This is a genomic window from Lachnoclostridium sp. An131 (genome assembly GCF_002160825.1).
Classification (GTDB): Bacteria; Bacillota; Clostridia; order Lachnospirales; family Lachnospiraceae; genus Laedolimicola.
The window spans coordinates 1-115,343 of sequence record NZ_NFLI01000009.1 but is presented as its reverse complement, the minus strand read 5'-3'; the positions used below and the strand labels follow the sequence as shown (position 1 = coordinate 115,343).

Genomic DNA, 115,343 nt, shown 5'->3' with positions numbered 1-115,343 from the left:
TTTACTCGAACTGCTTCATGTCTTTCTGGAAAATATCGTAGACGCGGCTATCCTGCTTTTTGAATTTATCGGCGTGGGAATCATTATCTTTTCCGGCATCCGCGGCTTTGTGCTTTATATCAGACGTTCACCCGACACAAAGCTCACTCTGGCCAAAGGACTTGCCATGGGACTGGAATTTAAGCTGGGAAGCGAGATTCTCCGGACTGTAGTAGTCCGTGACTGGAAGGAAATCGGCATCGTAGCCGGGATCATCGCCCTGCGGGCAGCGCTTACGTTTCTGATTCACTGGGAGATCAAAGAGGAAGAGAAGCATTAGCTTCTCTTCCCGGTTCAAACGCATGTTTCATGCCTGACGTTTTTCCTGTCCCTATGCCTCCTTCAGGCGCTTTTCCCGCATCCTCCGTTTCGCTCTCCGGTACACCAGCGCACATGCCACGCTTCCCAGTACCACACATCCAAGAATCATCAATGCGCAGTGCATAAAGAACGTATCCGGAAGAATGTTAATGACCGGATCCGTCGCCGGATCGAAAATCCAGTAATCGTTATCAAACGCAATATGGTGAAAGGTCACAAAAGCCCACTCCCAGTTCACTGCCACAAAAAGTCCAATCACCGCTGGAAGCGCAATGGACAGGATGGAAGCCAGCTTCAGATACAGATATTCCCTTCGCCGGCTCATGAGCCAGATGCCGGCGGCGCTTATGAGCGCCCCTCCGATGGCCATATATTTGAACAGGTTAAAAATGTCCTTTACCTCCTCAAAATGAATACGCCCTGATTCCGACATGGCAAGACTCGGAAATTCCAGCGGTTCGTCTCCAAAAGACAGATTGTAATCAATCAGTACATCATAGTTCTCCCGGATCCTTTCCTCTGAATAGCCCGTTCGTTCCGGAATATCCAGCGCATGGATATCGAAATAATACAAAGGCCGGAATGCCAGTGTAAATACGACAGACACTGAAATAACCGTCAGCGTCAAAAGCAAAGCCATAAGCCCATGAAGTACTTTCTTTTTCATATCATTTCCTCGATTCTGCCTGTAATGCTGAGTTTCTGCGAAGCCGCCATACCCAGTATAATCGAAATCCGGCAGAATTTCCAGCCCTATTCTTCCTCTGCCTCCAGATCAGACAGCTCACAGTCAAAGGCTGTCGCAAGATAGCTGTCGCCCGTATAGACATGAGCGCTCTCCGAAGTCCTGTAGTACAGATTTCCATCCGAAGCTTCGTTTCCAAGATAAACAGAGATTTCCTGACCGTCCTGGAGCGTAATTGAGATCGTGATGGCTGGATCCGCCAGGCCATATGCGTCCAGATCCTCTTCCTCCATCTCGCCCAGATCCCGGACAGCGGTGAGGGAATTGAGCCGGTTAAAAAGAGCGCTTACAGAATCCTGGTTCAGGCTGAATTCCGTATTGTCCGTACAGGTCCAGGCTTCTCCGTCATAGGAAAAGCTCAGCGTGCCGTAAGAATTGTCTATCTTTGCTTCAGCAATATCCTCCCGCTCTATCGTCAGCACTGTGATTTCTTCTATTTCTTCTGCTGTTTCTTCCCCATTAAAATCCGCCCGGAGCACCAGAATGTAAATCACTGCCAGTACAGCCAGAATCAGCACTGCTGCAGCCATACGGATTCGTTTCTTCTTTTTTGTCATCACCGTTTCCTCCTCTGGTACCAGATTACGCCTCCCAGGCACAGCAGGAACAGGGGAATGACTATAACTGTAAGGATTCCCCAGAAAATTGCCGAGCCTGCTGTTACAGTCAGATAAGAGACTGCCATGCTTTTTGCTTCAATCGATACGGTGCTTTCATGATCTACAAGCTGGCTCAGCACATTCATAAACAGCGTGCTGTTTCCGCCAGATACCATGGCGTCTACCTGCTCATCCAGAAGCGTCTCCGAAGCAAACACAACCAGCTTTGCCTCTGTCCCTTCCTCTTCATTGACCGTCTTTGTCGAGGCTGCCCCCAAATCAAAAGGACCGGCGATGTCTCCATCCTCCATCTCCAGATTTTCCGACTCCAGGTTTACCTTTGAATAGGCCTCTGAGGAAGTCGTCAAAAGGCTTTCGTAGGTAAGCCCGTCTTCAGACTCTTCGTCTTCCTCCCCTCCTGCTTCCGTAAGCCCTTCTGCAAATGCCAAGAGCACATAACGGGAGGCTGCATCTGAGGTATAATCTGAATAATTAATATTTGGAAGAAGATAATAAGGATAGCCCGCCAGATGATGATCGCTGCTGCCCTCCAGCACGATGCCTTCCACTGTGGCAATTCCATACTCCTCCAGAATCGAGTCCAGATTCGGCGTCTCCTGATCTGTATAGCCCCGCAGATAAACGACCTGTCCGCCCTGATTCATATAGTCCAGAATTTTATTTTTTTCCTCTTCCGAGACGTCAGACAGCGGGCCGTATATCAGCAGCACGGCGGCGTCATCCGGCACCGTCTCATTGGTAAGCAGATTCAGGGACTCTATCTCTATATTCTCCTTTTCGATCGAGGATGTAACCGAGGAGCTCAAAGAAGCCTCGTCATGTCCTTCCAGCGTATAAAGCACCGGAATCTCCTCCGCAGTCACATAATCGATAGCGCTGGTAATCTGTCCTTCCCCGTCAAAAGAATCAAGACTGCTGCTATACGTAGAATAGTCCATAGAGTATTGATAAATATCATAATAATCGATGGCTCTGGAGCGCTCCTGTCCTACAACCAGAATACTGTTTTCCGACAAGCTTTCATCTGTGTACTGGGAGACAAAATTCGGATACAGCACCGGATCGCGGGTCTCTACCGTGATATGCTCAGAAAGCCCCTCATACCGTTCCAGAAGCTCCAGAAGCGTGGCGTCCTCACTACCCTGCTGGGCAATCAGATAAAGCGTAATATCCTCATCCAGGTTCTCCAGCACTTCTGCCGTCTGTTCTCCTGTGGTAAAAATCTGCTGCTCGCTGACGTCATACTTCAGATACTGGGACGGAAGGCTGGCCACTATCAGATTGAGCAGAACAGCCGCTGCGCAGGCAAAAACTGACATGCTGGCCCGGTAGGTTCCGTGCTTTTTATATAAAAGCTGAGCTGTGAGAAAAAGGCACAGTACAATCACAGTGACATAATAGATAACACCTGTCATGTCAAAAATGCCCTGCACGAAATTTACAAAAGGCTCATAAATACAGATGGCTGACAGAATGGATAAAAAAATACCCTCTGCTCCAAGCAGATCCGCGATTCCGGTTGACATATTCAGGAAAAACAGCGCTCCGAAGGTCAGCACTGCCGCAATCACCTGGCTTTCCGTCAAAGCAGACACCAGCATTCCAACTGCCAGGCAGGCGGACCCAAACAGCGTATATCCCGCAACCGCCGAATAAGCCATAGGAAGAGAAACGCTTCCAAACTGCAGCAGAATCAGGGGATACAGACACAAGATGAGCATCGGAATCAGAAATACCGTCAGCATGGCAAGATATTTTCCCGCAACGATCTTCCAGATAGAAACCGGCGCCGTCAGGAGAAGCTGATCTGTCTTCTGCCTCTTTTCCTCAGCCAGGCTCCGCATGGTAAGCACCGGCACTATAATCAGTAAAACAAAATACACAGAGGACAGCACTACGCCGAAAACCGGGTATCCGCCGATCAGGCAGTTCGCCGCATAATACAGGCTTGCCACAGCCAGGAGAACCGCCATGAAAATATAGCCTGTCATAGACGTCAGATATGTCCGCAGCTCCTTTTTGTATATTGCCCGCATCTATTTTTCCTCCTTTTTATCTGCTTCCGGTTCTTCCACTTCTGGCTCTTCCCCTTCTGCTTTTTCTCCATCAGACTCTCCATAGCCTTCCGAAGTCAGTTCCAGGAACACTTCCTCCAGAGAAGCCGTCGTCGTCTGTATCTCCAGGCCCTTGATTGCTTTTTCCAGAAGCCGTTTTGCCTTTTCACATGCCTCGGCGCTTCCCCGGATCCGGAGCTCCATGACATCTGAGCTCTTCATATACTGCCCGAGCTTCTCCGGCGTGTCACTGGCCACCAGCTTTCCATGGGAAATAATCATAACATGATCGCAGATGCTGGTGATTTCCGAAAGAATATGGGAGCTCAAAATCACCGTATGCTTTTTTCCAAGAGAACGAATCAGTTCACGGATCTCTATAATCTGCTTGGGATCGAGGCCTACCATAGGCTCATCCAGAATCAGCACCTTGGGATCGCCGAGCAGCGCCTGCGCCAGCCCCACTCTCTGCCGGTAGCCCTTTGAAAGATTACGGATCAGGCGATCCTGCATATCCCAAATCTGCGTCTGTTCCATCACCTTCCTGACAGCCTCATCCTGCTGTTCCTTCGGAAGCCTCTTCAGCTCCGCCGCAAACTCCAGATATTCCAGAGGCGTCATGTTCAGATACAGCGGCGGCATCTCAGGCAGATAGCCGATACAGCGCCTGGCTTCCATGGGTTCCTCCGAAATATCATGCCCATCAATCAGAATCTTCCCTTCTGACGCCGCCAGATATCCTGTCAGCATATTCATCGTAGTGGTTTTCCCGGCTCCGTTAGGTCCGAGAAAGCCATAGATCTGCCCCTCCTTCACACGGAAATTCAAATGATCTACAGCCACATTTTTACCGTAACGCTTTGTCAGGCCCTTGACCTCTATCACATTCTTTTCCTCCTTCTGTCAGTCTGCTGTACTTTCAAAATGGTTTCTGTGCGCAAAATAAAAGGAATATTCCAGACAGACCACGTAATCTATCTAAGAATATTCCTCTTTTGTGTTCATTTTGAAATCATCCTGTGATTTTTTTGTGAAAGTTTTGTGTCTGGCCTTCCATCCTTCCGGTCCCGGCATGCGTCTGTTCGCCCCGGTGCCTCTGGTACGGGATCCGTCCCTCTATCCGATCACATCACTCATATCGTAACGGCCTGCAGGCTTTCCCGCCAGAAATTTTGCCGCCTGAATCGCGCCCTTTCCAAACACGGCCCTTGAATAGGCTCTGTGTTCAAAGGTAATGACTTCGTCAGTTCCCGCAAAGATCACATCATGATCACCCACAATTGTGCCGCCGCGGACTGCAGAGATCCCAAGCTCACGGCTGCCCCGCTTCTGGCGGACCTGGCTTCTATCATACACATAGGTATAAACGCCGTCTGAAGCCTCATTGATGGCATCGGCCAGCGCAAGAGCTGTTCCGCTGGGCGCGTCCAGCTTCTGATTGTGGTGCTTTTCCACAATCTCAATGTCAAAGCCTGCCGCTGCCAGCGTCGGAGCCGCTTCCTTCAAAAGCTTCAGCAGAAGATTGATGCCGACGGACATATTGGCAGATTTCAGCACCGCCGTCTCCTTTGCCGCTTCCTCCACTCTCTCAAGCTGTTCCGGGGAAAGCCCGGTCGTGCAGAGCACGACCGGAGTCTTTGTACTCACGCACCAGTCAAGAAGCGCGTCTGCCGCTCCTGCATTTGAAAAATCGATCACCACATCTGCCTTCACATCACAGTCGCTTATCCTCGAAAAAACCGGGAACGGATTCTCAATGCCTGTGTACGCGTCGACTCCCGCCACAATTCTCGCCTCGGAATCCTCCTTCAGAAGTCCCGCTATCATCTGTCCCATACGGCCGTTGCAGCCGTGAAGTAAAATATCCGTCATTTATTTAACCTCGATTCCAAAATCAATCATTGCCTTCTTCAGTCTTTCCTTATGCTCCGGCTCCATCTCCGTAAGCGGCATCCGCAAAGGACCGGCCTCCCAGCCCATCATATTCATAGCCGCCTTGACCGGAATCGGATTCACCTCGCAGAACAGCGCGTCAATCAGCGGCAGCGCCTTCAGCTGGATCTCGCGGCTGCCCGCCACGTCACCCTCCAGGAACCTCATAACCATATCATGGGTCTGCTGCGGAGCCACATTGGACAGCACGGAAATCACGCCGAGTCCGCCCAGTGACAGGATCGGAACCACCTGATCGTCATTTCCGGAATAAAGCTCAATCTGATCTCCGGCCAGCTCCATCAGCTTCGCTATCTGGGAGATATTTCCGCTGGCCTCCTTGATTCCCACGATATTCTTTACATTCTTCGCCAGATAGGCCGCTGTCTCCGGCTGAATATTGCAGCCCGTCCGGGAAGGAACATTGTACATGATAATCGGCAGGCTTACCGCCTCCGCAATGGCGGTATAATGGGCGATCAGTCCCTTCTGCGTCGCCTTATTATAATAAGGAGTCACCACCAGCAGAGCGTCCGCTCCATACCTTTCTGCTTCTGTAGAAAGATAAATGGCTGTCTCCGTGCAGTTCGAGCCTGTGCCTGCAATGACCGGCACTCTTCCTGCCACATGCTCCACTGTAAAGCGGATAGCCTCCAGATGCTCCTCATGGGTCAGCGTGGATGACTCTCCCGTCGTTCCGCAGATCACGATCGCATCTGTATGATTCGCTATCTGATCATCCAGAATCTGTGCCAGCTTCGGATAGTTGATTTCTCTGTTTTCCTGCATCGGCGTAATAATCGCTACTGCTGCTCCTTTAAAAATAGACATGTCTCTTCCTCCTTCATCCCGTCCCGGGTAATGATTTTCTTTGCCTCCCCCCAGGAGGCCTTCTCTTGAAATGGGCCCGGCGCAAAAGCTTTCGCATGGCTTATTGCCTCCCCCCAGGGGCCCTCTCTTCCCCTTTTTCAGTAATGAGCCCTGCCCAGCCGGATTTTAAAAAATCCGGCTCGCGGGCTTCGCCCTATGAAAGATTTTGTTCTGTCCATCCTTTGTGAGCAAGCTCCCACGGATGTCCTGACCAAAATCTTTCGCATGGCTCATTGCCTGCGCGCAAAAAATGAGGCGTACTTTCTGAAGTACGCCCCAAAAGAATCGAATCCTTTATGCATGTATTCTCTGGATAGCGCCCCATCAGAAACTGATGACAGTCATACCATTCTTCACGGCATGCCCAAGAAACCGCCCGCAGGAAACGACCTCTTTCGGCGTCGCCCCCTTTCCCTTTCCTTCTTCTATGCCTGCCATATCCGAAAAGGTACTCCTGGAAAACGCAACCTCTATCTCGCCTCTTATTCAATTATCAACTGCTGTGTTCAGAATAACACAGCTGTGCGCCCTTGTCAACCCGGGGCGCTATTTCAGCGTATTGATACGGAACACATCATCCGCATAGGGATACAGCTCATCAAACATCTGAATTCCTGTCAGCACCAGCTCTGTGTCTCCGTCGCCTGTCTCTATCAGCGCCTTCAGCTCGTCCAGCGTGATGATCCCCTTATCCACAAGTCCCAGAACCTCATCCAGAATCAGGATATCGCAGCCGTCCGTGCTCAGCACCTTTCTGGCAAAATTCAGGCCATTTTTTATATTCATGACCTCTTCCTGCTGCTCCTCCGGCGAAAGAGACTGGTAATCCTTTTCTGATTTCTCAAAGCAGAATACCTTGATCTCAGGCTCCAGCCTTTTGATGAAATCAATCCTTTCTCCCATCTTTCCCTTCAGGAACTGAATGATGATGACAGACTTCCCGGCGCTGGCTCCAAAGATTCCCTGCCCCAAAGCTGCAGAAGTCTTTCCTTTCCCGCCCCCACAGAATATGGTAACATGTCCTTTCCCCATCCTACACTCCTTTCCCGCCTGCCGACGGCAGGCATGTGAATCCAGTGTTCTTCTCCCGATGTATCCGCATCTGGCAGAAAAAGCTGATTTTCTGCCAGATTCAGGTATCATAATTGCTCTTATCATACACCAATCATGCATAAAATGCAAGATTCTTTATAAACGTAGGACGGGCTGTTATTCCGCATATTCCAGCTTGCTGACAGACACCTCGTAGGCCACACGTTTTTCAGACTCGGTCTCGCTGATCTTTTTCACATACTCCCGGCTCTGGATCCTGCCCCAAATCTGAACGCGTCCGCCCACCTCAAAGCCGGAAGCAAAGCGTGCGTTCCTGCCCCAGCAGATGCAGGGAATATAATCGGACTTCCCATAGGGACGGTTGACGGCGATCAGAAGATCGGCGATCTCCCGTCCAAGAGGCGTCTTCCGGTACACCGGCATCTTGCAGATATAGCCGTCCAGAAAAATCTGGTTTGTCTTCGCATTCTCCACCTCTTCCTCAAGAAACTCTACTTCTCTGGCAAAAACCGAAAGCACAAGACGGTTCTTTTTTTCCTCATGCCGGTTATACGAGCGGAACTGGCCCGCTATGCGGATATATTCTCCCGTATAATCTTCTGTGACGTCAATCAGGCGCTCAGAAATCATCACCGGTATCACGTCTGCCGAATCACTCAGACGGCGTACCAGCACGTTTACCATATAAAACCCTTCTCCGAATACCTCATGGCTGAATGTGAAACCTGACACGATTTCTCCGATTACAGATACCTGATTGTTCTCAATGACCTTATCTGACATAACTTTTGTTCTCCCTTCTTCTCTCTGGACCGCCAATGACGCGCGCTTATCCTGCGGGCCAGGACCTTTGTATCTTGATTTACTCCCAGGGGGCAGCGCACAGTTTTCCCTTATATTTCCCGCTGCCTTTATGATATATATGCCCCGTTTTCCAGATTTAGAACCAATTTCCATAAAAATTTTTAATTTGCTTGTATTTGCGGCGGAATGTGGTAAACTAAATAGGTTGCGAGAAGTCAGTGAAGATAAAGGTTTTGAGGAAAATGTTATGAAAAGAGAAGATGTTCGAAATATTGCGATTATCGCCCATGTAGACCACGGCAAGACTACGCTGGTAGACGAGCTTTTAAAGCAGAGCGGCGTCTTCCGGGCAGGTCAGGAGGTCGCGGAGCGCGTGATGGATTCCGGCGACATTGAGAGAGAACGCGGAATCACCATACTTTCCAAAAATACAGCCGTCACCTATCACGGCGTAAAGATCAATATCATAGACACACCTGGTCACGCAGACTTCGGAGGCGAAGTGGAGCGCGTCCTGAAAATGGTAAACGGCGTCATCCTGGTTGTAGACGCCTTCGAGGGCTCCATGCCCCAGACCAAATTCGTACTGCGCAAGGCTCTGGAGCTTAACCTCCCGGTCATTGTCTGCATCAACAAAATTGACCGTCCGGAGGCGCGCCCCCTGGAGGTCGTGGATGAGGTGCTGGAGCTTCTGATGGATCTGGACGCCTCTGATGAACAACTTGACTGCCCCTTCCTGTTTGCCTCTGCAAAGGATGGCTTTTGCATGCGCAGTATGGACGATGAGCCCAAGGACATGGCTCCCCTGTTTAAGACCATCATCGATTACATTCCTGCTCCGGAAGGAGATCCGGACGCCGGAACCCAGGTGCTGATCAGCACCATCGACTACAACGAATATGTGGGCCGCATTGGCGTCGGAAAGGTAGACAACGGAACCATCCGCGTCAATCAGGAAATGGTAATTGTAAACCATCACGATCCGGACAAATTAAAGAAGGTCAAAATCAGCAAGCTCTATGAATTTGACGGCCTGAAGAAGATAGACGTGGCAGAGGCCACCGTCGGCTCCATCGTCGCTATCTCCGGCATCGCTGACATTCACATCGGAGATACGCTCTGCTCTCCGGAAAGTCCGAAGGCGATTCCTTTCCAGAAGATTTCAGAGCCGACCATCTCCATGCAGTTCATGGTAAACGACAGCCCGCTGGCCGGCCAGGAAGGAAAGTATGTCACCTCCCGCCATCTGCGCGACCGCCTGTTCCGAGAACTGAATACAGACGTCAGCCTCCGCGTAGAGGAGACAGACTCCACGGAATGCTTCAAGGTCTCCGGCCGCGGCGAGCTTCATCTGTCTGTCCTGATCGAGAGCATGCGCCGGGAGGGGTATGAGTTTGCGGTCAGCAAGGCTGAGGTCATTTATCATACGGATGAAAACGGAAAGAGGCTGGAGCCTATGGAAAGGGCCTACATCGATGTGGACGACGAGTACGCCGGAAATGTCATCCAGAAGCTGGGGGAGCGCAAGGGCGAGCTTATCAATATGCACAGCAATGGCAGCGGCTCTACCCGCCTGGAATTCCTGATCCCGGCCAGGGGCCTCATCGGATACCGTGGCGAGTTTCTGACCGATACCAAGGGAACCGGCGTGCTGAATACCATTTTTGAAAATTACGGCCCCTACAAGGGAGACATTCAGTACCGCAAGCAGGGATCTCTTATCGCCTTTGAGGCCGGAGAAGCGATCACCTACGGCCTGTTCAATGCCCAGGAGCGCGGCACGCTCTTTATCGGGCCTGGCGAGAAGGTCTATGCCGGAATGGTCATCGGGCAGAACGGAAAAGCCGAGGATATCGAGCTGAACGTCTGCAAGACCAAAAAGCTCACCAATACCCGTTCCTCCAGCGCGGACGAAGCGCTGAAGCTTACGCCGCCCCGGATCCTAAGCCTGGAGCAGTGCCTGGAGTTCATCGATACCGACGAGCTTCTGGAGGTGACGCCGAAGAACCTGCGTATCCGGAAGAAAATCCTGGACCCGACTCTGCGGAAAAGAGCTGCCATGAAAAAATCCTGAGACATACAGGAAAATACAGCGTACACGACGCCGGCATGCAGGGAGCAGAACTCCCTGCATGCCGGCGTTTTTTCATTTCCATGCCTTAATCTGGCAAATATATATATTTTTATCCATTCAGGGTACATATTTTCTGGCAAAGACACGGATACTATAAGGCAAAACAACCAGGAAAGGTAGATTATGAAGTACAAAGAGGGGACACTCTCTGGAAAATAGCCCAGAAGCTGCTTGGCAGCGTAAGCCGGTATCCGGAAATCATCTCGCTGAACCAGCTGGACGGTGATATGATTTATGCAGGGCAGGTACTCAGGATCCCGAAAAAATAGAACGATATCTTTCAGCTATAACTGTGTATTTGATCTGGGTATTTGATTTTTTAGAACCAATTTTCTATAATAATATTCAGAAGCAGCCCTGCCTGCGAAGATACGATGCGGCCGGCATACAGGAGCATTTTCTCCTGTATGCCGGCCGCATGTTTTTCCTGATATAGTTTTTCCTGATATTATACTTCAAACATCAAATCGCCATAGGATGGCATTGGCCACATTTCCTTATCTACGATCATCTCCAGCTTATCCACCGGAACGCGGAGAGCCTCCATCGCCGGGAAGACTTCCTCGTGGAAGTAATGAGCCAGTTCTGCTCCTTCCGGAATTTCCACAGATTTTCCATCCAGCTCTATGAGCCTTGCAAGGGCTGCCTTCGTCTCCTCCAGCAAGGCTGTGGTCTCATTCAGCAGCTCAATCTGTACATTGGCCACCGCTCCTGCTTCCGTTACGGAATTCACTGTATCTGCCAGGGTCTTCGTATATTTTACCACGGCCGGAACAATCTGCTTGCTGGCAACGTCGATCATGGCCTTGGCCTCGATATTGATAGCCTTGGCGTAGGTCTCATACTGAATCTCCGCACGGGATTCCAGCTCTGCCTTTGTGAATACCTGGAATTTCTCAAACAGCGCCACTGCCTTATCCGTGGTAAGGGCAGGAATCGCGTCTACCATGGACTTGATATTCGGGAGCCCTCTGCGCGCTGCCTCCTCTACCCACTCCTCAGAGTAGCCGTTTCCGTTGAAGATAATTCTCTGATGCTCTGTCAGATAGGTCTTGATCAGATCATGCACTGCCAGATCAAAATCATCCGCTTTTTCCAGCACATCGCAGGCCTCGGAAAACGCCTCCGCAACAATCGTATTCAATACCGTGTTCGGAGCTGCGATGGAGTCCTTGGAGCCCACCATGCGGAACTCAAACTTGTTTCCGGTAAATGCAAACGGAGAGGTACGGTTACGGTCCGTCGCATCCTTTGCCAAATCCGGAAGAGTCTTTACGCCCGTCTGGAGCTTTCCTCCCTCCTTGGAATGGGTGGCCGATCCAGTGCTGATGAGCTGCTCTACCACATCCTGCAGCTGTTCTCCAAGGAAGACAGAAATGATAGCAGGCGGAGCCTCATTTGCTCCCAGGCGGTGATCATTTCCCACATCCGCCGCAGATTCCCGGAGCAGATCCGCATGGGTATCTACAGCCTTCAGAATGCAGGCAAGGACCAGAAGGAACTGTACATTTTCATGAGGCGTCGTGCCCGGATCAAGCAGGTTGATGCCATCATCAGTGGTGATAGACCAGTTGTTATGCTTTCCGGATCCGTTCACGCCTGCAAAGGGCTTCTCATGAAGCAGGCACTGCAGGCCGTGGCGGCAGGCTACCATTTTCAGGGTCTTCATCACGATCTGGTTCTGGTCCACCGCCACATTCGCCTCTGTATAGATAGTCGCCAGCTCATGCTGGGCAGGAGCTACCTCGTTATGCTGAGTCTTTGCAGGCACCCCAAGCTTCCACAGCTCCTCATTTACCTCCTTCATAAAAGCGGCGATACGCTGGCGGATGGTGCCGAAATAATGATCCTCCAGCTCCTGGCCTTTGGGCGGCATGGCGCCGAACAGGGTCCGTCCTGTATAAATCAAATCCTTTCTCTGAAGATATTTCGCCTTATCTACCAGAAAATATTCCTGCTCCGGTCCGACAGAGGGCGTTACCTTTTTAGAGGTAGTGTTTCCAAAAAGGCGCAGCAGGCGTAAGGACTGGGTGTTGATCGCTTCCATAGAACGCAAAAGCGGCGTTTTCTGGTCGAGAGCCTCTCCTGTATAAGAGCAGAACGCAGTGGGAATGCAGAGTGTCGCTCCTGCAGCGTCCTGGCGCACAAAGGCCGGAGAGGTGCAGTCCCAGGCCGTATAGCCTCTGGCCTCAAAGGTAGCCCGCAGTCCTCCGGACGGGAAGGAGGATGCATCCGGCTCTCCCTTGATCAGCTCCTTTCCTGAAAAACTCATCAGGACCTTTCCACTCTCGTCAGGAGCGCTGATGAAGGAATCATGCTTCTCTGCAGTGACGCCTGTCATGGGCTGGAACCAGTGCGTATAGTGGGTCGCTCCTTTCTCGATAGCCCACTCCTTCATCTCATGAGCAATCACATCGGCTGTAGCCAGATCCAGCTCCTTTCCTTCCTCTATGGTTTTCTTCAGTTCTTTATATACTTTTTTCGGCAGACGTTCCTGCATCACAGTGTCATTGAACACATTGGAACCAAACATCTCAGATACATTCGTAAATTCGCTCATAATAGCCTCCTACCTTTTTTGATGATGCGGGACCGCCGCATTCCTTTCAAAAGCCGGCTTCACACCGATGCACAGGCGGGGCTGTGCCCCCGCGCAGCGGCGCTGCATTGTCCGAAATGCAAAAACGAGGGCATTCCACCCTGTGGAACGCCCTCGTTCGTCTCGCTTTTTTATGTTCTATAACATACACGAAAATAGGAAGAAAAGCAAGCGCAAATTAAAAAACCGAAATATTTTCTGTCTCCCTCCTGTTTCTCCGCTGATTTTTCTTATACCTCAAACAGCAGATCGCCGTAAGACGGCATCGGCCACATTTCCTTCGCCACCAGCATTTCCAGCCTGTCTACCGGACGGCGCAGGGCCTCCATAGCCGGCACCACCATATCCTGGATATAAACTGCCCGTTCACGGCCCTCCGGTTTTGCGGCTGCCGTCTCTGTCACCTCAGTCAGCTCCTTTAACGCCGCCTTGGTGGCTGCCAGCAGGGAGGAGCATTCCTTCAAAAGCTCGATCTGCACACTGATATTCGCCTCTGTGCAGGCTTCCCGGATCTGGTTGATGGATGTGGCAAGTGCTGTCGTATACTGAAGCACAGCCGGAATGATATGCTTGCTGGCTATATCAATCATGGAACGTGCCTCGATATTGATAGCCTTTGAATAGGTCTCATACTGAATCTCCGCACGGGATTCCAGCTCGGCACGGGTAAAGACCTTGAATTTTTCGAACAGCTCAATTGTCTTTTCCTCTGTCAGCACAGGAATCGCCTCTACCATGGTCCGGATATTCGGCAGGCCTCTTCTTGCGGCTTCCTCGACCCATTCCTCTGAATATCCGTTTCCGTTGAATACGATGCGCTGATGCTCCGAAGCATATTTCTTGATCAGATCATGGACAGCAAGATCAAAATCCTCCGCCTTTTCCAGCACATCGCAGGCCTCGGAGAACGCCTCTGCCACAATTGTGTTCAGCACCACGTTCGGCTCTGCCACAGAGTCCCTGGAGCCCACCATACGGAACTCAAATTTATTTCCGGTAAACGCAAAGGGAGAGGTACGGTTCCGATCCGTAGCGTCCTTGGCAAAATCCGGCAGCGTGCGCACTCCGGTGTGGAGATGGCCGCCCTTCAGGCTGTGCGTCGCCTCTCCTGTGCTGATAAGCTGGGACAGCACATCCTCCAGCTGCTCGCCCAGATACACGGAAATAATCGCAGGCGGAGCCTCATTGGCGCCCAGGCGGTGGTCATTTCCCACATCCGCTGCAGATTCCCGCAGCAGGGCCGCATGCCTGTCTACTGCCTTCAGGATACAGGTCAGCACCAGAAGAAACTGCACGTTTTCATGAGGCGTCTTGCCCGGATCGAGAAGGTTGATTCCATCATCTGTCGTCAGTGACCAGTTATTATGCTTTCCGGAGCCGTTCACTCCCGCAAAGGGCTTTTCATGAAGCAGGCACTGCAGGCCATGCTGGTAAGCCACCTTTTTCAGCGTCTCCATAATCAGCTGGTTATGGTCTACCGCCACATTGCACTCTGCATAAATGGGCGCAATCTCATGCTGGCCGGGAGCCACCTCATTGTGCTGGGTCTTAGCCGAGACGCCAAGCTTCCAGAGCTCCCGGTTCACATCATCCATAAAATCTGCGATACGCTCACGGATAACCCCGAAATAGTGATCGTCCAGCTCCTGCCCCTTGGGCGGCATGGCGCCGAACAGGGTTCTTCCTGTAAAAATCAGATCCTTGCGCTTCAGGTATTTCTCCCTGTCTACCAGAAAGTATTCCTGCTCCGCTCCCACAGAAGGCGTCACCTTATGGGAGGTCGTATTGCCAAACAGGCGCAGAAGGCGCAGGGCCTGCTTATTGATGGCCTGCATGGAGCGCAGAAGCGGCGTCTTCTGATCCAAAGCCTCGCCCTTATAGGAGCAGAAGGCAGTCGGAATATAGAGAATCGCTCTGGAACCATCCTCGCTCTTCTTTACAAAGGCAGGGGAGGTACAGTCCCAGGCCGTATAGCCTCTGGCCTCAAAGGTGGCACGCAGGCCTCCGGACGGAAAGGAAGAGGCGTCCGGCTCTCCCTTTACCAGCTCCTTTCCGGAAAACTCCATCAGAACCTTGCCGTTTGGCTTCGGCGCAGATAAAAAAGCGTCGTGCTTCTCTGCCGTCGCTCCGGTCAATGGCTGAAACCAGTGAGTATAGTGGGTCGCTCCCTGCTCCAGGGCCCACTCCTTCATCTCATGAGCCACCACATCTGCCACAGCCAGATCAAGCTCCTTGCCCTCCCGGATCGTCCTCTTCAGCTCCTGATAGATTTTTTTCGGAAGCCGCTGCTCCATCACGGTATCATTAAATACGTTTTCTCCAAATATTTCTGAAATCATGGTCATTTCCGGCATTTCACTCTCTCCCATATCTTTCTGTTTATCTTTTTCTTATTACAATACTGTAAATTCTTCCAGGATGCAAGTTCTAAAAGCTGTCCGGCCCCGGATTTTCTGCAGGCTCCTCAGACTGCCGTGCCTCTTCCTCTTTCAGGGAGGCCAGAACCTCCGGCGAGGTGCGGATCTCCACAGCCCTCGGATTGTTGAAAATTTCCACCCTTTCGTATTCGCCGCCATACTCTCCGTCCAGCGCCCAGGGAACCGGCTCCTCCGATTCCACCACAATCCTGGAGCTTCGGAATGAGTACATATATTTTGTATCAATCTGCGATATCGTGAGGGCTGCCAGAATTTCCTGAAGCTCCATCGCATTCCGGGGTCTCTGGATAAAAGTCACCTCATAAATTCCATCATCAAAAATTACATTTTTTCCGACAATGCTTTTGAAGCCTCCTACAGACCTGGAATTCGTCACCATCCCGAAAAGGAAATCTCCCTCAAAGCACATTTCCGCGCTGGTTACCTTCAGATAATAGGACTTAACGCTGGTAAGCCTCTTCATCCCCTCCAGAATATAGGCCATATGGCCCAGAACATTTTTCATTCCCTGCTTTGTGGAGTAGGATACATCTGTAAAGATTCCAAAGGCAGCCACATAGACAAAATTTCTCTCCCCCAGCGAGCCTACGTCTACCGCAAAATTCTGGCCCTGCACGGCGATTTCCGCTGCCTGCTGCATATTGTTTGGAATCTGCAGGGAACGTGCGAAATCATTGCAGGAGCCGGCCGGAATATAACCAATGGGGATCTTATGCTCCCGCTGCATCATACCCGTCACGACCTCGTCCAGCGTGCCGTCTCCTCCGCTGCAGACAATCAAATCGTAATCGTCCGGCAGCTCCCTGACCTTCTCGATAGCGTCTCTGGGCTCCCGCGTAGGATAGACCGTCACTTCATATTCCGAGGACGCAAGCGTCTGTATAATCTCGTACAGCTTCCCGCGGATATTCCCCTTGCCTGCCAGAGGATTATAAATAAAATAAAGCTTTTTTTCCAGGCGTTCCACCTGACATCTCTCCTTTTATTCTCTCAGATACGATTTTAAAAATTTCAGAAGCACATCCATTTCTTCATCCGTCCCTACCGTAATCCGCAGATAATTGTCGATCCGCGGAGACGCAAAATAGCGCACATAGATGTTCTGCTCCTTCAGAGCCTCAAAAAGCTCCTTTGCCGGGCAGCTCTTATGGGAAGCAAAGATAAAATTGGCCCCTGAATCCGGAAAGGCAAATCCAAGAGCGGAAAGCTCCCTTTTGACCCGCTCTCTTGTAGCCTTGATCTTTCCGACCGTCTCCTCAAAATATGCCCTGTCCTTCAGCGCTGCGGTTCCAAGCTTCAGGGACGGCAGGTTCATCGTATAGGAATTGAAGGAATACTTCACATCATTCAGATACCGGATCAGCTCCGGCTGTCCGTACGCAAAGCCAATCCGCATCCCTGCCATAGACCGGGACTTGGAAAAGGTCTGCACTACGAGGAGATTGTCATACTTATCCACCAGGCTCATCGCGGAAGGTCCCGCAAAATCCACGTAGGCCTCATCCACGATCACCACAGAATCCGGATTGCGGGCAATGATCTCCTCTACCTCGCAAAGCTCCATGTAAATTCCGGTAGGAGCGTTCGGGTTCGGAAAAATAATCCCTCCGTTTTCCGCAAAGTAATCCTTCTTCACCAGGCAAAGCTTCTCATCCAGAGCCGGCCGCCTGTACGGTATTCCGAAAAGCTCCGCCCAGACGCTGTAAAAGGAATAGCTGATATCCGGAAACAGAATCGGCTTTTCGGAATTGAAAAAGGTCTGAAAGGCCATGGCGATCACATCGTCGGATCCCACTCCCACAAAAAACCGTTCCTGTTCCTTTCCATAATAATCTGCCAGTGCGTCGATCAACTCCGAAGCCGCCGGGTCCGGATACAGGCGGAAGCTGCCTGCGTCCAGCTCCCTCAGCGCCTGCTGCACTCCCGGCGCAGGCGGATACGGATTTTCATTTGTATTCAGCTTGATCATGCCCGGCCGGTTCGGCTGCTCCCCCGGCGTATAGGGAACTACCCTGCGGACATACTGTTCCCAATTTCTCATAAACTGTCTGTCCCCTTTTCACAAACTTCCTTTATCTTCGGAAGCCGGGACAGGGTAACTGTCCCGGCTCATCTGCTGCCGCATCATTCTCTTATCTTACAAAAGACCGCGCTCTCTTACAACCCCTTTTTCAATTAAAAATACCGGCTTATAAGATAATTTTGCCTTGCGCAGTCCCTCCTGTCCTACATCATCCTCCCGGTTGATATATTGAAAGTCTTTTCCCTCATGAATCGCAAACTGCTGGTTGATCACGGTATAGGCTCCCTGAATTTCAGAAAAGGCCTTCTCAATATGAACCACCAGCGTATCCTGGCGCATCCCCACTGCCTCTCCCACCGTAAAGGCTACGATCTCGCCGTTCACCCGCAGGGCTCCGCCACGCATCTGAAGCTCCTCGAAGAGCCGGAGGAAATTCAGCGTCACACAGATTTCCGCATGCTTTTCCTCGTCCGCCTCACAGCCGTTCAGCTCTCTCCAGCGCAGCGCCATCTGGAAGCACTCCTCTACGTTGTCCTTTGTGATCGGCTCATAGCTCCAGTCCGGATACAGGCTCATAAACTTGTTTACATGGTTTTTCTTGCTGTGGTATTTTTTCCCGGAAAGGGCAGCCAGCTTGTCTGCCTCATAGACATAGTCTGCATAGTCCCTTTCATACCGGATATCGAATCTCCCCGGATACAGGGCGTCCAGGCGCACAAAATCCTCCTTCGTGATATTGTGAAGCTGGAAAGGCACGTTCTTTTCCCGGCAGCAGGCCATCAGCGTCTCCAGGCAGGTTCTCAGATCTCCCGGGCCCACCGGAAACGTATAGGAATAGACGCCGTCCACCTCCCCGAACACCAGCATGTCCTCCACAACCGCAAAGCCTGTCCCGTAATGCCGGGACCAGAGATAGGTATTTGCGAAGGTCATCTCACAGCTTCTGGTATCCGCATATTTTAAATAACTGTTAATCAGCTCCCGGTCTTCCAGCTCCGGCCGTTTCATTTTTATTTCCATAAGTCTTCTTTTATTTTCTGCCTTTCCGCGGCGCTGCCCTGCAGGGTATCCCGTTCCTTCCCTGCAGCGTCTGCCGCCTGTTATTTTCTGATAAAACGGTTGAAAGCACAACACGGCAATATCCCATTGCCGCGTTATGCTTTCATAGTATACCACATTCCCTGTTTTTTTTCCACAAAAACCTGCCCTCACCGGATCTGGTACAGCTTCTCATACACTCCGTGCAGCGCCAGCAGCTCCTCATGCGTTCCCTGCTCCTCGATGCCGTTTTCCGTCAGCACCAGAATTTTCTGGGCATTGCGGATTGTGGAAAGACGGTGGGCAATCACAAAGGTCGTCCGTTCCTTTGCAAGGCGTTCCAGAGACTCCTGAACGACGCGCTCGCTCTCATTGTCAAGAGCTGAGGTGGCTTCGTCGAAAATCAGAATCGGGGGATTTTTCAGGAACACTCTTGCGATAGAAATCCTCTGCTTCTGGCCTCCTGAGAGCTTGACGCCCCTCTGCCCGATGTCCGTATCATAGCCTTCCGGGAGCTCCATGATGAAATCATGCGCGTTGGCGTTTTTGGCTGCTTCGATTACCTCTTCCCGCGTCGCATCCGGCTTTCCATAGAGAATATTGTCCATCACGGTTCCTGCAAAGAGATAGACGTCCTGCTGCACAATTCCGATGTTTTCCCGCAGGCTTTTCAGGGTTACATCCCTGACGTCCCTTCCGTCAATACAGACGCTCCCCGAGGTCACGTCGTAGAAACGCGGAATCAGGCTGCAAAGCGTCGTCTTTCCGCCGCCGGAGGAGCCTGCCAGAGCCACATAGCTGCCGGCCGGCACATGAAGGCTCACGTGATCCAGCACCTTGTCCGTGTTTGCCTCATAGCGGAAGGAGACATCGCGGAACTCCACATCTCCCTTTACATCCTTCAGAGGCGCCGCGTCCTTTTTATCCGCGATATCCGGCTCGATATCCATAATCTCCCGGAACCTTGTGTACCCTGAATAACCGTTCTGGAACTGCTCTGTAAAATTGATCAGCTTCTTCACCGGCTCTGTAAAATTAGCCACATACAGAAGAAAGGTGATCAAATCCGTAACCTGCATGGAGCCCGTCGTGATCAGCCTTGCTCCCACCAGAACGACAGCAATTGTAACCGCTGTGAGCATGGCGTTCAGCACGGAATTGTAGGTTCCCATGTAGAGATAGCTGTTTCGCTTTGTTGCCAGAAAACGGTCATTCCCCTGCCGGAATTTTTCCATCTCAATCTCTTCATTGGCAAAGGATTTCACCACACGGATTCCGGAAAGATTATCCTCGATCTGTCCGTTAATATCTGCCATCTTCACCCGGTTCTGCCGGTACGCATGCTTCATTTTCCGGTTCAGGAAAAGCGCAAAGCAGAAGATAAAGGGCAGAAAGCAGGCGACCGTCAGGGTTAAGGCTCCGTTGATTCTGCAAAGAATCACCAAAGCTCCCACGATCTTGATCAGGGAAATCAGAATATCCTCCGGACCATGGTGGAGAAGCTCTGTGATATCAAACAAATCATTCGTCACCCGGGACATGAGCTGTCCCACCTTCTGGTTGTCATAAAAGGTAAAGGACAGCTTCTGGTAATGCTCAAAAATCTCATTGCGCATTCCGTATTCCATCCTGGCACCCATCATATGGCCCCAGTAGGTAATATAGAAATTGCAGACCAGCTCCAGAACCAGCAGGCCCAGCATCAGAATGCTTAAGCCTACAATGGTATGCCAGGCCTCTGCGCTTTCCTCGTAAATCACCTGGTTGGTGATGTACCGAACAATCAGCGGGATCACCAGCGTAACGCCGGCTCCCACTGTAGCAAACAGAAGATCCAGAGCCAGAAGCCCCTTATAGGGCTTATAGTATGAAAAGATCGTCGTTTTCTTTGCTTTCGTATCACTCATAACACACCCGTTTGAAAGGACGCCAGGCCCTTCGGCAATTCGCCCAAGTTCGTGACGTCCTTCTCTCTTCCCTGTTTTATAGTTCAGCCTCCGGCTGTTTTCAGGAGAAAAGCTTCTCCTTATACACGCCGTCCGCAATCAGCTTCTTAAAAGAATCTACCACAGACTGCTTATCCTCCTTGTAGGTCACGCCGAACCATTTATCATGGGTTTCCAACACCTTAACAGCAGCGCGTCCCTCCTTCAGAAGTCCTCCGATGATAGACGGAAGCAGATATTCTGCCTTAATATCACCCGGCTTCAGGGCCTCCAGGAATTCTTTGAAGCCTTTTTCCACTTCCTCAAGGAAATCCGGAGTCAGTCCCCACATATTCATGGACACATAGCCCTCCGCATCGATCGGAACCAGCTTTCCGTCCGGTCCCGGCACGCCGGCGCCGCCGTCCGGAAGCTTTTCGATGCCGCCAGTCTCCACCACGTCCGTCAGATATCCATTCTCCACCTGGCAGATGCCGCGGGTCACAGCTCCGTTGTCGCTGAGCGTATTTCCAAGAATGAAGCCTGCCATGCAGAAATCGAATTTTCCGGTGTCTCCATGATCCTCCACCAGATAATCATGCACTCTCACAAAGGCTTCCTTGCCGTAGTAGTCGTCTGCGTTGATCACCGCAAAGGGCTCCTTTACAATTCCCTTGCAGCTTAAAACTGCCTGACCCGTGCCCCAGGGCTTGGTGCGTCCTTCCGGCACGGAAAAGCCCTCCGGGAGATTGCCAAGCTCCTGAAACGCATACTCCACTTCGATCAGCTTCTCAATTCTGTTTCCGATGATCTCTTTGAAGTCCTTTTCCAGATCCTTACGGATAATAAACACCACCTTATTGAATCCGGCCTCCATCGCGTCATGGATAGAATAATCCATGATGATTTCTCCATTTGGTCCTACCGGCTCCAGCTGCTTGATTCCTCCGCCGAATCTGCTTCCGATTCCCGCCGCCATCACTACCAGCGTCGTCTTCTTCATCATTTTCCTCCTTATATTCAGGCCTGTACGCCTTTCATTGCGTTGATGATATGCAGCACGCATTCCTCACAAAGCTCGTCAGTCTGAGCCTCCACCATGACGCGCAGCAGCGGCTCGGTTCCGCTCTTTCTTACAAGAACGCGGCCCTCTGTGCCGAGGCGCTCTTCCACCTCAGCGATGGCCTTCTTCACTGCCGGCGCGTTCAGAGTCGCATCCATATCCTGCACTCTCAGGTTCTGCAGAAGCTGGGGATAAATCTTTACCTCAGACGCCAGCGTAGCCAGGGAAGCCTTCTTCTCCAGGATGACCTCCATCACCTTCAGAGAGGTCAGGATGCCGTCTCCCGTCGTAGCATGCTTGCTGAAAATAATATGTCCGGACTGCTCTCCGCCCAGCTGGAAGCCGTTCTTCGTCATATTCTCATAGACGTATTTGTCTCCCACAGCCGTCTTCTCATAGCGGATTCCCGCCTGATCACAGGCCTTGTAAAGGCCCAGGTTGGACATGACAGTGGTGACGATGGTATCATCCTTCAGAGCTCCCTGCTCTTTCATATATTTGCCGCAGACATACATGATTCTGTCTCCGTCTACCACTTCTCCGTTCTCATCCACTGCGATGCAGCGGTCTGCGTCTCCGTCATAGGCAAAGCCTACATCCAGCCGATTTTCCTTTACAAATTTCTGCAGCACCTCAATGTGGGTGGAGCCGCAGTTCGTATTGATATTTGTGCCGTCCGGCTCGTTATTGATTACATAGGTCTTGGCTCCAAGGGCGTCAAACACGCTTTTCGCGATCGCAGACGCGCTTCCGTTGGCACAATCCAGACCTACCCTCATATTTTTAAAGGAACGTGTGGGCAGAGAAATCAGATATCCGATATAACGGTTCCGGCCGGCAGAGAAATCGACTGTCCGGCCAATCTCGGCTCCCGTCGCCAGGGGACGCTCTTCTGTCACGCCGTCGATATAAGCCTCTATCTTCTCTTCTACCTCAGCCTCCAGCTTATGGCCCAGACCGTTGATTACCTTGATTCCGTTGTCATAGAACGGATTGTGGCTGGCGGAAATCATAATGCCGCAGTCAAAGCCCTCTGTGCGCACCACATAGGATACGCTGGGAGTCGTAGTCACATGCAGAAGATATGCGTCCGCTCCTGAGGCTGTAATGCCTGCCGCCAGCGCGTACTCAAACATATAGCTGCTCCTTCTCGTATCCTTTCCGATTACGATCTTGGCTTTATGATCTCTTCCGTAATACCATCCCAGGTATCTTCCTACCTTAAAGGCGTGTTCTACCGTCAGCTTTACATTGGCTTCCCCGCGGAAGCCGTCTGTACCGAAATACTTTCCCATAGTCTGCTCCTTGCTTTTTTCAATCTCCGCGCCCTTCCCGCGGTTTCCCACGCAGGGCAACAGCAAAAAACCTTCCCGTTCCTCTGTGCTTTTCTCTGGAAAGGTTTTTCAATTTACAGATTTATTATAACAAAAAGCTGAAAATACTCAAGTTCTAATTTTCCCTTTCATCCTTCTCATCCTCTTCTACCCCAGCAGTCCGCTTACGGCCACCTCATATTCCGCAAGCGTCTGCGCCTTTTTGATTCTTTTTGCCAGCTTCTCTGCACCCTCAAACTGGCGTATCTGGTAAAACCAGAGCTCCTTCATCTTAAAAAGCACGTTCCGGTCTCCCATATTCCAGCCTTTGTAGCCTTCCAGAACCATCCCGTGGAAACGGCGGAAGCGTTCTGCTGCCTCCTCTTCCGTCATCCTGTCCGCCGCTATTCCCGGATCTCGAATCACTCCTCTTCCAAGCATGATCCGGTCTGCCTCCGGAAATTCCGCGCAAAAGTCTTCCAGGTCTTTCCTGGTAAACAAATCGCCGTTATAGCAGACGGGCGCCCGGCTTTTCTGCTGTGCAAGACGGTACACAGCAAGATTTGGCCTGTTATTGTAATAATCCTTCTGAACTCTTGGATGCACAATCAGCTCCTCCAGGGGATACTGATTAAAAATCTCAAGAAGTCTCAAAAATTCTTCCGGGCTCTCCATACCGGCCCGGGTTTTCACAGATACACGCATATCAGAAGCCGCTGCGGCCAGTCCGGAAAACACAGTATCCAGAAAGCGGTTAAGCTCCTCCGGAAAAGCCAGAAAGCCCGCCCCCTTTCCTTTACTCACGACAGTCCTGGAAGGACAGCCCAGATTCAGGTTCATCTCCCGGTAACCATAATTTCTCAGAGACTCTGCGAGCTCCAGGAATCCCTCTGCCCGGTTCGTCAGAATCTGGGGGACGACGTACAGTCCTCTGTTGTTTTCCGGAAGAATCTCCTGCAGCTCCCGCTTTTTGAAGCTTCGCTTTTCGTGAGGCTCCAGAAAAGGCGTAAAATACTTATCCAGGCGGCCGTACACGGCCGCCTGGGCATTGCGGTAAACGTAAGTGGTGATCCCCTCCATCGGGGCCAGATATATCTTCGTCTGAAAATTCATACTTTCAGTCCCTGCCCTTTCCACATCTATAAATTGTCAATTTTCAGCAGTGATTTTTTTCTTTTTTTCCTTTCTCAGTTTCACAAAAACAATCACCGCGCTGATACAGTCTGTAACGAACAACAAATGCAGTATCCCATGACAGACTGCAGTCTTTGTTGGCAGCGTTCCCTCTTTTCTTCCTCTAAGCACCGCATTAATCCCATATACAGATGACGTGAGCAGTAAAAGGTAATTGATCACAGAAAGCACCAGCACCAGGATAGGAGAAGCAAATATAAACGCAGGCACGACCATAACAGCCAGAAGCAATATCCCCACCAGTAAAGTAAACAGATAATATGGGATATGAACCAGCTTAATAAGCATATTCCAGAACGCAAGCTGGTAAGCACAGCCTTCTCCCCTGCATCTGCAGGCATTTAGGATACACATAACATAAACTACTACCGTCAACGCTGTATGGACCCAAAACAGAAACGGCAGTTCCAGCCTGCCGGCTATACCAAATAATACAAAGCCCAGATAAGGCCATAGCATTAGAATGATTGCTGAAGCTTTCATGTATCTCATTAACAGCGTTCCTCCCTTTTCCTGTCTTCCAGCTAAAGATATTATACCAGATACAGATGCAAAAAGGAAACCTGCCTTTCGCCAGTTGACCGGATCCCGGTTTTGCGCTATTCTATAAGAAATACGCGGCGGTTTCCATGCGGGCCGGTGTGCGGCCCTTATTGCTTTCCTTTCTGCCTGGCTCCTGCCGGCATACCGCCATTCCGGAGGTTTTCATGTACACGATTTCACTCTTACTGCTGGCTCTGTTCAGCCTTTATATCAGTATATTTGCATTCTGGAGATGGGACGCATCCTGGCTTAGGGAGCTTGACGCCGTCCCGGCACAGATTCTGTTTGTGCTGGTTTTTGCCGTATTTCTCTGCGGCGCTCTTCTCCTGGTCAGCCGTCTGCTTAAAAGGCTTTCAGATCAGAAGCTGAAGCGCCTGGCCCTGCTGTGCATGATTCTTCTGGCCGCAGGACAGCTGATCTTTCTTGCTGTGATTCAGCCCCAGCTCCGCTATGATCCGCTCAAGGTATTCGACATGGCCGTGGAGATGCTCCGCACCCACACCATTTCAGAAACCTATGAGACCGGCTACTTCGCCCGCTATACAAACAACTATCCCCTGACAATCCTTACCTACTGGTTCCTGCTTCTTTTATCGAAGCTGGGCGTTCGGGAAGGCTGGTTTCTGCCCGCAGTGCAGCTCGTCAATGTCGCCTGCATCACCCTTTCCATCTGGCTCGGTTACCTGATCATGAAGGAGCTGAAGGGCAGGCGCTCCGCGGTTTTTTATCTGGCAGTCTGCGTACTCTGCCCCCTCTCGTATGTATGGAGCGGGTATTATTATACAGCCACCTGCTCCATGCCCTGCCTGATGGGAATTCTGTATCTGTACCTGAAGCTGCGGAAAGCCTTTCCGTCTGAGAAGGAAAGCAATTATGACAGCGGCATTTCCGCAAAAGCTATAGCCTGGAAATGCGTTCTTCTCTGCGCCCTTCTGGGATTTCTCACAGTTTTGGGCTTCAAGCTGCGTGCCACGGCGGCTATCGCATTCATTGCTGTAGTTCTTGATTTTCTGCTCCGGCTCTGGCGAAGCAGACGCGGCGGAAAGCCTGGCCTTTTCTGTGTCCTGAAAAGCTTCGCGGGAAACCGCCTGAAAACGACTCTCTTTTCCGGAGCTGCCTTTCTGCTGGCGGCATCCCTGACCCTCGGCTTCTTTTCCGCTGCCACGGAGCGCTATGTAAAATTCGACTACCAGAATACCGGCTTTCCGCTTGTCCACTGGATCATGATGGGCGCACGTTGGGACGGAGCCTATGATCAGAACGACGAAAACTACACCTTCAGCTTTGAGACGAAGGAAGAAAAAATCGAGGCAGATTTAAAGGTTCTGAAAGAGCGAATCACAGAGGCCGGGCCTCTGGGACTGATTTCTCTCGCGGGACGAAAGCTTTTAAATACCTGGGTAGATGGTACAGACAGCTACCTTTATGAGAATGACTATGGCCGTTACTCGAAGCTCTATGATTATCTGGTCGGCGATAAGAGCGGATTTCTCACGCTTTACTCGCAGGCCTTCCGGGCTCTTAACATGCTTGTCATGGGCCTTTGCGCCCTGCTGGCGCTGATCCGCCTGAAAAAACGCAGGGAATACCCGCCTCTGTTCCTGATCCAGCTGACCGTTCTGGGCTGTATGGCCTTTCACCTGATTTGGGAGACCAATCCTCTGTACAGCATCGGCTTCACCTTTCTCTGCCTGATGCTGCTCTCTGACGGAATTCTTTCTCTGTCAGAGGCTCCCGCGGCTGCACCGGCTCTGAAAAAGAGCTGGATTGTCTGCGGAGCGGCCTTTGCCGTCCTTGCCGTTCTTCTGGGCCTTGGGAAAAAGGAGCTGGTAGAGACTCCCATTGAAGCCAGGGATTATTCTGTGAACCAGTATCAGTACGCAGGCGGCTACGACGGCTATGTGACCTCCTACGACCAGACCTACGTGCAGACCTTCACTACCGACAAGCCCTTTAACCGCATTTCCATACAGGCCATCAACACGGTAGGCCCTTATAACCAGTCTGCCTTCACAGTACGCCTCACAGACGAGGACGGCAGCGTAGTCTACTCTAACGACCGCTTTCTTTCCGGCATGGTAGACCGGACCAATGCCTATGAATTTATATTGGACGAAATTGTTCCTGACGGGCCCACCGTCTATACCCTGGAAATCGCCCCCGGCTATATCAAGGGAGAGGACAGCCTCGAGTTTCTCTCCTACAATACCGGAAACTGGGATCTGTACGCCGGCGGTTCCCTGACCATAGGCGGGGAGGAGCAAAAAAACGGCGACCTGGCATTCGCAGTCTACGAATACGAGGTCACCACCTATTTCAGCCTCAAGCAATATGCGATTCTCTGCGCTGGAATGCTCCTGCTCGCCGCAGGAGTCACGCTTGGAGTTCGCAAAACAAAATGGCTGCCTTAAACTGCTGTGAAGCACAGAACCAGGCTGACAGCCAGCATTTTTACCTTAGAAAACATTCCCCGCTCCCTTTTGTTACTTATTTACCCAGGAGCAGATAGCTCCCATTCTCATACAGCAGCCTGGCAGCTTGAAGCTCCTGCTGATATTCCTCATAATGAGCCGCGTCGATATACAGGACTGCCGGCTCCTTTTCTTTCAGGAATTCCTCAACGCCTCCGTCCTCACAGTGAAAATCACCGCTGATTTCCGCCAGAAACAGCATATTCTGATCCCAGCTTCCTATCTTTCCAGGATCCTCTCCCGGCACAAATACGTATGCCTTTTCTCCCGCATATTCCGAATCCCGGTCCACGCTCTCCTGAATAAAGAGCTGGAACGGATCTCCGTGAGCCTCACGGATCACGTGCAGATAAGAGTTCCACATATAATGTCCGGTCATGAGGACACAGCCCGCCGCCAGAAGCCATACGCCAATCCCGGCAGCCGCCTTTACTCCCTTTTGCCCGCTCCGGCAGAAGGCCTCCTCTTCCGCTGCCAGCGGAGCCCGGAGTACCATACCCAGAAAGACTGCCGCCCCCATGGCCAGAGGCACCGTGCAGGGATAGCAGTACCAGATAAGCTTGGTCCGAATCATGGAAAATCCAAGGAACGGTATCAGGAACCAGAGCAGATATCCAGATACATCCTGCAGCGCTCCGCTCTGCCAGCTGCTCTTCCAGGCATGCTTTTTCCACATCCAGACAGCTCCTGCCGCCAGGCCTGCCAGACAAATCAGGAGCAGCCAGCGGTAGATAAAGCCCTCCGCCCCAAATACCATATCATAATAAAAAGAAAATGGGAACTCATGGCCTTCGAAATTCGAGCTTCCTGTCCTTGCCAGAAGATCCACTTCAATCATCTGAGTCAGGAATGAAAACCCGTCCTTTGTATAACGCCACCCAAACCACAGAAGCAGCGGCGCAAGGACCGAAAGAAGAAAGCCTCCCCACTCCTTTGCTTTCAGGCGGAAGAGCTCCCCTGTGCCAAGCAGATACAGGCCGCCGATCGCAGCAATCATGCCGGCATGCCAGCTCTTTGTCAGAAACGCCAGGGAAAACATCAGGCCGCAGACATAAAGCCGCTTATGATTTTCCCGGATGCGCAGCATGGCGAGCATGGCAAGCGTAAAGAACAGCATATACAGGGCGTCCGCATCTCCGGCCCGGGCCAGATGGGCGGAAAGCGGCCGTTCATTGGCGCAGAAAAAGCCCAGCACCAGAATCGAAGCCTCCCTGCTGTAGCGCTTCGCGAACAGGGCGCAGGCAATGCCTGTAAGCAGATAGGCAAGGGCCGAAGTAAACCGAAGCCCCATGACACTGTAGCCAAAAAGCCGGAACCCCAGTACTATTCCCCAGTAGCTGACCGAGGGCTTCAGGTTCCAGTCATCCGTCTCATAGTTGTAGGTATGGCGGATATAATCGCCATTCTGGATCATCTCATAGGCGTTTACGCCGTGGCGCGCTTCATCCCAGGAGTCCACATACTGCACGTCCAGACAGCGAAAGCAGTAAAAGGCAAGGGTCAGGCAGGCCGCCGCGAAAAACACCCAGTAATATTTTTCAAACAGGCGCAGAAGCGTCCGGTAAAGCCGGATGGGTGCTTCTGCCATTTTCCCTGCAGTCGTCATCATCAATTTCCTCCTGTGTCAGCCCTATCTCCCAGCATGGACTTCAGCGTCCCGCAGTAAACGCTGTACATGACTGCCGCAAACTGGTCATAGCCTGCGGCTCCCGGGTGAAGAGCGTCTCCATCCTCGAAATTCTCCGCGCTGTTGTGCATCAGGGCCAGAGGAATCAGCTCCACATTCCTTTTCCCGTCAAATTCCTTATGGATCGCCTGCATCAGATCCATAATCCGCTTGTCGGACCGGTTCTTGAATTCTCCCTGAAGAAAGGCAGTGCCGTCCTGGCGCACCATCGTCCCGATTTTTTCCTGATCTCCCCAGTAAATCGTATTGACTATATAGATGGGAATGTCCTTGTCATGATGGCGGATATTGTCCACCATCTGCGCAATGGCATCCACGGTTCCGGACGGATCGTCGCTCAGCCCGTTTGTCCCGAGAAAAATCTGAATCACATCCGGATCCTTTCCGGTGTAGAGCTTGTAATAATTCCAGTCGAACATTTCCTGTACCGGATCATAAAAGGGCTGAATCCCCTCGCTCACGCCATCGGAGAAAAATTCTGTCGGCCCCAGATAATCCTGTGCCGAAAAGCCACTCCTTCCCTCATGGCTGTAACGGGTCCAGCCCCTTGTTCCTGTAAAAGTAATCTGATCCCCTGACAGGTGATAGATCGTCCGGTACCACTCTTTTCCGTCAGACAGACTGTCCCCCATATTCATGATGGAGTATTCCCCTTCCAGCTGCTCTACCACATGCAGCGTGCTGGAAAGCGTCATGACCTCATTGACATTATAATCATAGACCGTCAGGGTCAGGGGATAATCCCCAATCTGCTCTTCCTTTCCTGTAACCGAAAACCGATCCTCCAGGTTCTCTCCAATCTCACAATCCCAATTGCAGGCATATCCGTCCCGGATGCCTGACCAGACTACCTGATCATTGTAGAGCTCTATCGTGCTCCCTACCGCCACATAGACGTCCTCCGGCAGATAGGCCTCCACCTGGGGCTTATATTTTTCTACCTCTCTCTGCAGAAAAATATTCCAGGCCAGCATCCCTGCGAACAAAAGAACAAATACTGCCAGCAGCGGCCTTAAGCTTTTCTCTTTCATTCGCCTTCCTCCTCTGCCTTTGTCATATTTGTCTCCTTACAGATGAAAATCGGGCGGTGCTTGGTCTCCATATAGGTTTTTGCCAGATACTCCCCGAGGATTCCGATACAGAACAGCTGAATTCCCCCCAGAAAAATGATGATACAGGTCATAGACGGCCAGCCCGACACCGGATCTCCAAATAAAAGCGTCCGAACGACAATGAAACAGAGCGCCAGAAACGCTACCAGGCAGAAAAACACTCCCAGGAACGCCGCAATGGCAAGCGGCGCCGTGGAGAAACCCACGATTCCATCGATGCTGTAAATCAGGAGCTTCCAGAAGGACCATTTCGTCTCCCCTGCGCTCCGCTCTACATTTTCATACTCCAGCCATTTTGTCTCAAAGCCTACCCAGCCAAACAGCCCTTTGGAAAAACGGTTGTACTCGCCCAGGCGCAGCAGCTCGTCTACAAACTGCCGCGTCATCAGCCGGTAGTCTCTGGCTCCGTCCACGATCTCTGTCTTGGACAGCCGGTGCATCATAGCATAGAAGCGCCTTGCAAAAAAGGAGCGGATCGGCGGCTCTCCCTTGCGCGTCACACGCCTGGTAGCCACGCAGTCATAGGGCTCCTCTGTAATAATCCGGTACATTTCCGGCAAAAGAGACGGCGGATCCTGCAGATCCACGTCCATAATCGCCACATAATCACCGTCCGCATAGGAAAGACCGGCATACATGGCGGCTTCCTTTCCGAAATTCCGGGAAAAGCTCACATACTTCACCCGGGAATCCTGCTCCGCCAGCCTTTTCATCTCCGCAAGGCTTTCGTCCCTGGAACCATCGTTTACGAAAAGAATCTGAAGCTCTGCCTTCTGCCGCAGCTCCTCTGCCGTCTTTGAAATTTCTCTGTAAAAAATGGGAATGGCTTCCTGCTCATTATAGCAGGGAACGATCACTGAAATCTTATCCATAAGCGGCTCCTGTTATTTCTTCTCTTCGTCAAAGCCCTTTGTCTCGTCAATCAGGAACGGCGGCCTGTTTCTGGAAGCATCCAGCGCTCTCCAGATATATTCGCCGAGCAGCCCCAGCATCACCATAATCACACCAAAGGAAAAGAGCATCAGTACCATCAGGGACGTCCATCCCGGCATGTCCTCAATGCCTGAAAGCCTCTGCACTGCCAGTACAATTCCCCAAACCACTGCCACAATGGCGTATGCCGAGCCCAGGAAGGACATAAAACGCACCGGAAAATAGGAAAAGCTCATCATGGAATCGATAACCAGCTTGACCTTTTTGGAAAGAGTCCAGCGGGATTTTCCGATCTCGCGGGCCTTCCGGTGGAAATAGACCTTATCGCTCTTAAAGCCTACCCAGAGCACCTGAAGAGTCAGCGCAGAATTCTTCTCATCCAGCATCAGAAGCACTTCAATCACCTGGCGGTCCAGAAGATAACAGTCAAAGCCTCCCTTTGGCATGTCCTTGATTACCAGCTTCCGCATCAGCGTATAGTACAGGTTTGCGAAAAACTTCTGTACAGGGCCCTCGTCCCGGTCCGCGCGGACCGCAAGCACGACCTTATTTCCTTCCTTCCATTTATCATAGAGCTGAAGAATCAGCTCGGAGTCCTCCTGCAGATCCGCCTGCTTTGTAACCGCGCAGTCCCCGGTACAGACTGAAAGTCCCGCCAGAATCGCGGCATGCTCTCCGAAATTCCGGGACAGCTTCACAAGGCGTACATTTTCATCCATATCCCGGATCTGGTTCATAATCTCCCAGGAATTGTCTCCCGAACCATCGTCCACAAACACAATCTCATATGCTTCCAGCTTATGAAGAATTTTTTCCTTCATATCCTGGTAAAGCAGCATCAGGGTATCCGAGTTCCAGTATACAGGAACAACAATTGAAAGCTTGCTCATCGCCTGCGGCTTCCTCCTACTTCCTTCAGATATTCGTCATAATCACGGATGTACTCATTTCCGTCATAATGGGTATTAGCCAGCACCAGAAGGACGGAATCCTCACTGAAATCATACATATCCTTCCAGACCATCGTAGGAAGATAAAGTCCCATCCTCGGCCTGTTCAGCTCAATTACTTCCTCTTCAAAACCATTGTCCACGCGCACCTTGCTGGATCCGCTTACATTGATAAGGACAAACTCTGAATCCCGGTTGGCATGCTGTCCGCGGATCACCTGGCTGTCTGAGCCATAGATATAAAACACCCTTTTGATTTCGAAGGGAATGTCCATGGCGCCTTCCACAACCACCAGCTTCCCCCTCTCGTCTCCCAGATCTCCGAATTCCAGGATTTTATACTGATCTTTGATACTCATACTGTCTCTCCCTGCATATGGTATTCCGGCCGGCAGCCCCGCTCCTGGCTTCAGGATCCGGGCCTCTTTTCCGGATATTTTTCCTAAAACGCGTTAAGCGCCTCGATTACATACTCCTGCTCTTCCTCTGTCATCCCATTGTACATCGGAAGTGACAGAACCTCCCGGGCATACTGTTCTGTGATCGGGAAGGCTCCCTCCCGGTAGCCCAGATACTGGTATGCCTCCGAAAGATGCGGCGGAATCGGATAGTGAATAATCGTACCGATCCCTTTCTCTTCCAGATACTGCTTCAGCTCATCCCGCTTTTCACAGCGTACCACAAACTGGTGCCATACAGCGGTAGCTCCCTCCTGAACGCCCGGCAGCATCAGCCTGGGATTCCGGATTTCCTGCAGATACCTGTCTGCGATCTGACAGCGCTCCTCCTCGCATTCCTCTACATGGCGCAGACGCACGCGCAGAAGCCCTGCCTGCAGCTCATCCAGCCTGGAATTGGCTCCCACTACCTTATTGTAGTACCGCTTTTCACTTCCGTAATTGCGGAACACCCGGAAATCCTCCGCCAGCCCCGCATCCTTTACGACTACGCCGCCCCCGTCTCCGAAGGCGCCGATATTTTTCGAAGGGTAAAAGGAAAAGCAGCCTACATCTCCAAAGGTCCCCGTCATCTGCCCGTCAAAGCAGGCTCCGTGGGACTGAGCGCAGTCCTCCACCAGCTTCAGGTGGTACTTATCCGTCAATGCCTTTACAGCAGCCATATTGGAGGCCTGGCCGTAGAGATGAACGACCAGAACGGCCTTTGTGCGCTCCGTTATTTTTTCCTCTATCTTTGAAACATCGATGTTGTAATATTCATTTGGCTCTACAAAGACCGGCGTCGCTCCGTTTATCGTAATGCCCATCACGCTGGCAATATAGGTATTGCCCTGAACGATGACCTCGTCGCCCGGCCCGATTCCAAGCAGCCGGAACGCAATCCACAGGGCGTCCAGCCCGCTGGCCAGGCCTACGCAGTGCCCGCCGCCCGTATAGGCCGCAAACTCCTCCTCAAAGCTTTTTACCTCATTTCCCAGCACATACCAGCCGGAGCGGAGAACCTCCAGGGCCTTTTCCTCAAATTCCTTCTGATACCTGAAAAATCCCCGGTCCATCCTGTTCGCCATAATTTTCATCGTGACTTCCTCACTTCCCCGGGCAGGAGACTCTCCGGGCACATCCCGCCCGGCGCTCATCAGCCATTTTCTGCCCATTATTTCTTATCATAACATGCTGTGAAATATTCGTCAATCAGCTCCTGCAGCGTTCCGGAGGCTTCCGCTTCTGCCACGGGAGCGTCAAGCTCTGCCAGAAGCTCCGTCACCTTCTCCGCGCCGTCTCCGTTCAGGTGATCGACATCGATATAGCTCTCCTGTCCCAGATTCAGATATTCGTCCCGGCAGAGATTAAAGTCCAGATACGGCACTCCAAAGCCATCTGCCAGCTCCTGAATATATTCGTGTGCCATGTCGTAAGGGCCTACCTCCTCCAGATACCTGTCAAAGCTCGGGGCAGTCACGAAGACCAGACGGATCCCCTCCTCCCGGCAGAACTCCACGATCCTTCCAATATAATCCAGGGTATAGGTCACATCGCTGTCCATATCCTCCGGCACATCCGAAAAGTTGTCCCACCAGGTAATCTCGTCCGCATTCAGCTCGGCGTCCGACCAGACAAAGCCTCTGCCCGCGTAATATTCCTGCTCTCCGGCTACCGGCTCGTACGCCCGGTAGCCTTCTGCCTGCTTTTTCTCCCAGACATCTTTCAGGTAGGAAGCATTTCCGAGCTGCTGCCAGTTCCGCCGAAAGGGCAGAAACCGGTTCGTATATTCATCGGCCTCGGATGTAGTCAGCAGAAATTCCAGCTTATTAAGAGACAGGCGCATATAGTCGGAAATGATATTGGCCTGAACCAGATCCCTGTCCTTCTTGTCTATAAACAGAAATTTATAATGCATGTCCAGATATACCGTCTCCAGATCATGATACCTGGCCGCTTCCCTCAGAAGATAATAGGAGGTATCATAATTCTGTGACGAAGAGCCCAGGTTAAACGAGCTCTTTCCTGTAAGCTCCGTAAACAGCTGCGGGTCATACGCCCGGAAGCAGTGCGAGCTTCCCAGAAACAGCGTATCAATATTTTCCCCGCTGTCCGCCGTCTCATAGAGCTCGTGCATCGTAAGCCTCGTGTAGCTGGACGTATCATCCACCAGCAGATAATTACAGGCTTTCACCAGAAGGCCTGTGAGCGCCGCCACAGCAAGCCCCATCGCAAGAAACCGCAGCGCGGTATATGTTCTTTTTTTCTCCCGTCGTTCTCCCACAGGCAGACGCCTCCTTTCCGGAAACCAGGTATCCATCCGGTCTTCTCCTTAAGCTGCTTCCAAATACGGTACCCCAGCTCCGCTATATTCCGGTCAGAACTGTGTATACAGGAACTGGCTCGTATCATAAGCTGCCCCATAGACTCCCAGAATCACAACCGCCGCGATCATCGCCGTATAAATCAGGCACCGTACCGCCGCATTCTGTCTCGAGATCCATCCCCGGAAGCCAAAGCCCCTTTCATTGGCTAAATCCTTGCAAATAACAAGCAGGATCCCCAGAAGGAGCAGAATCCATTCAAATCCGGTCAGCTGCATGCCTGCAAAGTCCCGCAGCCGGAAATCCCGCACAAGTATCAGAAGCATTCCTTTCAGATCGCCCAGAGAATTCACGCGGAACACCATCCAGGTCAGATCCACAAACAGGAAAACCAGAAGCTGCTTCAAAGGCCTTGGAAGCTTCCGCTTCCCATTTTCCGCCAGCCTTCTGCCCATCGTCTCCAGAATCTGCGCCGCTCCGTGCATGCCGCCCCAGGCCAGGAAATGAAAGCCTGTGCCATGCCAGATTCCGCTTACCAGAAACGTCGCCATGAGATTGCAGTATCTCCGGAACGTCCCCTTCCTGCTGCCACCCAGAGGAATATAGAGGTAGTCTCTCAGCCATGAGCTTAAGGACTGATGCCATCTGTGCCAGAAATCCTGAATAGAGTCCGCAAGGTAGGGACGCCTGAAATTTGTCAGCAGGTCAAACCCGAGAATCTCTGCCATTCCCCGCGCGATGTCCGTATATCCCGCGAAATCGCAGTAAATCTGGAAAGCGTAGAGAAGCGTCACCAGCGCAATTTCCACGCCGCCGAAAGCTCCAAACTGACTGTAGACCGCATTTACCGGAACCGCGATCCGATCCGCGATTAAAAGCTTCTCACAAAGTCCCCAGAGAATCAGCATGCCTCCGCTGCGGATGCGTTCCGCATCGCGCACATCCTTCTTTGGGATTTCCCGGATCTGTGCCAGCAGATTTCCGCTTCTCTCGATCGGTCCCTGCACCAGCTTCGGAAAGAAGGCCTGAAACAAGGCAAAATTCAACAGATTTCTTTCTGCCTGCGCCTTCCCGCTCTGCACGTCCGCCAGATACCCAATGGCCTGGAAGGTATAGAAGGATATTCCCACCGGAAGCAGAATTCCCATCCTGTTGTATTTGAAAAATCCCAGAGCTATGACATGAAATCCGATAACTGCCGCAAAGATAAGCCTGCTCCGTCCTCCTGCTCCCTCTGCTTTTTCTCCGTCTTTCCTTCCGGCCCTTTCCCTGTCAGCCGCCAGCAGAAGCCCGCTAAGCCAGGTCACCAGCGTGGAGCCAAGCAGAATCAGGAGGGCCGAAGGGCCAAAGCTTGCGCAGAACAGCCAGCTGGCCGCAAGAAGCCAGGGCTTCCGGGCAGAGCCCGGAAGGATCAGGTATCCAAGCCATACAATTGGGAAAAAGGCCAGAAAGGCCAGCGATGTAAATCCCATAATTTCCTCCGTCTATCTGTCCGCCCGCTTCTTAAGAGCTCCCTTTTTCCACTTTCCATAAAGAAGAAAATCCAGCAGCCAGAATTTTTTCGTAACTATAATGATCACTGCCGTAATCACACTCATCACCACAAAGGAAGCTGCCGCAAAGCATAGACCCTCCCAGGTATAGAGGCTGTACGCCTTTCCCTGGTTCAAAACCGTAGCAAAATGGAAATGCAGCACATAGATTTCCAGCGTATAACCACCCAGGAAAGCCAGAAACCGCTTCAGCCGCCCGTCCTTTAAGTATTTCAGAAGAAGGCTCACGCCCAGGCAGCCCAGGAGGGAAGCAAAAAGCTGGCGTCCCAGAAGAAAAAGCGTGCTCACATCCTGCAGATCCCAGACTGCGGCCATCAGTATCAGTCCCAGAAGGGAGGCAGCGCAGGCCAGCCTCTTTACAGTCTCCGGAAGCTCCCGAAGCCATTCCTTTCGCTTTCCCGCAAGATATCCGATCAGATAAAAGGGCAGGTAAAGCCTTGTAAGCCCCGGGCTTAAAAATTCCCATCCAAGCAGCGTCTCCAGAACCACGAATGCGGCAAGAGCCAGATATACCAGCCAGAATGCGGCCTTCGCATACCCTTCACTGGTATCTGCATCGGCCTTTTTGCTTCTCCATTTTCTGGCGCCGCTTTCGGCCAGCTGGGCCGTATAAATCATTGCCGTCAGAAGAAAAAGCGTCATCAGGAACCACAGCCCCTCATCCAGGTCAAACAAAACCTGTATGACGCTGGAAAAGGGATGGCGCGGATGAAGCAGGATAATCCAGAAGAAAAAGGGCGTCAGATAGGCCAGAGCCCTCTTACCCAGGATTCTTCCGTAATCAGAAAGCCCCTGAACCGTTCTTCCGATTCCGCACAAATAGCCGCTGACCATAATGAACAGCGGCATCTGTATTACCTTAATCACATCATAGACGTAACCGTCCTCCATGTGATTCCAGACAAGGACATGGCCTGCCATCACAAGCAGAATAGCGGCCCCCTTGATCGCATCGATTGTCTGACTGCGCGTCCCCTTGTACGCTTCTGTCTTTCCACTCATAAGCTTTTCACTCTCCGGCGGCCAGTCAGCTTTCCTATTCTTCATTCATCTTTGCAAGCTTTGCAGCCTGGTCGGCGGCAATGCAGGCGTCAATGATTTCCTGAATATCCCCATTCATAATCTTATCCAGCTTATACAGAGTTAATCCGATTCTGTGATCCGTCACACGGCCCTGGGGAAAATTGTAGGTACGGATCTTCTCAGAGCGGTCGCCGGTTCCTATCTGGCTTCTTCTGGCTTCCGCCTCCGCGTCATGCGCCTTCTGGCATTCCATATCATAGAGCTTTGCCCTCAGGAGTGCAAAAGCCTTCGCTTTATTCTGAAGCTGGGATTTTTCCGTCTGGCTGTACACCACGATTCCTGTAGGATAATGGGTCAGGCGCACGGCAGAGTCCGTCGTATTGACACACTGGCCGCCGTTTCCGGAAGCACGCATTACGTCAATGCGGATATCCTTCTCATCGATCTGTACATCCACCTCTTCCGCCTCCGGCATCACTGCCACCGTAACCGTCGAGGTATGGATGCGTCCGCCGGATTCTGTCTCAGGCACACGCTGCACCCGGTGTACGCCGGATTCATATTTCATCACGGAATATGCGCCCTGTCCGTGAATCATAAAGGTCACGCTCTTCATGCCGCCGATTCCGATTTCATCCGCTTCCATGACCTCCACCTTCCAGCGGCGGCTCTCCGCGTAATGCACATACATCCGGTAGATCTCTGCCGCAAACAAGGCCGCCTCGTCTCCGCCGGCTCCGGCGCGGATTTCCACGATTACGTTTTTCTCATCGTTGGGATCCTTGGGCAGAAGCAGCACCTTCAGAGTGTGCTCCAGCTCCTCGATACGGGCCCTGGCAGAGGAAAGCTCCTCCTTCAGCATCTCCCGCATCTCCTCGTCGTTCTCCTCCTCCAGCATCTGAAGGCTCTCCTCGACCGTATCCTTACACTTTTTATATTCCTTATATGCGTCTACAATCGGCTGCAGATCGCTCTGCTCCTTCATCAGCTTCCGGAACCGTTCCTGATCGTTCACCACAGACGGCTCGTTCAGCTCATTCATCAGATCCTCATAGCGCAGAAGCAGATCGTCCAGCTTGTCAAACATGTTCTTCCCTCCATCAATTTCTATCTTTCAAAACGGAACCGGCCCGTTATGCCCCTTCCTGACTCCGGTCCTCCGGAAGCCTTCCGCGGACCACCCGGTCAAGCCCGGCCAAATCCCGTATTATCTCAATTTCCTCAAAGCCGCTCTCCCGCAGAAGCTCAGATACGCTCTCTGCCTGATCGCAGCCTATCTCCAGGCAGAGCAGACCGCCCGCCCTCAGATACCGGGGGCTCTGCTCTGCTATTTTTCTGTAAAAATACAGGCCGTCCCCATGTCCGTCAAGAGCCATCAAGGGCTCATGAAGCCGTACCTCCTCCATCAGTCCGGGGATCTCGTCCCGGCGGATATAGGGAGGATTGGACACAATCAAATCAAAGCTCCCCTCTATCTTCTCAAACAAATCGCTCTGTATCAGCTTTGCCGGAAGAGACAGCCTTTTCCGGTTTCTCTCTGCCACCTCAAGCGCTGTGAGAGACAAATCTGCCCCTGTTCCTTCCGCGCCTGGGCAAAAATGCAGAAGGCTCAGAAGAATGCAGCCCGAACCTGTGCACAGATCCAGAAACCGCATGCCCGGCTTCAGGTATTTCAGCGCTTGTTCTACCAGAATCTCTGTATCCTGCCTCGGAATCAGCACCTGGTCGCTTACCAGAAAGGACAGGCCCATAAATTCCTGCTCCCCGGTAATATGCTGCAGCGGAATCCGCCTCTCTCTCCGCTCCAGAGCCTCCAGAAAGCGGCTTTCCGCTTCCTTTCCCAGCTCTTCCTCCGGATAAGCCAGATAATGGCTTCTGCCAAGTCCTGACGCCCACTCCAGCAGATACCAGGCGTCCAGCTCTGCTTCCGGCACGCCTGCGTCCCGGAGCCGGTCCGCGCCGTACCGGCACGCTTCCCGCAGCGTCAAGCCTCCGCCTCCAGAACCTTTTCTATCTCCTGCGGGACCTTCTCTTCCAAGATATCCTCTATTTCCTGCGGAGTCTCTATTTCCTGCGGAGCCTCTCTTCCCTGCCAGGCTCTCCAGTCAAAGACCGCCTCTACAGCAGCAATCGCCACCTCTATCATGCTGTCATCCGGCTCCTTTGTGGTCAGCGCCTGCAGCCACATGCCAGGCCTGCTCAGGATTCCCACAAGCTTGTTGTCCGTGTTTCCTGCCAGCCGGATAAACTCATAGGAGACACCGGCAATCACGGGTACCAGAGCCACACGGAACACCACGCGCAGGATCGGGGAATCTACCCGGATAAAGATGAAGAAAATAATGCTGACAACCATCACGATCAGCATAAAGCTGGTTCCGCACCGCTTGTGGTGCTTAGAGCTCGCACGTACATTCTCGACATTCAGCTCCAGGCCGTTTTCCACACAGTTGATGCACTTGTGCTCCGCCCCATGATACTGAAATACTCTCTGTATATCCTTCATCAGTGAAATCAGAAGCACATAACCGATAAACAAAAGAAGGCGGATCGCTCCCTCAATCACGGCCAGCACAGTGTCTGACACAATCACATTGCGCAGAAGCGCTGCCGCGAAATAAGGCAGCACCATAAATATTGCCACTGCCATTACGATGGAAAAGGCAACGGTAATTCCCATCACCACTTTCTCCGCACGCTCTCCGAACAGCTTCTGGACTACCGTGTCCGCTTTGGAAGGCTGCGCCTCCTCTTCATCATAGAAGCTGGCAGAAAAGGTCAGGCATTTCATACCCAGAACCAGGGAATCCACAAAGCTAATCACGCCCCTGACGATCGGAATCTTTCTCAGCCTTTTGCTTCCGATTCCCTCATGCGTGCTCAGATGCACCTCGATTTCCCCGTCGGGCTTGCGCACACCCACCGAATACACATCCTGATTTTTCATCATGATGCCTTCCAGAACGGCCTGGCCTCCGATTCCCGAAGATTTTCCCGCTGTACTCATCAATACTTTTTCCTCCATATGCAGAAAGGGTTCCGCCCTCGGAACTCCCGCGAAACAAAAAGGGTGAGATTATCCAACCTCACCCCTTGCTCACACTTCTTATTTCGTGATGCCATATTTACGATTGAATTTATCAATACGTCCGCGAGCTGCCGCAGCCTTCTGCTGTCCTGTGTAGAATGAGTGGCATTTGGAGCAGATTTCAACGTGAATATCCTTCTTTGTAGAACCTGTCACAAATGTATTGCCGCAGTTGCAGGTTACGGTTGCCTGATAATACTCCGGATGGATTCCTTCCTTCATGATTTTCACCTCTTCATTCATATTTTGTGAACTTCTGTTTCCTCAATTCCCGGCCAATGCCGCTCCGATGTATCCACGGCAAGCTATCCCGGGCTATCCCTGCAAGTCCCTGCAGTTCAGCTGCCTATATGACAGCTTTTAGATTATATCACAGGAAGAAGAAGGTTGCAACAGGAAAATTTGTTCTGATTTAGCTGTACGGTACGTTTTTGTTCAGATAAACCGGGTCTTCTTCACTGTCTGTACAAACTCGGCGTTATTCCGGGTACGCGAGAACATATTCAGTACATTCTCCACCGCATCCTCCGGCTTGAGTCCGTTGAGGCCCTTGCGGATGATCTCCATCGCCTCCAGCTCCTCCGGAGCCAGCAGCAGATCCTCCCGCCTGGTTCCCGATTTCGGGATATCGATGGCCGGGAATACCCGCTTCTCCTGCAGCTTGCGGTTCAGAACCAGCTCCATATTGCCAGTTCCCTTGAATTCCTCGTAGATGACATCGTCCATCTTGCTGCCTGTCTCTACCAGGGCGGTGGCAAGGATCGTCAGGCTGCCTCCCTCCCGCATATTCCGGGCTGCTCCGAAAAAGCGCTTTGGCATATACAGAGCCGTCGGATCAAGGCCTCCCGACAGCGTGCGTCCGCTGGGGGGAACCGTCAGGTTATAGGCCCGGGCCAGGCGCGTAATGCTGTCCAGAAGGATAATCACGTCCTTTTTATGCTCCACGAGGCGCTTTGCCCGCTCAATCACCATCTCCGAAACGCGCTTGTGATGCTCCGGCAGCTCGTCGAAGGTGGAATGGATGACCTCCACATTCGGCCCCTCGATCGCCTCCTTGATGTCCGTCACCTCCTCGGGACGCTCATCGATCAGAAGAATCAGAAGCTTCATTTCCGGATGATTGCGGGTTACGGATTTTGCCACATCCTTCAGAAGGGTGGTCTTTCCAGCCTTGGGCGGAGATACAATCATGCCTCTCTGCCCTTTTCCAATCGGGGAAATCAGATCCACGATCCTCATCGCCATGCTTCCGCCCGGGCGTTCCAGATGAATTCTCTCATTCGGGAAAATCGGCGTCAGATCCTCGAAATTCCGGCGCTTTGCCGCATCGTCCGGCCGGCATCCGTTGATAGATTTCAGATAAAGAAGGGCCGCAAATTTTTCTGTCTGGGCCTTTACCTTCACATTTCCGCAGAGGATATCTCCTGTCTTCAGATTATATCTGCGGATCATCGCCGGATTGATATAGATGTCATTTTCGCCAGGCAGATAATTATCGCTGCGGATAAAGCCATAGCCGTCTCCCAGCACCTCCAGGATTCCCGTCACTACCTGTCCGCTGTCCAGACTGGACATATCCTGCGTCTGGGCCGGCTGACGTTCTGTACGCTCCGTCCGTTCCATGCGCTCAGACCGCTCTGTGTGTTCTGCGCGCTCTTTTCTCTCCTGTCTGTCCGGGCGCTCCTGCCTTCCATGATGCTCCGCGTGCCCGGCACGTTCCGTGTGCTCTCCGCGCTCCGCCTGTTCCCTTTCCTTCTGCGCTCCGGCTTCTTTATCCTTCTCCAGCATCCGATCGATCAGATCCTTTTTTTTCATAGCTGAAGTTCCTTTCATTCCTCTGGCCTTCGCGATCTCCTTCAGCTCTGCCAGCGGGAGTGACTCATACTGTTCTCTTGTCATGCCTCATCCTCCTGATTGATTTATCCCTGCCTGCTTTTATGCAGCTTTCATCTATATTAACAGTGGAAGTATTTTTCTCATGTCTTGTTTTTCTTTGGGATTCCTGCCAGATAAATACAGCAGTCTGCGATCATACCTGCATTATAACTCATTTTTCCAGATTGTGCAAACAGAACTTCTTATAAAATATTTAAAATCGTCTCTATAATCGAATACACAAATAAATGCAGGCACAGCACCGGCATCGTATGCCTCCCCAGAAAGCCGCAGGCCTTCGCAAATACGCCTGCATGCTTCTCCAGAAACAGGGACGCTTCCATGACAAGAAAGGAGCCAAGGCCGCCAATTACAAGATACAGGATCATCGATCTGCCGTAATCGGCCACCGACATATTCACGCTTCCGTTTAAACAGGACAGTCCAATAAAGGCTGCCGCAAGCAGCACAAGGATTCCCGGCTTCCGGTACAGCTTCTCCACCAGCTCTCTCCGGGCAAGAGAGCTTCCGAACATCAGAAACGACACACTGTAAAGCGCGCAGTCCAGGCTCCAGGGCAGCAGCACGGGGCAGAGATAGTGAAGCAGCACAGACGCCAGCAGCAGGCCAAAATTCAGATACAGGGCTTTTTTCATATTTCCCTTTGCAGCCCGCATCAGAAGCCAGAAAATCAGATAGGCTAAAAACATACAGGTCAAAAACCAGGTAGGCGCGTTCAGAATCTGCATAAAATATACGTTTCCGGGCGCGTCCGCCGGAAACAGGCAGTTCCTGGAATACAGGATTCCCAAAAGCGGGAAAAAGGACTGCGCACTCACCTGACCAGCCAGCAGATCATTTTTCACAAAGAAAAACAGAAACAGGAACAGATTATATCCGAAATAAGGCACCAGAAGCCGCCGCGCTTTCTTTTTCGTGAAGTCTGCGAAGCTTTCCTCCGGCTTATAGCGGAAGGTCATACCTGCCAGCACAAAAAATATGGGCATATAAAACATGCCGCCGAAAAAGCTCACCGGCCCGAAGGATCTGCCCGTATGCACAAGAAGCACTATGATGATTCCTGCCGCCTTGGCAATATCCAGCCAAAGCACCCTCTTTTTTTCCATTTACGGTTTCCTCCTCTGAAACAGTCTCTGGATTCCTCTCTCCAATACCCCGCTCACAGGCTCGAGATACCTGCGGCCCGCCCATGCAGCCAGCAGTACCAGCGCCGTCGTGCAAAAAAAGTCCAGCCCCACGGTCAGGTGGTATCCCAGCTTTTCATGCAGCCCCAGGAAAAACCAGCAGGAAAACGTGGCTACCACCGGGAAATGAAGCAGATACAGGGAATAAGAGATATCCCCGAGAAAACAAAAAGGCTTCTTTGCAAAAAAGCGCTGCAGTCCCGGCAGCCCCAGCACTCCAAGCAGAAGCCCTGCCGCTCCAGCCATATGATAAATGACCGTATAGGCCGGAGGCAGCGGCGCATAGATGGTCCCCGCCATATCTACGCCGATAGACGGATAGGATAAAAGATATACGCCCAGCACAAAAGCCAGCAGCGGAAGAACCCAGTACCTGTTCCAGAGCTTCATCCCTTTTTTCTGGGTACAGAAGAAATCACTTGCCGCAAATCCAAGGAAAACCCCTGCAAAATAGATATCCGTCGTAAGCGAGACAAGAAGCATCACACCGTAGGCCACGTAACGGAAGCGGTTTTCTCCCACGAGAAACGTGGCCAGGTAGACTACCAGAGCTCCCCAGAACAGATAGGGAATCGTCCAGAGCACGCCATTGTAATCATTGGTTCCCTGTAAAAAGCAGCCAATCAGGCTCTCGTAAAGCATCTGTAGGAAATTCGGCTGGAACTGATTGAAGCCCGCAAACCAGGCTTCCGATTTCGTAATGACCGCAGTCTCCGCATTCCGGTAAAGCCCCAGAGACATCAGCACAAAAATCAGGGTATTTGCGATCAGAATCATGGGCGCCAGCCGGAAATAGCGCTTCCAGGCGCTGACTCCAAGCCTCTTTTTGTCCCGCACGGAAAAATAGGACAGGCAGAGCACAAAGCCGCTGAACACCAGAAAAAGGCAGACCGCCGCGTTGCCGCTGTAGAGAAGGTTAAGCGGAGTCTTTCCAATGGCAGTCTCAATCTGGGACGCCGTGTGCGACGACTCCGGCTGCAGGCTGTAGGCCGCATAATAAAAGGCAAACACAAAGTGGCAGAAATATACCATCAGGGCGCCGATTCCCTTTAAGCCGTCGATATAAGCTAATTTCTTCATACTTTACGCCTCCGTTAGTCTCTGGATTTCAATGCGCCGCAGAGCAGCCGTGTGTATTCTGTCCGTCCTGCCGATGACAGATGAATCAGATCCTGAAAATTTCCGGCATCGGACGAATCGAAATCCAGATCCTCCGCACAGAGCACCTCAAAGCTTCCGCTTCCGTTCCATTCTGCCTTGAGCCTCTGAACCTCCTCCAGGCAGAGCTGGTAGAGCTCCATATAATCCGGGTCTGCATACATTCTCTCATATTTGGGCGTTTCCAGAAAATACAGATTCAGCCCGTACTCCTCCGCAAGCGCAGCGATTTTCCCGTAGCCTTCCATCTGAGCCTCATGCAGCCCATTCCGGCTGCCCAGCATTCCCAGGGCATACAGCTCTTCCCTCGTACTGCCCTCCTGCTGAAGCAGGGTTCCTCCGTTTCGGAACTGGGACGACACCAGCGCGTTGTTGATCGGATAGGTCAGAAGCTGTTCATTGTTCGCTGTCACAAAAAACTCAAAGAAATCCGAAAAGGAGGCGCCGCTGTTCTCCGCCATCAGCCTCCACGCCTGAATTTTGAAATCCAGATCCGTGTCCAGAAGAATCTTTGTATCGCTGATCCAGGGATCCGCCGCCGCCGTGTACGGATAAAGATCAATATACAGATTCTTTACCTCCAGCCCTTCCTCCAGCATATACGCAAGCTCCATAGCCATCAGCGCCGGCTGGTTGCCATTGTAGGAAAGGATGTAGGAGCTGCCCGGGAGCTCCTCCTCCAGCACGTCGATCGAAAGCCCCTGCCGGAACATGGAAGACCCGATAAACAGGTTTTCCGTCTCTCCCCGCTCGATGGCTGCCTGCATGCCATAGGTAGATACCGGCAGAAGGCGGGCATATTCATTTTTCAGAACGACCAGCAAAAAGGCTGCCAAAAGCGCGCCTCCGATAGTCAGCAGTATTCGTTTCATGAAATGTTCCAGTCCCTCCTAGAAATTCGCATACAGGAAACCTGATACGCCGAACACGCCAAACAGCACAATGCTGAGCGTCATAAACGCAAGCCAGAATACAGACAGCCAGGCTCCTTCCTTCCCGCGCGTCCGTCCGTAGACCCGTTCCCTCTCATACAGGAATAAAAAGAAAAGAAAGCCGCAGGCTGTAAGAAAATAGGCTGCGCAGGTATTGTCCCCCGTAAAAGGCAGAATCGAGTTCTGAATATCCGCATAAGAGAGGGAAAAGCCTGTCACCGCATGCTTAAGAAACGCAAGCGCACCGGCAAAGCTCTCAGCACGGAAAAATACCCAGCCGACCGTGACGCCGCAAAAGGTCACCAGCGTCTGCCAGATCCTTCTTGCCAGACTGCTGTCCGGATCCTTTTTCCGTGAAATAAGGTTCCAGACGCCGTGAATCCCGCCCCAGATCACATAGGTCCAGCTGGCTCCATGCCAGAGGCCGCTCACAAGAAACGTCGCCAGTACATTGACGCCATGCCGGAAGGATGACACCCTGCTTCCCCCCAGCGGAATATAGATATAGTCCTTCAGCCAGCTGGAAAGAGAGATGTGCCAGCGGCTCCAGAACTCCTTGATTCCACGGGAAAAATACGGACAGGCAAAATTCTCCCTGCTGCGGATTCCCAGCAGGTTCCCCATTCCTATGGCGATATCCGAATACCCCGAAAAATCACAGTAGAGCTGAAAGGAATAAAAGAAAGCCGCCATCACGCAGGCGAGCCCCGGATAAGCCTCCGGCGCTGCAAATACCGCATCTACATAGCCGGACAGCCGGTTGGCAATCACCATCTTCTTAAAGAGTCCCAGTACAATCCTCTGAAGTCCTTCCGCAAACAGCCCTGCGTCATAGGCCGGCCCTGCGTGAAGCTGCGCCAGAAAGCTCTCGGATCTCTCAATCGGTCCTGACACAATCTGCGGGAAAAACAGCACATAGGTCAGATAAGCCCCGCAGCCGGACAGCCCTTTTTCCGCCTCCCGCTTTCCCAGAAAGATATCTGCATTATAGCTGATGATCTTAAAGGTATAATAGGAAATCCCCAGGGGAAGCAGAAGAGACAGCGACGGCACACTCCCGGAAATTCCTGCGAGGGCAAGCACAGACGCCACGGAGTCCATGAAAAAATTGAAATATTTAAACACAAAAAGAACCAGGAGCACCGGCAGGACTGCCGCCGCCAGCCAGATCCTCTTTTCCTTTTTCGTTCCGGCCCTTTCCGTGCCGATGCCTGCCGCAAAGGACCAGAGCGCGCTTCCTCCTGAAAGGAGAAGCAGGCGCGGGTCCGCGCTCAGATAAAAAAGCAGGCTGGCGGCCAGCAGAATCCACCGCCTGCCCGCCTTCGGCGTCAGATAGAAGACTGCCAGCACGCCGGCCAGAAAAGCCAGAGTCAGCATCACATTTGAGGTCATGAGTCCGCTTCCTTATAAAGATCTACACCCACGTTTACGAGGATTCCCAGCAAAATCACAGAATACAGCACCATCGGCAGCTTTGTCTCCCCGTTGATCACATTCGCATAAGCACTGTAGGAGACGATCAGATGCAGCATTGGAATGTAGAACCTTTCCTTCCAGCGCATAAAGTACAGCAGCGCCGCAATATCCGCCGTGTATCCGGCCCAGGCCGGCATATAGGGCGCAAAATATGGGATCAAAACAGCCAGGAACAAAAACAGCCGCAAAGCCAGATCCGGAGTGATCTGCACCTTCTTCTTCACAAAGCAGTAAGCAAGAGTAAAGAGAAGTCCCAGCAGGAAAAGAATAAAGACCTTATCAAACAGGTTTACAAAGGCTCCCTTGGGAATAATCTCATAAAAGTTCGGCCACCCGAAGGTCAGAGTCTGCGGATAGTCCACATTCATACTCACAGACGCGTCAAGCCAGCCCTGCCGCATCCGGCACACTGCAATCACGGCTCCTGCCAGCCCGCTTAAGGCTCCCAGAAAACGGAAGCCCCGGATATACAGATAAAATCCCACAAAAAACAGAATCACATAGTATACGGCATTCACATTCCAAAGCGCGCCATTGGCTGCCACAGTCGGATAAATCACAAGAATTGCGTATGTCAGGAAGGCCCGGTTCCTGCTTCCCGTACAGCGGTGTACGATAGCCCCGCACAGGACAGCCAGCAGATACTCCAGCACGATCGCACCGATTTTCTCCACTCCCGTCTCTGTATAGCTCATCACAGGCAGGCGCAGGAAAATTCCTGTGCCGGTAATGCAGACTGCCAGCAGAGCGTCCAGGAATGTAAACGACAGGCTTCCGATTTTCCATTTTTTAATGATAAAATCTCTCAAAAAATCATCCATTACGCTGCCTCCTTTTTCACCGGGGCCAGCTGGTTTTCCGGATTTTTCATATATTTCCAGATATCAAGGCCCACAAGAACCAGAAGCCCCAGCTCCACAAAGGCCCATACACCGTAGTAAATAGACGGCTCATTAAACCTCAGCTGTCCCAGATACGCCATGTAGGAATTGAAGGACAGCAGGATATGCACCAGCGGAAAATAAAATTTTTTCACGTTCATCAGCGCATAGATGATCGCAAGGATATCCGCCACACAGCCGTATCTCTCATGCATATGCGGCAGGAACCAGGGCGTCAGAATCGCGAAAAACAGCGCCATCTGCACGATAAATTCATTCGTGATCCGGTAACGCTTCTGGGCCATGGCGTACATCAGAATCATCAGGATCCCCAGAATCAGCCAAGTACCCGAGGAAGCATACTCCAGAAGGAAGAACTGGTTGCCGATGATCTGATAGATATTGGGCCACTTAATCGACAGGGACCAGACGTCCTGCGCTCCCTGGGCCATATAGATATTGATCAGCTCCATCAACGGCCGTCCGGCGATCCAGGCCGGCACAATGCTTAAGAAATACAGCGCCGGGATCCACAGAAAAGCTTTAAGCTGTACCTTTTTATTCACCCAGAGAATCACAAGGAACGGGAAAATAAACAGGGACTGAAGCTTAAACACAAAGGCCATCCCAAAAAAGAACATGGCAAGACAGGGGCGGTCTTCAAAAAAGTAATAAAAGCAAAGCAGCAGAAAGGTCATAAAGATAATATCGCACTGAGCCCAGAGCGCGCTGTTCGCCCAGATCGTCGGCACCAGCAGCATCAGCCCATAGGCCGTAATGCTCTTGAGCCTGCTTCCTGTCACCTTCCACGCTATCTTTCCCATAATCACAGCCGCCACAAAATCGAGGGCAATATGGAGGCCCTTGTAGGCTGTCATCGGGTTGATGGGCAGCTTGCTGATTACCCACAGAATATAGACAAAGGTGGGTGTATAGTCATAACGGTCCGTAGCCAGATAGGAAAACCCCATCTCCTTCAGATCCGAAATCCACGGATCCCAGTACATTGCCCAGTCATCCGTCGTCACGACACGCAGAATCAGGCGGATTGCCAGGCCGATCACGGTCAGGGCCGCCAGATACAAAAGGTCTGCCCGGTCAAATTTGAGGAATCCGTGCTTTTCCGTTTTCTTATTCATAAAACACTCCTAATCGTCCAGTACAGTTTCGATGATATATTTGGGGCGCTCCTTTGTCTCCAGATAAATCTTTCCGATATATTCCCCTACGACTCCAATCGCCAGAAGCTGCAGTCCTCCGATAGCCCAGATCGAGATGATCATACTGGTCCAGCCTGCCACTGTTTTTCCCATAAAATGTACAATCAGAGAATACAGGAGCATCAGAAGGCTGATCCCGAAAATCAGGATTCCAAAGGTCGTAATCAGCCGGATCGGCTTGATGCTGAAGGAGGTGATTCCGTCCGTCGCAAAGGCCAGCATCTTTTTCAGCGGATATTTGGATTCTCCTGCAAACCGCTCATGGCGCTCGTAGGTCACCACATCCGATCTGTAGCCAATCAGCGGCACAATGCCGCGCAGAAACAGATTGACCTCCTTAAACTGCGCAAGCCCTTCCAGGGCCCTCCTGCTCATCAGCCGGTAATCCGCATGGTTGTAGACGATCTCCACACCCATAGCCTGCATAATCTTATAAAAGCCCTGGGCAGTAAATTTTTTAAAGAAGGTGTCGGTCTTCCGGGCGCTCCGCACGCCGTAGACGACGTCGTTCCCCTCATAATATTTCTCCACCATCTTGTCAATCACGTCCACATCGTCCTGAAGATCCGCGTCCAGGGAAATCGTCATGTCCGCCTTTTCCTTCGCCGTCATAAGGCCGGCCAGAAGAGCGTTCTGATGTCCCTTGTTTCTGGACAGCTTTACTCCGGAATAGATGGGGTTAGACCTATGCAGCTCCTCGATGATCTCCCAGGTCTTATCCTTTGAGCCGTCATTTACAAACATGATTCTGCTTTCTCTGGAAATCATTCCCCGCTCAAACATGGAGTTCATCTTCTCCAGCAGCTGTCTGGCCGTCTCAGGCAGCACAGCCTCCTCATTATAGCAGGGGATTACCAGATATAAAATGTCATTTCCAGTCATCAGGCGTTTCTCCTTTCGTACAGGCGGTAAGCCCATCCTGCACAGCGTCTATCCCAACAGCTCCTTCATATAGACCTCAATGGCATCCTGCCAGGGCGCGAAGGAAAAGTCTGTCGTCAGCTTCAGCATATAGTTCTCAAGAATCGAATAAGCCGGCCGGTCTGCAGAAGCCGGAAACCGTCTCTTGTACTCCTCGGAGGTAATCGGCTCGATCACCGTCTTCTTTCCCGCAAGCTTCAGCACAGCAGCCGCGAACTCAGCCCAGTTTGTATCACCCTCACAGGTTCCATGGAAAAGTCCGTAGTTGTCTGTCGGAAGCAGATACCGAATAGCCTTTGCCAGCTCTGCCGCGCTGGTGGGCGTTCCCACCTGATCCATCACGACGCCGATCGTATCGTTGGTCTCAGAGAGCTTCAGCATGGTCTTGGCGAAATTGTGCCCGTCTCCATACAGCCAGGCTGTCCGGATGATAAAATAGCGGTCCGCAAAATCCCTTACAAAATTCTCTCCGGCAAGCTTTGTGGCTCCGTACATGCTCTTCGGATTCACCTGATCAAATTCTGTCAGCGGCCTCTCTGCCACATCTCCCGGAAATACGTAGTCCGTAGAAATGTGCATGAGCTTCGCTCCCGTATCAGAGGCTGCGATAGCCAGGTTGCGCGCGCCGACCGCGTTGATTTTATATGCCAGGTCCGGCTCCGTCTCGCACTTGTCCACATTTGTGTAGGCAGCGCAGTTGATGATCGCATAGGGCTTTACCTCCCGCGCAAGCTTCAGGACCTCGTCCACCTTCGTGATATCCAGCTCTCCCACATCCGTGTTCACCAGCTCATACTCTGTGCTTCCCGCATACTGCTGATTTACCGCCCGGCCCAGCTGGCCGTTGCAGCCTGTCACAATAATCCTTTTCATCCTTTTTCTCCTTTATCTTACTCTGAAGTCTCAGTTGTTTCCTGTGTTTCTTCCGCTGCGTCCTCTGTGTCCGTCTCAGCCTCCGGAACCCTCTTTACCATATATTCCTTGTCATAGTATTCACACATGGCAAGATTTCTTCCATCCTGCGGATCCTCTGTGAGCGTTCCATAATACAGAAGCTCAGGCCGGTAGGTGACCTCATCCACCACGACCTGCTTCACATCCGGGTCGTTGTAAAGCGCTTCGCGCTCTTTGATTTCCTCATGATAAACCTGCGCTTCCCCATAGACCATGGATTTCAGGGCAGACGCCGTCGTGATTTCCTCCAAATCGGTGACAATGTCTATCTTCCAGATTCCCAGAACCGCGCAGAAAATTCCCACAGCTCCCAGGATGGCAGGAGCGCCCTTCCGGAGCAGCTCCATCACCTCAGCGCCGCATTTCTCATACTGCCTCCGAAGCCAGCCTGCATAGTAAACCGCGTTGGCCGCCCAGAACAGCACGACTCCGTAATACAAAATATTGTAATAACGTCCTCCTGAAATATAGCGCACCGCATAAATGCCCGGCACCCACATCACCACTACCATACTGTAGCTCACAAGAGTGAAAAGCAGCGGGCAGCGGAAGGAGAAGCTTGTGTCTTTCAGCTTCCAGAGCATATACAGAAATAAGGCGATCACCGCCAGCACAATCACCACATTCATCGCTTCTGTATACATATATTCCAGAGATTTCGTATAGGATTTGTAAATAGCCTCAAAGGGCGTCCGATGCTGGAACAGAGCCTGCCTTCTCGCATTTCCGGGCGCAAGGAAGCTCAAAGCAAAGGCCGGGAGAAAGACAAGGAAGAGCGCCGACGCCTGAACCTTCATCACTTTCCCGTATTTTTTTCCTGCCAGAACGTCCACAGCCAGGGAGAAAAGCATTACGGCCGTCAAAAGGGCCGTCGGATACATGCCTCCAGCCAGCAGGATAGTCAGCAGCAAAAGGCCGATCATCCGCTTCACGGATATTTTCTGCCTTCGCATGGAATCTGCCAGAAGGCCGAAAAATGCCAGCATGGCTGAAAAAAGTCCCGTATATCCCACACTTCCATTCCACCAGTAAAAGGCCTCCACTCCGAAAGGCACATACTGAATGCAGAGCGTCATCACCACGCAGGCCGTCACGGCAGCCACAGCCCGGGAAGCGCCCAGGATCCGGTGCACCATCACCTCGCAGAAATACCAGAAGCCTGCGGTAAATACTCCCAGCAAAATAAAGGTCTGAATAAAGGTAATTTTCTCTGTGATGATCGAAGGCCGCAGAGCCGCTATGATAGCAAAGGTGTAGGTTCCCTGCCAGGAATGCCACAGATTCACAGCGCGCTGCACGGCAGCCTTCAGGACCGCCGGGATCACTGCCAGGCCCTCGTTTTCGATAAGCGCATGCCTTGTCAGAATTCCATAGTTAAAGTCATCCATAGCCGGATGATTGAAAAAACTCAGGGCCAGAAGCGGAATCAGGCTTATCACAAAGCAGATCAGGATAAAACGAGTGTGGTTCTTCTCCTCCTTCAGCCAGCTGATAAATTTCCCCCACCACAAATCCGCAATTTTATAGATTGTCTCCAAAGCATTTCCCTCTTTTATCTGTTCTTTCCCTTATTTTCTTCCTTCTGCTCGTCCGCCCGCTCCTTTTCCTCCAGAGCCAGCTCCTGAGTCAGATCCTTTACCTTATTCTCCAGCGTGGACAGCTCTATGGTCATCAGGAACATCTTGACCAGCAGCACAAAGATAAAGAACAGGAAAATAAAGTTTACCGGAAGCTGCATTCCGATCAGCCTGGTAAGCATAGATACCATCCACGGGAACAGGCTGAATAGAATCAGCACGCCCGCGAAAAGGATCCAGAAAATCGCGTATTCAATCTGCAGCTTGGACTGGCGGATTTTCTTCAGAATATAAAAGGTCGTCAAAAGTGACACCACTATCAGAATCACGCGGAATACTGTGCTCATCGAACCTTCACCTCCCTGCGCTTCCGGAAGTTCTGGATAAACAGAATAGACAGAAGCATCCGCAGCATATACATCATGGATTTGGTAACATTCAGGTAGCTCTCCCCTGCGATACGCTCGTCCATCTGCACCTGAACCTCTGCGATTGTAGCGCCCTGCTTCAGCAGGTAGGAGATCGTATCCGGCTCCGGCCCGTAATTCAGGTTCAGCGCAAACTCTGCAATCATCTTTTTATTGAACATGCGCATGCCGGAGGTGGGATCCTTTACTTTTTTTCCGGTCGTGAGCCTCGTGGCTACAGAAATCAGCCTGCTGCCCAGCATCCGCATGGAATGCGGCTTTTTCTCCGTCACAAAGCGTGAACCGATCACAATGTCATAGCCTTCCTTTATTTTCTCCAGCATCGGGGCAATATACTCTGCCCTGTGCTGCCCGTCCGCGTCAAACTGGATCGCATAGTCATAGCCCTTCCGGTAAGCATATTTGAGCCCTGTCTGAAAGGCTCCTGCAAGCCCCAGGTTCACAGCCAAATCCACCAGCTCATAGCCCTTTTTCCTGCAGATCCGGGCCGTATCGTCCGACGATCCGTCGTTGATCACCACGTAGTCATACATGGGATAATTCGTCTTCAGGTTTTCCACCACGCGCACAATATTTTCTTCCTCATTGTACGCCGGGATAATCACCAGACACTTCATCTGTGTTCTCCTTACTTTCGTGTTCTTTTTATCTTACTTCTTTTTGACGAACTGCGCAAGTACTCTTAGCGTCCGGCACAGATCCGTAAACCACGCAAAGCGCACTCCGTTTTCCTTCAGAGCCCTGTGCCCTTCCTTCATGCCCGCCAGATAGGCGCCCAGGCTGTTCGTGCTGGTTCCCCCGTGGGACATATAAATCAGAACCTCCGGAAGATAGGAAAGGCGCACCCCTCCATCCTTCAGGATCCGGATCATAAATTCATAATCTGCCGAAATCCGGTAATCTGTCTTATAAAGCCCGAATCTGTTGTAGACGCTTTTCCGAAGATACAGAGTCGGATGTCCCGGCATCCAGCCAAAACGGATCCTTCCCTGCCCCTGATGCCAGCGCCGCACGACCCGCTCTCCTTCCATATAATAGAGATCCCCATGGACGCCGTCTGTCTGTTCCCGCTCCATGATATCCACCATCTTCGCGATCACATCCGGCCCGGAGTACTCGTCAAAGCAGCAGCCCAGGATATCTCCGGAGGCCATACGAATCCCCTTGTTGAGCGCGTCATAAATGCCCTTGTCCGGCTCGGAAATCCATTTGAGCCGCTCTCCAAACTGCTTCTCTGCTTCCCGGATAACCTCCAGCGTCCCATCGGAAGAGCCTCCGTCCACAATGATATATTCGATATTTTCATAGCTCTGAGAACTGACCTGCCGGATGATCCGGCGCAGGTTCTCCTTGTCGTTGTAGGTCGCGGTGATGACCGAGACCTTTGGTGTATGCTTCTCCATGTTTTCGTCCATTTCTGTCTACTGCTCTGTTCCTGTATTCTGTCCCGGCACTGCCTGCCGTCCCTGTCTCTCAAGCAGGCTCCTGTAAAGCTTCAGATAATCCTGGAACCTGTCGTCTTTATCGTATCCGGCAGCTCTGCGAAGGCAGGCTTCCTTTTTGTCCGGCTCGCCCCTGAGCTCTTCGATCGCCTGGATCAGCGCTTCTATGTCTCCCTTAGGCACAATCTTCCCGCAGGAGGCATCCACCGATTCCACGCTGCCCCCTGTGGCAAAGGTGATGACCGGCGTCCCGCAGGCCAGCGCTTCCAGGTTCGTCGTGGGGAAGGTATCCTCAAGAGTCGTATTCACATAGGCATCTGCCATGGAGTAATATTCTGCAAGCTCCTCCATACTGTTCGTCCGCATCACGCCGTGAATCCTGGGATGAAGCGTTTTCAGCTTCCGTTTCGACAGGCCAATGAGGATAATCTGATACGAATCGTCAAGCCTGTCCGCCAGCTGTTCAAAATAGGCGTAGCCCTTCCTCTCCTCCCACATACTGGCCACTCCCAGCAGAATATATTTGTTTTCAAAGCCCAGCCTTTTTCTCAGGCCGCCATTCACCGGGCGGAACCTGTCCAGCGCAATCCCGTTGGGAATCACCTGCACAGGGTATTCTCCCAGGTAGGATTCCCGGACATAGCCCGCCAGCCACCGGGACGGCGTCACTACCGTGAGATCCGGCACGCCTGTAAAGGCATCCTTCTTTCTTTTATAATTTCCGGCTGAATTGTCCTTAAACAGCGCATAAGGATAAACATTCTTATACTGGGGACAGCTTCCGCAGCCTGTCTTCCATTTCATGCAGCCGATGTAATCAAAATGCGCGCAGTGGCCGGTGAAGCTCCAGCAGTCATGAAGGGTCCAGACCACCGGCTTTCCGGACGTTTTCAGATACCGGAAAAGCTGTTCCACATCCAGATAAAAGCCATGGATATTGTGAAGATGGATAATATCCGGATCATACTCCTTGATCTTCTCGATCAGCCTTGCCGTCTGCTTTGAGGAAGCAAAGCCGTGCTCTCCCTTAAAAAAAGTATGGAGCACATGAACACCCATATCCAGATTCGTACCGAATTTCCAGGTCTTCACTCCTTCAGGCGCCTGCCTTCTTCCGAAGGCAATCATCCCTTCGTCTCCGGCCTCCTCCAGCGCATGAACGATGTCTACCGTGATGCGTCCCACGCTTCCGCTGCCGCAGACCGTATTAATCTGTAATACCTTCAAATCTCTGTCCTCCTGGCTCCCTCCAGGGTTCCCCCCGTAATGACAGCCAATCTCAAAATACCAGCTCGCAGTCCCAGACATCTACGCCGCTCTCCTGGAATACACTGCGGATTCTCTCCCGCAGCTCTTCCTTCGTGCACCCTTTTTTCAGAATAGCCTGAAGGAAACCGCCGCCTCCCGCTCCACAGATCATTCTGGCCGCAAGCAAATCCTCACAGCTTAAGAAAATCTGATCGATACAGGTATTTGTACTTCCGCTATCCAGGCGTCTTGACAGCTCCCAGTGCTGATCCAAAAGCCTGGCAAAGCCGTCGATATTTCCCTTTTCCAGCTCAAACTTCATCAGCACGGCCACCCTCTGAATCTCATAGAGCACCTCCAGAGAATTCGGGCTGGATCCGATATAGCCGCCCACGACCTCCCGGAGCAGGTTTCTGGCCAGCCGCCGCTGTCCTGTATAAATCAGGACAAACCTGCTTTTCAGCTCCTCTACGGCCTGTTCCGGAATATTCAGATGCTGCACGCGGATGTCCTGCTTCAGGCCCGGCTTTGTCGTAATCAGCTTGATTCCATTTGTCAGGCCGCCCACCTGATCCTGCCAGCCGCCGCCTGTGCTCATCAGCTGCTCCATGCAGAGCACATAGGAATACAGCTCGTTCTCCGTGACTTCCTTTCCAATGTACTGGAAAATAGCCTTTACACAGGCTCCGGAAAGGATGCTGCTCGTTCCAAGGCCTGAACCTCTGGGGATTCCCATAACTGCCGTAGACAGGTAAAGGCCTCCGCCCAGCTTTTGAAGGATGCTCTCGAAGGAAGCCTCCCCTGCCAGCGGAACGATTCCGCAGGCCAGAAGGGCCGCCTTGTGAAGGGCATAGGTATCAAAGGGATCCCGGCAGTTCTGCAGACGCTCCAAATCCGTAAATTCATCATAAGCGCCGGAATCTGTGCTTGCAAGGGCAATGCATGGCTTTTCGATCCGCTTCACAGTCACCACCACAGGGCAGATCCCATTCAGCTTCGCCGCGGCGTTCAGCACTGTGCCGCCATGCTCATTACAGTAGGGCGGCGTGTCAGACCAGCCTCCTCCGAAATTCACACGGATAGGAAGCTCTACCGTCACCTCGTCCCTGGTAATATAATAGGCCTCATCCTTCGGAGCGTCTCCGATGCTGGCCTCATACAGGCTGTCACAGATATAACGGAAGCACTGGTTTTCCAGCTCCTCGCTTACCTGGCCCTTTGTCAGCCTGGACAGATAATAATAAATCCTCATGCGGATTCCAAACTCTGATTTTTCCGCGATTCTGCGGAGCTTTTCCACCTGGGAGGGCGTGACGCCCTGGCTTCCGAAGACCGCTCCCGCCTCCTCCACGCTTTTCCTTTGCTCCAGCGCCAGCAGGAAGCGGGCAATCCGAACCTGAGTCCCAAGCTTCTCCTGCCAGGCCACGATCTCCTTCACATCCGCATGCTCAAAGCTCTCCTGAAGGCTGAGGCGCTTTCTGGAGCGGTAGGCGGCGGCATGCTCCGTTTCCCCTGCCGCCAGCGCAAGAACCTCCATGGCGGCCTTTACAGCCTCCTCGATGGAACCGCAGACTGGATACAGCTTTGCGGTCCACAGAAAATGCCCTTCCTGCTCCCAGACCTCCTCCGGCGCAAGACCGGCATTGTCAAGAAACGTTCCAAGCGTGCCCCCCAGGAAGGGCGCGTTTTCTTCCAGCGTACCCTTAGGATTGTCATTTACCCCATAGACACGCACTACAAAGCTTCCGCCCTTCTGCTTCAGCCCATGCAGGACGGTGTGGGCCGGAATCCTCTCTCCGCGCAGCGTCACAGCAGAAATCACACAGTTCTCTTCCACAACCGTTCCGCCGTAAATATAGCTGTCTTCTATATAAGAAGAAGCTGCTGCCCTTGCATCCCGCTCAATGTAGCTGCTGCTGCAGGCGCAGGAGCTTTCTTCCTCCTCCACTCCCAGCACCTGGCGCTTCCAGTCAAGGAACTCGTAGTTATCGATCTCCTCCGTCACAAGGCTTAAAAGCTCTCTTGTGGTTCCGAAATGAATAAACTGAGCCGGAGACAGGCACAAAAGCTTCAGAGAATAGGGGTGAAGAGCCTCCCAGATCTCTTTCCGGCATTCCTCAAGCTCTATGCAGAACTCTCCCTCCGGCTTTTCCTTCAGGTACTGTTTAAATGTGGAACGGGAAGCCAGCGGATACAGAAAATCACCGTAAAAGCTGATGCGCGCCCTCTCATTTACAAAGCGCTCATACTTTTCCGGAACGATTTTTCCCTTCTCCCCAATCAGGGAAAACAGGCTCTCCAGCAGATCGCAGTCCAGCATAATGGCGCCCGTGTCCAGATCCACCGCTCCGTGCTCATTCACCGCACCCAGGGCGCGAAGCTGCTCCTCACTCTGCTTATGGAGAAAATTCGCCACATAGCCGTCCCCGTCTCCGAGGAATACCCCGTGATCCTTTCCTGTCTCCACATTCTCCTTGATCGAAATGGCAGCCGCTCCCCGGAACGTGAAGTCAATCTGCAGCGGATTAAACAGCAGCAGCACGTCTCCGGACAGCACCAGCATGCCTTCCTTAAAACGGGCCGGCATCCCTGCCATACCTATCATAAACTCATCAAACAACGTAGAGCGCCTTCCGTCCGGCAGCTCCCGCGGAACCGGAGAAAACAGCTTCCCGCAGGCCGAATACTGGGGAACCCGCTTAGAGTCTCCGCCGGAATGGATGACAAGAATCCTCTTTCCGCGGAAAAACCGCTCTCCCTCCCCGCATTCGCTCAAATATTTCATCACATGAAAGGTGGCTCCTCCCGAGCCCACGCGCCTTCCGTCCGGATCCGGAAGCACCTTATATACCGTCCCGGCAGCCAGCCGCCCCATCGCAAGGCGCGCGTCAATCTGCGCCTGATAGGCTGCCGCCTGCTCCTCGTTGGACGCTGTCAGAATCACATAATCCCACTGAATAAAGTATTTCTTCGTGAGAGATTTTTCATACTCCTCCCAGGCGTCCTGATAACTCTGTCTCAGAAACAGATTCTTTATTTTCTGCGGTTTCATAACTTCTCCCTTGTCTGTATTTTTTTTAAATGGTATAATGCCTGTGTCGTCAGACATTCTCTGTATATGATATAGAAAGGCAGACCGCAGCCACCGCCTCCTGTGCGTGGCTACGGCAGGATACACTATGGTAATAATACAACCTTCAGGCGGTTTATGCAATAGAATACGAGTAATTAATTCGGCATGGGAGCTTGCGAAGCGCAGAAAAGAAAGGCTGATCGTACTCTGGTATCTGTGTCCCGAGCTGAACTGCTCCTTCGAGGATCTGTTCCTTCCGGTCACAGAGCCGGGCATCAAAATCATCAATATCCGTTCCTTGCGCGACCCCCGGAAGCTTCTGCTTCAGCTCACGGCCGGCCAGCGCTTCGGAAACGACGACATACTGAACAACAAGACGTACGGCGTCTTAAATGAGAATTTTTATCGTTCGCTGAAGAAGCGGGTTTATATCTTTACCTGGGAGCATTTTTATCCTTCCCACAATTACAGCCTCTACGTACCCACTCCGGCATTGCAGAAGCGCATTGATTCCTTCACAGGGGATTTCGCGCCCCGCTGCGTAGGCGTCCATATCCGCCGCACGGACAATGCAGTTTCCATGGGAAAAAGTACGACAGAGCAGTTTCTCGCAGAGATGAAAAAGGAGCTCGAGGCTCATCCGGAGACCCGTTTTTTCCTGGCTACCGACGACCAGTCCGAGGAAGAGCTGCTGCGCCGGGAATTTCCCGGAAAAATCATCAGCAACCAGAACCGGACCATTGACCGGAATTCCGTGGAGGGCATGCACGACGCGCTTCTTGACCTGTACTGCCTGGCAGCCACGGATAAGCTGATCGGCAGCTACTGGAGCTCTTTTACGGATATCGCTGCGGATATGAGGGGCATCGAAAAGGTAATCGCAGGAGATGAGAATTCATGAGGAAGCTTGCATGCCCTCTGCTGCTTACAGGGCTTTTCATCCTTTTGATTGCCCTTTCTCTGCCTTCCGGCTGCGTCTATGGCTCCAACACAGACTGGCTCAGCCAGCATGCTGCTCTGGCTGAAACCATCCGGAACGCCTGTCTGGAGCAGAACACCCTGCTGCCTGATTTCCTGGCTCTGGGCGGAGGCAGCAACGGCTTCCAGTTCTCCTATTATGGGTACCTGCGGCCTGACATCCTGATTGGCTGCCTCCTGCCGTCCGTGCCCATGTATCAGATTCTGATTTTCTATTCTCTGGCCGGATACCTGGCCAGCGTACTTCTGTTTTACCTGCTGCTGCGCCGGGAACAGCTGTCCCGTCCGTACGCTTTTATGGGAAGCCTGCTCTTTCTCACCGCTTCCTGCTTTTTTCATACACACAGACAGCTGATGTTCGTCAACTACATGCCGTTTCTGCTGCTGGCTCTTCTGGCAGTCCAGAAAAATTCCAGGCGCATGCCTCCCATGCTGCCTTTTTTTCTGCTGCTTATCTGTCTGCACAGCTTTTATTATGCGCCGGCCTGCTTTCTCGCCACAGGCTGGTACTGGCTGAAGAAATCCGGGAAAGCCTTCTTCCGCCCCTGGCTTGTGTCCTCAGCTCTGGCTGCCTGCATGTCGGCGGCTCTGCTGCTTCCCACAGGCCTTGCCATCCTGGAGCACAGGAGGGCGTCTGCAGCAGCCGACAGCGGTCTTTTCACCTTTTTCGGAAACCTAAGCTCCCTGCTCTACAGCCCCTATGGTCTGGGCCTCACCATGCTGGTCCTCTACCTTCTTCTTCTCGGACTTAGCCTGAAGCAATACAGGACTGACAGTCTGATTTTCCTGATCCTGCTGCTATGGGGCGGCGCTTCCTACCTGCTGAATGCAACGTTGTATGCCAGATCCAAGATCCTGATTCCTTTTCTTCCCCTTCTCCTGCTTCATTCCACAAGGCTGCTTGCAGACCTCCGTTCCGGGAAAGCCTGCTGGAGGCTCTGGCCCTTCCTGCCCATGCTGGCCGTGGCAGGGCTGTATCTGAAACGCAGCCTCCGGGGCATGGTTCTGGCAGATCTGCTGATCCTTTTTGCTGCAGCCGTACTCCTTTGGATGCTGGCCCCAAAAAATATGGCAGCTCCGCACAGGACTCTTTCCAGGGCAGCCTTTTCACTCCTTTTTGTGATGCCCTTTTTCTGTTTTCTCCACTCGGCCTCCACAGAGGATTTTGTAACCCGGGAGAAGCTGGCTTCCGCTCTGTCCGAACCGGAATACAGGCCAAAGGCCTCTGCCCTGTACCGCTGGGATTCCCTCTCTCAGCCCATGACCAAAAGCAATATGGACATAGCTGACGGCCGGAACAAAAGCACCATGTATTCCTCCGTTTACAACGGAGCGTACTCTCAGGTATATTATGACTTTTTGAAAACACCGATCCAGATCAACAACCGCCTGGCAATTTTGGCGGCTGATAATCCGTTTCTTCTGCATTTTATGGGGATTCGTTATGTGGAGACAGAACCCTCCCGGATTCCGGACGGATACCATGTGCTCTGGGAAAATGGGGATATGGCCGTAGCCGAAAATGAACGCGTCCTTCCGACAGCGTATGTGACAAACAGAACCATGCCCGAGGCACAGTTTGAAAAGCTTGCAGGCTGGGAGCAGGCGGAAGCGCTGGCACGGTATGCCGTCACGCCCGATTCCGGCCGTGCAGACTGGAATTCTAAAATTCAAAGCTTCTCCCCTGCCTTGAGCACCGGAAAGCTTCCTTCTTCATTAACCATTTCAGAGACTGCCGATTCCAGGGGCCAGCACAGCCTTGAGATCACAGCCTCCGAAGACACCAGGCTGACGCTGTCCCTTCAGAAGCCCCTGAAGGATCAGCTTCTGCTTCTGGATTTTCAGGTAGAAAATCATACGCGCAGCGCGGTCGTCATTACCATAAACGGCGTAAAAAACAAGCTTTCTGCCCCGAACGCCCCTTATCCCAACGGAAACAGCCGCTTTTACTACGCCTTTTCTTCTGCAGAAAAGGAGCTCCGAACCCTGGAAATCACCCTGCCCAAAGGACACTATACGCTCGGAAGCATTCAGTTCTTTCTGCTGGACGCCTCCGTTTTTACTGAAAAAAGCGTCCTTCCCGCCAAAGCCTTAAATTCCTCTCCCGGAGAAATTCTCGCATGCAGGGCCAGCGCTCCAAGGGGCGGATGGTTTATCACCTCTATTCCCCTGCAGAATGGGATGACCTTCCTTGTAGACGGTAAGAGGGTCCGCCCCTCAAGGGTCAACACTTCCTTTGCCGGAACGCCCTTAAGCCCCGGAGAGCATGAAATTCATCTTCTCTTTGAGGCTCCCGGAAAGCGCCTGGGAATCCTCCTCAGCCTGACAGGCGTGATTGGCTGGGCGGCAGCCAGCCTGGCGGGCGCCGCCTCTGGCGCCCGCCTGAAAAAGTTTCTCAGCTCAGGAGCATCCCCGCGCTGACGGCCTATGCCTCCGGGCTGCCGGCCTCCTTCAGAAATGCTTCCAGCTCCTCTCTGGAAGGCGCTCCCTCCATCGGCCCGCGCTTCCGCACAGACATAGCTCCAGCCGCATTTGCAAAACGGGCACATTCTGTCAGGCTCTTCCCTTCAATCATTGCCGTCAGGAATGCACCGCAGAAGGTATCACCTGCTCCGGTGGGATCTACTTCCTCCACCTGAAAGCCGGGAACCTGAATGACCTCATCCCCCGCATAGATCCGGCAGCCTGCAGCTCCATTTTTCAGTACGACGATTTTTCCTTCCAGAGCCCACTGCCTGCATCCCTCATCATCCGTAGCCGCGCCTGTGAACATCATGGCCTCTCCCCTGCTGGGAAAAATGACATCGGCGCGTTCAAGCACCGGATGGCACAATTCTTTTATCTCCTCCACACTCAAGGCCTCTGGACGGATATTAGGATCGAAGCACACCTTTGTCTTCTCCGACGCCCCCTTTACCATCTTATATACTGCATCTGCACTGTTCTGATTCGTGGACAGTGCGAAGCCGCTCACATGGAGCCACTTCGCGTCCCTGATTTTATCCAGATCCACATCATCTGCCGTCAGCATCCCCGGCGCCGCATGATGCACATGATACAGAAAGCTTCTGCTTCCATCAGAGTAATAGCACACAAAAGCCACTCCTGTAGAGGCTTCAGGGTGAACCCTTACCATAGAGCAGTCAGCCCCGCTCTCCTTCAGGCGGTCTGTCACGCAGCGTCCGAAGCCGTCGTTTCCCACAACACCAATCATGGCGCATCTTGCTCCCAGCTTTGCGGCGGCATTCAGCATAATAGCAGTGTCTCCGCTGGGATAAGGGCCGCTGAAATCTGCCGGCCTGTCGAGCGGTTTATCGAGCTCTTTGCGCATAATTTCGCATAAAAGAGGCCCCATCGTTACAATATCAAAGCTCATAGTTTTCCTCCTCGCATCCAGTATTGTTCAATCCCGATTCTTCTAAGCCCACAGGGATGTCTACGCCCTTGTGGATTTTAGGTACATTTATTATAGCATAATTACAGGGGCTGGCAATTTTTTGAACGAAAAAACAGTTGACAAACCGGCCCTTTACCGCATATAATACCAGTAACGTTATACAAGAGAAACCTGTGAAGAAGAATAGTAGCTGGCGGATGTCAGGCCACAGAGAGTCCCGGAGGGTGGAAACGGGATGTGAGACAGTCAGTGAATGGGCTTCGGAGGGCGGCTTTGAACGGAGTACTTCCAAGTAGGGGCTGACGGGACCCCACCCGTTATCCATCGGGGCACGTATGATGGTACGTGTAGCGAGCGGGCATTTCGCAGGAAATGTCAATTTGGGTGGTATCGCAGAAGCTTTCGCTTTTGTCCCATGTATGGGGACAGAGGCGTTTTTTATTTTCCGGAATGCTTTTTTGATTTTCAATTTCGGAAGAAGAAAACGCCGGCGGGCTTTTCATCCGCCGCTGTCCCGGCAAGACAGCCGGCCACATCTGCCGCCTAAATCTAAAAGAATGGAGAATGACGTTATGAAAAAGAACACTCTGAAAAAACTGATGGCACTTGGATGCGCAGCTGCGCTTTCCCTCTCCCTGATCGGCTGCTCCGGCGGCTCAGATTCTGCGAATGATACATCCGCTGAGACAACAGAGGAAACCACAGATACGGCCGGAACTGAAGCTTCTGACACAGCTGGCACAGATGCCGCAGCCGGAGAGACCGCCGAATATACAATCGCTATTGTAAAACAGATGGATCATGCTTCCCTTGATGAGATTGCAAATGCTGTCGCTGCTGAGCTGGACGCAATCGCCGCAGAGAACGGCGTAACCATCAATTATGAGATTTATTCCGGACAGAATGACCAGACGACGCTGAAGCAGATCGGCGATCAGGCTGTCGCAGACGACGTGGACGCTATCATCCCGGTTGCTACGCTGGCAGCCCAGGTTATGACCGTTTGTGCAGAGGATACCCAGACACCTGTAGTTTACGCAGCCATCTCCGATCCGGAAGCTGCCGAGATGACCGGCATCGACTATGTAACCGGCACCAGCGACGCTCTCAATACAGAGCTTATCCTGGACATGATGCTGGCTGCCAATCCTGATGTGCAGAATGTGGGACTGCTCTACTCCCTGTCCGAGACCAACTCCACCAAGCCCATCGCTGACGCAAAGACCTACCTGGAGGAAAAGGGCATCGCTTATACCGAACAGACAGCCAACACCAACGATGAAGTAATCGCAGCCGCTTCCGCCCTGATCGCCGATAATGTGGATGCCATCTTCACTCCGACTGACAATGTGATCATGGCTGCCGAGCTGGCTATCTATGAGGATCTGGCTGCCGCAGGTATCCCGCACTACACCGGCGCTGATTCCTTCGTCCGCAACGGCGCATTTGCCACCTGCGGCGTAAACTATACGAACCTTGGAACCGAAACTGCCGACCTGGCCTATACTGCCATCACAGAGGGTATGGATGGCCTGGAGGACTACTACCTGTCAGAGGGCGGTATCATTACTGTAAACACTGAGACTGCGGAAGCTCTCGGCATCGACTATTCCGTATTCTCCGATCTGGGTGAGGTTGTCGAGGTTCAGACCACGGAGGAATAGAATCCGGCACATACCCACAGCTATAACAGCTATATATTTGATTTTCGGAGGTAATGTTCCTGTGCAATCTATACTTTACATCCTGCAGACAGCCCTGGAGCTGGGATTCCTGTACGCGCTCGTACCCATGGCCCTGTTCCTGAGCTTCCGAATCCTGGACATCGCCGACATGACCACGGACGGCTGTTTTGTACTCGGCACTGCCGTATCAGTCACGCTGGCGGCATCCGGCCATCCGTTTCTTGCCATCCCCGCAGCTATGCTTGCGGGGATGTGCGCTGGTTTTGTGACGGCATTTCTGCAGACCCGCCTGGGCGTCCCATCTATCCTGGCAGGTATTGTAACCAATATGGGACTCTATACGATTAACCTGATGGTTATGGGCTGGAGCGCAAATGTCAGCCTTCTTCGGGTAGACACTATTTTTTCTCTGTTTGAGGACACCGGGATCGGCGGACAGTGGCATGAAGCCCTGCTTGCTGGCTTTGTCACGGTTCTCGCAGGAGTTCTGCTTGTCCTCTTTCTCGGAACAAGACTCGGCCTGTCCATCCGCGCAACCGGCGACAACATCGATATGGTGCGGGCTTCTTCCATCAACCCGACCTTTACCATCACGGTAGGCCTGTGCATCTCCAATGCTCTGACCGCTCTTTCGGGCGCCATGGTAGGACAGTATCAGAATACGGCGGATATCAACGGCGGCACTGGGATCGTGGTAATCGGCCTGGCCTGTCTCATCATCGGAGAGACCGTGCTCGGACGGCGCACAGTGCTGAAAGGAGCCATCGCAGCCATAATCGGTTCCATCATCTACCGTTTCATCTATGCAATCGTACTTTACACAAAAATCATGCCGGTTCAGGGGCTTCGTCTGGCCACCGCTGTCATCGTCGCCCTTGCCATCGCATTTCCGACTATTAAGAGCTGGGCCGCATTTCAGAAACGGAAAATGGCAGCCCGCCAGAAAGGAGGCCGATAAAGATGCTGGATATCCGTTCCATTTCCAAAACCTTTAACCCTGGAACCGTCAATGCCAAAAAAGCTCTTTCCGGCCTGTCCCTTCATCTGGATCCAGGCGATTTCGTGACCATTATCGGCTCTAATGGAGCAGGAAAATCTACGCTGTTCAATGCGATCGCCGGCGTTTTTTACGTGGACGAGGGCTCTATCCTGCTGGACGGAACCAATCTGACCTTTCTTCCGGAATATCAGCGCAGCCGCATGATCGGCCGCCTGTTCCAGGATCCGCTGAAAGGAACCGCACCCGGCATGACTATCGAAGAGAACCTTGCACTGGCATACCTGCGCTCCACAAAGGGAAGCGCACCTTTTGCCCGGATTTCCAAACGGGATAAGGCTCTTTTCCGGGAAAGGCTGTCTCTTCTGCATATGGGCCTTGAGGACCGCATGAAACAGCCCGTAGGCCTGCTGTCTGGCGGACAGCGTCAGGCGCTGACCCTTCTGATGGCTACTCTCGTACCGCCAAGGCTTCTGCTGCTTGATGAGCACACTGCCGCTCTTGACCCGGCAACTGCAGAGAAGGTGCTGGAATTGACGCGCGATATTGTTTCCAAAAAGAATATCACCTGTCTCATGATTACCCACAATATGAAACAGGCCCTGGAGCTCGGCAACCGGACGCTGATGATGGCGGACGGAAATATCGTCCTGGACGTAGGCGGCGAGGAACGGAAGCACATGTCCGTTGAACAGCTGCTGAGCCGTTTCAGGCAGGGAGCGGGACATGAGCTGGACAATGACAGGATCCTCCTGTCGTGATTTGAAAGAGAAGGAGTATTCCGTTTATGAAATATGTCGATCTCCATACTCATTCCACCAGTTCTGACGGCACTTTTACGCCTTCAGAGCTGGCGGCATACGCCGCCAGGAAAGGACTTGCGGCTTTTGCCCTGACCGATCATGATACAACAGACGGGCTGGCAGAGGCAGAAGCAGCAGCGGCGGAGCATGGAATCGAATTCGTTCCCGGCATTGAATTTTCTACTGACTATGACGGGCATGACATTCACATTGTCGGCCTGGATATTGACCGCACGCAAAAGGAGCTGACGGAGCTCCTGCAGGCCTTCCGCCAGAACCGGGACGCCCGCAATGAGGAAATGCTGGAGCTCCTGCGCACAGTCGGAGGCTTTGCTATTACCATGGAAGACCTTCGCAGAAGCTATGGTCAGGACACTGTGATTACCCGGGCGCATTTCGGCCGCTGGCTTTTCGAGCACGGATGTGTAAAGTCCATTTCAGAAGCCTTTGACCGCTACCTGGGCGACGGCTGTCCCTGCTTTGTAGAAAAAAAGCGGACACGCCCGGAGACCGCCATCCGCCTGATTCTGGGGGCCGGAGGCATTCCCATCCTGGCCCACCCGCTTCTCTATCATCTGTCTATGCCAGAGCTGGAATCTCTGGCCCGGACCCTGAAAGATCTCGGGCTTCTAGGCATTGAAGCTATCTATTCCTCCAATATGGGGACAGACGAGAGCCAGATGCGCAGGCTTGCCCGGAAACTGGGCTTGAAAATCTCTGGAGGCTCTGATTTTCACGGAAAGAACAAGCCGCTGATCGATCTGGGCAGCGGCCGGGGAAACCTGAAAATCCCCTATGAGATTTTAGAGAATCTGAGAAAATAATATCCTTATATTTGCAAAGCTGGATCTGAAAAACGGCGCCGGGAATGTTTCTCTCCGGCGCCATTTTTGTAAATTCACTTTTTTATATCTTCACCTTTTGTATCTTCGCCTGTATGTTTTTATCTTGGATTCCCCATAAAGAACAGCGCTACAGTTCCCGGGCCGGAATGGGCTCCGATCGTCGGTCCCACATGGTTGATTATAAATTTGTCAACCCCAAAGCGCTCCTGAACCAGCTTCTGTACGTATTCCGCGTCCTCCTGGCAGTCGCCGTGGCTGATGAATACTTCACTGTTCTGATCCTCATAGCCCTTGATCTGATCCGCCATGCGGTCCACCAGCGCAGCCAGGGATTTCTTGCGGCCGCGGACCTTTCCGATAGCAATCAGATGTCCCTCATCATCCACATGAAGCACCGGCTTAATATTAATCATGGTGCCGAGAACGGCAGTGGCCTTGGAGACACGGCCGCCTCTGTGCAGATGGAAGAGATCGTCTACTGTGAAATTATGGCACAGGTGCAGCTTGTTTTTCTCTACCCAGTCCGCCACCTCTTCCATAGATTTTCCTGCTTCCTTCAGCTGCACAGCCTTATGAACCAGCAGCCCCTCTCCAAGCGAAGCGCTGAGGGAGTCAATCACTATGAGCTTCCTGTCCGGATATTCGCCGCTTTCCCGGATTTCTTCAGCAGCGACCATCCCGCTGCCGCAGGTGCCGCTTAAACCGGAAGAGAAAGCGATGTAAAGCACGTCGTTTCCCTGGTCAAGGCAGGCCTTGAACGCTTCCTTCGCCTGCTCGGGGTTTACCTGCGAGGTCGTCGGCATGGAGCCCGCTCTCATTTTCGCATAAAATTCTCTGACATCCAGAGGATTTTCTCTGTCATAGGTATTTCCTTCGATTGTATAGCTTAAGGAAAGAATCGCGAGCTGATGCTCCTGAATGTAGCTCTCCGGCAGGTCCGCAGTGGTGTCTGTCATAATCACATATGGATTCATTCTGGTACCTCCTAATAATTTCCTAATATTTTTAAATTCAGCGCTTCCTCACGGATTCCCCGCAGGGCATTTTTTACCGCGCTGTCATTTAAATTCCCCTCAAAGTCCACAAAGAAATGATATTCCCAGTTCCGATCCGCGATTGGACGGGATTCGATCCGGCACATGTTGAGATTGTTGTAAATAAAGTGCGAAAGCACGTTGTACAGGCAGCCGCTCTCATGAGTGACCTCAAAGCAGATGCTTACTTTTTTCGCGTCCCGGCAGAAGATAGGCTGATTGGTCACAATCAGGAAACGGGTGGAATTCTGTCCGCTCCGGTTGATCCCCTCCTCCAGCACCTTCAGGCCATGCTGCCTGGCCGCAAGAGGACTGGCAATAGCTGCCTGGGATCTGTCCCCGTCCTCCGCCACCTTCTGAGCCGCCATCGCTGTATTCAGAAGGCTGATCTGCTTCCAGTCCCGGTGCTCATCCAGATACTTCGCACACTGCATGAGGCCCTGGGGATGGGAATACACCGTCCTGATATCGGACAGCTCTGCGTCCTGCGTACCCAGGAGAGCATGCTGAATCGGAAGAATCTGTTCGCCTACAATATAATTATCATACTCTCCCAGAAGGTCATAATTGTCATTCACAATGCCTGCGGTGGAATTTTCGATGGGAAGCACCGCATAATCTGCCATTCCTTCCGCAATGGCGTCCATGGCGTCTCTCCAGCGCTCCACATGAAAATGGTTGACATCCTCCCCAAAGAACGCGAACATAGCCTGCTGGGCGTACGCCCCGTCCACTCCCTGGTAGACGACCCGGACATTTTCCTTTTCCAGCTTATCTACCATGATAAACGGCAGCCGCCCCAGAGCCTGCTTTTCCATCAGCTGATACTGGAGCTTGCGGCTCATGGCCATCAGCTGCTTATAAAGCTCTTCCACTCCGTGGCTGTTGAACTCGTTGTGCGTCATGGCCTTTACTGCTTCCAGCTTCTGATTCTCCCGTTCCTTGTCAAGGATTCGCTTTCCGGTGGCTACCTTATACTCCGCCACCTCCCCGGAAATCTCCATGCGCTGCTCAAACAGCTCTACTATCTGCCGGTCTATCCTGTCTATCTCAAGGCGAAGCTCTGTCAAATCTCTCATATTACATTCCTCTCTTACCTTCCCGCGTTTCTTTCCTTCCGACTGTGTCCGGACACTATCCTGCCGTCCGTACCTGCCGGATCAGTTCTCCCAGGTACGACAGGGAACCGAAGGCCAGAATCAGGTCCTCCTCCCCCGCATACGCCCGGGCCCTGCGCACTGCATCACAGAGATCCCCCGCGGCTTCCACATTCGGATTATATCTGCGGACCTCCTCCGCCAGACTTTCCGCCGGCAGCGCCCTGGGATTATCAGGCGTCATGACGGTAATCACCCGCGCAGCCAGAGGCGTAAGCCTGCTCATGACGTAATCGTATTCCTTATCTGCCAGTACCCCGGCGATAAAAATTTTCCTCTTACCGGAAAAATAAAGATCGAGAGTCTCATACAGCCGGTCAGCCGCGTCCCTGTTGTGGGCGCCGTCCACGATAAACAAAGGATGTCTGTCCACCACCGTAAACCTGCCCGGCCAGACTGTTTCCGCAAGCCCTTTCCGGATCTGCTCTTCCGTCACCGTAAATCCGCAGCTTCCAAGGGCTGTCACGGCCTCCACAGCCAGAGCCGCATTGTCAATCTGCCAGCTTCCCAAAAGTCCCGGCTTCAGATTTTTGATGCCTTTATAGGTAAAGCTCTGGTTTTCAAATCCATATTTGATATCCTGAAGCTCTTCCTTTCTGAGCTCCCGAAATTCTGCTCCCTTTTCCCGGCAGACGTTTTCCAGGACCTTACGCGCCTCCGGCCGCTGAACCGCGCTGACTGCCGCCGCACCCGGCTTTATGATCCCGGCCTTTACCTGCGCAATCTCTTCAATCGTATCTCCCAGGAATCCCATATGATCCAGGCCGATCTCCGAAAATACTGAGACCAGCGTCGTCCTCACTACATTCGTGGCATCTGTCAGTCCGCCCATGCCGCACTCCAGCACCACGACGTCACAGTGCATTTCCCGGAACCAGAGAAATGCCATCGCTGTCTCCACCTCAAAGGTGGTCGGATGTGAAAAGCCCTCCTCCGTCATCTGGCGGCATGCCTCCTGTATCCGGCCGGCCAGCCGCGCTACGCCTTCCCTTGTGATATATTCCTCATTGACCTGGATCCGCTCCCGGTAATCAAAAATCGTCGGGGAGATATACCGGCCCACCCGGTAGCCGGCCTCTTTCAGAATTGTCGAAATATACGCCAGAACGGAACCCTTTCCGTTCGTCCCTGCAATATGTACAAACCTCAGATCATCCTGAGGATTTCCCAGGCGCTTCATCAGCTCCGTGACAGATCCGAGACCCAGCACAGCTCCGTACCGGCCTGTATCATCTATAAAAGCTCTTGCCTCTTCGTAGGTCATATTTCCCCGCCTCTTCCTGTCAAAATCCGTTCTAATTATAGTATACCGGGAGATGGATTGCAAGCATAGAAAGAGAGCTAAATCCCCTTCATTGTCAGCGCAATCCGCTTCTTCTGCAGGTCTACGCTCAGCACCTTTACATCCACGATGTCGCCTACGCTTAAGACCTCCAGCGGATGCTTAATATACCGATCGGTAATTTGGGAAATATGAACCAGCCCGTCCTGATGAACTCCGATGTCTACGAAGACGCCGAAGTCAATTACATTCCGGACTGTCCCTTTCAGCACCATGCCCGGCGTCAGATCCTTCATCTCCAGCACGTCCGTGCGCAGGATCGGACGGGGCATCTCGTCTCTGGGATCGCGCCCCGGCTTCTCAAGCTCCTTTACGATGTCACGCAGAGTAGGCTCGCCGACACCCAGCGTTTCCGCAAGCCTTCCATAGTCATGCACCTTTTTGGAAAGTCCCTGAATACCGCCCTTTGCCAGCTCCTCCCTGGACAGCCCCATGGAGGACAGCAGCTTTTCAGCTCCCTCATAGGATTCCGGATGAACGCTGGTGGCATCCAGCGGGTTATCTCCGCCCGTGATGCGCAAAAAGCCCGCGCACTGCTCAAAAGCCTTTGGACCGAGCTTCGCTACCTTCAAAAGCTGCCGGCGGTTCTGGAAGCGGCCGTTCTCCTCCCGGTAGGCCACGATGTTTTTCGCCAGAGCTTTGCTGATGCCGGAAACATACTCCAGAAGGGACGCCGAGGCCGTGTTCAGATCCACTCCCACCTTATTTACACAATCCTCCACGACGCCGGACAGAGCTTCACTGAGCTTTTTCTGGTTCATATCGTGCTGGTACTGGCCTACGCCAATGGATTTCGGGTCTATTTTCACAAGCTCTGCAAGCGGATCCTGAAGCCGTCTCGCAATAGAGGCCGCACTTCTCTGTCCCACGTCAAAATTCGGAAATTCCTCCGTAGCCAGCTTGCTGGCTGAATAGACGGAAGCTCCCGCCTCATTTACAATCACATATTTCACCGGGACAGGCAGCTCTTTGATCAGATCTACAATCACCCGCTCAGATTCCCTGGACGCCGTACCGTTTCCGACTGAAATCAGCGTAACGCCGTATTTCTGAATGAGCTTCTTCAGCACAGCCTTCGCCTCTGCCACCTTATTCTGGGGCGCAGTAGGATAAATGACAGCTGTGTCCAGAACCTTGCCTGTGGCGTCCACCACAGCCAGCTTGCAGCCGGTACGGAAGGCCGGATCCCAGCCAAGCACTACCTGGCCGGCAATGGGCGGCTGCATCAGAAGCTGCTCCAGGTTTTTTCCAAAGACACGGATAGCCCCGTCCTCCGCCTTTTCCGTCAGCTCGTTCCGGATTTCCCGTTCAATGGAGGGCGCGATCAGCCTGCGGTAGCTGTCTGCGATCACTTCCTTCAGGACCGGTGTGGTATAAGGATTATCCCGGACCAGAATCTGCTTTTCCAGATAACGCAGAATACGCTCCTCCGGCGCTTCGATCCGCACCGTCAGCACCTTCTCCGCCTCTCCGCGGTTCAGCGCCAGAATCCGGTGTCCTGCCGCTTTTTTTACAGGCTCCTCATAGTGGTAATACATCTCATACACAGTCTCGGCCTTCTCATCCTTCGCTTCCGAGCAGATCTGGCCCTCATCCAAGGTGGCCCTGCGGATATAAGTCCGGTAGTCTGCCTCGTCTGAGATCGCCTCCGCCAGGATGTCCCCTGCCCCCGCGATAGCCTCTTCCACAGTCAGGACTCCCTTTTCCTCGGACAGCCACGCCTTTGCCTCTTCCTCCAGCGGCTTTTTCGTCAGCTGCAGCCGGATCAGATCTGCCAGGCCGTCCAGTCCCTTTTCCTTTGCCATCGTAGCTCTGGTCCGCCGTTTCGGCCGGTAGGGGCGGTACAGATCGTCCACCGCCACCAGGGTTTCCGCTGCCAGTATCTGATTTTTCAGCTCCTCTGTCAGCTTTCCCTGCTCCTCGATGCTCCCAAGCACCTGCGCCTTTTTATCCTCAAGACCTCTTAAGTAAGAGAGCCTCTCATTTAAGTTCCGCAGAACCTCATCGTTTAAGGAGCCCGTCGCCTCCTTCCGGTAGCGGGAGATAAAGGGAATCGTATTTCCTTCATCGATCAGCTTCACCGCCGCCTCTGTCTGCCAGAGCTTAATATTCAGCTCTTCTGTCAGTTTCTTTAAAATATCCATATAGCTTTTCTCCTTCTGTCAGGTTCGGACTATCACTTATTATAGGCAAAAAACAGCCTGACCGCAAGAAGCATTTGTCTTTCCCCCGTGCCTGTGGTAGTATTAAGTAGATATCCTTAAGGCTGACAAAGGCTTCCGCTGCCAGCTAAGGAAAGCTTCAGGAGGTATACTGATGATCGAACAGATAAATTCGAATCCTCAAATCAACCGTATGGCCGCCATATCCCAATTTATGGGCATCGCTTCCGTGATATCCCTTGGGTTTCTTATTCTGCCGAGCTCTGTCATGGCGCTGCCGCTGGGCCTGATTCTGAGCAATATGGCGATCCTTTTCGCCCACCTGTCCAAGGGCGGAGGCTTCCGCTTCCCGCAGCAGGCCATGGTCGGAATGGGGACAGGCTTCTTTTCCCTTGCCATCTATCTGATCATGCTTCTGATCAGCGTTCTGAGTCTGTACCTGGCCGTTCAGATGTTCGGCCTTGAGACCGTTCTCGATCCGGAGGCCCTGCAGAAGGCACTCAACGATTACCTGAACGAGCAGTTGAATTTTCTGACCACTGGAGGCGGCATATGAAAATCATACCAAAAGAGATGAAACGGCGGGCCCGCATCGCCCTGACCGGAAATTATTTTCCTGCGGTCAGCCTGACTGTCAGTCTGACCCTGCTCACGACCGCGCTGACTCTGCTGATTCAGCAAAGCGGCCTGTACCTTTCAGCCGATCCCCTGAACCAGGTTCTGTACTGGGTTCTGTATCTCATCGCTCTTTTATTTGGCGCTCTCCTGGAAGCCGGCCTGCTCCGCTTCCTCTATTCGTTGTGCAAGGGAAAGCCCTTACGTGAACGGGGAATCCTGTTTTCCGCGTTCCGGAACCAGGCAGACACCTATATTCTGACCTACGCGTTCCGCTATCTGGTATCTCTTGTCTGGTTCGTTCCTTCCCTGTATTTCTATATGCAGCTGCCTGTAGTGATCGATCTGACGGAGATTCCGGCTGACCTGCCCTATCTTCTGGGCATGTCTCTTCTGCTGGCTGCTGTCGCCCTGATTCCGGCGGTCTTTTTTGCATTGCCCTACTGCCTGGCTGTCTATGTGCTCCTGGACGATCCAAACCGTCCTGCCCGGGATGCCCTGCGGCAAAGCCGCAGGCTGACGCGCGGACAGCGCGGCCGCATCTTCCGGCTGTGGCTGGGCTTTCTGCCCCTGTGCCTTCTGGGAATCGGCTCCTTCGGCATTGGTTTCCTGTGGATCCGGCCCTATTTCCATACGGCAATGGGAGAGGTGTATCTGGAGCTGAGAGGGCGGGATGACTCTTCCGATGTCGGACAGCCAAAGTAGAATTTCTAAAAAGATATCAAACACATTATCACATAAGCAGTATTATTGAAAATATTTCCCAACAAAAATGCAGGTGCGCCAAAGATTTTTTTCAAATTCTTCAGCACACCTGCATTTATTACAAAACTAATGCCAGTGCTCTGCACGGCCCTCCTTCTGCTCCGTCAATAGAAATTGGGGCTCCTATAAAAATAAATTCTTTTCCAAGCAATTTATCAATATTACACAGGGCTTCATATAAAATTTTAGAATTGCCATCCAGCAGCGCATGATGAATCGGATACATTTCATCCCCGATATGGTCACAATTATTTGTCTCTATTCCAAAGCCCTTTAATCCAGGATGCCTGCCGAGCCATTTTGCAAACTGTAATTCTAAAACAGGGAATCTTCCATATTGCTCTTTTGTTCCGAATTTTTTCGACCACCCTGTATAAAACAGAAGAAATTCAATTCCTTCCAGGCTCTGTCCCTTCAGGACTTCCTGCCCTATCACTTCACCAGCTCTGTAATGGGAGCAGTCCAACACTCTTCCTCTCCCTACAAAAAAAGCAATTTCTTTATCTTCTGCCCGGAACCCTCCTGCCAGCATGTGAGAAGGACAATCCAGATGCGTACCAAAATGAATACAGAACCCATCCATCGTTGTAATTTCACAGGGATCTCCTTTTCCCAAATCACCGTTCTTCCGGATTTTCATCGGTACCCCGCCCGGAAAAACCAGCATATGATTCGTATATTTCCAGGACAAATCCACAACCTCTTTGTACAGCATTTCAGCGTTCCTTCTTTCTCCCCGACACCACCAGCAAAAGAACAGCTATCAGCAGCCCCTGAACAATCTGCTTTACTGCTTCTGGCATATGTAAAATAGTCAGCAGGCTGTTAATAAGTACCATAATACATACTCCGGCAATTGTTCCTACATACCCTCCTGATCCTCCGGCGATGCTCGTTCCACCTATTACTACCGCTGCTATGGAATCCATGTTATAACCACTTCCCGTAGACATATAGCTTGTACCAGTATAGCCAAGCAGAAAATATCCAGTAATCGCTGCCATAACACTTGCAATGATATAAACAATGAGTGTAACATTCCGAACCTGTATTCCAGAATAATCAGCACTATCTCTATTTGTTCCAATCGCATAAATAGAACGCCCAAGAACAGTGCTTCTCAAAATCACGATTACTGCTGCGGCTAAAATAATCCACACAATTGTCACACCGCTGAAAATACCGCCAAACCTTCCATTTGACAATTGATTCAGAATATCTGAGGTAAATCCTCCCGGCGCTCCATTGCAATAAATATATGCCAGACCATATACAGCAGTTCCGGTCGACAGTGTCATAATCATAGCCGGTATCTTCAGAAAATACACTCCACAGCCATTCAACAAGCCTATTAACACTGCCACTCCTATAACTGCAGCCAGTGCGGTAAAAGTATTCTCGTTCTGCCCGCTGATTATGGCTGCAGCAAGCACATTGCTGAACAGCAGGGTATACTCCAGTGACAGGTCAATCCCGCCCGTTAAAATGACCAGCGACTGGCCAACGCAGACAATCCCAAGAAAAGCTGCCTGTTTTAAAATAGAATAAATATGATCAACTGTCAAAAATCCTGTGCTGACGCAGTTAATAATCACTGCCAGAAGGATCATCACCGCGTAAACAAAGACAACAGGCAGGATTTTCTGCAATTTCAGCTGTCTCAGATCCTGTTCTTTTTCCATGCCCTGTCTCCTCCTTATTTTCTGGATCGAATAGCACTGAATGCAAGCGCCAGTATCAGGATAACTCCCTGAATAACAAACTGATAATAAGAAGATACATGCATCAGGTTTAATAGATTATTAATAATTCCCATAATTCCAACTGCCGCAAAGCATCCTATTACGCTGCTTTTACCTCCAACAAGCGTAGCGCCTGCCACTACCGCCGTTGTAATTGATCTCTGCGTATAGCTTTCTCCTATCAATGGATTTCCTGAAGTCGAATAAAACGAAATGTACAAAGCTGCCACCGCAGAAATCAGTCCGGACACTGCGAATGCCATAATTTTAGTGCGGCCTACCCGAATTCCCGAACATTCCGCCGCCTGCTCGCTTCCTCCAACAGCAAATATAGCGCGCCCAAAATTCGTCCGAAACATCAATATCCAGATAAGGACCGTCATCACTATAACCAGCAGGAACGGGAACAGATATCCCCATCCTCTTGTAAAAAACTGGCACAATTCACTGGGCAATGTTCCTTTTGGCGATGACATGATTAACAGAGCTGTTCCCGCAAATATTGTCTGTGTCGCCAGAGTAGCTATAATGGACTGAATATTCCCTTTTACAACCAGCAATCCGTTAATAATACCAATACCCACGCCAATTATAAGACAAAGAATACTTATCAGAATCCACGACCCAACAGAATCTGTCATAAGTGTCACTGCTGCTACATTTACCATGGAAATGATCGAGCCAACGGAAAGATCCACACCACCCAAAGTAATAACAATAAGCTGGGCGTATGTAATCAGCAGCAAACCAATATTGGAAATCAGCAAATTTCTCAGGTTCCGCGTTCCCCAAAATACGTCGCTGGATAAAGAAGCGAAAAGTATTAGCGCAAAAAAGATTACATAGACAATTACAACCTCACTTTTTCTCTTGTACAGCAGACGTAGATTGTGCTTTGAAAGCAATTTATCTTTAGACATTTCTTTATTCATTCTGTCCATCCTCCAATCCTGTCGTCTTCTGCACTTTCTGATTCATCGCTCCCCGCATAATATTTTCTTCTGTTATCAGAGCGCCTTCCCTTTCTCCAAGTTCTCCGGTAATCCGTCCTTCATATAAAGTCAGCACCCGGTCACACAGCCCGATTGTTTCCATCATATCGCTTGTATAACAGAGAATCGCCACGCCTTCATCAGCCAGACTGCGAAGCAGCCGGTATATTTCCTGCTTTGCTTCTACATCGATTCCTCTTGTCGGTTCATTTAACAGCAGAACCTTTGGCACATCCTCTAATATTTTTCCAATCGATACCTTCTGCTGGTTCCCTCCCGACAGATTCACAACATTCTGCAGCAAGCTTGCAGTTTTAATATTCAAACGCTTCACCATCTGATTTGCCTGCTCTGCTTCCTCTTTCTTCTTGATAAAACCAAATTTCTGCCGTCTCCTCAGGCTGGCCATGCTCAGATTATCGCCTACAGACATTTCCAGGCAAAGCCCCAGTCCCTTCCTGTCTTCAGGAACATAACCAATTCCCAGCTTCATTGCCTTGCGTACATTATGATAGACAATTTCTTTCCCGTTCAATTTGACTGTACCAGATGTCCTTCTTCTGAGACCTGCAATCGCCTGAAACAGCTGTGTCTGGCCCTGTCCGTCCAGCGCTCCAATCCCTACTATTTCTCCCCTGCGTATCTGCAGATTGATATTATGGAAATGAGCATTATCACTGAAGTTTTGTACCTCAAACATGACCTCCGCATCCTTCTGGGTATTTTTGTGCGGAAAAATACTTTTCAGTTCACGCCCAACCATCAGCTGTATAATTGTATTTTCATCTGATTCCCTCAAATTTACTGTATCAATATAACTTCCATCCTTTAAGATAGTAGCATAATCTCCAAATCGAAATATTTCTTCCATTCTATGGGAAATAAACAAAACGGTTTTTCCCTGGCTTTTCAGTTCCTGAACAATCTGATACAATTTATCCACCTCTGTAGACGTCAGCGTAGAGGTAGGCTCGTCTAAAATCAGAATCTGAGGTTCTGCAGCCAGCGCCTTTAAAATCTCTACCATCTGCTGCGCCGCAATAGGCAGATCTGCAGTTCTTGCATAGGGATCAATTTCAATATTATATTTTTGAGCTATTTCTCTTGCAGCCCGAAGAAGCGCCCTTTCATCCGTAAACCCCCTTTTATTGCCCTGATTCAGGTAAATATTCTGCGCTACTGTCAACTCCGGCAGCAGCGACATCTCCTGATATACCATTGCAAGGCCGTTCTTTTTTGCTTCTATGGGATGCCGGAAATTTACTTTTTCTCCGTTAATCCAGATTTCACCGGAATCCGGGCGATACATTCCTGTTAATATTTTTAACAGCGTGCTTTTCCCTGCTCCATTCTCTCCCTGCAGTACATGAACCTGGCCCGGATAGCATGTAAAAGACACATCTTTTAAAGCATGTACGCCCACAAAAGTCTTATCAATATTACGTACTTCTATCGAAGGTCTCATAGTGTTGTCCTTTCTGCCATATCGGACTTCCGGTTATGGAATCTGAGATTCCATAACCGGCATTACATCCAAAATACTCTTCTGTCAAACCAAATAAGCTCTGTTTAATTAGGGAACAGTTCCTGAAGGATATCATCCGGCAGATATGTGTGTACCCAGAAGTTATCATTCAGATCCTCTCTGTAAAAGTCTGCTGCTGTATCAATTGTTACAGGATCCTCTTCCAATACAATTTCCTGTTCAACCTCTTCGCCATTCAGGATATCGATTGCATAATCCAGTGCGATTGCGCTGATATATGTGGGATTCGTAAATGCCATAGTCTCTAATCCTTTATCCTCATTCTCCAGCCACACTCGAAGGAACCCATTACTTGCTTCACCTGTCATCGGCACAAAATCACGTCCGGCGTCAATATAAGCATCAATCGCCGCCTGTGTCATTGCTCCGCCCTGAGACAGGATTCCGTCAATTTCCGGATATGCCGAGAGTATATCCTCCATTGCAGCTTTTGCCGTTGCATAATCCCAGTCCAGATTCAGCGTTGCAATCACTTCAGCAGTCGGGCACGCTTCCATCAATCCATCGACTCCGCCATTATGCCTGTCTGCATTGATCTGATTGCCCTCAGTTCCATCCAGGACTACTACCTTTCCATTTTCAGGAATTCTTTCACCCAGCCAGGAACCACTGGTATATCCCAGTTCATAGTCTGATACCACAACTCTGCAGTCTACTTCCGCCGTACAAGACTGATTAAAGTTTACAACTACAATGCCTTCATTCCTTGCTTCTTCTATTATGGAATTCAAGCCATCAGGCGTAATACAGGTAACTACAATCGCGTCACAGCCCATAGTAATCAAATCGCTGATATCTGAAATCTGCTTGGACTGATCACCATTCGCCTGAAGCATTACGTAATCATCAATTACTCCCTGCTCTTTAAGCTGTTCTGCATGATACTCAAACTCAGCCTCCATCTGTACACGCCAGGAATCTGTCAGAGAAAAATTAGAAAATCCAATGGTATAGCCGCCACCGGAATCCGCCGTCTCTTCCCCGCCGGCTGCTTCCGCATCTGTATTTTCCTCTACAGAAGCCTCTCCCGTTTCTGCGCTTCCCCCTGAGCCGGAACAACCGGCAAGCGATGCTATCATACTCACACATACAGCCGCAATCAATAACCTCTTTTTCATGTTTACCTCCTGCCTTTCTTTATAGTTTTTACTATTGATTATGTTATTTCACACGATAAACTGGCTCGCCCTTTATCAATGCTGAAACAACATTAATCCCCACCTTTTTCTGAAGCTCTGCCAGCGCCTCTTCAGAGCACCATGCTACATGAGGTGTCAACGCTGCTTTCGGATGACGCAGAAGCTTCGAATTTTCAAAATCTTCTGTGCAAATCACATCAAGCCCCGCATAACTGACCCTCCCCGAATCCAGTGCCTGAATCAATGCATCTTCACAAATCAGCCCGCCTCTTGCTGTATTTACAACTACAGCTCCTTCTTTTATCACGGCAAACTGTTCATAGGAAAGCATATCCTGTGTTGACGGACTCAGAGGCACATGCACAGAAAGGACATCCGCTTTTTTCAAAACCTCTTCCAAAGTCATGAATTTTACTTCCGGATGACTATTAACATCCTGGAAATACGGATCATATACTACAATCTCCGCAAAAAAGTCTTTCATTTTTTTTGCTACGTCACGGGCAATATTCCCAAATCCCAGAAGACCCAGAACCGCATTTTTCATTCTTTTCATTGGCCGGACAGCATTCATATCAAAGGTCCCCGAAAGCAGCATGTCCCTTGATACGGTAATTTTTCTCATAGCATTCATGATGTGTGCTATTGCTGTGTTTGCCACTTCATCAATGCAGTAATCTGGCACGTTGGCAACCATAATTCCTTTTTCTCTGGCTGCGTCCAAATCAATATTATCTACACCAATCGCATAACGCGCTATGATTTTACATTTTTCCATGCTTTGTATTACCTGTGCCGTTATCTTGGAAAACTGCACAACCAAAGCATCACAATCTTTTACGTATGGAATCAGCTCTTCTGGATTAAAAATTCCTCCAGGAACTATTTTGGTACAGTCTATAATCTCTACCGGTTCCCCCAGCTTCTCAAATTCCTTTAACTCAGCATCCAAATTTGGATAATAATAATCTGAAAATACGATTTTATAGCCGCTCATTTTACAATCCCTGCCTTTTTTGCAATTCTCAGCATGCCTTTAATACTGTATCCATCAATCTCTTCACTGTCACTCACGGTCGTAATATGGATTTCCGGCATTGTTTCATGAATGATAAATTCATACAGACGGCAGCGTTCCTTCTGTCCAATCAGGTAATAATCTGTAATTTTCTTATCCGACAGCATATCCAGCTGATTCACTGACAGCATGTCTTCCGCCGCCACAAGAGCGTCAAGGAACAAAAGCCGTTCATACCACTTTGTATCAAGCAATACATCCAAAAATCTCGGAAACATCAATGTCCGTGCAAGCCCCACTTTTTTATTCCAGTAAATGGCATCGCGTACAATCTTCTCATCAAAATAATCTTCTGGCCACGCCTCGCTGCTATCACCCTGGATTACAGATTTATGGAGAAATGTTCCCTGTGTTACAGACTCAAACAGCTGCCCGCTCATTGTACTCAGGCTTCCCAATATCATTCCTTCTTGATCTATGGGAATAAACTTTGTATGGCTGGAAAGTACCACAGCCATAGCCGGAAGCTGAAATCCCGGCTTTTCCATAAGCCCCATCATCTGCGTCTCTTCGCCGCGCATAAAATCCAGTCTTCCGACAATGGCCGTAGGATCTTTTCCATCATCCGGCACAGGATTGCGGATACCCCGCACAAAATAGACCGGTATTCCTTCAATAATTCCTGTATCTTTGACTTCGGCCATGGAAGCTGCCAGCTCGTCTTCTCCTCCAGGCGCATCCATATGCGGCAGCTCGCATAAACCAATTTCTGATGTTATCATACCGCTGGACAGAACTGCTTCGATTTCTCCAAGTTCAATTCCCGACGTTTTTACAGCTTTTTCAACAATTTCTTTGAGACCGCTTCTAAGCGTATTTTTGCTTCCTGTCACAGATGTATCTTTTACGCCTACCGTCTTCTTGGCCGTTCCATATACTGTTCCTTTTCCATCTACTATATACGCCCTCGAATTTGTCGTTCCGCAGTCGATGATTACATAATACATTTCAGATTACTCCTATTCTTTCTAACCCGTCCCTGACATTTTTCATTTCCACATCACTTGCTTTTACGAAAGGAGCTCTGGGATATGCCTTTATAATGCCGCGGATTTCTGCAATCGCATAAATTGCAAGCTGTGTAGAGCGGGCCAGATACATGATGTCACGCAGTTCATTAATCTTAAACTGAATCTTCAACGCTTCTTCTGCCTTACCCTGTATGGAAAGCTGATACATATTTTCACAAAGCTCAGGAAATACATTGCCGATACCAGGAATATACGCCTTACATCCCAGAGAATGAGCAGAAATCCATAAAGCTTCTGTTCCCAGCGCCACATCAAAGGAATCATCCGCCAATTCTCTTTGATAGGTAGCATACTTCAGCATATCGAAGGTTGCGTCTTTAATTCCGGACAATCCTATTTCCTTCAGCTGTTTCAACACATAAAGGCTTGTTTCATACCCTTGAAACCCAGGATTATGATACACATAAAACGGAAAATCCTTTGTTTCTTTTAAAACACTCTCATAATAGTGAAAAAGATCTATGTCCTGATATTTGTAATAATATGGTCCTACTGCCGATGCTGCATCACAGCCAATATCCTTGGCATGCAGAGTTAATTCGATAGTGTCTCTTGCATTTGTAGTTCCTGTGTGAACCACTATTTGTGTCTCCGGCTTTGCATGCTTCTTAACAATTTCTGCAACACGCTTCCTTTCTTCCAGCGACATCAGGGCTCCGCATCCATAAGACCCACAGATAAACAAGCCATCTACTCTTTCTGATAAATACTCTACAAGTTTTACCAGACTTATTTCATCCAATTCTCCATTTTCAGTAAATGGCGTAATCATTGGAGGTATTACACCTTTCAATTTAAAACTCATGTCGTTTCTCCTATTCTATTTCTCGTTTGCACAGCCTTTATCTATACGACAGCAACCATTGCAACAGGACCAGCTTCCAGGCCAGCCCAGCGAACCGGAAATGCACAGATTTCTTTCACCCCTGATACGTTCAGCAGTTTCCCTACATTCACATCCTCAAAGATCAGAAGAGTACGTTCCTGATTTTCTTCGTTTACGTCCAGCAGCGCATGATGTGCCGGATATCCCATCTGTCCTCCCAGGACAGAACTGTCCACACTCAGGACATCCAGCGCTATTGCCTTCAATTTAGGAAGTTCTTTCCGTATATATCTGGCAAGCTCTGCAGACAGATATGGAAAATCATTCATAAATTCTTCCGGAGCAGTATCCCGCAGTTTAGAATAGCCAGTATAAAATAAAAGAATATCACAATCTGCAAGCTCTGCTTCTTTTCCTTTCAAATCATCCAGTGTGATTTGCTCTCCCTTTTTCTTTGATAATTCTAGTACACAGGGCCTGGTAAAGTAAAAGTCCTCAATCGCCAGCTGCTCTATTGTAGCCCCCTTAGCATCAAAATGCCTTGGCGCATCCACATGCGTTCCATTATGCAGATGATGATATACCGAAGATGTCGTGTTGATGTCCCCCTGCTCCGGCGATGTTATTGCGTAATATTTCTCATCCGGATTCGTCGGCCATTTAGGTGCCGTCTCGCTCAATACATAGCTTAATTCAATAAGCATATTTTCCTCCTTTTAATAATTTCCCATGTAGGGCTGCCCCGTATGTGCCGTAATGCCTCCATCCAGAGGAATGTTTGCTCCCGTCAGGAAATCACATTCTCTTGACGCAAGAAACACCGCAAGATTTGCCACCTCTATTGGATCAGCAACATATTTTACCGGATAAGCATTCTTAAACTTTTCTTCTGCTCCCGGCACTGAAGTAAAGGTGTGCTCCAAAATCTCTGTGCGCACCGCTCCCGGGCAAATCGCATTCACACGAATTCCGGAAGCAGCATAGTCGAGCGCCATACAGCGCGTCATATTGGTAATAGCTCCCTTAGCCGTATTATATGCGACCATATCTGTATCACCCAAAAGCCCTGATACAGAAGACATATTTATAATGATACCCGAGCGCTTTTCCAGCATTTGTGGAACAAAATAGTGACAGCATAAATATACTCCCCTTACATCTACATTCATAATGCGGTCCCAATCCTCTGGCGTTGTCTCATGAACTTTTCCAGTCTGATGAGCCCCCGCATTCGTAAACAATACCTCACATCCTCCAAATTCTTTTTTTACATATTCTGCAAATGCCTTTACATCAGCTTCCACACTTACGTCACAGCGTACAAAACGGGCCTTCCCCAAATACCCGCTCTGCTGCAGTTCTTTTTCGAATTCTTCCCCCTTCTCTTTCCTCCTTCCGCAAAAAACCACCTGCGCGCCTTCCTCCACAAAGCGGCGGACAGTTTCTTTTCCTATCCCACTGGTTCCACCTGTTATTACACAAACCTTCCCTTCCAATCTCATTCGTTTTCACTTCCTCCTGCTAACCTTCCAATTTTCTTCCACCTTCATTGCTTAAAAAGAAAATTTTTTCCTAATTTGTCTCTCCATCGCCCCTAATTTAGGAATTTTTTTCTTTTTGTAATTTGAATTATGTAACGTCTTGAATTATTTGTCAAGTATTTTATAGATAAAATATTATTTTTGTGCATTTTGCTGTATTTAGTAAAAAAATTTTTTTCTTTTTTCCAGACTTACATTGACAAAAATAACCTCTCTCTGATATAATTTTATGGAACAAAATGTAAGCACCTGATAAGTATAAAAGCCACAGGAGGTTTATAATATGCAGTCCATACAAAATGAATCTGGTTCTTCCAGCTCCATATTTTCTCTTATCCGGGCAAATTATGAAGCAATGACCAATAAGCGCCGTAAAATCGCTGATTATATCCTGGAACATCCCGACGAGACACTCCAGTCAACCATCAGCACACTGGCGCAGCTGACAGGCGTAAAGAGCGAAGCGTCTATTGTGCGTTTCTACAAAATGATAGGCTTTGACAGTTATCAGGATTTCAAGCTTCAGCTGGCACAGGACCTGTCAGGAAATACCTTTTCACATTCAGTGGAAGATATTCATCTTGATGATTCTGTACAGGATATACGTCAGAAAACTATTTTCAATTCGATCGCCTCCTTATCCTCCTGTCTGGAGCGGCAAAAGGATCAAGATTATGAACAGGCCGTTCGGCTGGTCTGCAATGCCAGCCGTTTAATTCTTCTTGGATATGGCGCCTCAGCTCCTATCTGCAACTATGCTCATTTCCGCTTTCTGGAGCTGGGGCTTAACTGTCACTATTCTCCCGACTCTCACATTAACGCCGCACTTTTATCCCAGCCCAACCAGGGTGATGTTATCCTGTGCGTATCCGTATCAGGTAAAACTTATGATATTGTGCGTCAGTTAAATAAACTGCCTGCTTACAAAGTTCCTGTAATTTCTTTAACTGCTACTGAAAACTCGACCATCGGCAAGCTTTCAGATGTAGTTTTTCTAACTAAAGCCCGCGAAACGAGCCTGCTCTCCGACGCAATGTACGCCAGGCTCATTCAAATGGCTACCATAGACACTTTATACATACTTCTCTCGATTCATATGGGAAGCAACGCTCTTCTCCACCTTTATCAAACTCGTGAAATCTTTCGTGATTTTAGGGACAATGAAAAAAAGGAGGACACAAATGCACATTTATTTCCCGCCGAATGATGTAAAAATCGAAGGGATGGAAAATATTTTCATCCCTCCAATGTACCTCATACGGCAAAATTATTCGAACTTCAAAATATCCAATCTAAAAGCTCATATCATCCAACAGCTTAAAAAATTGGACATAGATTCTTTTCAAGGCAAACGCATCTGTATCACTGCAGGCAGCCGCGGCATCCCTCACATGCCGCTCATTTACAGAACTGTCTGTGATTACCTCCGCGAACTTGGAGCCAGCCCCTTTCTAGTGCCTGCTATGGGCAGTCATGGCAATGCCGATGCAAAAGGCCAGCTTGAAGTTCTGGCCTCTTATGGGATCACCGAGCAATCCGTAAACGCTCCTATTTTAAGTACCATGTCAGTCATACAATACGGAACACTGGACGGAAATCTTCCTCTTTACTGCGATGAGTATGCCGCTTCTGCAGATGGAATTATCATCATGCACAAGGTCAAACCACACACTGATTTCCGCGCCGAACACGAAAGCGGTCTTGCCAAAATGATTGCCATAGGTCTTGCCAATCACAAAGGCGCCTCCACATTTCATAAGCTCGGTTTCGAGCACTTTCCCCAATACCTTCCACAGACAGCTCAAACATTTATTCACAGATTCCCGGTAATCGGAGCAATCGGAATCGTTCAAAATGCTTATGACGAAATTTGCGCCATTGAGGCAGCCCCTGGCAGAGACCTTTTAGAACTGGACGCCCGTCTGCTTCAATTAGCCAAAGAACGAATACCTGCATTCAAATTTCACGATCTGGATCTGCTGATTATAGATCGTATTGGAAAAGAAATCAGCGGCTTCGGAGCCGATCCCAATGTAACAGGACGTACCAATGGAATTCAGAAGGATTTTTCCAAAATTCTGAATTTAAAACGTCTTTTCATAGCAGATTTAACAGAAGATACTCATGAAAACGGATGTGGCATAGGCGCTGCAGATATCACTACACGCCAATGTTTAAATCACATCAACTGGTCCACTACCTGGACAAACCTGATCACCTCTAACGGCATTCAGGGAGCAAAAATCCCTCTGTACATGAACACTGACAAAGAGGCTATCTTGCTCTCCATTCGAACCTGTATCGGCTCTGATCCTTCCAATATGCGCATTGCCAGGATAAAAAACACCCTTTCTCTCCATGATATACAGGTTTCCCCTGCTTTGTACCAGGAACTTAAAGGGCGGAATGATATAGAACTCCTTGCAGAAGCCCAGCCTATGGAATTTGATGCAGACGGCTTTTTGATACCCTTTAAAAAGGCAGGTGAAAATAATCTTGAGAAACTCTAATTTCTACCCCGTTATTTTTCTGAACCCCAAAGATAATGTTGGTACAGCTATTCAGGATATTCCTTTGGGCACTCCTGTATCAAATACAGTCGCAGCCACCGAAAAAATTTCTTTTGGATTTAAGGTGTCTCTGGCTGATATCACCGCAGGAGACATTATTTACAAATATGGAATTCCCATTGCAAAAGCAGTAAAAAACATTCCTGCAGGCTCCTGTGTGCATATTCACAACGCCAAAAGCCTGTACGACTTGCGTTCAGCAGCCTTCGACTTCCGAACAGCAGCACCGGAAGATATGAATTATCAATTATGGGAGGATATGGAATGACGCGTAACTCTTTCAGCCATTTAAAGAATCAGGCTATTGGCACAGGGTATTTAAGAAAAGACGGTCGTATCGGAATCCGTAACCGCCTTTTGATTCTGTACACTTCTCCCTGTGCAGAATTTGCTGCCCGCAAAATTTCCCAGGCATTTTCTCCAAATACCGTTGAGGTGTTAGGCTTCACACGTAACTGCACAAGCTCATTTACGGAAATGAAACTGAAAAAATATCTCACACATCCCAATATAGGAGGCGCGCTGATTGTAAGCCACAGCTCAGAAGGTTTGGACAGCAGTAATCTGTTGAAGGAGGCCCTGTTGTCAGGGCGGTGTGCAGCTTTACTCTCGCTGGATCATAATCGAGGTATTGCCAATTCTATTAACCAGGGGCTTCTTCTCGTCAAAGATCTGCTGGCTTCCCTGTCTGTCAATCCTTCTCAGCCTCTGCGTTTTTCTGATTTAATCATCGGAGCAGAGTGCGGCGGTTCAGACTTTACTTCCGGCATATCAGCCAATCCATTAGTAGGCCGCCTGTTTGATATGCTGGTTGATCTGGGAAGTACTGTTTTATTCGAAGAAATGTATGAAGCTGTCGGCCTTAAGGACTATCTGATCTCCCGCTGCCAAACGGCAGAGGCCGCCAGAGAAATTTCCTGTACTTATGATAAATTTTTGAAATATTCTAAAGAGCATAATCAGTTTTTTATTACTCCCGGAAATATGAAAGGAGGCCTGACTACTATTGAAGAAAAAAGCATGGGAACTGTGAGCAAAAGCGGTTCCCGGCCAATTCAGGGTGTGGTTAAAATCGGGCAGATTCCAAAGAAACCGGGACTTTGGCTCATGGATTCTATGAGCGATACAGAAGAAGGATGCGGGCCTTATATCAGTGAAGATGCCACAAGCCTGCTGGTCTATCCCTGCTGCGGTACGATTTTAAATATTCTCACAAGCGGCCGCGGCCACCTGATTAATACTCCTGTTACACCTACACTTAAAATCACCGGAAACCGGGAGACCTACTCCCGCCTCAGTAACGATATTGATTTCGATGCCAGCCCGATGCTTTACGGAGAGAAGAATCCGGACGAATTGGCGGATGCTCTGTTAGAACTGGTTCTTCAAACTATAAACGGGCAGCTCTCAAAGGGTGAAGCCCTCGGACATCGCGATGGTTTTATCAACCATGAAAAACAGTTTTCTCAGATAGCACCATACACAGGAGGTATCATTTATGGATGACCTTTTCTTTTCCGGCTACGAAAGAGCCGATGGACAAATCGGCATTCGAAACTCCATACTTATTTTATATACTGTCAACTGTTCTGCTTTTGTTGCACAGCAAATCTGCCGCGCAGCGCCAAAAGATATTCCTGTTCAGGTAATCGGAAACGGCAGCTGCTTCGACAACCAAATTATCATTTACCGAATGCTGAGACTTATCGCTCACGGGAATGTGGGCGCTGTTCTTATCGTTGGCCATGGCTGTGAATTTATTCAGGGGAATCTTCTCTTAAACTATGCTGAGAAGCACAGGAAACCAGCTCGGATACTGATGGATCAAAATTATGGAACTTCGCGTTCCATAGAAATTGGGCTTTCGCTTCTCCAGGAGCTTTGGACTGAGATAAAATTTCTGCCTCGAAAGCCCCTGCCCAGCTCACGCCTTATTATCGGGCTTACAAACGGAGGGCTCCCCACATTTTCACACATACTTTCAAGCTGCCTGCCCCAGCTTTTGAGCAGCGCTCAGGCCGCCTGCTGCTCGGTACTCTTGAACCTGCAGGATTTCCTGACCGCCCAATCTATGCAGACTTTCCAAAGCCTAAAAAGCGAAGAAGAAATCTCACACTTTAAAGCTGCAGTTCTGAAGAACATACCTTTTGCATTCCAAGGAGTACTGAAAATTTCCCAAATTCCAGATTGCTGTGGTCTCTGGCTTGTAGACCCCCTGCAGGATCGGCATGCGGAAACCGGTATTGCTGCTACATGCCCCATCGACCAGGCACTGGATCTCATCTGCAGCGGTGCACATTTAGTCATGCTCCCCTCTAATGGACACTTTGTAATTGGAACCGCTATTGCCCCTGCACTGATTCTGATTCCAGAATATATATCGGAAGCCTGTATGGAAGAAATAGATTTTACAATCAAAGAAAAAACGTCTATGGAGACTTTATGGGAAACACTTCGGCCCGTTTTGAATGGAGCCTTCACTGCATCTGAAAATTTGGGGATGTATGATGGATACCTGTTAGGATCCGCTCAGACGTTTCCGGAAAAAATATCTTAAAAGGAGAATTATTATGAATTCTAAAGAATGTGCTTTGCTTATCATGCACTGTCAAAATGATATTGTTCACCCAGATGGCCTTTACAGTCATTCAGGTGTTTATAAACAAATCGAGGCAAACCGCACATTAAATATCATTTCTGATTTAGCTGACTTCTGCCGAAAAGCAGGTATGCTGGTTATCTATATTAACAATGAATTCAAAGAAGGATACCCGGAACTAGGAGAAGCCAATCTTCCCATATGCATTGATTCAAGAAACGCTAATGCATTTCTCGCTGGCACTTGGGGCGCTGCAAATCCAGAAATCATTCAACCTAAAGAAAAAGATCTTGTCATCAAAAATGTAAATACCAGCGCTTTTTCCTATACTAATCTGGACCAAATTCTCCGCGCCAAAAATATCCGCCATTTATATCTGACTGGCTGCGCAACAAATTTTGTTGTAGACAGCACTGCTCGATATGGAGCTGAACTAGGATATCAAATCCATGTGGTGGAAGACTGCTGTGAATCATTTACAGAAGAGATGCACCAATTCGAAATCCAATATATCATTCCCAAATTTGGAACTGTCACCTCTTCAACAAAAATAAAGACAGAGCTTTAAAAACTTCACAGCACCTGCAGTGTTTCAACACAGCACTGCAGGTGCCACAAATTAAAACTTTTATTTCTTTACTCCTCCAGGCCAAACGCGTCATGCACCGCATTCACTGCGCGCTCTGCGTCTCTCTCATCAATCAGAACCGTCACACGGATCTCAGAGGTAGAAATCATGTTGATATTGATGTTGTTGTTGTAAAGGGCTTCAAACATCTTTGCCGCTACGCCCGGGTTGGACATCATGCCGGCTCCCACGATGGACACCTTTGCCACATCCTTGCGGCAGGAGATTCCCTTTCCGCCAAGGCGGCTCATATTGCCCTCGATGAGCTTCACTGCCGTATCTGCGTCGTCACGGGATACGGTAAAGGAAATATCCTTGCTGTTCTCACGTCCGATAGACTGCAGGATAACATCCACATTGATATTTTCCTTTGCCAGCAGGTTGAAAAGACGGAACGCCATACCCGGCTCGTCCTTCAGGCCAATCACTGAAATTCTGGCTGTATTTCTGTCCAGCGCTACTCCGCTGATTAACATTCTCTCCACACTTGTTTCCTCCTTAACGATTGTTCCTTCGTGATCATTTAAGCTCGAGCGTACCACGAGCTGTACGCCATATTTCTTTGCCATCTCTACCGAGCGGTTATGGAGCACGCCGGCTCCCAGCGTCGCCAGATCCAGCATCTCGTCATAGGTAATCTCATCCAGCTTGCGGGCCTTCGGAACCACTCTCGGATCCGCCGTATATACACCGTCCACGTCCGTGTAAATCTCACACTCATCTGCGTGCAGCGCCGCCGCCAGCGCCACTGCTGTCGTGTCAGAACCGCCGCGGCCCAGCGTCGTGTAGTTGTCGTACTTGTTTACGCCCTGGAATCCGGTGACGATGACGATGCGCCGATGCTCCAGCTCATGCATGATACGGTCCGTATCGATGCGCTTTAAGCGGGCGTTTCCGTGCACCCGGGTGGTGTGCATCGCAACCTGGAAAGCGTTCAGAGATACCGCCGGAATATCCATGGTATCAAAGGCCATGGCCATCAGGGCCACAGATACCTGCTCGCCGGTGGTGAGCAGCATATCCAGCTCCCGCTTGGGCGGATCCGGATTGATATCCTTCGCCTTCGCAATCAGTTCATCTGTGGTTTTTCCCATCGCGGAAAGCACGACAATGACGTCGTTGCCCTTTTTAAAGTCCTCCGCGCATCTTCTTGCCACATTAAAAATGCGCTCCTTGTCTCCCACGGAGGTTCCGCCAAACTTTTTCACTATCAGCATAGATTTGTTCTCCTCATTTTATATAGTAGCTTAACTCCTGCAGCTTCCTCCGCCAGATTCCTTTTGGCGAATCCGCTGGCTTCGGAGTGTCAGACCTTCTCAAACAGCCTGTCGATGAGATCGCAGCCGCGGGATACCACCAGGCCGCCTTCCCGGGCCGCCTTCTCGCTGTACGCCTCCGGCCCTGCATATTCTTTTCTGCTGTCATAAATCAGGAAGGGAACCGGTTCTCCCGTATGAGTCCGGACCCTTACCGGTGTGGGGTGATCCGGAAGCACCATCATCCGGTATGCTTCCCCTGAAGCGTCCAGCGCCGCCTTCAGGTTCCGGATCAGGCGCTGATCGAGATATTCGATCGATTGCACCTTTCTCTCCCAGCTTCCCTGGTGTCCCATCTCGTCCGGCGCTTCCACATGCACGTAGACAAAGTCGAAGCCGTCCTTCAAAAGCACGTCCGCAGCAGCCTGGGCCTTGCCCTCATAATTGGTATGAAGCTGGCCGTTGGCGCCTTCCACCTGGATATTCGTCATTCCGGAGCCCACTGCAATTCCCTTCAGCAGATCGACCGCGGAAATCATGGCCCCCTTCTTCTGGTTCTTTTCCTCAAAGGAGACAAGCGCAGGCCGTGTGCCCGCTCCCCAGAACCAGCAGGAATTTGCCTGATTCAGCCCCTTCCTCTTCCGTTCCAGATTAATCGGATGGCGGGAAAGAATCTCATAGCTCTTTTTCTGCATCTCCCGGAGCTTCTCGTCTGCAGGAAGATACGCTCCCACCTTCTGTCCCAGCACATCATGTGGAGGGGTGAGCGGCACGACGCTGCCCTTCTCCCAGATCAGCAGATGACGATAGCTCGTTCCCACATAAAAGTGATAGATATCATCCTCCAGCTCTGCCCGGACCGCGTCCAGCAGAACAGCCGCATCCTCTGTGCTGATTTCCCCGGAGCTGTGGTCAAGAATTGTCTTTTCCTCATAGGGCTCATCCCCATCTGAGACGGTAATCAGATTTGTCCTGAGAGCCACGTCATCCGGCTTCATATCCACGCCGATGCTCAATGCCTCCAGAGGAGAGCGCCCTGTATAGTATTTCTTCGGATCATAGCCCAGCACAGAGAGGTTCGCCGTATCACTCCCAGGGCTCATGCCCTCCGGAATCGTATAAGCCAGGCCGATCTCTGAAGCCTTTGCCAGCGCGTCAAGCTCCGGCGTCTTCGCATATTCCAGCGGCGTAAGGCCGCCAAGCTCCGGAATGGGCTCGTCCGCCATGCCGTCTCCAAGAACAATCACATATTTCATAGCGCGCCTATCCTTCCACGCGGATCATGTGAATGATCGCGTCCGTCTTCGCCGCACATTCCTGATATTCCGCCTCTGTGAGCTTTCCGGTGATAAAACCAAACTCGCCTTCCAGATCTGCGTTTACCAGCTCCACCGGCCCGAAAAGCTCTGCCATGCGGATAGCATCCGCCTGGCCGTCGCCCTTCGCACGGACAAAGAAGCGCCTCTTCGCGTTGCTGATATCTGTAAGCTCCAGCTTCTTTGTACTCCAGAAGGTCATGATACTGCGGTGCAGATGCTTTGCCGCATCCACTACGTCGGCTACCACTGCGCTCGCCGTCGGCAGCTTTCCTGCTCCGCTTCCGTAAAACATCACGTCGCCCAGCACATTTCCCTTGGCGAAAATCGCGTTGAATACGCCGTTTACACTGTAAAGGGGATGCATTTCATTAATCAGGAAGGGCGCCACCATCGCAAAGAACTTTCCGTCCTCCTTCTTGCTCATGGCAAGCAGCTTCACGGCGCGTCCCATCTTTTTCGCATATTTGATATCCTCTGCTGTAATCTTTGTGATGCCTTCCGTGTATATATCTTCAAAATCTACCTGGCGGCCGCTGACCAGGGAGGTCAGAATCGCAATCTTGCGGCAGGCGTCGTAGCCTTCCACATCTGCTTCCGGATTGCGCTCTGCATAGCCCTTCGCCTGAGCGTCCTTCAGCGCCGTATCAAAGTCTGTGCCGCCGTAGCTCATTTTCGTCAGAATATAATTCGTCGTTCCGTTTAGAATACCGGTGATCTCGGTAATCTCATCTGCGGTCAGAGAAGAATTCAAGGGCCGGATAATCGGAATCCCGCCGCCTACGCTGGCCTCAAACAGGTAATTCAGCTCTCTCTCCCTGGCAATCTCCAGAAGCTCCGCTCCGTGGCGGGCCACCAGCTCCTTGTTGGAGGTGCACACGCTCTTGCCTGCCTCCAGGCACCGCTTGGTGAAAGTGTAGGCCGGCTCCACGCCTCCCATCACTTCCACTACGATCTTGATCTCCGGGTCGTTTACAATCGTCTCAAAATCATGAATCAGCTTGGATTCCACCGGATCACCCGGAAAATCCCGGAGATCCAGTACATATTTAATATTGATCTCATCGCCTGCTCGTTTATTGATGCTGGCCTGGTTCGTATTCAGAACCTCGACCACACCGGAACCTACGGTTCCGTAGCCCATCACTGCAATCTGAACCATTTTCTCTACACTCCTTTGCTTTTCTCGCTTCTGTGCTTTTCTCACTCCTGTGCCAGTATTTTCAGATAATGAATGCCCGGCTGGCTTTCGATGTGCTCGATCATCGACGATACGTCCTTTGTGATCGGCAGAAGATCCACCGTCAGCGTCAGAGACGCCACCCCGTTGATCGGAATCGTCTGATGAATCGTCAGCACATTGCCCCTGAAATCCGCAATCGTCTTTAAAACCATGGAAAGCAGTCCCGGCTCATCATCCATCTGCAAAATAAAAGTGATACTTTTCCCCTTCGAATTGTCATGAAACGGAAAAATATCATCCTTATATTTATAGAAGGAGCTCCGGCTGATCCCAACCTTCTCCGCAGCCTCCTGTACGGTCATGGCCTTCGAGGACTCCAGGAGCCTTTTCGCCTCCACCACCTTCAGAAGCACTTCCGGCACAGCCTTCTGCTTTACAACAAAATACTTGCTTTTTTCTGACATCTTACTCCTCCGTGTTCGCCATCCAGAAACATTTGTGTTTCCTGTGTGGATTCACACGAAAGATAGTAGCATATTTAAACAGAGATTGCAAGCGGAAAATACGCTTCCGCCTGCAATCCTCTCTCAGCTCTCGTCAGTTTTCGTATTGATCCATTTCAGATATGCATTGATAAAGGGATCGATGCCGCCGTCAAGAACCGCGTTCACATTACTGATCTCCTGACCGGTACGGTGATCCTTCACAAGCGTATATGGCTGCATCACATAAGACCGTATCTGGTTCCCCCATCCGATCTCCTTGACTTCACCGCGGATATCAGAAAGCTTTTCCGAATTTTTCTGCTGCTCCAGAAGATAAAGCTTAGCCTTCAGCATCTGCATGGCCTTGTCCTTATTCTGGAACTGGGAGCGCTCGTTCTGGCACTGAACCACGATTCCTGTAGGAAGATGCGTGATTCGGATCGCCGAAGAGGTCTTGTTGATGTGCTGCCCGCCTGCGCCGCTGGAGCGGTAGGTGTCGATGCGCAGATCCTCATCCCGGATTTCAATGTCGATATCGTCATTGAGCTCCGGCATGACGTCCAGAGACACAAAGGAGGTCTGCCGCTTTCCCTGGGCATTGAATGGAGAAATGCGGACCAGACGGTGCACACCCTTCTCTGATTTCAGATACCCGTACGCATTCTCGCCGTTTACCTGGAAGGTCACGGACTTAATGCCTGCCTCGTCGCCGTCCAGATAATCCAGGACCTCCACAGAAAAGCCCTTATGCTCGGCCCAGCGGGTGTACATCCGGTACAGCATGCCTGCCCAGTCACAGCTCTCGGTTCCGCCTGCACCTGCGTTCAGCTTCAGAATCGCATTATTTCTGTCATACTCCCCGGAAAGCAAAGTCTTGATGGTCATGGAATCCAGCTTCGCGGCGAAGCTGGCCAGCTCCTGCTCAACCTCCGGAATCAGAGAGGGATCGTTTTCCTCATTTCCCATCTCAATCAGAGTCTCGATATCCTCGTACTGCTGCTGGAGGGCCGCGTAGTCCTCCGCCTCATCCTTCAGATTTTTCAGCTCCTTCATACCCTCCTGGGATTTTTCCGGATTGTCCCAGTAGCCCGGAGCCTCCATCTCTCTTTCTAATTCTTCGATTCGCTTTGCCTTTTCAGCCAGGTCAAAGTGAATCCCTCAATTCCACCAATGGTCCCTGATAGCCGTTCAGCGTATATTTAAACTGATCCAGTTCTACCATTTTCCCACCTCTTTCTATTTTAAATTCCGCCAAAGGACAGACGGCGCCGGCGCAGCCTGCAGCTGCCGTCCCAAGCCATTCCGCCTTTCGCTGTGCTTCTTAAGTATAGCAAAGTTCCCCTGCGGACGCAACCGATTCTCACAGCTTTCTCATGCCTCCATGGCTGGTTTTCACAGCCTTCCTGCAGCTCTGCAGCGGTTTTCACAATCCTCTCGCAGCTCTCAGCATCCGGAACATCCTCCGCGCAGCGCCCAGATACAGCTCCTCCGCCCGCTCCATGGCTTCTTCCAGCGGCATGATTCCGTTTACAGTGGTCATGATGGATTCGATTCCATGGTCAAAAATCTGCTCTGCCCCGGTTCCCATGCTTCCTACGATAGCGACCGCAGGCACTCCCATGCGCTGGCAGCGGCTTCCCACTCCCTGCATCACCTTACCGAATACGGACTGCCAGTCTGCTCTCCCCTCTCCGGTGACGACGAGAGAGACTCCCTGCAGCTTCTCTTCAAATCCTATCAGATCCAGAACCGTCTCGATTCCGGACTTCAGCTCTGCGTTTAAAAAAGCTGTCAGCGCCGCTCCCAGTCCTCCGGCTGCGCCGGCGCCGGGAACCTCGTCCATATTGACGCCGAATTCCTGCAGCAGAAGATCCCGGTAATTCTGCATTCCTGCTTCCAGCTCGTCCAGCATCTCCGGGGTTCCGCCCTTCTGCTTTCCAAACGTATAGGCAGCGCCATCCGCGCCGCACAGCGGATTTTTCACATCGCACATCACCGTGAAACGTACTTTCCTCTCCTTGATTCTTGTATCCAGCCCGGAGCAGTCGATCGTCCGTATCTTTATCAGATCGGCTCCGCAGCCCCGAAGCTCCTGTCCGCTTTCATCCAGGAAACGCACGCCCAGCGCACGCATGCAGCCAATCCCGCCGTCGTTTGTAGCTGAACCGCCTATCGCGATGGAGATATCGCGAAATCCCCTGTCGATGGCATCACGGATCATCTCTCCCGTTCCAAAGGTCGTGGTGTTTCTCGGATCCCGCAGCTCTTTCGGAACCAGGGGGAGCCCGGATGCCTCCGCCATCTCCATGACGGCCCGGTTCTCATCCAGGGCTCCGTAGAAGGCCTCCCGCTGCTCCCACAGCGGACCCTTTACCGAAACCGGAATCCTTCGTCCGTCCACAGCGGAGAGTACAGCCTCCGTCGTCCCCTCGCCGCCGTCCGCGACCTCCAGTCCAGCACACTCACAGCCGGGGAAAATCTCTTCCGCAGCCTGTGTCAGAAGCTCCGCCGTCCGCCTGGAAGACAGTGTTCCCTTAAACGAATCTGAAGCAAATAAAAATTTCATTGTCTATACCCCATTTCCTGTTTTTCTGTGGCTTCCCCCCTTGAAAGCGCCACAAAAGATAGGATATGCCGCATTTACATTCTCATACTCTCGGCGTATCCGGCATAACCACCGCTGCTATGATATAGACCAGCAGCGCAGTCCCGCAGCTTGGCAGGGCTGCCAGCACCCATATCAGACGGATTACCGTAGGATCAATATTCAGATATTCTCCGATTCCTCCGCATACGCCGCAGATAGTCTTATTCACAGCTGAGCGATACAGCTTCTTTGATTCCATAAATGATTCCTCCTTCTGTCTATCAATGTCATAAATTTTCAAGCTGAAATTACATACCTTCTATATTCCATTATTAGAAAAGGGAATGCTTCCTCAGGCCCTGCTTTACTCAAAATCCAGGGAAATCATACCGATTCCGCAGTCCGCATGTACCTGTTTATCAGCCCTGTTGTCTATGGTTTTGCTCCTGTCCAGCCCGGAATAGCTTGAAGAGCCCAGCCGGATTGTACCGATTCCGCAGTCCAGGCTGTAATTATAATCCGCCTCATTTCCTGCCGCAGTCACGTCCAGCGTTCCCACGCCGCAGTCCAGCTCCAAATCCCCGCCTGTAAAATGATTTACCGTCAGTTCTCCGGTTCCCACATCCAGCTTCGCGTTTTTCTGCGCATCCAGGGAATCTACCGTACTGCTTCCCACACCGCAGTCTACCACTACTTCATTTCCTATCAGGCTGTCTGCGGCGAGAAGGCCGGCTCCCACGTCTATTTTCACCCGGTCTGCCTGCAGATACTCAATATGCGCATCCGACGCTCCCAGATCCAGCTCAATCACTTCAAACTGCCGTGCCGGGATCACGAGCTCCAGCTCCAGGGCCTGGTCTCTCTGATACTGCGCATGCGTACGCTCATCCACCAGCTTCAGCGTGCTCCCGTCCAGCCGGCTTTCAAAATAACTCCGCGCATTACGGCCGCTCAGCTGAATGCTCCCGTCCTCCTCTCCGGAAATAATATGAAGCACTGCAAAGTGCAAATCCATCTCGATCTTCTTCACATCCCTGGCGTCAAAGCTGTCCTCAAAGGAATCTATGCCCTCCCCGGAGGGCGGCTGAATCTGCACGGGACCTGCGCTGCTCCAGCTGTTATGTCCTCCTTCCCTCTCCCAGCCGCCTTCTAAATGATGCTCCCAGCCATTGCTCCAGTTCTCTACATTCTCATCCAGCTCTTCACTCCAGCTGTCTATATCCTCTTCCAATTCTTCACTCCAGCTGTCTATATCCTCTCCCATGTCATCCGACCACTGCTCTACGCTGTCATCCACGCCGTCAGACCAGCTGTCTATCCAGCCGGACAGTCTTTCTGTCCGGTTATCCAGCCAATGAAAAATGCTGCCATCATAATGTGCCAGATCCAGAAACTGTGCGGGTCTTGCACCCAGCGCCATCCCGATGCCGATGCCGGCAAGTCCAATCACGCCCAGCGCCCCCGCCAGAATCAGGCAAAACCTTGTAAATCCTTTCATTTTTTTGCACCTGCCTTTCTGAACGGATAGCTAACCAGCCCTACGAGTCCCCGGATCAGCCAGGGTACGATTTTGATACAGCACCACACCGTTACAAACGAAAGCAGAATTCCCAGGGCAGTCAGAAGACAGCCCGTACCTGCCAGGGCAATTCCTACGGCCGGCGTCGCCATAGCCTGTGCAATTCCGATTCCGATGACAAAGATTCCAGCTATCAAAATCAGGAAGCCCGCCGCCACCAGTCCTGCTATCAGCGCCACAATTCCTGCCGCAGCGCCGATCAAAGCGATCAAGATTCCGCCGCACACAGGAAGGATCACAGGCGCTGCAAGAATGCAGAGCAGCACGATCGCCAGCACCTTCCAGAAGTTCGTCTCTTTTTTCTTCGGTTCCTGTCCTGACTGATCTGCAGACAGTTCCCCGTCCCTGGATTCAAACCGCGTATCCCGGTATCCCTGCTCGGAAAATTCAGCAGCCGAATCAGAAAGCCCGGCCTTTATCTTCTGCGCCACCTGCTCAGGGCTTACCAGCTCCCGAATCACCTCTGCTTCATTTTCCACTCCCGCATCGTCAAAATAATCGTTATAGTATTGCAAGGCCTCTTCCCGCTCACTGTCAGAAATATCCTCCAGCAGCTTTTCCAGCCTTTCCATAAATTCCTTTCTGCTCATTTTTTCTCACTCCCCTCGAACAGCTTCGATATTTTTTCAGAATAGCTTTTCCACTCGCTCGTATACAAATTCAGCTGGGCTGCTCCCGCCTCGGTGAGCCGGTAATATCTGCGGTTTCTCCCCGCGTACTCCATATCGTAGGTCTCCAGACAGCCATCCTTCTGTAGACGCCGGAGAACCGGGTACAGGGTTGACTCGGATATCTCAATAGCCTGCCTGACGTCCTGGGTAATCTTGTATCCATACGTCCCTTCCGCGTCATGGGAGACAACAGCCAGCACGATTGCATCCAAGAGCGCCGCTCCTGTGTTAAATACCATGCAATCCTCTCCTTGTCCTTGCTTTACATCGCATAATATTATATGCTGTATAGTATTATAAGATATTTATACTATATGCCATATAATATAGCTTTGTCAATAGTATTAAACAAATCTTAAGAATCGGCTTTACAGGATAGAAAATACCGCCTCCCTATGCTACAATACAGGTATTCCCAGACAGCTTTTTGGAGGGCTCTGCATGATGAAAAAGCGATTACGGTTACATATACTATTTTCCTTTGTTACTCTGCTTCTCATTTCCGGCCTTTCCGGCTGTCTGACCAAGGACAGCAGCGTCTACGGGCAGGAAAGGGTTCTGGAGTATGTGGATTCCATCTGCCCCGAGCCCTATGAGCTGACAGGAACAGAGCTGATCGAAGAAACGCCGGACAATATGGAATATGAATTCCGGACCTTGAAGCGTGATCTGACCTTTCATGCAAACAGCTTCCTGTCTCCTATCTGGATTGACGCTACACAGACTCCGTTTTACAGCCGCAGCCTCTCCTGTGATTATGTAACTGTGGTACATGACCTGTACCGGGATGAGTTAAAGCAGGTTTTGGAACATGACAGCCATTACATGCCGGAATACGGCTGGTATTATCTGCTCTCCTTTCAGGATATTGAGAACGCCGTAGACACCCTGCTCGCGGCAGATCAGGTATACCGCCAGGAGCTTTCCTATAATCCGCCGGAATTTCTCACAGAAAATCCTCTCGCTTCGATTCACTTTGTATGGCACCGCTCGGAAGTGGAAATGGAGGCTCATGAGAGCTGGGTCAACATGACGGACATCGGTATCACCGGGCAGAACAGCAGGCGCGAGCTTTATGACCGGCTGGCCGGAGTCTATGCCCAGCTGTACGTAGATGGCAAAATCGACAGAGATGATGTGCCGGAAGAATATCTCGCAGGCAGACACGTATCCACTCTGCATACAATCCGCCTGAACGGCCGGGAAATGCTCTATGACAGTAACGACAATCCTTATGGCCCCTACGGGCTGACCACGGACGATTACAGATACTGCTGGTACAGCAAAGAGCTGGATTCTTATATGATGGTCATCGATATCGGTCTCATAACAGACAATATGAGCTTCCCATTAATCATCCGGGAGTATGTGAGAGCGCTTGGCGGCTCCTACGAAGCGTCCGCCCGGGAATCCGTTTATTCCAGCACCTGGAAGATCGGGGAAAACACCTGGAGCATGAAAGCAGAATACGATGACAACACCATTCACAGCCTTGAAATAGAAAAAAACAGGGAACCCCTCGAGCTTTCCTGGATCACGTCGGATGATGATATCCAGGTAGCAGCCACCTTCTGCGCAGGCGTGACTGTGGAAGATTTCTGCAGCTTGTTTGATTTAACATATACAGTAAATGAGGAAGAAGGAACCATTTCTTTTGAGCAGAAATGAAAATGAACAGGAACGAAAGTATAAGCGCCGGCCCCGGACGCAAAGAAATCTCCCGCGCTGCAAAGCAGACTGCAGCGCGGGAGATTTCTTTATTCCCTCAGTATTTCATTTCTCACCTATCCAAACAGCGAAACCGCCGCAAACAGAGACGCCAGCAGGGAAGAGACCAGAGATACCACCGTAATCTGTGTATTGATAGACGGCCCCGCCGTATCCTTGAAGGGATCTCCGACTGTATCTCCCGTAACCGCAGCCTTGTGGGCCCTGGAGCCCTTGCCGCCTTCATTGCCCGCCTCTATGTATTTCTTCGAGTTGTCCCAGAGGCCGCCTGCGTTTGACATAAACAGCGCCAGCAGAAGGCCGCTCACAATATTCCCCAGCAGGAAGCCGCCGATAGCCAGCGGCCCGCCGATAAAGCCTACGAGCACCGTCGCGACAATCGCCAGCAGGCCCGCAGGAATCAGCTCATGCAGGGCGCCTTCCGTCGCAATATTAATACAGGTATCGTAATCTGCCTTTACGCCTTCCTTTCCTTCCTTCAGCCCCACGATCTCGTTGAACTGCCGCCGAATCTCCGCCACCATCTTCTGCGCGTTCTTATCTACGCCCAGCATCAGCATGGCCGAAAACACTGCCGGGACAGCCGCGCCGATCAGGATGCCGAAAAATACGGTCGGATCCATGATATCAAAGCCGGTAATCAATTCCTTTCCAAGCGCAGCCAGAGACACGTTGACCTCTGACATATAGGCCCCGAGAAGGGAAATCACCGTAAGTCCCGCTGCGCCAATGGAAAATCCCTTCGTCACAGCCTTTACCGTATTGCCGGCGCTGTCCAGCTCATCCGCCACGCGGATCGTCTCTTCACCAAGACCTCCCATCTCCGCCAGGCCTCTCGCATTATCAACGATAGGACCGTAGGCATCGTTGCTGATGATCATACCAACGATGGAAAGCATGCCGACTGCCGCCATCGCAATGCCGAACAGCGCATAGCCCTCGCCCAGCGGCTCGCACAGCTTATAAGCCGCCAAAGCGGAAACCGCGATTCCCACCATAGCCGGAAGCGCTGAAATAAATCCATAGGAAATGCCGGATAGTATCGTAAACGCCGAACCGGACTGGGACGCATGCGCCACCTTCCGGACAATCGGCTTGCTGTCATCTGTAAAATAATCTGTCGTAATGCCGATAACCACGCCTACTACAAGTCCGATCGCGGAGGCTCCCCAGATTCTCCACTCGAAGCCGTCCAGGAACCAGGTCGCCGCCCCGGTCAGAATGATAAACAGCAGGGTAGTCGAATAGGTCGAAGAATTGAGCGCCTGCGTGGGATTTCCGTTCTTGCCCACACGCGCGCAGGCGATTCCGATAATAGAAGCCAGCAGGCCAATCGCCGCATAGCAGAATACCACCGCACTGTTGACGCCGATGCCTCCGTCCAGCGCCTGCGCCATGACAAGGGCCGAAGCCATAGCCGCCACATTGGAATCAAAGAGATCCGCGCCCATGCCGGCCACGTCGCCCACGTTATCTCCCACATTATCCGCGATAACAGCCGGGTTCCGGGGATCATCCTCCGGAATCCCCAGCTCTACCTTACCCGTCAGATCAGCCGCCACATCAGCAGTCTTTGTAAAGATTCCGCCGCCCGCCTTGGCAAAGAGCGCCAGGGAGCTGGCTCCAAAAGAAAAGCCCAGAAGAATCGAGGCATCCCCCGTAATCATCAGCACTGCCATCACACCCAGCAGGCAGAAGCCTACCACAGCCAGGCCCATCACCGCTCCGCCGCGGAACCCAATCAGAAACGCCGGCTTCAGGCCCTTTTGCGCGCCTTCCGCCGCCCGCGAGTTGGCCTGCGTCGCCACCACGATTCCCATCTTTCCGGCAATAGCCGACAGGACGGTTCCAGCCAGATACGCGATAACCATGGAAAGATTATCCGCAATATTCCCATTCCAGATGGGGGCAGGCAGGAAAACCAGGATCAGCACCGCCGCCACTCCCGCAAACCTGGCCAGAATCAGATATTCCTTCCGCATGAAGGTGTTGGCGCCCGCATGAATCAAGCCAGATACTTCAAGAATCTTCTGATTCTCCGCAGGCTGTCTTTTCACCCAGAAATGCAGGTACACCGCATATGCAAACGCGATCACTACGGCCAAAAATGAAATTGTATAAACGAGCTGCATCAGATCCATATTCCTTCCCCCCACTTCTATTTATTTTGTCCAAAAAAATCGAACTTTGGTTCCCATTATAGATCTTTTTGCACTGTCAGTCAATTCATTTTCAGGCGTAATTGTATAAAAAATCAAAATTTTCTGTAACTTTTTTGTTAATAATGGATAAGCCGTTTTCCATCAATCCTTTGAACGCAGCTTTCCCGCATCCTCCTTTAAAATATGTTCCAGAAGCGCCTCACAGCCCTCCTTCACATCCTCATAGGTCACGTCAAAATTTCCCGTGTACCACGGGTCTGCGATATCTCTGGGCCGCTCCGAGAAATCCAGAAGCAGCGACACCTTCCCCTCCGGATCCGAGCCCAGAATCCGCATCATGTTCCTGCGGTTCCAGCTGTCCATACCAATGAGATAATCATATTTTCCGTAATCGGCCTTTGTCATCTGAACTGCCCGGTGGTCGCCGCACCAGATGCCCTCTTCCTTCAGCTTCTTTCTGGTTCCGCGGTGAACACCGTTTCCGATTTCCTCGCGGCTGGTTCCTGCGGAATCGATGTAGAAGCTGGATGAGAGGCCGCGTTTGTCGACCATGTGCTGAAAGACGTATTGGGCCATTGTGCTGCGGCAGATGTTGCCGTGGCAGATAAATAGTATTTTTATCATATCTTTTATATCCTTTCCTCTTTTTTGCGCTGTTTTTCAGCGCATAAGGGATGCCCGGAGGGTGCTTCATAAGCCTTCAAACCTTGATATTACGGGCTTTCCGGCGCTTTTTTCAATTTTTGTGTTTTACCCAAAACCTACGCTATTCTTCGTAAATCTACGCAGATTTACGGGCAAATGGTGTAGTAAGTGGTATCTGAAAGATATTATTTCATACAGTTCATGACAACACTTATCATCATCTCTTTTTCTTCTGGATTTGATTCCGCAATCATAATCGTAAGAGCCACAATTGTATGATCATCAATCAATTTTTCTTCATTTTTAAACAAAGCATTATTTTTATCCAAAAAATATAAAAATACGGCAGCGGCTATCCTTTTATTTCCGTCTGAAAAACTATGATTTTTCGTTATAAAATACAATAAATTTGCTGCTTTCTCCTCCAATGTAGGATATAGGTCTTCTCCGCCAAAACTCTGGTAAATTGCTCCAATGCTGCCTTTAAAAGAATCATCTTTTTCATTTCCAAATAACGTACTGTTGTTTCCATATTTCATGCTGTCAATCATTTTTCTGCATTCTTCGTAGGTCAGAATATAAGTTGCCGTATTTCCTTTCGGACGTATCATGTTCTGATGATCATATGCGTCCAGCAGATCCAGAGCTTGACTGTATCGTTCCACCACCGCCAGCACCTGTTTTGAATCAAGGCTGTTTTCTACTCTTTTCATAACTCGTATTACCTCATTTAACTGATTCATACGTTTATGATTTACGGCATAACCTTTAAGTATGTATTCTTTTAATACAGAATTTGCCCATCGTCTAAATTCAACACCCCGTTTTGATTTTACCCGATACCCAACTGAAATAATAACATCCAAATTATAATGTTCAACCATATATGTTTTATTGTCAGAAGCAGTTGTCGCAAATTTTGCGACAACTGAATTTTGTTCGGATAATTCTTCTTTTAGGGCATTGTTAATATGTTTTCCAATGGTTTTAACATCGCGTTCAAACAATTCTGCCATTTGGTTTCTATTCAACCAAACGGATTCATTTTCTATTTTAACCGGCAAAGAGATGCTTTTATCTTTTGTTTCAAATATAATGATTTCATTTTTATTAACCATCGCATTTCCTCACTTCTCCATGGAATATATGTCTCAATTTCAAATTATACATACAATACCCTCCCTTCAATTTTCACAACACCTTTTTTGCTCATTTCTTTCAGTAACTGTGTTGTTTTTGATTTGCCAAACGGGACGCAAGAAGCAATTTCGCTGATGGATTTCAACATTGTCTTACTTAAAATCTTATATATTTTCCTTTCATCTTCTGTTAAATTCAGGTCTTTCTCAAAAACCGGGAGTGTAATCTTAATTGTATTTTCCGACACTTCAAAATCCGGTTGTTTTAATCCTTCTTCATAGAGTTGTTTTATTCGTGTAATTCCCGTACCAAATATTTCGACAAATCCCAGCCTGTAACATACATTTGCAAGATTTCGGTTTCTTAAAACAAAAAGTTTTCCTGATAAATACTCATCTTCTGTTATTCCAGATGGCAGTCCTCCCGGAGAAATAATTTCTATTCTGTCATCAAACATGGAAACTTTTATTTGTGACTCCACATCCCACACTCTATGAATCAATGCATTTGCAATGGCTTCTCTGAATGCAGCCTCCGGAATTTTTTCTACCTTTTTCCTGTCGGCACCTTGTATCTCTTCGTATTGATAATAATCTTTGAATACCTCTAATGCTTTTTCATATGCTGCCAAAATGGACATATTATCGAATGTTGCTCTCTTATGAATCACACTGATATCTTCACCGAACTTCACAATATCAATTCCCGGAAAATGATTTTTATCTGCCAATATACCAGCCGCATTATTGTATCCAATATTGCTGTTATATAAATTCAACGTTTTTAAGGTATCCTGATTAAAAGTTTCAATCTGAATGCATTCTTTTAATTTTCGGCTTAGAGTATCAAACGTAAGTTCTTGATCTCCACAGGGCAATTCTTCAAATCTGATATTTTTTCCTTCCAAAATTAGTCTTGATAATTCCAGGATGTCAACCTCTATGGTTGCGGTATCATTTCGTTTGTATGCTTTTGATTTATATAAATATGGCTTTTGAAGCCCGCTTTTTATAGTCAGTTTTATCGTTCTGTCATTATTCTGCAATTCCAGTGTATAATCAGGCTGAGGAGTAATGCTGTCATTAATTTTGTTCTCAATATCCAAGCAGGCTTGTTTTACATCCGTCAGTCCTTTGATATTACCTTTATGTCAGACATCGATAGTACCTCTTTCCTGGTCATCCTTAGTTTTGATTCATTTCCCAGACTTAATTCTGGCATCTGTGGGCTTTTTGGCATCATCTGGAATTTCCCAAGCATGTCCAATTCAAATTGCCGCAGGAACACGCCCATCATGGCACAGAATCTGAATCCACCCGGGAAAACGCCCAATCTCTCTGCCATCTGAGCAATCGACAAATAAGCCATGTTTTACCTGCCTTTCCTTTGGTTCGGCAAATTATAGTTAAATTATATTCGCTAATGCGAACAAAATCAAGATTCTCGCTACTGGCCTATAATTCGAGCATACAACAATGGTCGTTCCATGGCTGTTTCGCCGTAAAGATTTTGATCTTCCCTGCCTATAATTTTTTGAAAATAGGTTGAATTTATCCTATTTTCAGATATAATAAAAGTAAAGACCGTAAAGGAGGTTTCGTTATGTATATCAACACCAAGAATCTTGTTTCCATCACCGATGCCAATCAAAACTTCTCTAAAGTGGCCCGCCTCGTAGATGAGATCGGTTCTGTCATCATATTAAAGAACAACGTTCCCCGGTATCTGGTCATGGAATTCAGTGCCGCTGAACAGGAGCAGCTTGCTGACGACGAAGATATCATGGCTATTTCTAAACGTCTCATCGAAAAGAACCGGCAGGCTTACGAGGTACTTGCCAAATGATCCGATTATCCAAAACGCAGATACTTCTGCTCCACGAACAACTCATTGCAGAGACCGGAGGTTCATCTGGCCTGCGCGATGAAGGGATTCTGGATTCTGCGCTGAGCGCTCCTTTCCAAACCTTTGGTAGAGAACGCCATGCTGGTGTTCCTCGCTTTAAACGGGATTGAATTACAGTATACACAAACAGAATTGTCCGATATTATCCTGCAATTAGCGGCAGGCACCATTCAATCTTCTGATTTACTGGACTGGATACTCACACATCAGATTTAGCAGCAAGCGACGATACTCCTATTAAGGAATACGCCGCTTTACTGTATCGTCCATAAAATTCGTCACATCAAGGCTCTTTCAAAAAATGGTGTAGTCGTGGTGTAGTAAACGCCTCTCTGTTTCGTAAAACCATTGATTTTACTGGCTTTTCCGGGACTTTTCAAGATACTGCCGTGGCAGATAAAAAATATCTTTATCATCCTGAATACATCCTTTCATAAGCGGAAAAACCCTTGATATAGCTGTATAAAATGGCGTACTGGCATTATGAATTGTATCAATTAAAAAGAATGTAAATACTGTTTTATAAATACGTCCCCAGCTTTTAAAGAAAAGATTTTCCAGTCTTGATAACTCCAGTTTCAAATGGTTTCCTCTTCGACTTCAATTTTAAATACATTGATCACTTCCACATCCGGGCAGCAAAAAGCAACAGAACCTTCCGGCTGACTTGGCAGCTTTCCTCCATATCGAAGAATGTCTATATAGGGAAAAGCAACATGCATAGCCATTGGGCAAAGCTTCCCTCTCTCTGTATCAAAATCAAATGTATCACCAATTCGATGACCATGATGACATCCCATATGACCTTTCTGATCTATCAAGGTAATTTTTATTTTCGGTTTCTTCATAATTAATCCTTTCATTCTTTAAAATAAGAAATTTTGCAAAGCGTTTTCCCTGATTCTGTTCGAAAAATCTTGTCAAAAGCCGCCCGAATAGAGTCTTGCCTTAATTCGTCTTCGTAAAAATTCACCAGGAAATCAGCTTCTACAAGTATCTGATAATCTATTCCATCAATATTGGTATAGGTATGGTGATGACCGACCAAGTAACAAATTCTGTCTATATCTGTTTCATCAAATTTCAATTCTTTGAGCATCTTGCGGGCATAAGCTGGTCCCTCCTGCTCTTGGATTTTTCCATTACAAACGCCATATTTTTCTTCTGCTGGTCGAATTCCAATGTCATGAACCAGCGCAGCACATTCAGTTAAGAATTGCGTGTGTTCATCTAACTTTTCCATATGCCCTATCATCTGTGCAAAGCGATGTACTTTCACAAGATGCTGTATACGCTTTGCATCACTTTGATTAAACTTCATAATTTCTAATTCAAGCAAGTCAATTCGTTCTGTATAACTCATAAGAATCCCTCCTGTTCTTTTATTCCCTCAATGCAAAAATCCAGCAATTCCTTCCCGAAAGATGTCTGAAAGATATCTTTAATATATTTAATTTTCTCACTGCCTGGATGGTTTTCATAACAGTTAATAATTAAGTCCGCTTCCATCAAAATCTGCAGCGTTCTATCTTTAGGCGCATCGTAATCATGATGTTTCTCTGCCAATTCAAGAATTCTTGGAATATAAGATGGTAAGTAATTGGCCGCCTGCAGAAAACTATTCACAAGATGAGGCATTTCCTTCTTCTGCCTTTCCTGGCTGGCATCTCCATCATAATTATCTTTGCAATACTTAATAGCAATGTCATGCAAAATGGCTGCTGCCTGCAAAATCTGCTGTTCTTCTGTTGAAATTTTTTCCTGTTCCCCAAGTAATCTTGCCAATGCATAGACTTTCAGAATATGTTGTGTACGCCTGCAATGGCCTCCTTCATAGCACAACACACTGTATAAAAGATATGCTTCATTGTTAATCACTTTTATAAGCGTCCTTTCCTGAAATCTTTTCTATGTTCACTCTATAAAATATAAAAAATCGCATACGTTTCATGTTGCAGTTGCAACATTATGCAAAAAATAATATACTACTTTTTAAGAGAAAGGAGAATTTGCATGCAGCTTGATTTTCGGCAACTGACCTTATTGCCGTTGTTTACCGGCATTTGCGAAGAAGACCTTCCTGCCATGCTGGCATGTTTGGGAAGTTTTCAGAAAAAGTATAAAAAAGAAGAAATGATTCTTTTAGAAAGCAATGAAGTTCGCAGCGTTGGCATCATTCTGTCTGGGACAGTCCATATGATCAAAAATGATTCCGAAGGCTATCAGACACTCCTTGTCACCATGAAAGAAGGAGAGCTTTTTGGCGAGTCTTTTTCTTGTGGAAGCCATTTAGATGCCCGCGTCAGCTTTTTGGCCGCAGCATCTTGCATAATTCTTTTTTTGCCATTTTATAAACTGATTCATTCCTGCAAAATGACATGTCCTTTTCACCATAGGTTGATTGAAAATATGGTTCGGCTGATTAGTGATAAGAATGTCCAATTAATGGATAAAATCGAGGTGATTTCCAAAAAAACACTTCGCGAAAAAATCATGGCATATTTGCAGCGTCAGTCATTGGAACAAAACAGTAAGCACTTTACAATTCCGTTAGGACGATTAGAATTAGCAGAATATCTTTGTGCCGATCGTAGTGCTCTAACAAGGGAACTGTCTTATATGCAGAGAGACGGTTTGATTTGCTATGAAAAGAATACCTTTAAGCTTTTATTGTGATATTTTTCAGAAATTGACTGCAGTTCGAAACTGAAATACAAAATAACTAAATTTTTCATAACAGGGCGATGGATATGTTGCATACGCAACATATCCATCGCCCTGTCTATATTAAAATAGTTCATGTAAAATCTAATTTATAATACCGCAGGAGGAACAAATATGGGATTTCATGTTAATAACACTGTGTTAAACACAATATTTGAGACATGGCAAACAGAATATAATATTTATGCCCCTCGCAAATATCCTGACGGTGGGCGCTTTTCTGATACGGATTGTATCCGCTATGGGAAAATTGACACTGCAGAGGAGATTATATTTGACAAAAAATCCGAATACTCGTTCAAAGAATTTTTAACACCTGTTTCACAAACCTTATTCTTTTTTACTGAAGGTGAAACAAAAGAAGCAGATATTCCCCAAAGAAAAGCAATCATTTTCCTGAGAAGCTGCGATCTGCACGCTCTCAAACGATTGGATGATATGTACCTATGCAATGGACCAGCAGATTATTATTACAGCCGCCTAAGGGAAAACATCAAAATTGTTCTGATGGGTTGTGAACACTCTTTTGAAAATTGTTTTTGCGTCAGCATGGGAACAAATCGGAGTTCAAACTATGACATGAGCATTGACCGGCAGGCAGATGGAACCTATCTTATTGACTGCAAAGATGCTGACTGGGAAAAACAGTTTGCTGCGGCAGGCTGTGTTCAGCAGGAGGTTTCACCGTCTTATGTTACCGAAAACTCCATTACAGTTACTGTTCCCGAAAACTTGACAGCAGAAGCAGCCGGCAGCAAAATGTGGGACGATTATGATTCTCGCTGTATCAATTGCGGACGCTGCAACTTTGTCTGCCCTACTTGTACCTGTTTTACTATGCAAGATTTATTCTACAGCGAAAACGGCAAGGCAGGCGAACGCCGCCGCGTCTGGGCCTCTTGTATGGTAGACGGTTTTACCGATGTAGCCGGCGGTGGAAGCTGCCGGCAGAAAAACGGCCAGCGTATGCGTTTCAAGGTACTGCATAAGGTTCTGGATTACAAGCAGCGCAATGGATATCATATGTGCGTAGGATGTGGCCGATGCGATGATATTTGTCCGGAATACATTTCTTTTTCCAACTGCGTGAATCGGCTTCAAGATGCCATTATGGAGGTTAAGCAAAATGATTAAAAACGATTACATTCCTTTTTCTTCCAAAATTTTGGAAGTGATTCAGCATACAGATATTGAGTATACCTTCCGCATGGAATATCAGGGAGATGTAAAACCCGGTCAATTCTTCGAAGTCTCTATTCCTAAGTATGGTGAAGCACCTATTTCTGTCAGCGGAATCGGTAAAAATCATATCGATCTGACTATCCGCCGAGTAGGCAGAGTAACAACCGAGGTTTTTGAACGTTACGTGGGCGATTCTCTTCTGTTACGCGGTCCATATGGCAACGGATTCAATCTTTCTGACTATATTGGAAAAGATCTGATTATCATGGCTGGCGGTACAGGATTATCTCCAGTGCGGGGCGTGATCGATTATTTCTTCCATCATCCGGAACAGCGTGGACACATGACCCTGATTTCTGGTTTTAAAACACCTAATGATATCCTTTTTAGGAGCGATCTCAAACAATGGAGCGCAAATATGGATGTGATACTCACTGTTGATTACGCAGAAGAGGATACTCCTTACCATGTGGGGCTAGTGACACAGTATATTCCCCAGATTCAACTGGGAAACGTGACCAATACCGCCGCTATTGTAGTTGGACCCCCTGCTATGATGCGTTTCTCGGTACAGGGGCTTCTCGGTATAGGCCTGCCTGAAGAAAATATCTGGATCTCCCAGGAACGGAAAATGTGCTGCGGTCTCGGCAAATGCGGACACTGTAAAGTAGGCGATACCTATATTTGTCTGGATGGTCCGGTATTTAATTATACTAAGGGAAAGTTTCTAGTGGATTAAGGAGGGTGAATATGGACATCAATACTAAAGCACTAAAGAAAAACGCATTCCGTATCACAAAGGAACGCGGTTTAACCGCTTCTCGCATCCGTGTACCCGGTGGGCATTTAGATGCGAAGTATTTAGGAGAAATTCAGCGTATTGCAGAAACTTTTGGCAATGGCACTGTACACATCACAAGCAGACAAGGATTTGAAATTCCTGGAATTCCATTTGAAAAAATACCAGAAGTCAATAAAGCATTGCAGGGCCTTATAGACGGGCTGGAAATTAATCAAGAAGAACTAAACGGCGGTTATCCTGCTTCTGGCACCAGAAATATTACCGCTTGTATCGGCAATCGTGTATGTCCCTTTGCCTGTTATGATACAACATCTTTTGCAAAAAAGATTGAAAAGGCAGTATTCCCCAATGATCTACATTTCAAAATTGCATTGACTGGTTGTCCCAATGACTGTGTAAAAGTACGTATGCATGACTTCGGCATTATGGGCATGACACTTCCACAGCTGGAAACAGATCGTTGTGTCAGCTGCGGAGCCTGTGTGAAGGCATGTAAGAAGAAATCCGTGGAGGCATTAAAGTCTGTTAATTACCGCCCACAGAGAGACGAACGAAGATGTATTGGATGTGGAGAATGTGTTTTGAACTGTCCAAATGCTGCATGGACCCGCAGTAAAACAAAATATTATCGCCTGACCCTTTTCGGAAGAACAGGGAAAAAGAATCCCCGTCTGGGCGAAGATTTTATTAAGTGGGCGGATGAAGACAGCATCATCAAAATCATTCTCAACACCTACGACTATGTAAAAGAATATATCGATCCCAGCGCTCCAGGCGGAAAGGAGCATATCGGCTATATCGTGGATCGCACCGGCTTTGAAGAATTTAAACGGTGGGCGCTGCGAGATGTTACTTTGCCTGAAATTGCAGAAGTCATGACACCTATGTACTGGAAGGGCATAAAATATTGATTTTAAAGAGAAAATATGTAAGCGCTCAATAAAATAATGGATATCTTTTCACAAGGTATTCAGCTATAGTTGAAGTAAAACACTCCAACTTCAACTTTTTGATTTAATCCGGCATCTCTGCTGTATCATGTCAGACCATGGCATCAGCTCTTCTATACCTTCGGGCTCATTTTTGTAGTCCGGCATATAGAGCAGTACGGTCTCCAGATATGCGTAGATGTTCAGATTGTTGAGTTTTGCAGTTTCCACCAAACTGTAAATGATGGAACTGGCCCGGGCGCCCTTTACAGTATCATGGAACAGGAAGTTTTTCCGCCCTACCGCATAGGGGCGGGCGATATTTTCTGCGATATTGTTCGATATGGAGCACCGCCCATCCAACAGGTAGTTCTCCATATATGGCTTCTGGTTTTTCGCATAGGTCACCGCTTTGGCCAGACGGCTTCCTCCAGCCGGGTTCACTGTTTCAAGCCATGACCAGTAAGCCTCCCATATGGCAGGCTCCGTCTCAAGACGCTTGGCTTTCCGGGTATCGGCATCCAGATCCGCATACTCCTTTTCCAGTTCGAATAACTGGTTACAGTAATCAAAACCAATCTCTGCCGGAGTCTTATCCGGGGATTTCTTCGTTTTCCCTGGAAGTGCATCATGCCAGTACCGTCTCATATGGGCAAGGCAGCCGCAGCGGATGATATCCTTCAGTTTATTGTAACCACTGAAGCCATCACAGGTGAGGTACCCGGAGAATCCTTTCAGGAATTCCTCCGCATGATATCCGCCCCGGCTGGGCTGGTAATCATACAGACGGATTGGTGGCAGCCCGTCATTTCCGGAGCCATACAGCCACATATAGGACTTGGACTGTGCCGTTTTTCCTTCCTCCTTCAGTACCTGGCAGGGTGTTTCATCCGCGTGGATGATGTCCCTCTCCAGCAGATGCCGGTGAAGCTGTTCATACACCGGCTCCATATAATCCATGCCGCATTTGATGACCCAGTTGGCCAGTGTCGCCCTGGGGAGCTTCACTCCCAGCTGTTTCCAGTCCGCCTCCTGGCGGTAAAGAGGGATGCTGTTCACATATTTCTGGTACATCACGTAAGCAACCGTGGACGGAGATGCGAGGCTGTGCTTCAGCAGCGGGCTTGGTGTTTCAGCCCCAACGATAACGGAAGTGCCGTCTTTCTTGCATTCCGGACAGCCAAGGACTTCCTGGACATACTGGATCCGTTCCACTTTTGCAGGGATGATCCGCAGTTCTTCCCGTACGACCTTTTTCCCGATGACTTCCATGAGAGTATTACAGTAGGGACAGTTTCTGTCCTCATCCGCTACCGTACATGGAACTTCGATTACAGGCAGCTCTGCAAGGATCTCTTCCCTGGTGGCCTTCGGTTTCTTTGCCTTACGATTATAACCTCCAACAGCCTCTTCCAGAGTCGGTTCCGGGACAGAAGGATCCGCAGTGGCTTCTGCCTCATTGAACAGCTCCATCTGTCCGGGAAATGTATCCTTTTTTGTTTTTTCACTGGAAGATGCGAACAGCTTTTTCTTCAGATATTCGACTGTTTCATTGAGATTTGCGATCGTCTGGTTCAGTTGTGCGGTCTGTTCCTCATGGCTTTTGGCCATCTGCTCGATCGTAAGGCGCTGGCTGTCTACCAGCTGACGCAGGGATTCAATTGTCTCTTTCTGAAGCTGTATGAGCGCTTCCATTTCCGACTGCGGCATTCAGGGATCACCTTTCTTTTCACTGGTTCCTATTATACCGGAAATCCAGCAGAAAAGCGAATCCCCTGCCATACGCTCATCGTCATTTTGACGGAAAGGAAATGTGGAAAACAGATCTTTTTTGCAGGCGGTTACCATGGAAAAATGTTGTGTTTTCCACATGCAGGCGGCAATCCGGAAAAAATGGGGACAGTTATTCGCTTGTTCTCCTGACAGTCCCATGATCATGTGGATAAGTCATCGGCTGTATTTTCTCTGCCTTGTAGAAGAAAAGAAAAATTTCTCCTTTTTGCACAAAGGTCAGAAATCCTTCTTTCTGGCGGGCCGGATTGCTTTGGGTTGATCGATAGACAGCCCCTCCAGGAGCCAGCGGTATTCCTGCCGGCTAAGGTTTCTTACTTCCGAAGAATCCCGTGGCCATTGGAACCGCCCATTATCTAAACGTTTATAATAGAGGCAGAATCCATCTTTTTCAAAGTGCAGCGCTTTGATCCGGTCGCAGCGTCTCCCGCAGAAAAGGAACAGGGAGTTGCTGTAAGGATCTAATTCATAAGTGTCCCGGACGATTGCCATTAATCCATCAATGCTCTTACGCATATCGGTATAGCCTGTCACCAGGAAAAATTTTGCTGCGCCGGACAATTCGCCTAACAAAGCTGCCGCAGAGCAAGAAGAGTATTCCGGATCACATCCGCCCCGGCCTGTTCGTGGATCTCAATACGGATGCCCTGCATTTCCAGACAGATCGAGGGAATGGGTAAAGTAACGGAATCTGAATTATGCTGTTCCGTTTCCCAGAGCGGGATCTGGACAACTTCCTGCTTCTGCGCAGCAGCATCCACCGCCTCCGGAACTTCGCAGGCTTTTTTGCGCAAAGCCCGGACGTGATAGTAAAATGTGCTTACAGGGATTCCGTTTTCTATACACCATTGGCGGTCAGTAAGGCCACTGGATCTGCATAGAGTGATCATCTTTAGCCAATGTTCATCCTTTGAAGTTGTACTCATTTGATTCAACTCCTCCAACGTGAGATTTTGGAGCAATCAAGTACAACAAAAGTGGCCAAAGATAGGAGATGGAAGCGCAGCTTTTGTAATTCTGAGAACCAGATATGAAGTGAATTGCTCCAAGTATCTGAAGTATCTCACAAAAGTTGCGAATTTGCTATCCGTGCGATTATAAAGCGCTTAC

At 50.1% G+C, this 115,343-nt stretch carries 106 protein-coding genes, 1 riboswitch and 1 other annotated feature (1 of these 108 running past the window's edge); of the genes, 23 read left to right on the top strand and 83 right to left on the bottom strand.

Annotated features, from left to right (window positions below):
• Positions 1-319, top strand: partial view of a DUF1622 domain-containing protein gene (locus B5E77_RS09115; protein WP_087165057.1) — the 3' portion only. Its footprint begins 14 nt before the window's first position; the window shows 319 of its 333 coding nt (coding positions 15-333); the start codon falls outside the window, past its left edge; its stop codon occupies positions 317-319.
• A gap of 51 nt (positions 320-370) precedes the next feature.
• Here the strand turns inward: B5E77_RS09115 and B5E77_RS09110 are convergent, their stop codons facing one another.
• The 8 genes from B5E77_RS09110 to B5E77_RS09075 form a co-directional block, all read right to left on the bottom strand.
• Complete coding sequence (locus B5E77_RS09110; protein ID WP_087165056.1) at positions 371-1,027, bottom strand: TIGR01906 family membrane protein; 657 nt, start codon at positions 1,025-1,027, stop codon at positions 371-373.
• A gap of 86 nt (positions 1,028-1,113) precedes the next feature.
• The gene (locus tag B5E77_RS09105; RefSeq protein WP_087165055.1) at positions 1,114-1,662 is read right to left on the bottom strand and encodes a DUF4340 domain-containing protein; all 549 of its coding nucleotides are present in this window, start codon (positions 1,660-1,662) and stop codon (positions 1,114-1,116) included.
• A complete protein-coding gene (locus tag B5E77_RS09100; RefSeq protein WP_087165054.1) occupies positions 1,662-3,761 on the bottom strand; it encodes a Gldg family protein in 2,100 nt (699 codons plus the stop codon). The genes B5E77_RS09105 and B5E77_RS09100 overlap by 1 nt, the downstream gene beginning before the upstream one ends.
• Positions 3,762-4,664, bottom strand: a complete 903-nt coding sequence (locus B5E77_RS09095) for an ABC transporter ATP-binding protein (RefSeq protein WP_087165053.1) — start codon at positions 4,662-4,664, stop codon at positions 3,762-3,764. It lies immediately after the preceding gene.
• 231 nt (positions 4,665-4,895) lie between these two features.
• Entirely contained in the window at positions 4,896-5,651 is a 756-nt protein-coding gene (dapB, locus tag B5E77_RS09090; RefSeq protein ID WP_087165052.1) for a 4-hydroxy-tetrahydrodipicolinate reductase, read from the bottom strand.
• Entirely contained in the window at positions 5,652-6,542 is an 891-nt protein-coding gene (gene dapA / locus B5E77_RS09085; RefSeq protein ID WP_087165051.1) for a 4-hydroxy-tetrahydrodipicolinate synthase, read from the bottom strand.
• Positions 6,543-6,887: 345 nt separating this feature from the next.
• Positions 6,888-7,062, bottom strand: a riboswitch (Lysine riboswitch).
• A gap of 65 nt (positions 7,063-7,127) precedes the next feature.
• Positions 7,128-7,613 (bottom strand): cob(I)yrinic acid a,c-diamide adenosyltransferase, encoded by a 486-nt coding sequence (locus tag B5E77_RS09080; RefSeq protein WP_087165050.1) that lies wholly within the window; start codon positions 7,611-7,613, stop codon positions 7,128-7,130.
• Between the two features lie 177 nt (positions 7,614-7,790).
• A complete protein-coding gene (locus B5E77_RS09075) occupies positions 7,791-8,417 on the bottom strand; it encodes a single-stranded DNA-binding protein (RefSeq protein ID WP_087165049.1) in 627 nt (208 codons plus the stop codon).
• A gap of 268 nt (positions 8,418-8,685) precedes the next feature.
• On the opposite strand from B5E77_RS09075, the gene typA reads away from it, so the two are divergent.
• Entirely contained in the window at positions 8,686-10,512 is a 1,827-nt protein-coding gene (gene typA / locus B5E77_RS09070; protein WP_087165048.1) for a translational GTPase TypA, read from the top strand.
• A gap of 508 nt (positions 10,513-11,020) precedes the next feature.
• On the opposite strand, the gene B5E77_RS09060 is transcribed toward typA, so the two are convergent.
• The 10 genes from B5E77_RS09060 to B5E77_RS09015 form a co-directional block, all read right to left on the bottom strand.
• The gene (locus tag B5E77_RS09060; protein WP_087165047.1) at positions 11,021-13,132 is read right to left on the bottom strand and encodes a glutamine synthetase III family protein; all 2,112 of its coding nucleotides are present in this window, start codon (positions 13,130-13,132) and stop codon (positions 11,021-11,023) included.
• A gap of 269 nt (positions 13,133-13,401) precedes the next feature.
• Entirely contained in the window at positions 13,402-15,525 is a 2,124-nt protein-coding gene (locus tag B5E77_RS09055) for a glutamine synthetase III family protein (protein ID WP_087165046.1), read from the bottom strand.
• Between the two features lie 73 nt (positions 15,526-15,598).
• On the bottom strand, positions 15,599-16,576 hold the full coding sequence (locus B5E77_RS09050; protein WP_242963683.1) for a diacylglycerol/lipid kinase family protein: 978 nt from the start codon (positions 16,574-16,576) through the stop codon (positions 15,599-15,601).
• 15 nt (positions 16,577-16,591) lie between these two features.
• Complete coding sequence (gene hisC / locus B5E77_RS09045; protein WP_087165045.1) at positions 16,592-17,650, bottom strand: histidinol-phosphate transaminase; 1,059 nt, start codon at positions 17,648-17,650, stop codon at positions 16,592-16,594.
• 96 nt (positions 17,651-17,746) lie between these two features.
• Positions 17,747-18,652 (bottom strand): DUF2156 domain-containing protein, encoded by a 906-nt coding sequence (locus B5E77_RS09040; protein WP_087165104.1) that lies wholly within the window; start codon positions 18,650-18,652, stop codon positions 17,747-17,749.
• Positions 18,653-18,840: 188 nt separating this feature from the next.
• Positions 18,841-20,577 carry an ABC transporter ATP-binding protein gene (locus B5E77_RS09035; RefSeq protein WP_087165044.1) on the bottom strand — a complete coding sequence of 579 codons (1,737 nt, stop codon included), beginning with the start codon at positions 20,575-20,577 and terminating at the stop codon, positions 18,841-18,843.
• A gap of 100 nt (positions 20,578-20,677) precedes the next feature.
• Positions 20,678-21,598: a sugar phosphate nucleotidyltransferase gene (locus B5E77_RS09030; protein ID WP_087165043.1), complete on the bottom strand. Its 921-nt coding sequence runs from the start codon at positions 21,596-21,598 to the stop codon at positions 20,678-20,680.
• A 17-nt stretch (positions 21,599-21,615) separates the two neighbouring features.
• Positions 21,616-22,953, bottom strand: a complete 1,338-nt coding sequence (gene glmM, locus B5E77_RS09025) for a phosphoglucosamine mutase (protein WP_087165103.1) — start codon at positions 22,951-22,953, stop codon at positions 21,616-21,618.
• A gap of 186 nt (positions 22,954-23,139) precedes the next feature.
• Complete coding sequence (locus B5E77_RS09020) at positions 23,140-24,084, bottom strand: tRNA dihydrouridine synthase (protein WP_087165042.1); 945 nt, start codon at positions 24,082-24,084, stop codon at positions 23,140-23,142.
• Positions 24,085-24,120: 36 nt separating this feature from the next.
• Complete coding sequence (locus B5E77_RS09015) at positions 24,121-24,657, bottom strand: hypothetical protein (RefSeq protein ID WP_087165041.1); 537 nt, start codon at positions 24,655-24,657, stop codon at positions 24,121-24,123.
• 215 nt (positions 24,658-24,872) lie between these two features.
• Here B5E77_RS09015 and B5E77_RS09010 point away from each other — a divergent pair, with 215 nt between their 5' ends.
• Positions 24,873-27,119: a hypothetical protein gene (locus tag B5E77_RS09010; RefSeq protein WP_087165040.1), complete on the top strand. Its 2,247-nt coding sequence runs from the start codon at positions 24,873-24,875 to the stop codon at positions 27,117-27,119.
• 76 nt (positions 27,120-27,195) lie between these two features.
• On the opposite strand, the gene B5E77_RS09005 is transcribed toward B5E77_RS09010, so the two are convergent.
• The 28 genes from B5E77_RS09005 to B5E77_RS08870 all read right to left on the bottom strand — a co-directional run bounded on the left by B5E77_RS09005 (position 27,196) and on the right by B5E77_RS08870 (position 58,655).
• Positions 27,196-28,788 (bottom strand): ArnT family glycosyltransferase, encoded by a 1,593-nt coding sequence (locus tag B5E77_RS09005; protein WP_087165039.1) that lies wholly within the window; start codon positions 28,786-28,788, stop codon positions 27,196-27,198.
• Complete coding sequence (locus B5E77_RS09000) at positions 28,788-29,897, bottom strand: SGNH/GDSL hydrolase family protein (RefSeq protein ID WP_087165038.1); 1,110 nt, start codon at positions 29,895-29,897, stop codon at positions 28,788-28,790. The genes B5E77_RS09005 and B5E77_RS09000 overlap by 1 nt, the downstream gene beginning before the upstream one ends.
• Positions 29,894-30,850: a glycosyltransferase family 2 protein gene (locus B5E77_RS08995; protein ID WP_087165037.1), complete on the bottom strand. Its 957-nt coding sequence runs from the start codon at positions 30,848-30,850 to the stop codon at positions 29,894-29,896. The genes B5E77_RS09000 and B5E77_RS08995 overlap by 4 nt, the downstream gene beginning before the upstream one ends.
• Positions 30,851-30,862: 12 nt before the next feature.
• A complete protein-coding gene (locus B5E77_RS08990; protein ID WP_087165036.1) occupies positions 30,863-31,801 on the bottom strand; it encodes a glycosyltransferase family 2 protein in 939 nt (312 codons plus the stop codon).
• Positions 31,798-32,220 (bottom strand): sugar 3,4-ketoisomerase, encoded by a 423-nt coding sequence (locus B5E77_RS08985; protein WP_087165035.1) that lies wholly within the window; start codon positions 32,218-32,220, stop codon positions 31,798-31,800. Before B5E77_RS08985 ends, B5E77_RS08990 begins: the two co-directional genes overlap by 4 nt.
• An 83-nt stretch (positions 32,221-32,303) precedes the next feature.
• Positions 32,304-33,395, bottom strand: coding sequence for a DegT/DnrJ/EryC1/StrS family aminotransferase (locus B5E77_RS08980; RefSeq protein ID WP_087165102.1), 1,092 nt, complete (start codon positions 33,393-33,395; stop codon positions 32,304-32,306).
• Positions 33,396-33,472: 77 nt separating this feature from the next.
• The gene (locus B5E77_RS08975) at positions 33,473-34,618 is read right to left on the bottom strand and encodes a hypothetical protein (RefSeq protein ID WP_087165034.1); all 1,146 of its coding nucleotides are present in this window, start codon (positions 34,616-34,618) and stop codon (positions 33,473-33,475) included.
• A gap of 57 nt (positions 34,619-34,675) precedes the next feature.
• Entirely contained in the window at positions 34,676-36,094 is a 1,419-nt protein-coding gene (locus B5E77_RS08970) for an MBOAT family O-acyltransferase (RefSeq protein ID WP_087165033.1), read from the bottom strand.
• 12 nt (positions 36,095-36,106) lie between these two features.
• Positions 36,107-37,177 (bottom strand): acyltransferase family protein, encoded by a 1,071-nt coding sequence (locus B5E77_RS08965; RefSeq protein WP_162609676.1) that lies wholly within the window; start codon positions 37,175-37,177, stop codon positions 36,107-36,109.
• Positions 37,178-37,211: 34 nt separating this feature from the next.
• Entirely contained in the window at positions 37,212-38,285 is a 1,074-nt protein-coding gene (gene prfA, locus B5E77_RS08960) for a peptide chain release factor 1 (protein WP_087165031.1), read from the bottom strand.
• 46 nt (positions 38,286-38,331) lie between these two features.
• A complete protein-coding gene (gene prmC / locus B5E77_RS08955; RefSeq protein WP_087165030.1) occupies positions 38,332-39,186 on the bottom strand; it encodes a peptide chain release factor N(5)-glutamine methyltransferase in 855 nt (284 codons plus the stop codon).
• The gene (locus B5E77_RS08950; protein WP_087165029.1) at positions 39,183-40,205 is read right to left on the bottom strand and encodes a DUF1385 domain-containing protein; all 1,023 of its coding nucleotides are present in this window, start codon (positions 40,203-40,205) and stop codon (positions 39,183-39,185) included. Before B5E77_RS08950 ends, prmC begins: the two co-directional genes overlap by 4 nt.
• Positions 40,206-40,304: 99 nt before the next feature.
• Positions 40,305-40,508 carry a 50S ribosomal protein L31 gene (rpmE, locus tag B5E77_RS08945; RefSeq protein WP_178038777.1) on the bottom strand — a complete coding sequence of 68 codons (204 nt, stop codon included), beginning with the start codon at positions 40,506-40,508 and terminating at the stop codon, positions 40,305-40,307.
• Between the two features lie 213 nt (positions 40,509-40,721).
• A complete protein-coding gene (gene rho, locus B5E77_RS08940) occupies positions 40,722-42,185 on the bottom strand; it encodes a transcription termination factor Rho (protein WP_087165028.1) in 1,464 nt (487 codons plus the stop codon).
• A 179-nt stretch (positions 42,186-42,364) separates the two neighbouring features.
• Positions 42,365-43,288: an acyltransferase family protein gene (locus B5E77_RS08935; RefSeq protein ID WP_087165027.1), complete on the bottom strand. Its 924-nt coding sequence runs from the start codon at positions 43,286-43,288 to the stop codon at positions 42,365-42,367.
• Complete coding sequence (locus tag B5E77_RS08930) at positions 43,289-44,446, bottom strand: acyltransferase family protein (RefSeq protein WP_087165026.1); 1,158 nt, start codon at positions 44,444-44,446, stop codon at positions 43,289-43,291. It abuts the gene before it with no gap.
• 14 nt (positions 44,447-44,460) lie between these two features.
• Entirely contained in the window at positions 44,461-45,396 is a 936-nt protein-coding gene (locus tag B5E77_RS08925; RefSeq protein WP_087165025.1) for a hypothetical protein, read from the bottom strand.
• 18 nt (positions 45,397-45,414) lie between these two features.
• The gene (locus B5E77_RS08920; RefSeq protein ID WP_087165024.1) at positions 45,415-46,848 is read right to left on the bottom strand and encodes an MBOAT family O-acyltransferase; all 1,434 of its coding nucleotides are present in this window, start codon (positions 46,846-46,848) and stop codon (positions 45,415-45,417) included.
• Positions 46,845-47,753 (bottom strand): hypothetical protein, encoded by a 909-nt coding sequence (locus tag B5E77_RS08915; RefSeq protein ID WP_087165023.1) that lies wholly within the window; start codon positions 47,751-47,753, stop codon positions 46,845-46,847. The genes B5E77_RS08920 and B5E77_RS08915 overlap by 4 nt, the downstream gene beginning before the upstream one ends.
• Positions 47,753-48,952 (bottom strand): hypothetical protein, encoded by a 1,200-nt coding sequence (locus B5E77_RS08910; RefSeq protein ID WP_087165022.1) that lies wholly within the window; start codon positions 48,950-48,952, stop codon positions 47,753-47,755. The genes B5E77_RS08915 and B5E77_RS08910 overlap by 1 nt, the downstream gene beginning before the upstream one ends.
• 9 nt (positions 48,953-48,961) lie before the next feature.
• Positions 48,962-49,915 (bottom strand): glycosyltransferase family 2 protein, encoded by a 954-nt coding sequence (locus B5E77_RS08905; protein WP_087165021.1) that lies wholly within the window; start codon positions 49,913-49,915, stop codon positions 48,962-48,964.
• Positions 49,916-49,963: 48 nt separating this feature from the next.
• On the bottom strand, positions 49,964-50,827 hold the full coding sequence (rfbD, locus tag B5E77_RS08900; RefSeq protein ID WP_087165020.1) for a dTDP-4-dehydrorhamnose reductase: 864 nt from the start codon (positions 50,825-50,827) through the stop codon (positions 49,964-49,966).
• Between the two features lie 17 nt (positions 50,828-50,844).
• On the bottom strand, positions 50,845-52,446 hold the full coding sequence (locus B5E77_RS08895; RefSeq protein WP_087165019.1) for a hypothetical protein: 1,602 nt from the start codon (positions 52,444-52,446) through the stop codon (positions 50,845-50,847).
• 14 nt (positions 52,447-52,460) lie between these two features.
• Positions 52,461-52,832 (bottom strand): DUF2304 domain-containing protein, encoded by a 372-nt coding sequence (locus B5E77_RS08890; RefSeq protein WP_087165018.1) that lies wholly within the window; start codon positions 52,830-52,832, stop codon positions 52,461-52,463.
• Positions 52,829-53,530: a glycosyltransferase family 2 protein gene (locus tag B5E77_RS08885; protein WP_087165017.1), complete on the bottom strand. Its 702-nt coding sequence runs from the start codon at positions 53,528-53,530 to the stop codon at positions 52,829-52,831. The genes B5E77_RS08890 and B5E77_RS08885 overlap by 4 nt, the downstream gene beginning before the upstream one ends.
• 33 nt (positions 53,531-53,563) lie before the next feature.
• Positions 53,564-54,328, bottom strand: coding sequence for a glycosyltransferase family 2 protein (locus B5E77_RS08880; protein WP_087165016.1), 765 nt, complete (start codon positions 54,326-54,328; stop codon positions 53,564-53,566).
• A gap of 6 nt (positions 54,329-54,334) precedes the next feature.
• The gene (locus B5E77_RS08875; RefSeq protein ID WP_204248036.1) at positions 54,335-55,663 is read right to left on the bottom strand and encodes a glycosyltransferase; all 1,329 of its coding nucleotides are present in this window, start codon (positions 55,661-55,663) and stop codon (positions 54,335-54,337) included.
• Positions 55,635-58,655, bottom strand: a complete 3,021-nt coding sequence (locus B5E77_RS08870; RefSeq protein ID WP_087165015.1) for a fucose pyrophosphorylase domain-containing protein — start codon at positions 58,653-58,655, stop codon at positions 55,635-55,637. Before B5E77_RS08870 ends, B5E77_RS08875 begins: the two co-directional genes overlap by 29 nt.
• A 127-nt stretch (positions 58,656-58,782) precedes the next feature.
• Here B5E77_RS08870 and B5E77_RS08865 point away from each other — a divergent pair, with 127 nt between their 5' ends.
• Entirely contained in the window at positions 58,783-59,577 is a 795-nt protein-coding gene (locus B5E77_RS08865) for a hypothetical protein (RefSeq protein WP_087165014.1), read from the top strand.
• Positions 59,574-62,075 carry a YfhO family protein gene (locus B5E77_RS08860; protein ID WP_087165013.1) on the top strand — a complete coding sequence of 834 codons (2,502 nt, stop codon included), beginning with the start codon at positions 59,574-59,576 and terminating at the stop codon, positions 62,073-62,075. Before B5E77_RS08865 ends, B5E77_RS08860 begins: the two co-directional genes overlap by 4 nt.
• 4 nt (positions 62,076-62,079) lie before the next feature.
• Here B5E77_RS08860 and B5E77_RS08855 read toward each other — a convergent pair whose 3' ends face one another.
• Positions 62,080-63,030 carry a sugar kinase gene (locus B5E77_RS08855; protein ID WP_087165012.1) on the bottom strand — a complete coding sequence of 317 codons (951 nt, stop codon included), beginning with the start codon at positions 63,028-63,030 and terminating at the stop codon, positions 62,080-62,082.
• 185 nt (positions 63,031-63,215) lie between these two features.
• Positions 63,216-63,470: a binding site (T-box leader), on the top strand.
• A 153-nt stretch (positions 63,471-63,623) separates the two neighbouring features.
• Here B5E77_RS08855 and B5E77_RS08850 point away from each other — a divergent pair.
• From B5E77_RS08850 to B5E77_RS08835, 4 genes are all read left to right on the top strand, one after another.
• Positions 63,624-64,715, top strand: coding sequence for an ABC transporter substrate-binding protein (locus tag B5E77_RS08850; protein ID WP_087165099.1), 1,092 nt, complete (start codon positions 63,624-63,626; stop codon positions 64,713-64,715).
• Between the two features lie 61 nt (positions 64,716-64,776).
• A complete protein-coding gene (locus B5E77_RS08845) occupies positions 64,777-65,694 on the top strand; it encodes an ABC transporter permease (protein ID WP_330394654.1) in 918 nt (305 codons plus the stop codon).
• 2 nt (positions 65,695-65,696) lie between these two features.
• Positions 65,697-66,494, top strand: a complete 798-nt coding sequence (locus B5E77_RS08840) for an ABC transporter ATP-binding protein (RefSeq protein WP_087165011.1) — start codon at positions 65,697-65,699, stop codon at positions 66,492-66,494.
• A gap of 26 nt (positions 66,495-66,520) precedes the next feature.
• Positions 66,521-67,360 (top strand): PHP domain-containing protein, encoded by an 840-nt coding sequence (locus tag B5E77_RS08835; RefSeq protein ID WP_087165010.1) that lies wholly within the window; start codon positions 66,521-66,523, stop codon positions 67,358-67,360.
• 119 nt (positions 67,361-67,479) lie between these two features.
• Here B5E77_RS08835 and B5E77_RS08830 read toward each other — a convergent pair whose 3' ends face one another.
• From B5E77_RS08830 to B5E77_RS08815, 4 genes are all read right to left on the bottom strand, one after another.
• Positions 67,480-68,355: a DegV family protein gene (locus B5E77_RS08830; protein WP_087165009.1), complete on the bottom strand. Its 876-nt coding sequence runs from the start codon at positions 68,353-68,355 to the stop codon at positions 67,480-67,482.
• A gap of 11 nt (positions 68,356-68,366) precedes the next feature.
• Entirely contained in the window at positions 68,367-69,494 is a 1,128-nt protein-coding gene (gene pheA / locus B5E77_RS08825; RefSeq protein ID WP_087165008.1) for a prephenate dehydratase, read from the bottom strand.
• Between the two features lie 55 nt (positions 69,495-69,549).
• Positions 69,550-70,836, bottom strand: coding sequence for a bifunctional folylpolyglutamate synthase/dihydrofolate synthase (locus B5E77_RS08820; protein WP_087165007.1), 1,287 nt, complete (start codon positions 70,834-70,836; stop codon positions 69,550-69,552).
• Positions 70,837-70,913: 77 nt separating this feature from the next.
• Complete coding sequence (locus tag B5E77_RS08815; RefSeq protein WP_087165006.1) at positions 70,914-73,058, bottom strand: Tex family protein; 2,145 nt, start codon at positions 73,056-73,058, stop codon at positions 70,914-70,916.
• A 172-nt stretch (positions 73,059-73,230) separates the two neighbouring features.
• Here B5E77_RS08815 and B5E77_RS08810 point away from each other — a divergent pair, with 172 nt between their 5' ends.
• Both B5E77_RS08810 and B5E77_RS08805 read left to right on the top strand, forming a co-directional pair.
• Positions 73,231-73,632, top strand: coding sequence for a hypothetical protein (locus tag B5E77_RS08810; RefSeq protein WP_087165005.1), 402 nt, complete (start codon positions 73,231-73,233; stop codon positions 73,630-73,632).
• On the top strand, positions 73,629-74,396 hold the full coding sequence (locus B5E77_RS08805) for a DUF975 family protein (protein WP_087165004.1): 768 nt from the start codon (positions 73,629-73,631) through the stop codon (positions 74,394-74,396). Before B5E77_RS08810 ends, B5E77_RS08805 begins: the two co-directional genes overlap by 4 nt.
• Before the next feature lie 118 nt (positions 74,397-74,514).
• Here the strand turns inward: B5E77_RS08805 and B5E77_RS08800 are convergent, their stop codons facing one another.
• The 10 genes from B5E77_RS08800 to B5E77_RS08755 form a co-directional block, all read right to left on the bottom strand.
• Positions 74,515-75,171 carry a cyclase family protein gene (locus B5E77_RS08800; RefSeq protein WP_087165003.1) on the bottom strand — a complete coding sequence of 219 codons (657 nt, stop codon included), beginning with the start codon at positions 75,169-75,171 and terminating at the stop codon, positions 74,515-74,517.
• Between the two features lies 1 nt (position 75,172).
• Positions 75,173-76,138, bottom strand: coding sequence for an ABC transporter permease (locus B5E77_RS08795; RefSeq protein WP_242963682.1), 966 nt, complete (start codon positions 76,136-76,138; stop codon positions 75,173-75,175).
• Positions 76,139-76,152: 14 nt separating this feature from the next.
• Positions 76,153-77,130: an ABC transporter permease gene (locus B5E77_RS08790; protein ID WP_162609675.1), complete on the bottom strand. Its 978-nt coding sequence runs from the start codon at positions 77,128-77,130 to the stop codon at positions 76,153-76,155.
• Positions 77,123-78,655 (bottom strand): sugar ABC transporter ATP-binding protein, encoded by a 1,533-nt coding sequence (locus B5E77_RS08785; protein ID WP_087165001.1) that lies wholly within the window; start codon positions 78,653-78,655, stop codon positions 77,123-77,125. Before B5E77_RS08785 ends, B5E77_RS08790 begins: the two co-directional genes overlap by 8 nt.
• Before the next feature lie 104 nt (positions 78,656-78,759).
• Positions 78,760-79,854: an ABC transporter substrate-binding protein gene (locus tag B5E77_RS08780; protein ID WP_087165000.1), complete on the bottom strand. Its 1,095-nt coding sequence runs from the start codon at positions 79,852-79,854 to the stop codon at positions 78,760-78,762.
• Positions 79,855-79,897: 43 nt separating this feature from the next.
• Positions 79,898-80,872: a C-terminal binding protein gene (locus B5E77_RS08775; RefSeq protein WP_087164999.1), complete on the bottom strand. Its 975-nt coding sequence runs from the start codon at positions 80,870-80,872 to the stop codon at positions 79,898-79,900.
• Positions 80,869-81,900: a 2-dehydro-3-deoxygalactonokinase gene (locus tag B5E77_RS08770; protein WP_087164998.1), complete on the bottom strand. Its 1,032-nt coding sequence runs from the start codon at positions 81,898-81,900 to the stop codon at positions 80,869-80,871. Before B5E77_RS08770 ends, B5E77_RS08775 begins: the two co-directional genes overlap by 4 nt.
• A gap of 1 nt (position 81,901) precedes the next feature.
• Positions 81,902-82,789, bottom strand: a complete 888-nt coding sequence (locus B5E77_RS08765; RefSeq protein ID WP_087164997.1) for a dihydrodipicolinate synthase family protein — start codon at positions 82,787-82,789, stop codon at positions 81,902-81,904.
• Positions 82,790-82,830: 41 nt separating this feature from the next.
• Complete coding sequence (locus tag B5E77_RS08760) at positions 82,831-83,514, bottom strand: cyclase family protein (RefSeq protein ID WP_087164996.1); 684 nt, start codon at positions 83,512-83,514, stop codon at positions 82,831-82,833.
• A 12-nt stretch (positions 83,515-83,526) separates the two neighbouring features.
• A complete protein-coding gene (locus B5E77_RS08755) occupies positions 83,527-84,312 on the bottom strand; it encodes an SDR family NAD(P)-dependent oxidoreductase (protein ID WP_087164995.1) in 786 nt (261 codons plus the stop codon).
• Between the two features lie 322 nt (positions 84,313-84,634).
• Between B5E77_RS08755 and B5E77_RS08750 the strand changes: the two genes are divergently transcribed.
• The 6 genes from B5E77_RS08750 to B5E77_RS08725 are packed head-to-tail and all read left to right on the top strand — an operon-like array spanning position 84,635 to position 90,088.
• Entirely contained in the window at positions 84,635-85,558 is a 924-nt protein-coding gene (locus B5E77_RS08750) for a MurR/RpiR family transcriptional regulator (RefSeq protein WP_087164994.1), read from the top strand.
• On the top strand, positions 85,533-86,861 hold the full coding sequence (locus tag B5E77_RS08745; protein ID WP_087164993.1) for a hypothetical protein: 1,329 nt from the start codon (positions 85,533-85,535) through the stop codon (positions 86,859-86,861). Before B5E77_RS08750 ends, B5E77_RS08745 begins: the two co-directional genes overlap by 26 nt.
• Positions 86,848-87,189, top strand: a complete 342-nt coding sequence (locus B5E77_RS08740; RefSeq protein WP_162609674.1) for a UxaA family hydrolase — start codon at positions 86,848-86,850, stop codon at positions 87,187-87,189. Before B5E77_RS08745 ends, B5E77_RS08740 begins: the two co-directional genes overlap by 14 nt.
• Positions 87,186-88,427, top strand: coding sequence for a UxaA family hydrolase (locus B5E77_RS08735; RefSeq protein WP_162609673.1), 1,242 nt, complete (start codon positions 87,186-87,188; stop codon positions 88,425-88,427). The genes B5E77_RS08740 and B5E77_RS08735 overlap by 4 nt, the downstream gene beginning before the upstream one ends.
• Positions 88,420-89,478 (top strand): UxaA family hydrolase, encoded by a 1,059-nt coding sequence (locus tag B5E77_RS08730; RefSeq protein WP_087164990.1) that lies wholly within the window; start codon positions 88,420-88,422, stop codon positions 89,476-89,478. Before B5E77_RS08735 ends, B5E77_RS08730 begins: the two co-directional genes overlap by 8 nt.
• A gap of 13 nt (positions 89,479-89,491) precedes the next feature.
• The gene (locus tag B5E77_RS08725) at positions 89,492-90,088 is read left to right on the top strand and encodes a cysteine hydrolase family protein (protein WP_087164989.1); all 597 of its coding nucleotides are present in this window, start codon (positions 89,492-89,494) and stop codon (positions 90,086-90,088) included.
• 68 nt (positions 90,089-90,156) lie between these two features.
• On the opposite strand, the gene B5E77_RS08720 is transcribed toward B5E77_RS08725, so the two are convergent.
• From B5E77_RS08720 to B5E77_RS08670, 10 genes are all read right to left on the bottom strand, one after another.
• A complete protein-coding gene (locus B5E77_RS08720; RefSeq protein ID WP_087164988.1) occupies positions 90,157-91,365 on the bottom strand; it encodes an aspartate kinase in 1,209 nt (402 codons plus the stop codon).
• 89 nt (positions 91,366-91,454) lie between these two features.
• On the bottom strand, positions 91,455-92,660 hold the full coding sequence (locus tag B5E77_RS08715; RefSeq protein ID WP_087164987.1) for a cofactor-independent phosphoglycerate mutase: 1,206 nt from the start codon (positions 92,658-92,660) through the stop codon (positions 91,455-91,457).
• Between the two features lie 7 nt (positions 92,661-92,667).
• Positions 92,668-93,882, bottom strand: coding sequence for a homoserine dehydrogenase (locus tag B5E77_RS08710; RefSeq protein WP_087164986.1), 1,215 nt, complete (start codon positions 93,880-93,882; stop codon positions 92,668-92,670).
• A gap of 41 nt (positions 93,883-93,923) precedes the next feature.
• Positions 93,924-94,367 carry an ACT domain-containing protein gene (locus B5E77_RS08705; protein ID WP_087164985.1) on the bottom strand — a complete coding sequence of 148 codons (444 nt, stop codon included), beginning with the start codon at positions 94,365-94,367 and terminating at the stop codon, positions 93,924-93,926.
• A 123-nt stretch (positions 94,368-94,490) separates the two neighbouring features.
• Positions 94,491-95,610 (bottom strand): peptide chain release factor 2 gene (prfB, locus tag B5E77_RS08700; RefSeq protein ID WP_204248035.1). Its coding sequence is split into 2 segments (ribosomal slippage): positions 94,491-95,546 and positions 95,548-95,610, totalling 1,119 coding nucleotides; the frame shifts between segments, so codons are not numbered across the junction.
• A 201-nt stretch (positions 95,611-95,811) separates the two neighbouring features.
• Complete coding sequence (locus tag B5E77_RS08690) at positions 95,812-96,954, bottom strand: glycerate kinase family protein (RefSeq protein WP_087164983.1); 1,143 nt, start codon at positions 96,952-96,954, stop codon at positions 95,812-95,814.
• Positions 96,955-97,036: 82 nt separating this feature from the next.
• Positions 97,037-97,234, bottom strand: a complete 198-nt coding sequence (locus tag B5E77_RS08685; RefSeq protein ID WP_087164982.1) for a PspC domain-containing protein — start codon at positions 97,232-97,234, stop codon at positions 97,037-97,039.
• A 105-nt stretch (positions 97,235-97,339) separates the two neighbouring features.
• The gene (locus tag B5E77_RS08680; protein ID WP_087164981.1) at positions 97,340-98,473 is read right to left on the bottom strand and encodes a DUF4097 family beta strand repeat-containing protein; all 1,134 of its coding nucleotides are present in this window, start codon (positions 98,471-98,473) and stop codon (positions 97,340-97,342) included.
• Positions 98,470-99,144 carry a DUF1700 domain-containing protein gene (locus B5E77_RS08675; protein WP_087164980.1) on the bottom strand — a complete coding sequence of 225 codons (675 nt, stop codon included), beginning with the start codon at positions 99,142-99,144 and terminating at the stop codon, positions 98,470-98,472. Before B5E77_RS08675 ends, B5E77_RS08680 begins: the two co-directional genes overlap by 4 nt.
• Complete coding sequence (locus tag B5E77_RS08670; protein ID WP_087164979.1) at positions 99,141-99,464, bottom strand: PadR family transcriptional regulator; 324 nt, start codon at positions 99,462-99,464, stop codon at positions 99,141-99,143. The genes B5E77_RS08675 and B5E77_RS08670 overlap by 4 nt, the downstream gene beginning before the upstream one ends.
• A gap of 202 nt (positions 99,465-99,666) precedes the next feature.
• On the opposite strand from B5E77_RS08670, the gene B5E77_RS08665 reads away from it, so the two are divergent.
• Positions 99,667-100,893, top strand: a complete 1,227-nt coding sequence (locus B5E77_RS08665; RefSeq protein ID WP_087164978.1) for a hypothetical protein — start codon at positions 99,667-99,669, stop codon at positions 100,891-100,893.
• Between the two features lie 116 nt (positions 100,894-101,009).
• Here the strand turns inward: B5E77_RS08665 and B5E77_RS08660 are convergent, their stop codons facing one another.
• The 5 genes from B5E77_RS08660 to B5E77_RS08640 form a co-directional block, all read right to left on the bottom strand.
• A complete protein-coding gene (locus B5E77_RS08660) occupies positions 101,010-103,094 on the bottom strand; it encodes a sodium-translocating pyrophosphatase (protein WP_204248034.1) in 2,085 nt (694 codons plus the stop codon).
• Positions 103,095-103,256: 162 nt separating this feature from the next.
• Complete coding sequence (locus B5E77_RS08655) at positions 103,257-103,739, bottom strand: low molecular weight protein-tyrosine-phosphatase (RefSeq protein WP_087164977.1); 483 nt, start codon at positions 103,737-103,739, stop codon at positions 103,257-103,259.
• 206 nt (positions 103,740-103,945) lie between these two features.
• Positions 103,946-104,878 (bottom strand): virulence protein RhuM/Fic/DOC family protein, encoded by a 933-nt coding sequence (rhuM, locus tag B5E77_RS08650; RefSeq protein WP_087164976.1) that lies wholly within the window; start codon positions 104,876-104,878, stop codon positions 103,946-103,948.
• Between the two features lie 44 nt (positions 104,879-104,922).
• The gene (locus tag B5E77_RS08645; protein WP_242963681.1) at positions 104,923-106,005 is read right to left on the bottom strand and encodes an ATP-binding protein; all 1,083 of its coding nucleotides are present in this window, start codon (positions 106,003-106,005) and stop codon (positions 104,923-104,925) included.
• Between the two features lie 20 nt (positions 106,006-106,025).
• The gene (locus B5E77_RS08640) at positions 106,026-106,268 is read right to left on the bottom strand and encodes a hypothetical protein (RefSeq protein ID WP_087164975.1); all 243 of its coding nucleotides are present in this window, start codon (positions 106,266-106,268) and stop codon (positions 106,026-106,028) included.
• A gap of 234 nt (positions 106,269-106,502) precedes the next feature.
• Here B5E77_RS08640 and B5E77_RS08635 point away from each other — a divergent pair, with 234 nt between their 5' ends.
• Positions 106,503-106,745, top strand: coding sequence for a type II toxin-antitoxin system prevent-host-death family antitoxin (locus tag B5E77_RS08635; protein WP_087164974.1), 243 nt, complete (start codon positions 106,503-106,505; stop codon positions 106,743-106,745).
• A gap of 414 nt (positions 106,746-107,159) precedes the next feature.
• Here the strand turns inward: B5E77_RS08635 and B5E77_RS17005 are convergent, their stop codons facing one another.
• The 4 genes from B5E77_RS17005 to B5E77_RS08615 are packed head-to-tail and all read right to left on the bottom strand — an operon-like array spanning position 107,160 to position 108,683.
• Positions 107,160-107,387, bottom strand: coding sequence for a hypothetical protein (locus B5E77_RS17005; protein ID WP_162609672.1), 228 nt, complete (start codon positions 107,385-107,387; stop codon positions 107,160-107,162).
• Positions 107,384-107,653 carry a TIGR04076 family protein gene (locus tag B5E77_RS08625; protein ID WP_087165094.1) on the bottom strand — a complete coding sequence of 90 codons (270 nt, stop codon included), beginning with the start codon at positions 107,651-107,653 and terminating at the stop codon, positions 107,384-107,386. Before B5E77_RS08625 ends, B5E77_RS17005 begins: the two co-directional genes overlap by 4 nt.
• Positions 107,654-107,664: 11 nt before the next feature.
• Positions 107,665-108,168: an HD domain-containing protein gene (locus tag B5E77_RS08620; RefSeq protein WP_087164973.1), complete on the bottom strand. Its 504-nt coding sequence runs from the start codon at positions 108,166-108,168 to the stop codon at positions 107,665-107,667.
• Positions 108,165-108,683, bottom strand: coding sequence for an HD domain-containing protein (locus B5E77_RS08615; RefSeq protein WP_162609671.1), 519 nt, complete (start codon positions 108,681-108,683; stop codon positions 108,165-108,167). The genes B5E77_RS08620 and B5E77_RS08615 overlap by 4 nt, the downstream gene beginning before the upstream one ends.
• Before the next feature lie 135 nt (positions 108,684-108,818).
• Here B5E77_RS08615 and B5E77_RS08610 point away from each other — a divergent pair, with 135 nt between their 5' ends.
• From B5E77_RS08610 to asrC, 4 genes are all read left to right on the top strand, one after another.
• A complete protein-coding gene (locus B5E77_RS08610) occupies positions 108,819-109,481 on the top strand; it encodes a Crp/Fnr family transcriptional regulator (RefSeq protein WP_087164971.1) in 663 nt (220 codons plus the stop codon).
• Between the two features lie 162 nt (positions 109,482-109,643).
• Entirely contained in the window at positions 109,644-110,663 is a 1,020-nt protein-coding gene (gene asrA / locus B5E77_RS08605) for an anaerobic sulfite reductase subunit AsrA (RefSeq protein WP_087164970.1), read from the top strand.
• The gene (gene asrB / locus B5E77_RS08600; protein WP_087164969.1) at positions 110,656-111,450 is read left to right on the top strand and encodes an anaerobic sulfite reductase subunit AsrB; all 795 of its coding nucleotides are present in this window, start codon (positions 110,656-110,658) and stop codon (positions 111,448-111,450) included. The genes asrA and asrB overlap by 8 nt, the downstream gene beginning before the upstream one ends.
• An 11-nt stretch (positions 111,451-111,461) precedes the next feature.
• Positions 111,462-112,424 (top strand): sulfite reductase subunit C, encoded by a 963-nt coding sequence (asrC, locus tag B5E77_RS08595; RefSeq protein WP_087164968.1) that lies wholly within the window; start codon positions 111,462-111,464, stop codon positions 112,422-112,424.
• Positions 112,425-112,514: 90 nt separating this feature from the next.
• Here asrC and tnpC read toward each other — a convergent pair whose 3' ends face one another.
• From tnpC to tnpA, 3 genes are all read right to left on the bottom strand, one after another.
• Positions 112,515-114,053: an IS66 family transposase gene (tnpC, locus tag B5E77_RS08590; RefSeq protein WP_442911330.1), complete on the bottom strand. Its 1,539-nt coding sequence runs from the start codon at positions 114,051-114,053 to the stop codon at positions 112,515-112,517.
• 399 nt (positions 114,054-114,452) lie between these two features.
• Complete coding sequence (gene tnpB, locus B5E77_RS08580) at positions 114,453-114,806, bottom strand: IS66 family insertion sequence element accessory protein TnpB (protein ID WP_143468606.1); 354 nt, start codon at positions 114,804-114,806, stop codon at positions 114,453-114,455.
• Positions 114,800-115,159 carry an IS66 family insertion sequence element accessory protein TnpA gene (gene tnpA, locus B5E77_RS08575; RefSeq protein WP_242963685.1) on the bottom strand — a complete coding sequence of 120 codons (360 nt, stop codon included), beginning with the start codon at positions 115,157-115,159 and terminating at the stop codon, positions 114,800-114,802. Before tnpA ends, tnpB begins: the two co-directional genes overlap by 7 nt.
• Between the last annotated feature and the right edge of the window lie 184 nt (positions 115,160-115,343).

Bases quoted from the DNA above. Each gene is read 5' to 3' on its own strand.
- B5E77_RS08755 (WP_087164995.1), bottom strand. From the start codon at position 84,312: ATGAGATTGGAAGGGAAGGTTTGTGTAATAACAGGTGGAACCAGTGGG.
- B5E77_RS08785 (WP_087165001.1), bottom strand. From the start codon at position 78,655: ATGAGACCTTCGATAGAAGTACGTAATATTGATAAGACTTTTGTGGGC.
- B5E77_RS08800 (WP_087165003.1), bottom strand. From the start codon at position 75,171: ATGCTGTACAAAGAGGTTGTGGATTTGTCCTGGAAATATACGAATCAT.
- B5E77_RS08965 (WP_162609676.1), bottom strand. From the start codon at position 37,177: ATGAGTGGAAAGACAGAAGCGTACAAGGGGACGCGCAGTCAGACAATC.
- B5E77_RS08890 (WP_087165018.1), bottom strand. From the start codon at position 52,832: ATGAGCACAGTATTCCGCGTGATTCTGATAGTGGTGTCACTTTTGACG.
- B5E77_RS08745 (WP_087164993.1), top strand. From the start codon at position 85,533: ATGCACATTTATTTCCCGCCGAATGATGTAAAAATCGAAGGGATGGAA.
- B5E77_RS08655 (WP_087164977.1), bottom strand. From the start codon at position 103,739: ATGATAAAAATACTATTTATCTGCCACGGCAACATCTGCCGCAGCACA.
- B5E77_RS08855 (WP_087165012.1), bottom strand. From the start codon at position 63,030: ATGAGCTTTGATATTGTAACGATGGGGCCTCTTTTATGCGAAATTATG.
- asrB (WP_087164969.1), top strand. From the start codon at position 110,656: ATGATTAAAAACGATTACATTCCTTTTTCTTCCAAAATTTTGGAAGTG.
- B5E77_RS08730 (WP_087164990.1), top strand. From the start codon at position 88,420: ATGGATGACCTTTTCTTTTCCGGCTACGAAAGAGCCGATGGACAAATC.
- pheA (WP_087165008.1), bottom strand. From the start codon at position 69,494: ATGAGAGATTTGACAGAGCTTCGCCTTGAGATAGACAGGATAGACCGG.
- B5E77_RS08860 (WP_087165013.1), top strand. From the start codon at position 59,574: ATGAGGAAGCTTGCATGCCCTCTGCTGCTTACAGGGCTTTTCATCCTT.
- B5E77_RS09080 (WP_087165050.1), bottom strand. From the start codon at position 7,613: ATGGGGAAAGGACATGTTACCATATTCTGTGGGGGCGGGAAAGGAAAG.
- tnpC (WP_442911330.1), bottom strand. From the start codon at position 114,053: ATGGCCAAAAGCCATGAGGAACAGACCGCACAACTGAACCAGACGATC.
- B5E77_RS08970 (WP_087165033.1), bottom strand. From the start codon at position 36,094: ATGGGATTTACATCGCTGGCCTTTCTGGCCTTTTTCCCAATTGTATGG.
- B5E77_RS08720 (WP_087164988.1), bottom strand. From the start codon at position 91,365: ATGCTGATAGTGAAAAAGTTTGGCGGAACCTCCGTGGGAGACAAGGAG.
- asrA (WP_087164970.1), top strand. From the start codon at position 109,644: ATGGGATTTCATGTTAATAACACTGTGTTAAACACAATATTTGAGACA.
- B5E77_RS08810 (WP_087165005.1), top strand. From the start codon at position 73,231: ATGATCGAACAGATAAATTCGAATCCTCAAATCAACCGTATGGCCGCC.
- B5E77_RS08790 (WP_162609675.1), bottom strand. From the start codon at position 77,130: ATGAATAAAGAAATGTCTAAAGATAAATTGCTTTCAAAGCACAATCTA.
- asrC (WP_087164968.1), top strand. From the start codon at position 111,462: ATGGACATCAATACTAAAGCACTAAAGAAAAACGCATTCCGTATCACA.
- prfA (WP_087165031.1), bottom strand. From the start codon at position 38,285: ATGTTTGACAAGCTGGACGATCTGCTTCTGCGCTATGAGGATCTGATG.
- B5E77_RS08760 (WP_087164996.1), bottom strand. From the start codon at position 83,514: ATGCTTATTGAATTAAGCTATGTATTGAGCGAGACGGCACCTAAATGG.
- glmM (WP_087165103.1), bottom strand. From the start codon at position 22,953: ATGGGAAAGTATTTCGGTACAGACGGCTTCCGCGGGGAAGCCAATGTA.
- B5E77_RS08835 (WP_087165010.1), top strand. From the start codon at position 66,521: ATGAAATATGTCGATCTCCATACTCATTCCACCAGTTCTGACGGCACT.
- rfbD (WP_087165020.1), bottom strand. From the start codon at position 50,827: ATGAAAAGGATTATTGTGACAGGCTGCAACGGCCAGCTGGGCCGGGCG.
- B5E77_RS09060 (WP_087165047.1), bottom strand. From the start codon at position 13,132: ATGAGCGAATTTACGAATGTATCTGAGATGTTTGGTTCCAATGTGTTC.
- rho (WP_087165028.1), bottom strand. From the start codon at position 42,185: ATGACAAGAGAACAGTATGAGTCACTCCCGCTGGCAGAGCTGAAGGAG.
- B5E77_RS08885 (WP_087165017.1), bottom strand. From the start codon at position 53,530: ATGAAGTGTCTGGTGATTATCCCGGCGTACAATGAGGAAGAAAATATT.
- B5E77_RS08715 (WP_087164987.1), bottom strand. From the start codon at position 92,660: ATGAAATATGTGATTGTTCTTGGAGACGGCATGGCGGACGAGCCCATT.
- B5E77_RS09030 (WP_087165043.1), bottom strand. From the start codon at position 21,598: ATGAAGAAGACGACGCTGGTAGTGATGGCGGCGGGAATCGGAAGCAGA.
- B5E77_RS08680 (WP_087164981.1), bottom strand. From the start codon at position 98,473: ATGAAAGGATTTACAAGGTTTTGCCTGATTCTGGCGGGGGCGCTGGGC.
- B5E77_RS08690 (WP_087164983.1), bottom strand. From the start codon at position 96,954: ATGAAATTTTTATTTGCTTCAGATTCGTTTAAGGGAACACTGTCTTCC.
- B5E77_RS09010 (WP_087165040.1), top strand. From the start codon at position 24,873: ATGTACACGATTTCACTCTTACTGCTGGCTCTGTTCAGCCTTTATATC.
- B5E77_RS08780 (WP_087165000.1), bottom strand. From the start codon at position 79,854: ATGAAAAAGAGGTTATTGATTGCGGCTGTATGTGTGAGTATGATAGCA.
- B5E77_RS09110 (WP_087165056.1), bottom strand. From the start codon at position 1,027: ATGAAAAAGAAAGTACTTCATGGGCTTATGGCTTTGCTTTTGACGCTG.
- B5E77_RS08795 (WP_242963682.1), bottom strand. From the start codon at position 76,138: ATGGAAAAAGAACAGGATCTGAGACAGCTGAAATTGCAGAAAATCCTG.
- B5E77_RS08905 (WP_087165021.1), bottom strand. From the start codon at position 49,915: ATGACTGGAAATGACATTTTATATCTGGTAATCCCCTGCTATAATGAG.
- B5E77_RS09055 (WP_087165046.1), bottom strand. From the start codon at position 15,525: ATGCCGGAAATGACCATGATTTCAGAAATATTTGGAGAAAACGTATTT.
- B5E77_RS08915 (WP_087165023.1), bottom strand. From the start codon at position 47,753: ATGGATGATTTTTTGAGAGATTTTATCATTAAAAAATGGAAAATCGGA.
- dapA (WP_087165051.1), bottom strand. From the start codon at position 6,542: ATGTCTATTTTTAAAGGAGCAGCAGTAGCGATTATTACGCCGATGCAG.
- B5E77_RS08975 (WP_087165034.1), bottom strand. From the start codon at position 34,618: ATGGATACCTGGTTTCCGGAAAGGAGGCGTCTGCCTGTGGGAGAACGA.
- B5E77_RS08865 (WP_087165014.1), top strand. From the start codon at position 58,783: ATGGTAATAATACAACCTTCAGGCGGTTTATGCAATAGAATACGAGTA.
- B5E77_RS08925 (WP_087165025.1), bottom strand. From the start codon at position 45,396: ATGAAACGAATACTGCTGACTATCGGAGGCGCGCTTTTGGCAGCCTTT.
- B5E77_RS08750 (WP_087164994.1), top strand. From the start codon at position 84,635: ATGCAGTCCATACAAAATGAATCTGGTTCTTCCAGCTCCATATTTTCT.
- hisC (WP_087165045.1), bottom strand. From the start codon at position 17,650: ATGAGAAATTGGGAACAGTATGTCCGCAGGGTAGTTCCCTATACGCCG.
- B5E77_RS08935 (WP_087165027.1), bottom strand. From the start codon at position 43,288: ATGGAAAAAAAGAGGGTGCTTTGGCTGGATATTGCCAAGGCGGCAGGA.
- B5E77_RS09075 (WP_087165049.1), bottom strand. From the start codon at position 8,417: ATGTCAGATAAGGTCATTGAGAACAATCAGGTATCTGTAATCGGAGAA.
- B5E77_RS08910 (WP_087165022.1), bottom strand. From the start codon at position 48,952: ATGAATAAGAAAACGGAAAAGCACGGATTCCTCAAATTTGACCGGGCA.
- B5E77_RS08930 (WP_087165026.1), bottom strand. From the start codon at position 44,446: ATGAAGAAATTAGCTTATATCGACGGCTTAAAGGGAATCGGCGCCCTG.
- B5E77_RS08635 (WP_087164974.1), top strand. From the start codon at position 106,503: ATGTATATCAACACCAAGAATCTTGTTTCCATCACCGATGCCAATCAA.
- B5E77_RS08875 (WP_204248036.1), bottom strand. From the start codon at position 55,663: ATGTCTGGGACTGCGAGCTGGTATTTTGAGATTGGCTGTCATTACGGG.
- B5E77_RS08640 (WP_087164975.1), bottom strand. From the start codon at position 106,268: ATGGCTTATTTGTCGATTGCTCAGATGGCAGAGAGATTGGGCGTTTTC.
- B5E77_RS08770 (WP_087164998.1), bottom strand. From the start codon at position 81,900: ATGTATTATGTAATCATCGACTGCGGAACGACAAATTCGAGGGCGTAT.
- B5E77_RS08710 (WP_087164986.1), bottom strand. From the start codon at position 93,882: ATGGTTCAGATTGCAGTGATGGGCTACGGAACCGTAGGTTCCGGTGTG.
- B5E77_RS08685 (WP_087164982.1), bottom strand. From the start codon at position 97,234: ATGGAATCAAAGAAGCTGTATCGCTCAGCTGTGAATAAGACTATCTGC.
- B5E77_RS08665 (WP_087164978.1), top strand. From the start codon at position 99,667: ATGATGAAAAAGCGATTACGGTTACATATACTATTTTCCTTTGTTACT.
- B5E77_RS09040 (WP_087165104.1), bottom strand. From the start codon at position 18,652: ATGGAAATAAAAATGAAACGGCCGGAGCTGGAAGACCGGGAGCTGATT.
- dapB (WP_087165052.1), bottom strand. From the start codon at position 5,651: ATGACGGATATTTTACTTCACGGCTGCAACGGCCGTATGGGACAGATG.
- B5E77_RS08820 (WP_087165007.1), bottom strand. From the start codon at position 70,836: ATGACCTACGAAGAGGCAAGAGCTTTTATAGATGATACAGGCCGGTAC.
- B5E77_RS08880 (WP_087165016.1), bottom strand. From the start codon at position 54,328: ATGGACGAAAACATGGAGAAGCATACACCAAAGGTCTCGGTCATCACC.
- B5E77_RS08725 (WP_087164989.1), top strand. From the start codon at position 89,492: ATGAATTCTAAAGAATGTGCTTTGCTTATCATGCACTGTCAAAATGAT.
- B5E77_RS08765 (WP_087164997.1), bottom strand. From the start codon at position 82,789: ATGAGTTTTAAATTGAAAGGTGTAATACCTCCAATGATTACGCCATTT.
- B5E77_RS08735 (WP_162609673.1), top strand. From the start codon at position 87,186: ATGACGCGTAACTCTTTCAGCCATTTAAAGAATCAGGCTATTGGCACA.
- B5E77_RS08840 (WP_087165011.1), top strand. From the start codon at position 65,697: ATGCTGGATATCCGTTCCATTTCCAAAACCTTTAACCCTGGAACCGTC.
- B5E77_RS08950 (WP_087165029.1), bottom strand. From the start codon at position 40,205: ATGAGTACAGCGGGAAAATCTTCGGGAATCGGAGGCCAGGCCGTTCTG.
- B5E77_RS08980 (WP_087165102.1), bottom strand. From the start codon at position 33,395: ATGAAAATTATGGCGAACAGGATGGACCGGGGATTTTTCAGGTATCAG.
- B5E77_RS08805 (WP_087165004.1), top strand. From the start codon at position 73,629: ATGAAAATCATACCAAAAGAGATGAAACGGCGGGCCCGCATCGCCCTG.
- B5E77_RS08625 (WP_087165094.1), bottom strand. From the start codon at position 107,653: ATGAAGAAACCGAAAATAAAAATTACCTTGATAGATCAGAAAGGTCAT.
- B5E77_RS08830 (WP_087165009.1), bottom strand. From the start codon at position 68,355: ATGAATCCATATGTGATTATGACAGACACCACTGCGGACCTGCCGGAG.
- tnpA (WP_242963685.1), bottom strand. From the start codon at position 115,159: ATGAGTACAACTTCAAAGGATGAACATTGGCTAAAGATGATCACTCTA.
- B5E77_RS08705 (WP_087164985.1), bottom strand. From the start codon at position 94,367: ATGTCAGAAAAAAGCAAGTATTTTGTTGTAAAGCAGAAGGCTGTGCCG.
- B5E77_RS08610 (WP_087164971.1), top strand. From the start codon at position 108,819: ATGCAGCTTGATTTTCGGCAACTGACCTTATTGCCGTTGTTTACCGGC.
- B5E77_RS09105 (WP_087165055.1), bottom strand. From the start codon at position 1,662: ATGACAAAAAAGAAGAAACGAATCCGTATGGCTGCAGCAGTGCTGATT.
- typA (WP_087165048.1), top strand. From the start codon at position 8,686: ATGAAAAGAGAAGATGTTCGAAATATTGCGATTATCGCCCATGTAGAC.
- B5E77_RS08675 (WP_087164980.1), bottom strand. From the start codon at position 99,144: ATGAGCAGAAAGGAATTTATGGAAAGGCTGGAAAAGCTGCTGGAGGAT.
- B5E77_RS08620 (WP_087164973.1), bottom strand. From the start codon at position 108,168: ATGAGTTATACAGAACGAATTGACTTGCTTGAATTAGAAATTATGAAG.
- B5E77_RS09020 (WP_087165042.1), bottom strand. From the start codon at position 24,084: ATGAATTTTCAGACGAAGATATATCTGGCCCCGATGGAGGGGATCACC.
- B5E77_RS08990 (WP_087165036.1), bottom strand. From the start codon at position 31,801: ATGAGCAAGCTTTCAATTGTTGTTCCTGTATACTGGAACTCGGATACC.
- B5E77_RS08995 (WP_087165037.1), bottom strand. From the start codon at position 30,850: ATGGATAAGATTTCAGTGATCGTTCCCTGCTATAATGAGCAGGAAGCC.
- B5E77_RS08870 (WP_087165015.1), bottom strand. From the start codon at position 58,655: ATGAAACCGCAGAAAATAAAGAATCTGTTTCTGAGACAGAGTTATCAG.
- B5E77_RS09100 (WP_087165054.1), bottom strand. From the start codon at position 3,761: ATGCGGGCAATATACAAAAAGGAGCTGCGGACATATCTGACGTCTATG.
- B5E77_RS09000 (WP_087165038.1), bottom strand. From the start codon at position 29,897: ATGAAAGAGAAAAGCTTAAGGCCGCTGCTGGCAGTATTTGTTCTTTTG.
- B5E77_RS08815 (WP_087165006.1), bottom strand. From the start codon at position 73,058: ATGGATATTTTAAAGAAACTGACAGAAGAGCTGAATATTAAGCTCTGG.
- B5E77_RS08670 (WP_087164979.1), bottom strand. From the start codon at position 99,464: ATGGTATTTAACACAGGAGCGGCGCTCTTGGATGCAATCGTGCTGGCT.
- B5E77_RS08775 (WP_087164999.1), bottom strand. From the start codon at position 80,872: ATGAGCGGCTATAAAATCGTATTTTCAGATTATTATTATCCAAATTTG.
- B5E77_RS08985 (WP_087165035.1), bottom strand. From the start codon at position 32,220: ATGAGTATCAAAGATCAGTATAAAATCCTGGAATTCGGAGATCTGGGA.
- B5E77_RS09005 (WP_087165039.1), bottom strand. From the start codon at position 28,788: ATGATGACGACTGCAGGGAAAATGGCAGAAGCACCCATCCGGCTTTAC.
- B5E77_RS09015 (WP_087165041.1), bottom strand. From the start codon at position 24,657: ATGAGATACATGAAAGCTTCAGCAATCATTCTAATGCTATGGCCTTAT.
- rpmE (WP_178038777.1), bottom strand. From the start codon at position 40,508: ATGAAGGAAGGAATCCATCCGGAGTATTATCAGGCAACCGTAACCTGC.
- B5E77_RS09035 (WP_087165044.1), bottom strand. From the start codon at position 20,577: ATGAGTGATACGAAAGCAAAGAAAACGACGATCTTTTCATACTATAAG.
- B5E77_RS08920 (WP_087165024.1), bottom strand. From the start codon at position 46,848: ATGACCTCAAATGTGATGCTGACTCTGGCTTTTCTGGCCGGCGTGCTG.
- B5E77_RS08660 (WP_204248034.1), bottom strand. From the start codon at position 103,094: ATGGATCTGATGCAGCTCGTTTATACAATTTCATTTTTGGCCGTAGTG.
- rhuM (WP_087164976.1), bottom strand. From the start codon at position 104,878: ATGGTTAATAAAAATGAAATCATTATATTTGAAACAAAAGATAAAAGC.
- B5E77_RS08850 (WP_087165099.1), top strand. From the start codon at position 63,624: ATGAAAAAGAACACTCTGAAAAAACTGATGGCACTTGGATGCGCAGCT.